The organism is Bacteroides mediterraneensis, from assembly GCF_016900355.1.
Taxonomy (GTDB): Bacteria; Bacteroidota; Bacteroidia; order Bacteroidales; family Bacteroidaceae; genus Phocaeicola.
Map to the genome: position 1 here is coordinate 115,343 of NZ_JACJKA010000002.1, position 115,343 is coordinate 230,685.

The 115,343-nt window shown below is 46.9% G+C and carries 83 protein-coding genes and 1 pseudogene (2 of these 84 running past the window's edge); 47 read left to right on the forward strand and 37 right to left on the reverse strand.

The window, feature by feature from the left end:
- Nucleotides 1-211, forward strand: the 3' portion of a protein-coding gene (uxuA, locus tag H6A28_RS02360; RefSeq protein WP_204474428.1) for a mannonate dehydratase. 968 nt of this gene lie to the left of the window's left edge; 211 of the gene's 1,179 nt are visible here — the last part of the coding sequence; the start codon falls outside the window, past its left edge; its stop codon occupies nucleotides 209-211.
- Between the two features lie 410 nt (nucleotides 212-621).
- Here the strand turns inward: uxuA and H6A28_RS02365 are convergent, their stop codons facing one another.
- The 4 genes from H6A28_RS02365 to H6A28_RS02380 all read right to left on the reverse strand — a co-directional run bounded on the left by H6A28_RS02365 (nucleotide 622) and on the right by H6A28_RS02380 (nucleotide 5,576).
- The gene (locus H6A28_RS02365; RefSeq protein ID WP_204478700.1) at nucleotides 622-3,735 is read right to left on the reverse strand and encodes a glycoside hydrolase family 2 TIM barrel-domain containing protein; all 3,114 of its coding nucleotides are present in this window, start codon (nucleotides 3,733-3,735) and stop codon (nucleotides 622-624) included.
- Nucleotides 3,736-3,763: 28 nt separating this feature from the next.
- Entirely contained in the window at nucleotides 3,764-4,729 is a 966-nt protein-coding gene (locus tag H6A28_RS02370; RefSeq protein WP_204474419.1) for a lytic transglycosylase domain-containing protein, read from the reverse strand.
- A 152-nt stretch (nucleotides 4,730-4,881) separates the two neighbouring features.
- Complete coding sequence (locus H6A28_RS02375; RefSeq protein ID WP_204474417.1) at nucleotides 4,882-5,349, reverse strand: hypothetical protein; 468 nt, start codon at nucleotides 5,347-5,349, stop codon at nucleotides 4,882-4,884.
- Nucleotides 5,346-5,576 (reverse strand): DUF2007-related protein, encoded by a 231-nt coding sequence (locus H6A28_RS02380; protein ID WP_022352806.1) that lies wholly within the window; start codon nucleotides 5,574-5,576, stop codon nucleotides 5,346-5,348. The genes H6A28_RS02375 and H6A28_RS02380 overlap by 4 nt, the downstream gene beginning before the upstream one ends.
- A gap of 197 nt (nucleotides 5,577-5,773) precedes the next feature.
- Here H6A28_RS02380 and H6A28_RS02385 point away from each other — a divergent pair, with 197 nt between their 5' ends.
- Nucleotides 5,774-7,024, forward strand: a complete 1,251-nt coding sequence (locus H6A28_RS02385; RefSeq protein WP_204478701.1) for a glutamate-5-semialdehyde dehydrogenase — start codon at nucleotides 5,774-5,776, stop codon at nucleotides 7,022-7,024.
- A gap of 72 nt (nucleotides 7,025-7,096) precedes the next feature.
- Nucleotides 7,097-8,059 carry an acetylornithine carbamoyltransferase gene (locus H6A28_RS02390; protein WP_204474413.1) on the forward strand — a complete coding sequence of 321 codons (963 nt, stop codon included), beginning with the start codon at nucleotides 7,097-7,099 and terminating at the stop codon, nucleotides 8,057-8,059.
- Nucleotides 8,060-8,155: 96 nt separating this feature from the next.
- On the opposite strand, the gene H6A28_RS02395 is transcribed toward H6A28_RS02390, so the two are convergent.
- The 6 genes from H6A28_RS02395 to H6A28_RS02420 are packed head-to-tail and all read right to left on the reverse strand — an operon-like array spanning nucleotide 8,156 to nucleotide 13,140.
- Complete coding sequence (locus H6A28_RS02395; RefSeq protein WP_204474412.1) at nucleotides 8,156-8,554, reverse strand: rhodanese-like domain-containing protein; 399 nt, start codon at nucleotides 8,552-8,554, stop codon at nucleotides 8,156-8,158.
- A 10-nt stretch (nucleotides 8,555-8,564) separates the two neighbouring features.
- Nucleotides 8,565-9,233 (reverse strand): NigD-like protein, encoded by a 669-nt coding sequence (locus H6A28_RS02400; RefSeq protein ID WP_204474411.1) that lies wholly within the window; start codon nucleotides 9,231-9,233, stop codon nucleotides 8,565-8,567.
- Nucleotides 9,230-10,384 (reverse strand): 1-acyl-sn-glycerol-3-phosphate acyltransferase, encoded by a 1,155-nt coding sequence (locus H6A28_RS02405; protein ID WP_204478702.1) that lies wholly within the window; start codon nucleotides 10,382-10,384, stop codon nucleotides 9,230-9,232. The genes H6A28_RS02400 and H6A28_RS02405 overlap by 4 nt, the downstream gene beginning before the upstream one ends.
- 36 nt (nucleotides 10,385-10,420) lie before the next feature.
- Nucleotides 10,421-11,398 (reverse strand): D-alanine--D-alanine ligase, encoded by a 978-nt coding sequence (locus tag H6A28_RS02410; protein ID WP_204478703.1) that lies wholly within the window; start codon nucleotides 11,396-11,398, stop codon nucleotides 10,421-10,423.
- A complete protein-coding gene (locus tag H6A28_RS02415) occupies nucleotides 11,395-12,471 on the reverse strand; it encodes an RluA family pseudouridine synthase (protein WP_204478704.1) in 1,077 nt (358 codons plus the stop codon). Before H6A28_RS02415 ends, H6A28_RS02410 begins: the two co-directional genes overlap by 4 nt.
- An 18-nt stretch (nucleotides 12,472-12,489) precedes the next feature.
- The gene (locus tag H6A28_RS02420; protein WP_204478705.1) at nucleotides 12,490-13,140 is read right to left on the reverse strand and encodes a PASTA domain-containing protein; all 651 of its coding nucleotides are present in this window, start codon (nucleotides 13,138-13,140) and stop codon (nucleotides 12,490-12,492) included.
- Between the two features lie 405 nt (nucleotides 13,141-13,545).
- On the opposite strand from H6A28_RS02420, the gene H6A28_RS02425 reads away from it, so the two are divergent.
- The 8 genes and pseudogenes from H6A28_RS02425 (at nucleotide 13,546) to H6A28_RS02460 (ending at nucleotide 28,326) form a co-directional block, all read left to right on the forward strand.
- Nucleotides 13,546-14,745, forward strand: a complete 1,200-nt coding sequence (locus H6A28_RS02425) for a THUMP-like domain-containing protein (RefSeq protein ID WP_204478706.1) — start codon at nucleotides 13,546-13,548, stop codon at nucleotides 14,743-14,745.
- Nucleotides 14,746-14,931: 186 nt separating this feature from the next.
- Nucleotides 14,932-15,609 (forward strand): ABC transporter ATP-binding protein, encoded by a 678-nt coding sequence (locus H6A28_RS02430; RefSeq protein ID WP_204478707.1) that lies wholly within the window; start codon nucleotides 14,932-14,934, stop codon nucleotides 15,607-15,609.
- Between the two features lie 12 nt (nucleotides 15,610-15,621).
- On the forward strand, nucleotides 15,622-17,988 hold the full coding sequence (locus H6A28_RS02435) for an ABC transporter permease (protein WP_204478708.1): 2,367 nt from the start codon (nucleotides 15,622-15,624) through the stop codon (nucleotides 17,986-17,988).
- 50 nt (nucleotides 17,989-18,038) lie between these two features.
- The gene (locus tag H6A28_RS02440; RefSeq protein WP_204478709.1) at nucleotides 18,039-18,929 is read left to right on the forward strand and encodes a GIN domain-containing protein; all 891 of its coding nucleotides are present in this window, start codon (nucleotides 18,039-18,041) and stop codon (nucleotides 18,927-18,929) included.
- A 411-nt stretch (nucleotides 18,930-19,340) separates the two neighbouring features.
- The gene (locus tag H6A28_RS02445; RefSeq protein WP_204478710.1) at nucleotides 19,341-21,158 is read left to right on the forward strand and encodes a glycoside hydrolase family 2 protein; all 1,818 of its coding nucleotides are present in this window, start codon (nucleotides 19,341-19,343) and stop codon (nucleotides 21,156-21,158) included.
- A 65-nt stretch (nucleotides 21,159-21,223) separates the two neighbouring features.
- Nucleotides 21,224-25,174: pseudogene (locus tag H6A28_RS02450) on the forward strand (two-component regulator propeller domain-containing protein).
- A gap of 139 nt (nucleotides 25,175-25,313) precedes the next feature.
- Entirely contained in the window at nucleotides 25,314-26,291 is a 978-nt protein-coding gene (locus H6A28_RS02455) for a family 43 glycosylhydrolase (RefSeq protein WP_204474384.1), read from the forward strand.
- 4 nt (nucleotides 26,292-26,295) lie between these two features.
- Complete coding sequence (locus H6A28_RS02460) at nucleotides 26,296-28,326, forward strand: hypothetical protein (RefSeq protein WP_204474383.1); 2,031 nt, start codon at nucleotides 26,296-26,298, stop codon at nucleotides 28,324-28,326.
- Nucleotides 28,327-28,422: 96 nt separating this feature from the next.
- On the opposite strand, the gene H6A28_RS02465 is transcribed toward H6A28_RS02460, so the two are convergent.
- Together H6A28_RS02465 and H6A28_RS02470 are read right to left on the reverse strand one after the other, a co-directional pair.
- Nucleotides 28,423-28,797, reverse strand: coding sequence for a hypothetical protein (locus H6A28_RS02465; protein WP_204474382.1), 375 nt, complete (start codon nucleotides 28,795-28,797; stop codon nucleotides 28,423-28,425).
- 22 nt (nucleotides 28,798-28,819) lie between these two features.
- Entirely contained in the window at nucleotides 28,820-29,779 is a 960-nt protein-coding gene (locus H6A28_RS02470) for a calcium/sodium antiporter (RefSeq protein ID WP_204478751.1), read from the reverse strand.
- Between the two features lie 207 nt (nucleotides 29,780-29,986).
- Between H6A28_RS02470 and H6A28_RS02475 the strand changes: the two genes are divergently transcribed.
- From H6A28_RS02475 to gpmI, 13 genes are all read left to right on the forward strand, one after another.
- The gene (locus H6A28_RS02475) at nucleotides 29,987-31,909 is read left to right on the forward strand and encodes a family 43 glycosylhydrolase (protein ID WP_204478711.1); all 1,923 of its coding nucleotides are present in this window, start codon (nucleotides 29,987-29,989) and stop codon (nucleotides 31,907-31,909) included.
- Between the two features lie 24 nt (nucleotides 31,910-31,933).
- Nucleotides 31,934-34,420, forward strand: a complete 2,487-nt coding sequence (locus H6A28_RS02480) for an alpha-L-arabinofuranosidase C-terminal domain-containing protein (protein ID WP_204478712.1) — start codon at nucleotides 31,934-31,936, stop codon at nucleotides 34,418-34,420.
- Between the two features lie 93 nt (nucleotides 34,421-34,513).
- Nucleotides 34,514-36,874: a beta-galactosidase gene (locus H6A28_RS02485; RefSeq protein WP_204474372.1), complete on the forward strand. Its 2,361-nt coding sequence runs from the start codon at nucleotides 34,514-34,516 to the stop codon at nucleotides 36,872-36,874.
- A 193-nt stretch (nucleotides 36,875-37,067) separates the two neighbouring features.
- Nucleotides 37,068-38,381, forward strand: a complete 1,314-nt coding sequence (locus H6A28_RS02490; RefSeq protein ID WP_204478713.1) for an NAD(P)-dependent oxidoreductase — start codon at nucleotides 37,068-37,070, stop codon at nucleotides 38,379-38,381.
- A gap of 124 nt (nucleotides 38,382-38,505) precedes the next feature.
- Nucleotides 38,506-39,852, forward strand: a complete 1,347-nt coding sequence (gene purB, locus H6A28_RS02495; RefSeq protein WP_204474553.1) for an adenylosuccinate lyase — start codon at nucleotides 38,506-38,508, stop codon at nucleotides 39,850-39,852.
- Nucleotides 39,853-39,918: 66 nt separating this feature from the next.
- Entirely contained in the window at nucleotides 39,919-41,232 is a 1,314-nt protein-coding gene (locus H6A28_RS02500; RefSeq protein WP_204474368.1) for a pseudouridine synthase, read from the forward strand.
- An 83-nt stretch (nucleotides 41,233-41,315) separates the two neighbouring features.
- Nucleotides 41,316-42,719: an asparagine--tRNA ligase gene (gene asnS, locus H6A28_RS02505; RefSeq protein ID WP_204474366.1), complete on the forward strand. Its 1,404-nt coding sequence runs from the start codon at nucleotides 41,316-41,318 to the stop codon at nucleotides 42,717-42,719.
- A 157-nt stretch (nucleotides 42,720-42,876) separates the two neighbouring features.
- Nucleotides 42,877-43,368 carry a DUF4488 domain-containing protein gene (locus H6A28_RS02510; protein ID WP_204474364.1) on the forward strand — a complete coding sequence of 164 codons (492 nt, stop codon included), beginning with the start codon at nucleotides 42,877-42,879 and terminating at the stop codon, nucleotides 43,366-43,368.
- 289 nt (nucleotides 43,369-43,657) lie between these two features.
- Nucleotides 43,658-44,119, forward strand: coding sequence for a 50S ribosomal protein L13 (rplM, locus tag H6A28_RS02515; RefSeq protein ID WP_204474362.1), 462 nt, complete (start codon nucleotides 43,658-43,660; stop codon nucleotides 44,117-44,119).
- Nucleotides 44,120-44,125: 6 nt separating this feature from the next.
- A complete protein-coding gene (rpsI, locus tag H6A28_RS02520) occupies nucleotides 44,126-44,512 on the forward strand; it encodes a 30S ribosomal protein S9 (protein ID WP_177866351.1) in 387 nt (128 codons plus the stop codon).
- A gap of 212 nt (nucleotides 44,513-44,724) precedes the next feature.
- Nucleotides 44,725-45,564: a 30S ribosomal protein S2 gene (gene rpsB, locus H6A28_RS02525; protein ID WP_072541549.1), complete on the forward strand. Its 840-nt coding sequence runs from the start codon at nucleotides 44,725-44,727 to the stop codon at nucleotides 45,562-45,564.
- 119 nt (nucleotides 45,565-45,683) lie between these two features.
- Complete coding sequence (gene tsf, locus H6A28_RS02530) at nucleotides 45,684-46,676, forward strand: translation elongation factor Ts (RefSeq protein WP_204474360.1); 993 nt, start codon at nucleotides 45,684-45,686, stop codon at nucleotides 46,674-46,676.
- A gap of 185 nt (nucleotides 46,677-46,861) precedes the next feature.
- The gene (gene gpmI / locus H6A28_RS02535; protein WP_204478714.1) at nucleotides 46,862-48,376 is read left to right on the forward strand and encodes a 2,3-bisphosphoglycerate-independent phosphoglycerate mutase; all 1,515 of its coding nucleotides are present in this window, start codon (nucleotides 46,862-46,864) and stop codon (nucleotides 48,374-48,376) included.
- Nucleotides 48,377-48,734: 358 nt separating this feature from the next.
- Here gpmI and rpmH read toward each other — a convergent pair whose 3' ends face one another.
- On the reverse strand, nucleotides 48,735-48,896 hold the full coding sequence (rpmH, locus tag H6A28_RS02540; RefSeq protein WP_007564314.1) for a 50S ribosomal protein L34: 162 nt from the start codon (nucleotides 48,894-48,896) through the stop codon (nucleotides 48,735-48,737).
- Nucleotides 48,897-49,085: 189 nt separating this feature from the next.
- Here rpmH and efp point away from each other — a divergent pair, with 189 nt between their 5' ends.
- Nucleotides 49,086-49,652: an elongation factor P gene (gene efp, locus H6A28_RS02545; protein WP_204474356.1), complete on the forward strand. Its 567-nt coding sequence runs from the start codon at nucleotides 49,086-49,088 to the stop codon at nucleotides 49,650-49,652.
- A 93-nt stretch (nucleotides 49,653-49,745) separates the two neighbouring features.
- Here the strand turns inward: efp and H6A28_RS02550 are convergent, their stop codons facing one another.
- Together H6A28_RS02550 and H6A28_RS02555 are read right to left on the reverse strand one after the other, a co-directional pair.
- Nucleotides 49,746-52,175: a glycosyl hydrolase family 95 catalytic domain-containing protein gene (locus H6A28_RS02550; RefSeq protein WP_204478715.1), complete on the reverse strand. Its 2,430-nt coding sequence runs from the start codon at nucleotides 52,173-52,175 to the stop codon at nucleotides 49,746-49,748.
- Nucleotides 52,176-52,490: 315 nt separating this feature from the next.
- Nucleotides 52,491-52,745, reverse strand: a complete 255-nt coding sequence (locus tag H6A28_RS02555) for a type B 50S ribosomal protein L31 (protein WP_007564320.1) — start codon at nucleotides 52,743-52,745, stop codon at nucleotides 52,491-52,493.
- A gap of 342 nt (nucleotides 52,746-53,087) precedes the next feature.
- Between H6A28_RS02555 and H6A28_RS02560 the strand changes: the two genes are divergently transcribed.
- A complete protein-coding gene (locus H6A28_RS02560) occupies nucleotides 53,088-54,095 on the forward strand; it encodes a class II fructose-bisphosphate aldolase (protein WP_204476518.1) in 1,008 nt (335 codons plus the stop codon).
- Between the two features lie 88 nt (nucleotides 54,096-54,183).
- On the opposite strand, the gene H6A28_RS02565 is transcribed toward H6A28_RS02560, so the two are convergent.
- The gene (locus H6A28_RS02565; protein WP_204476520.1) at nucleotides 54,184-54,360 is read right to left on the reverse strand and encodes a DUF4250 domain-containing protein; all 177 of its coding nucleotides are present in this window, start codon (nucleotides 54,358-54,360) and stop codon (nucleotides 54,184-54,186) included.
- 108 nt (nucleotides 54,361-54,468) lie between these two features.
- On the opposite strand from H6A28_RS02565, the gene H6A28_RS02570 reads away from it, so the two are divergent.
- The 3 genes from H6A28_RS02570 to H6A28_RS02580 all read left to right on the forward strand — a co-directional run bounded on the left by H6A28_RS02570 (nucleotide 54,469) and on the right by H6A28_RS02580 (nucleotide 60,618).
- Nucleotides 54,469-55,176 (forward strand): M48 family metallopeptidase, encoded by a 708-nt coding sequence (locus tag H6A28_RS02570; RefSeq protein ID WP_204476522.1) that lies wholly within the window; start codon nucleotides 54,469-54,471, stop codon nucleotides 55,174-55,176.
- A 91-nt stretch (nucleotides 55,177-55,267) separates the two neighbouring features.
- Entirely contained in the window at nucleotides 55,268-56,437 is a 1,170-nt protein-coding gene (gene araJ / locus H6A28_RS02575) for an MFS transporter AraJ (protein ID WP_204478716.1), read from the forward strand.
- A 26-nt stretch (nucleotides 56,438-56,463) separates the two neighbouring features.
- Nucleotides 56,464-60,618 carry a hybrid sensor histidine kinase/response regulator transcription factor gene (locus H6A28_RS02580; protein ID WP_204478717.1) on the forward strand — a complete coding sequence of 1,385 codons (4,155 nt, stop codon included), beginning with the start codon at nucleotides 56,464-56,466 and terminating at the stop codon, nucleotides 60,616-60,618.
- A gap of 101 nt (nucleotides 60,619-60,719) precedes the next feature.
- Here the strand turns inward: H6A28_RS02580 and H6A28_RS02585 are convergent, their stop codons facing one another.
- The 6 genes from H6A28_RS02585 to H6A28_RS02610 all read right to left on the reverse strand — a co-directional run bounded on the left by H6A28_RS02585 (nucleotide 60,720) and on the right by H6A28_RS02610 (nucleotide 72,703).
- Nucleotides 60,720-62,120 (reverse strand): glycoside hydrolase family 28 protein, encoded by a 1,401-nt coding sequence (locus tag H6A28_RS02585; RefSeq protein WP_204478718.1) that lies wholly within the window; start codon nucleotides 62,118-62,120, stop codon nucleotides 60,720-60,722.
- Nucleotides 62,121-62,141: 21 nt separating this feature from the next.
- Nucleotides 62,142-64,424: a GH92 family glycosyl hydrolase gene (locus H6A28_RS02590; protein ID WP_430641263.1), complete on the reverse strand. Its 2,283-nt coding sequence runs from the start codon at nucleotides 64,422-64,424 to the stop codon at nucleotides 62,142-62,144.
- Nucleotides 64,425-64,672: 248 nt separating this feature from the next.
- A complete protein-coding gene (locus H6A28_RS02595) occupies nucleotides 64,673-66,355 on the reverse strand; it encodes a RagB/SusD family nutrient uptake outer membrane protein (RefSeq protein ID WP_204478720.1) in 1,683 nt (560 codons plus the stop codon).
- Nucleotides 66,356-66,380: 25 nt separating this feature from the next.
- A complete protein-coding gene (locus H6A28_RS02600; RefSeq protein WP_204478721.1) occupies nucleotides 66,381-69,401 on the reverse strand; it encodes a SusC/RagA family TonB-linked outer membrane protein in 3,021 nt (1,006 codons plus the stop codon).
- Nucleotides 69,402-69,434: 33 nt separating this feature from the next.
- Nucleotides 69,435-70,502: an acyltransferase family protein gene (locus H6A28_RS02605; protein WP_204476535.1), complete on the reverse strand. Its 1,068-nt coding sequence runs from the start codon at nucleotides 70,500-70,502 to the stop codon at nucleotides 69,435-69,437.
- 35 nt (nucleotides 70,503-70,537) lie between these two features.
- Nucleotides 70,538-72,703, reverse strand: coding sequence for an alpha-N-acetylglucosaminidase (locus H6A28_RS02610; RefSeq protein WP_204478722.1), 2,166 nt, complete (start codon nucleotides 72,701-72,703; stop codon nucleotides 70,538-70,540).
- Nucleotides 72,704-72,879: 176 nt separating this feature from the next.
- Between H6A28_RS02610 and H6A28_RS02615 the strand changes: the two genes are divergently transcribed.
- Entirely contained in the window at nucleotides 72,880-74,229 is a 1,350-nt protein-coding gene (locus tag H6A28_RS02615) for an MATE family efflux transporter (protein ID WP_204478723.1), read from the forward strand.
- Between the two features lie 2 nt (nucleotides 74,230-74,231).
- Here the strand turns inward: H6A28_RS02615 and H6A28_RS02620 are convergent, their stop codons facing one another.
- Both H6A28_RS02620 and proC read right to left on the reverse strand, forming a co-directional pair.
- Complete coding sequence (locus H6A28_RS02620; protein WP_204476540.1) at nucleotides 74,232-74,459, reverse strand: hypothetical protein; 228 nt, start codon at nucleotides 74,457-74,459, stop codon at nucleotides 74,232-74,234.
- A gap of 58 nt (nucleotides 74,460-74,517) precedes the next feature.
- A complete protein-coding gene (gene proC / locus H6A28_RS02625; RefSeq protein WP_204476542.1) occupies nucleotides 74,518-75,291 on the reverse strand; it encodes a pyrroline-5-carboxylate reductase in 774 nt (257 codons plus the stop codon).
- Between the two features lie 418 nt (nucleotides 75,292-75,709).
- Here proC and H6A28_RS02630 point away from each other — a divergent pair, with 418 nt between their 5' ends.
- Nucleotides 75,710-77,140 carry a sialate O-acetylesterase gene (locus tag H6A28_RS02630; RefSeq protein ID WP_239465227.1) on the forward strand — a complete coding sequence of 477 codons (1,431 nt, stop codon included), beginning with the start codon at nucleotides 75,710-75,712 and terminating at the stop codon, nucleotides 77,138-77,140.
- 73 nt (nucleotides 77,141-77,213) lie between these two features.
- On the opposite strand, the gene H6A28_RS02635 is transcribed toward H6A28_RS02630, so the two are convergent.
- The 5 genes from H6A28_RS02635 to argR all read right to left on the reverse strand — a co-directional run bounded on the left by H6A28_RS02635 (nucleotide 77,214) and on the right by argR (nucleotide 81,804).
- Nucleotides 77,214-78,338 carry an aspartate aminotransferase family protein gene (locus tag H6A28_RS02635; protein WP_204476544.1) on the reverse strand — a complete coding sequence of 375 codons (1,125 nt, stop codon included), beginning with the start codon at nucleotides 78,336-78,338 and terminating at the stop codon, nucleotides 77,214-77,216.
- A 144-nt stretch (nucleotides 78,339-78,482) separates the two neighbouring features.
- A complete protein-coding gene (argC, locus tag H6A28_RS02640; protein WP_204478724.1) occupies nucleotides 78,483-79,451 on the reverse strand; it encodes an N-acetyl-gamma-glutamyl-phosphate reductase in 969 nt (322 codons plus the stop codon).
- A complete protein-coding gene (locus H6A28_RS02645) occupies nucleotides 79,448-80,656 on the reverse strand; it encodes an argininosuccinate synthase (RefSeq protein WP_204476548.1) in 1,209 nt (402 codons plus the stop codon). Before H6A28_RS02645 ends, argC begins: the two co-directional genes overlap by 4 nt.
- Nucleotides 80,657-80,735: 79 nt before the next feature.
- On the reverse strand, nucleotides 80,736-81,305 hold the full coding sequence (locus H6A28_RS02650; protein WP_204476550.1) for a GNAT family N-acetyltransferase: 570 nt from the start codon (nucleotides 81,303-81,305) through the stop codon (nucleotides 80,736-80,738).
- A gap of 22 nt (nucleotides 81,306-81,327) precedes the next feature.
- On the reverse strand, nucleotides 81,328-81,804 hold the full coding sequence (gene argR, locus H6A28_RS02655) for an arginine repressor (protein WP_204476552.1): 477 nt from the start codon (nucleotides 81,802-81,804) through the stop codon (nucleotides 81,328-81,330).
- Nucleotides 81,805-81,973: 169 nt separating this feature from the next.
- On the opposite strand from argR, the gene H6A28_RS02660 reads away from it, so the two are divergent.
- Nucleotides 81,974-82,699, forward strand: coding sequence for a class I SAM-dependent methyltransferase (locus H6A28_RS02660; RefSeq protein WP_204477204.1), 726 nt, complete (start codon nucleotides 81,974-81,976; stop codon nucleotides 82,697-82,699).
- Here H6A28_RS02660 and H6A28_RS02665 read toward each other — a convergent pair.
- The 4 genes from H6A28_RS02665 to H6A28_RS02680 all read right to left on the reverse strand — a co-directional run bounded on the left by H6A28_RS02665 (nucleotide 82,689) and on the right by H6A28_RS02680 (nucleotide 88,656).
- Nucleotides 82,689-83,813, reverse strand: a complete 1,125-nt coding sequence (locus H6A28_RS02665) for a PepSY-associated TM helix domain-containing protein (RefSeq protein ID WP_204477200.1) — start codon at nucleotides 83,811-83,813, stop codon at nucleotides 82,689-82,691. The genes H6A28_RS02660 and H6A28_RS02665 overlap by 11 nt on opposite strands.
- A gap of 8 nt (nucleotides 83,814-83,821) precedes the next feature.
- Nucleotides 83,822-85,243, reverse strand: coding sequence for a DUF4374 domain-containing protein (locus H6A28_RS02670; RefSeq protein WP_204478725.1), 1,422 nt, complete (start codon nucleotides 85,241-85,243; stop codon nucleotides 83,822-83,824).
- A gap of 32 nt (nucleotides 85,244-85,275) precedes the next feature.
- Complete coding sequence (locus tag H6A28_RS02675; protein ID WP_204478726.1) at nucleotides 85,276-87,699, reverse strand: TonB-dependent receptor; 2,424 nt, start codon at nucleotides 87,697-87,699, stop codon at nucleotides 85,276-85,278.
- A gap of 174 nt (nucleotides 87,700-87,873) precedes the next feature.
- Complete coding sequence (locus tag H6A28_RS02680; protein WP_204478727.1) at nucleotides 87,874-88,656, reverse strand: Cof-type HAD-IIB family hydrolase; 783 nt, start codon at nucleotides 88,654-88,656, stop codon at nucleotides 87,874-87,876.
- A 407-nt stretch (nucleotides 88,657-89,063) separates the two neighbouring features.
- Here H6A28_RS02680 and proB point away from each other — a divergent pair, with 407 nt between their 5' ends.
- On the forward strand, nucleotides 89,064-90,158 hold the full coding sequence (proB, locus tag H6A28_RS02685; protein WP_204478753.1) for a glutamate 5-kinase: 1,095 nt from the start codon (nucleotides 89,064-89,066) through the stop codon (nucleotides 90,156-90,158).
- 13 nt (nucleotides 90,159-90,171) lie between these two features.
- Here proB and H6A28_RS02690 read toward each other — a convergent pair whose 3' ends face one another.
- On the reverse strand, nucleotides 90,172-91,308 hold the full coding sequence (locus H6A28_RS02690) for a Gfo/Idh/MocA family protein (RefSeq protein WP_204477192.1): 1,137 nt from the start codon (nucleotides 91,306-91,308) through the stop codon (nucleotides 90,172-90,174).
- Between the two features lie 24 nt (nucleotides 91,309-91,332).
- Nucleotides 91,333-91,722 (reverse strand): hypothetical protein, encoded by a 390-nt coding sequence (locus H6A28_RS02695; protein WP_204477191.1) that lies wholly within the window; start codon nucleotides 91,720-91,722, stop codon nucleotides 91,333-91,335.
- Nucleotides 91,723-91,815: 93 nt separating this feature from the next.
- Between H6A28_RS02695 and H6A28_RS02700 the strand changes: the two genes are divergently transcribed.
- Entirely contained in the window at nucleotides 91,816-92,370 is a 555-nt protein-coding gene (locus tag H6A28_RS02700; protein ID WP_204477189.1) for a helix-turn-helix domain-containing protein, read from the forward strand.
- A 20-nt stretch (nucleotides 92,371-92,390) separates the two neighbouring features.
- Complete coding sequence (locus H6A28_RS02705; protein ID WP_204477187.1) at nucleotides 92,391-94,046, forward strand: AMP-binding protein; 1,656 nt, start codon at nucleotides 92,391-92,393, stop codon at nucleotides 94,044-94,046.
- A gap of 62 nt (nucleotides 94,047-94,108) precedes the next feature.
- On the opposite strand, the gene H6A28_RS02710 is transcribed toward H6A28_RS02705, so the two are convergent.
- Nucleotides 94,109-94,996, reverse strand: coding sequence for an NAD kinase (locus H6A28_RS02710; protein WP_177867296.1), 888 nt, complete (start codon nucleotides 94,994-94,996; stop codon nucleotides 94,109-94,111).
- Nucleotides 94,997-95,193: 197 nt separating this feature from the next.
- Here H6A28_RS02710 and H6A28_RS02715 point away from each other — a divergent pair, with 197 nt between their 5' ends.
- From H6A28_RS02715 to recG, 7 genes are read left to right on the forward strand one after another with little or no spacing between them, the layout of a single operon-like run.
- On the forward strand, nucleotides 95,194-95,907 hold the full coding sequence (locus H6A28_RS02715) for a pyridoxine 5'-phosphate synthase (protein ID WP_204477183.1): 714 nt from the start codon (nucleotides 95,194-95,196) through the stop codon (nucleotides 95,905-95,907).
- A gap of 3 nt (nucleotides 95,908-95,910) precedes the next feature.
- Nucleotides 95,911-96,630, forward strand: a complete 720-nt coding sequence (locus tag H6A28_RS02720; RefSeq protein WP_072541575.1) for a MotA/TolQ/ExbB proton channel family protein — start codon at nucleotides 95,911-95,913, stop codon at nucleotides 96,628-96,630.
- Nucleotides 96,631-96,636: 6 nt separating this feature from the next.
- A complete protein-coding gene (locus H6A28_RS02725; RefSeq protein WP_204478728.1) occupies nucleotides 96,637-97,053 on the forward strand; it encodes an ExbD/TolR family protein in 417 nt (138 codons plus the stop codon).
- Between the two features lie 14 nt (nucleotides 97,054-97,067).
- Nucleotides 97,068-97,904, forward strand: coding sequence for a TonB family protein (locus H6A28_RS02730; protein ID WP_204478729.1), 837 nt, complete (start codon nucleotides 97,068-97,070; stop codon nucleotides 97,902-97,904).
- 25 nt (nucleotides 97,905-97,929) lie between these two features.
- Nucleotides 97,930-98,478, forward strand: coding sequence for a DJ-1 family glyoxalase III (locus H6A28_RS02735; protein WP_177867293.1), 549 nt, complete (start codon nucleotides 97,930-97,932; stop codon nucleotides 98,476-98,478).
- Nucleotides 98,478-99,146 (forward strand): 2-C-methyl-D-erythritol 4-phosphate cytidylyltransferase, encoded by a 669-nt coding sequence (locus H6A28_RS02740; RefSeq protein ID WP_204478730.1) that lies wholly within the window; start codon nucleotides 98,478-98,480, stop codon nucleotides 99,144-99,146. Before H6A28_RS02735 ends, H6A28_RS02740 begins: the two co-directional genes overlap by 1 nt.
- Nucleotides 99,146-101,245 (forward strand): ATP-dependent DNA helicase RecG, encoded by a 2,100-nt coding sequence (gene recG, locus H6A28_RS02745; protein WP_204478731.1) that lies wholly within the window; start codon nucleotides 99,146-99,148, stop codon nucleotides 101,243-101,245. The genes H6A28_RS02740 and recG overlap by 1 nt, the downstream gene beginning before the upstream one ends.
- 97 nt (nucleotides 101,246-101,342) lie before the next feature.
- Here recG and H6A28_RS02750 read toward each other — a convergent pair whose 3' ends face one another.
- Nucleotides 101,343-105,299, reverse strand: a complete 3,957-nt coding sequence (locus H6A28_RS02750) for a hybrid sensor histidine kinase/response regulator transcription factor (protein WP_204478732.1) — start codon at nucleotides 105,297-105,299, stop codon at nucleotides 101,343-101,345.
- Between the two features lie 303 nt (nucleotides 105,300-105,602).
- On the opposite strand from H6A28_RS02750, the gene H6A28_RS02755 reads away from it, so the two are divergent.
- From H6A28_RS02755 to H6A28_RS02775, 5 genes are all read left to right on the forward strand, one after another.
- A complete protein-coding gene (locus H6A28_RS02755) occupies nucleotides 105,603-108,818 on the forward strand; it encodes a SusC/RagA family TonB-linked outer membrane protein (protein WP_204478733.1) in 3,216 nt (1,071 codons plus the stop codon).
- 28 nt (nucleotides 108,819-108,846) lie between these two features.
- Complete coding sequence (locus H6A28_RS02760) at nucleotides 108,847-110,709, forward strand: RagB/SusD family nutrient uptake outer membrane protein (RefSeq protein ID WP_204475765.1); 1,863 nt, start codon at nucleotides 108,847-108,849, stop codon at nucleotides 110,707-110,709.
- 309 nt (nucleotides 110,710-111,018) lie between these two features.
- The gene (locus H6A28_RS02765; protein ID WP_204475766.1) at nucleotides 111,019-112,596 is read left to right on the forward strand and encodes a sulfatase family protein; all 1,578 of its coding nucleotides are present in this window, start codon (nucleotides 111,019-111,021) and stop codon (nucleotides 112,594-112,596) included.
- 80 nt (nucleotides 112,597-112,676) lie between these two features.
- Entirely contained in the window at nucleotides 112,677-114,947 is a 2,271-nt protein-coding gene (locus tag H6A28_RS02770) for a glycoside hydrolase family 20 protein (RefSeq protein ID WP_239465234.1), read from the forward strand.
- Nucleotides 114,948-114,972: 25 nt separating this feature from the next.
- On the forward strand, nucleotides 114,973-115,343 hold the 5' portion of the coding sequence (locus tag H6A28_RS02775) for an alpha-L-fucosidase (RefSeq protein WP_204478734.1). The gene runs 2,347 nt beyond the window's last position; the window shows 371 of its 2,718 coding nt (coding positions 1-371); it begins with the start codon at nucleotides 114,973-114,975; its stop codon lies beyond the right edge, outside the window.

Consider the following 115,343-nt stretch of genomic DNA (forward strand, 5'->3'; position numbering starts at 1 on the left):
GGACATGTATCACGTGATGAAGAACTTCCTGCTCATGCAGCAGCGTCGTAAAGTCTCTATCCCGATGCGTCCGGACCACGGCCATCAGATGATTGACGACTTGAAGAAGAAAACCAATCCGGGCTACTCTTGCCTGGGCCGTCTGAGAGGACTGGCCGAACTGAGAGGACTGGAAATGGGTATCGCCAAATCAATGGAAGAACAGAACTGAGCATTCAGCTGATTGCTGATAGGGTATAAATGAAGAAAATGGTTCATGGAGGAGCAATCCTTTGTGGACCATTTTTTTGTGGTAATTGCTCATCGTTTGTCGGGAGATTCCAGAGTAAAATCGGTTATTCTCCTTTTGTTTTTTCGGAAACTAAGGGATATATTTTACGTTTCCCGGCGCAAAAACGTATGTTTCCTTTACGCGAAACGTACGTTTCCGCCATGAGAAACGTACGTTTTTCTTAAGGGATACGTAGAATATAGTGGGAGATTTCAGTGAATTTTCTGAGGCGTTTTCAGATTTGCCTGCCCGTGGGGGGACTTTGTGGAATATGGGCGGGAAGGGATAAAAAGAACGCCCCGACTTGGAGAAGCCGGGGCGTTACAGTCATTTAGTATATGTCTCTCGGATTATTCACAGGGAATGTAATTCTTCACCGGAGTCATGATGAAGGTAAATTCATAGTCTCCGTAAGGAAGCATGTATTTGTCTTGCGGCAGGGCACCCCAGCTGTTGACACATCCTAAGCCCATCTGTGCCTTGTCAATCAACAGGTTGGTCAGGTCGGCTTCTTCTACCTCGAAGGAGTGGCTCTGTTTCTTTTCCGTACCGTCGTCCAGTGAAGCAATGGTGTAGTGGAGGGCAGAAGCGGAGAACGGTGCTTCAGCCACGAACATCAGTCCGTTGCCGGCTACGTTCAGCTGTCTCCACCAGCGGATGTCGGTCTTCGTTCCGGTTTCCTGCGGACGGATGTACGGATAGAACTGGTCGCTTACGTTCTGGTTGTAGATGCCTAAGTCGGTGCAGTGGTTACGGTCTACATAGTTTTCTATCGGGCCGCGGCCGTAGTAGGAAATCTTTTCAAAGGATTTCGGCATCACCATCTGCATACCGAAGCGGAACATCGGCGATACTTTGGCGCTCTTGTCGGCTACCATCTTCTGGGTTACCTTCACAGCGCCCTGGTTGTTGATCTGGTAAGTGAGATACAGTTTGGCAGATACCTCTTTCAGGTCGTAGGTTGAAGTAACGACGGCCTGTCCGTTTTCTACCTTATACTGGAAGTCGGTCAGCTTGATGCCCGGGTTCTTCCATGCGGCATACTTGTTCTGCAGGCCGGCACCGAAGTCGTTGTCGGTCGGGGCACGCCAGAAGTTCGGTGTCAGGGCTTCACCTTCTTTGAGCATGCTTACTCCGTTCACATCGTATCTGTCCAGATAACCGTTGCGCTTGCTGAATTCCATATAGAATCCGTCGCCTTCCACAGCAATGTAATCCGGATAGTTCGGATTGATTTGCGGTTCAACTACCTGCTGATTAGTTTCTGCCACATTCTTCAAATCCATGGCCGGAGCCTTGTACGGATTGAGTACCAACTGGTCTTTGGCTACTACGGAACCTGCCGGGAGCAAACCTTCGCGGTTCTTCTGGATGTATTTCACGTTGAGCAGCCATTCACCGCACTGGCAAGTCTTGCCCAGGTCGAGCTTGAGGGTGGCCGTCTGCTGAGGAGCTACGTTCAAGTTATCTATGCGTCCGCTGCGGATTGCTTTTCCGTCTTTCAGTACTTCCCATTCCAGTGCGTAGGCCGACAGGTCGCGGAAGAAGTTTTCGTTGTACACCTTGATTTCACCTTTGGACAGGTCGCCTGCAGTGGTCCAGATGTTCTGGTAGAAGTACTGTACTTCGTAAGCGTGCGGGTTTGGTTTACGATCGGGGCTGATGAGGCCGTTGTCGCAGAAGTTCTTGTCTTCAGAATCATCCATGCGGTTGAAGTCGCCGGCATAGGCATAAATCATCTTGCCGTTCTTGCCGGTCCAGCGGATAGACTGGTCGACAAAGTCCCAGATGAATCCTCCCTGGAATTTCGGATATTTGCGGACCAGATCCCAGTATTCCTTGAAGCCACCTTCGGAGTTACCCATGGCGTGTGCATATTCACACTGAATCAGCGGTTTCTGGTATTTGTCGTCCTTGCTGTATTCTTCACACCACTTGTAGTCGGCATACATCGGGCAGTAGATATCCGTCTTTCCTTCCAGACGGGCCTGTTCGTATTGTACGGCACGGCTTGGGTCTTCTGCTTTGATCCAGTCGTAAGCAGCTTCGAAGTTCGGCCCATAGCCGGCTTCGTTACCTAGTGACCAGAAGATGATGCTCGGGTGGTTGAATCCACGCTGTACGTTGCGCTGGTTGCGCTCCATGTGGGCTTTCTTGTAAGTCGGCTCTTTTGCCAGTGTCTTGTCCCCGTAGCCCATTCCGTGAGATTCGACGTTGGCTTCGGCTACTACATAGATACCGTATTTGTCGCAGAGGTCGTACCAGAAGTTGTCGTCCGGATAGTGGCAGGTTCTTACAGCATTGATGTTGAGCTGCTTCATGATCTGGATGTCCTGAATCATGCGGGCCCGTGAAACCACGTATCCACCGTCGGGATCCATTTCGTGGCGGTCGGCTCCTTTGAAGAGTACCGGCTGGCCGTTGACCAGAATCTGTGCGTTCTTGAGCTCAATCTTGCGGAAACCGACTTTCACCGGTACCACTTCAGTGGTTTTGCTGCCGTCTTTCAGCGTAGCACGCAGGGTGTACAGGTAAGGAGTTTCTGCACTCCATTTCTGCGGATTGTTCACCTGCATCGTAGTCGATACCTTGCCGGAACCTTTCACTTCAGTAGAGGCCACGGTCTGGTTTTGGGCGTCCAGCAGTTCCAGACTGACATTACCGCTACCTTTCAGGTTCAGAGTGATGGCCAACGAGCCGTTCTTGTATTCGCTGTCCAGGTCGGGAGTGACGCGGATGTCATCGATGCGTTTCTGGTTGCGGGTATAGAGGTAGCAGTCGCGTGCCACACCGGTATAGCGGAAGAAGTCTTGGTCTTCCAGATAAGAACCGTCGCACCAGCGGAACACTTGGAAGGCAATCAGGTTTTTCTGGCCCGGTTTCAGATACGGAGTCAGGTTGAATTCCGCTTCCAGCTTGCTGTCTTCGCTGTAGCCTACGAACTTGCCGTTGACCCACAGGTACATGTTGGAGCTGACAGCCCCGAAGTGGGCGATGATGTCTTTGCCTTTCCAGTCAGCCGGTACCATAATTTCCCGGCGGTAGGAGCCTACATGGTTTTCGGCTGTCGGCACGTAGGGAGGATTGTTCTCAAAACGGCTGCGCCAGGGATAGCCGGTGTTGACATAAATCGGGTCACCGTATCCTTGAAGTTCCCATACGCCCGGTACCTGGAGGTTGTCCCAGCCCTTGTCATTGAAGCCGGTTTTCCAGAAGTCCGTGGGGCGGGCGTCGGCATTTCGTACCCAGAAGAATTTCCAGGTGCCGTTCAGGCTCATAAAGTTTTTGGAGTCTTCCTTGACTGCCTTGGCAGCCATTTCAGCATTTTCATACGCAAAGAAGTTTGCGTGCATGGGTGCCCGGTTGATGGCATTGACCTCCGGGTCCTGCCATTCTTTAAACGTCTGTGCGCTGGCCGAGAGCACACAAGCACCTAAGATTCCTAACACGATTTGTTTTTTCATGGATAATTATATTAGTGATAATGATTGCTTATTCCACCACCCAAGCCGGATTATGCGGAAGGGTGACTCTTGGGTTATAATGCATTTCGGTCTGGTCGGGGATACGGATGAGGTATTCCTTTCCGCTGTGGTTGGGAAGGGAAGTGCCCCGGAGCCAGGGGTTCATACTCTTCAGCAGGCTGAAGTTGATGCCCTGTCCCTTGGCAAAGCGGGCCAGGTCGTCAATGTCTTCGGTTACTTTAATGGTCCGATAAGGAATAGGGGGATACAAGTCGCTTGACCGTAGATAAAAGCCGAACTGTTTCGGGTTAGTCAGCAACATTTTGGCAGCCAGGATGCGGTAGACATAGCGCGAGGTTTCCTCCACCAGGTAAAGGTCGAGGGCATTGTCCACATATTGTCTGTCCTGCTGCTGGCTGATTCTTCCCTGCCCGGCATTGTAGGACGCGGCGACGGTTTCCCAGTTGCCGAACTTGCGGTAAGCCTGTTTCAGGTATTTGCAGGCGGCCACGGTCGATTTTTCCACGTCGTAACGTTCGTCCACATGGTGGTTCACTTCCAGGTCGAAGTCGCGGGCGGTGCCGCTCATGAACTGCCACAGTCCGGCGGCTCCGGCCCCTGAACGGGCCAGCGGATTGACGTTGCTTTCAATGACCATCAGGTATTTGAAATCGTCAGGAACTCCTTGTTCCTTCAGAATGGGTTCAATGATAGGAAAATAGCGGTTGGCTCGCTTGATGATTTGTAGCGAAGTGCTGTGCATGTAAGTGAAGGCCATCAGCTCCCGGTCCATGCGTTCGCGACGGTCGTAGCGCGTCAGGTCGATGTCGATGCCACAGAAGCTGATGCTTTTGGGGACTTCAATGCAACTGTAAGTAGGGGAAGGTTCGGTTTCCGGACCGGCGCAGGAAGCGGAAAATCCGGACAATAATAAACCGGTCAGAGAAAGTGCTGCCGTAAGGGGCAGGATATATACATATTTTGTCAATTTCATATTTAAGGACCTCTTCTAAAATGCTTGTTTTTCTTTGTAATAAAGCTTTGTCAATGTCTTGATGCCTAAAATTTTGCCCTAAAATACGAAATAAACAAAGGTGGTATGTTGTATTTTTAAATTATTTCACAAAATGATGCGGAACGGTTGGTTTAATCGTCCAAATGAAAGCTGTGCAGGATGGTTTCCGGCACTTTGTCGTTGGCCTGTTTAAAGATAATGGAGACGTAGAAGCCACAGCTTCCGTCTTTGGCCAGCAGGTAACAATAGATACATTTATCGTCTTCGCAATTCCCTTTGAGCTGCGCGCCGTAGAACTGTGGCAGCTCAAAAGGTTGCACTTCGCTCTGTGAGGTCACTTCATCGTCTGTGGCGATGGCTTTCAGTTCTTGTCCTAATTCTTCTTTTTTCATGCCTTCTCCCTCCAGCAGCTGGATGGTGAGGTAGTAGGTATCGTTTCCGGCCAAATAGCCTTCGGAAGAATCATCTTCTACGGTCAGGTCGGACGGAGCTTGGAAGGATACTCCATACGAATCCCATCGGGTGGTTTTCAACTGTTGTGCGACTGCCGGAACGGCTACGGTAAAAAATGTAATCAGGATAAAGAATAACTGTTTCATGCTTTTCGTTCTGCTACTACTTTTCGTGCGTAAACTTCTTCTTCCTTATTAACCAAAACGCATACGTGTCCTCCCATGTTGGCATAAGGAGAAGTAACCGCTGACAATGTTTCGTCTTTTAGCATGGCGTCCACGCCGGCTGATCTCAACAAGCCCTTTACCAATTCAGCTTCCCAGAGGTCTCCTCTGAAAACTTCAATCAATGAATCGTAATCTTTCGCTTCCATAGTCTTTTGTTTTAAGGGTTAATAATTAGAAGTTTGTTTCTCTCATATATTCTATGTCAAAGATAACAAACTTTCGGAAATAAACAGGCTTTCGGGCCTATATTTCTTTGGTCGGGCCGATTATTTCTTTCGGAATGTTTTGAATGTCTGCTTGAAGTTGTATTTTTGCGATAAACTGTAATTTGAAAGAGCTAAAAATGAATCTGACTGAAATATTTCAAGCTGTCCGGATTGCATCCCGTAAGTTGGCGATGCTGGATACGGAAAAGGTGAATCATATATTGTGTGCAGTGGCCGACAGGATAGAGACTCACACGGAGCGTCTGCTGGAGGCCAATCAGGAGGACTTGCAACGGATGGAGGTATCCAATCCGAAGTATGACCGTCTGAAACTGACCAGGGAGCGGTTGGACGACATTGTCGACAACATGCGTCAAGTGGCGGCTCTTCCTTCCCCGCTGGGGCGTGTCTTGGAGAGCTATACGGTACCGAGCGGGCTGCGGCTGAAAAAGGTGAGTGTGCCTTTTGGCGTAATCGGAATGATTTATGAAGCCCGTCCGAACGTCAGCTTCGATGTGTTTGCGTTGTGCCTGAAAAGTGGGAATGCGGCTATCCTGAAAGGAGGAAGTGACGCGGATGCTTCCAATCGGGCGATTGTGCAGTTGATTCAGGAGGTGCTGGAGGAGTGCAGGGTCGATCCGCACGTGGTGGAACTGCTTCCTTCGAGCCGGGAGGCGACGGCGGCCCTATTGCATGCCGAAGGATGGGTCGATTTGATCATCCCTCGCGGAAGCAGCAGCCTGATTCGGTATGTGCGTGAGGAGGCTACTGTGCCGGTCATAGAAACGGGAGCGGGAGTCTGTCATACGTATTTTGATTGGGCAGGCGATTTGGTCAAGGGAACGGCTATTGTCCACAATGCCAAGACGCGACGGGTGAGTGTCTGCAATGCCCTCGACTGTCTGCTTATTCACCGGGGGCGTTTGTCTGATTTGCCGGCTTTGTGTGCGCCGTTACAGGAAAGCCGGGTGATATTGTATGCCGACGAAGCGGCTTACGAGGCGCTGACGGGACAGTATCCGGTTGAACTTTTGCGGCCGGCCACTCCTGAAAGTTACGGGACGGAATTCTTGGACTACAAGATGGCCGTCAAGACGGTGGAGAATGTGACAGAAGCTGTATCGCATATTTATACATACGGCTCCGGACACAGCGAATGCATCGTAACGGAAGATGCGGAAGCGGCCAACTTCTTTACAAAGGCAGTGGATGCGGCCTGTGTGTATGTCAATGCACCGACTTCCTTTACCGATGGGGCTCAGTTTGGTTTGGGAGCCGAAATCGGAATCAGTACTCAGAAACTGCATGCCCGTGGTCCGATGGGGTTGCGGGAAATGACCACGTATAAATGGATAGTGGAAGGCGACGGGCAGATTCGAAAAAAATGAATAAAAAAGGAACAGTGTTGTATTTTTATGGTATATTTGCGGAGAAAAATAAATTAATATACAATCTTACGTATGAAAACTTATACCAATGTATTCGATTTGGGCGACTTGAAGACCGCCTTGGCTGAAGCGTTCGAGATAAAAAAGGACCGTTATAAATACGAAGCGTTGGGCAAGCATAAAACTTGTCTGCTGATATTCTTTAATAACAGTTTGCGTACGCGACTGAGCACGCAGAAGGCTGCCCGCAACTTGGGAATGGATGTCATCGTGCTGGATGTGAATCAGGGTGCCTGGAAGCTGGAAACCGAGCGTGGCGTGGTGATGGATGGCGATAAGAGCGAGCATCTGCTGGAGGCTATTCCGGTCATGGCTTCTTATTGTGACATTATCGGCGTACGTTCGTTTGCCCGTTTCGAAAGTCGGGAAGATGACTATACCGAAAAGATTCTGAATCAGTTTATCCAGTATTCCGGCAAGCCGGTATTTTCTATGGAAGCGGCTACGGGACATCCCTTGCAGGCTTTTGCCGATTTGATTACGATTGAAGAATACAAGCGGACCGAACGTCCGAAGGTGGTACTGACGTGGGCACCGCATCCGCGAGCACTTCCGCAGGCTGTACCGAATTCTTTTGCCGACTTTATGAACGAGGCCAATGTGGATTTCGTAATTACACATCCGCATGGGTATGAACTTGATCCGAAGTTTGTGCGCGGCGCGAAGGTGGAATACGACCAGAAGAAAGCGTTTGAGGGAGCCGAGTTCATTTATGCCAAGAACTGGGCTTGTCCGGGAGTAACTTGTCCGGAAGATTATGGAAAGATTCTGAGTAAGGATATGAGCTGGACGGTAGATACGGAACACATGTCGTGGACCAACAACGCGTTCTTTATGCATTGCCTTCCGGTACGCCGTAACATGATTGTGTCGGACGACGTGATTGAAGCTCCGACTTCACTGGTCATTCCGGAAGCAGCCAACCGGGAGATTTCGGCTACGGTCGTATTGAAGCGTATGCTTCAGAGTATGTAATAATCAGCACATCACATAAAATGCCGTGACGGTCAGAGGTGTTTCCTCTTGCGGGTCACGGCATTTTTTATAGGTGTGAGTTGTTTGAGCCTTATATTATTGTTCAATTTCTTTGCCCAGTTCTTTCCAGCCTTCGAAACCTTTGTCGAGATTGTACACCTTGAAACCTTTCTTGACCAATACTTTGGCGGCATTCCGGCTCCGGCGTCCACTCTTGCAGTATACGGCTACCGGCTGTGACGGGTTCAGCAGCTCATCGGCGTTGGCTGAGAATTTCTCATCCAGTACGTTGATATTGATACTGCCTGGGATGTGTCCCTCGCTGTATTCGGCCACGGTCCGTACGTCTACCAGCTGTACCTGGTCATCGTCGATAAGGCGTTCAAATTCGTCGGCCGACAGGTTCTTGAAATCGTCGCCTGATTTTCCTTTGCATGCTACCATGGCGATGGCGAACATGCATATAAAGAACATGAAATAAATTGTCTTGATCATAACTCGTTGTTTAATAAGTAAATTCGTAGTTGACAAACCCTTTCTCATATGTGTGGATACGGAGGATTATCCGGTCGCCCGATGTCAGTCGTCCTTCATAAGCCCATAAGGGAACAGAAAGATAGCTCTTGCGTGTAAATGCCTCATAGTCTCCGTTCTGGTCGTGATAAAGCGTCAGGTGAAGTGTCCGTTTTCCGTCCTCATCGTCAGTGATTCCTTCTTCCATGAAATGGAAGATATGGCTCTTGTCCTTTGCCATGGGTAGCAGAATCAGATTGATGTAGTCTCCCGATTGCCATACACTTTGTATGTTTAGCGGGTCAGTCTTGGCCGTTCCGTTCGGCAACTTGTCAACTGTCACCGGCTTCACGGAGATAATCAGTTGGCAGGAATACAGCAGGGCCGTCGCATTGCCTTGTGTGTCTATCTCCTTGGGTTCATAGATGGATACCGTCCGGTAGATCGAATCGGGTGTTAATCCATCCAGCCCTTCCTGGTTGAGAATCTGCAGTGTCTCCTTTTTGTCGGTAATCAGCTTCTCTACAGTGCCACTGCTGTCTGTACTCACATCGATGAACGTGCTTATCACATTGGGATATACATATTCTTCATCCTTCTTGCAAGATCCTAACAGTAGCAGGCAGGCGAATATACTTAAAAGGATACGGAGCTGTTTCATGCTTCGTGGGCTTTCAGATAGTTGATGGCCGGATTGGCATACATTTGCAGCATACACCGACGGAGGAAAGCTTCATCTTTGTTGGGCAGCTGAATCAGGTCCAGTTTCTTTTGCAGGTAGGCCTCGAAGCGTTGTTTCTCTTCCGGTGTATATTTTCCGGCAAAGGTATCGGTGCCGTTCAGTAAGTCACAGGCCACGTAGTTTCCCGGATACATCCGATAATTGCGATGGATGTGTCGGTCGATTAATGTGGCAAGTTGGTTGAATAGCTCTGTTTTAGGAAGTCCTCGCAGTGTTTTCAATTCCTCGTTGAGGCAAGGGGCTGTCTGGAAATGTACGTGTCCCTTGTAGCCGAAGATACCGGTCTGCATGTTGGTGAGATCGTCAGCCTGACTCTTCTTGAAGTTTTCCGAATCCCGTTTCTGCTGCATCTCCTTCGCTTTCAGAAAGTCACACGGGTCATATTCATACGATAAGGATACCGGTACAAGGTTCAGTTCCTTCAGCCGGTCTACGATATCGCCTTCTCCTCCCATGGCCAGCATTTTCAATACGCTTTCCTGAGTACGGTCGTTGGAGTCTTTGGCTCTTCCTTCACGCTGGGCAATCCACACGTTTTCCTTTTTCTGAGTCACGGCAAAATGAATGTAGCGTGACATGCGGGCCGACGATTCCAGCATCTGCCGCATGCTCAAAGCACGCTGCACGATGAAGGCTTTGTTTACTCGTACCAGCTTCTTGATCCAGGGATAAATCAGCAGATTGTCACCGATGGCGATTTCTACCGTATCGGGGAAACCGTTGTCCAGTAAGCCGACAGACAGAAAGCCCGGGTCAAGAACGATATCCCGATGATTGGAGATAAAGGTATAATTTTTGTCCTTGTCGGGAAGAGAAGAGGTATCCAGGTCAAATCCGTCGCTATGTTGCTGCATGATGTCGTGGAGCAGCTTGTGAAAGAACGTTTTCTGTACGTCCAGGCTGGTCTTGCAGCGACGCAGTTGTGCCGCGATTAGCTCCATAGGGATACCCGGCATGACGGACTGGATGACAGCCTGAAAGTCTTTGTCGTCCAGCAGTTCCTCACAGACTTGTGGAAGTTCTTCGGGGGTGTACGGACGAATATCGTCAAATTCAGCAGGTATGTTCATGATATTGAATGTCTTGTTCTCTCCAAAGATACAAAATTAATTGAAATGGTCCTCAATAATATCGGTCATTACGTCCTTTATATCCAGTCCGGCGGCACGTACCTGTTGCGGGATGAAGCTGGTAGCAGTCATGCCCGGAGTGGTATTGATTTCGAGCATGTTGATTTTGTCGCCTTCCGTGATGATGTAATCCACACGGACGATTCCCTTGCAGCCCAAAATATCATAGATGGCAGAAGTGAGTTGCCGTACGCGATTGGTCAGTTCCGGGCTGAGGCGTGCCGGGGTGATTTCTGTCACTTCTCCTTTGTATTTGGCGTTGTAGTCGAAGAATTCGTTCTTGCTGACCACTTCGGTAATCGGGAATACTACAGAGTTCTTTTTAGTCTTGTAGCATCCGTTGGCCAGTTCGATTCCGTCCATGAAGGCTTCAATCATCACGTCGTCCGATTCCTTGAAGGCTGCTTGCAGGGCCGGTTGAATCTGTTCTTTGGTCTTTACCTTGGTCACACCAAAGCTGGAACCGCTGGCATTCGGCTTGATGAAGCAGGGCAGACCGATTTTGCTGATGACATCCTCGTCGCTGATGCCGTGGCGTTTGTTTACCAACATGGATTCAGCCACCCGTACGCCGAAACCTTTCAGGTACTGATTCAGGGTGAACTTGCTGAAAGTCATGGCCGATACCAGCACGTCGCAAGTAGAGTAAGGGATACCGATCAGTTCGAAATATCCTTGCAGGATACCGTTTTCTCCCGGAGTTCCGTGGATGGTGATATAGGCAAAGTCGGGGATGATTTTCTTTCCGTGGTCAGTGAAACTGAAATCATTCTTATCCACCTTGGCGCGGCTTCCATCGGAAAGGATAGCTTCCCAGTGTGCTTTGGTCAGTTCCACAATATAAAGGGTATATTTTTCCTGGTCGATAAAAGAGTAGATACCCTCTGCACTTTTCATGGAGACTTCGTGTTCGGAAGAGTCTCCTCCTGCTACAATCGCAATTGTACGTTTCATAATTGTTCTCTGTTACTGATATACGTTCTCCATCGTTCCAGCAGACAGGTCATGTCTTCGGGCAGTTCGGAAGTGAAAAACATTTCCTCTCCCGTGCGGGGATGTACAAACCCTAAAGTCTTGGCATGTAATGCCTGACGGGGACAGATTTCGAAACAGTTGTTTACAAATTGTTTGTATTTGCTGAAATGAGTTCCTTTTAAGATTTCATGGCCACCGTAGCGTTCGTCATTGAATAAGGTGTGGCCGATGTATTTCATGTGTACGCGAATCTGGTGAGTACGTCCGGTCTCAAGCACGCATTTTACCAGCGTGACGTATCCCAGTCGTTCCAGTACCTGATAGTGCGTCACGGCATGTTTGCCTTGAGTCGGGTCGGCCATGACGGCCATCTGCATCCGGTCGCGCGGATTGCGTCCGATGTTGCCCACGATGGTGCCTTCATCTTGTTCCACGATGCCCCACACCAAGGCGTTGTATTCTCGCTTGGTGGTTTTGTGGTAGAATTGAAGTCCTAAGTTGGTCTTGGCATCCGGTGTCTTGGCTACGACGAGTAAGCCTGAAGTATCCTTGTCGATGCGGTGTACCAGTCCCACCTGCGGGTCGTTCGGATTATAGGTAGGCACATCGCACAGGTGCCAGGCGATGGCATTCACCAACGTACCATGGTAATTGCCGCAGCCTGGATGCACCACCAGTCCCGCCGGTTTGTTCACTACCATCAGGTCGTCGTCTTCATATACAATGTTCAGGGGAATGTCTTCCGGGATGATGTCGTTCTCGTAGCGTGGACGGTCCATCATCACGGTCAGCACGTCCAGCGGTTTCACCTTGTAGCTACTTTTTACCGGCTTCCCGTTGGCCATGACAAAGCCGTTGTCGGCCGCCATTTGGATACGGTTGCGCGATGCATTGACGATGCGTTCAAATAAATATTTGTCGATGCGGACCGGAGCCTGTCCCTTGTCTACCACCGTACGGAAATGTTCGTACAGTTCCGGTTCTCCCCCTATCGGTTCAATGTCGTCTGGAGTTTCGTTATCCAGTTCGTAATCAATCAAATCTTCTGCCATTTTTTCGATCTGTGGAGATTAGAACCAAGAGTCATCCACTTCAGCTTCGCTGCTGGAAGATGCCCCTTCACTTATCATTACTTGTGTAGAATCCATGGCCAGTGAATCACGGATGGCCGTATTGCCCACGCACAAGGTCAGCATGGCCTCGTGGGGTACCTTGTCTCCGCTCATCAGGCTTCTGCCACGGTATTTGATACCGTAAATCCAGTCTTGTTCGCCCGAAACATATTCCGGTTCCGTCAAACGGAAGCCCATGGCTTTCAGTTTGGCTTCTGCCTGGCGCAAAGAACTGTTGTCAATCAAATCGGGCAGTTTTACCAGAGGTACCTTCGACGTGGTGATGGTCAGATAGATGGTACGTCCTTCTTTTACACGTGCGCCTCCCGCCGGATTCTGATCCAGAATTATTCCGTCGGGGAGTCCCTTCACATAGCTGGAGTCTACCACCAGTCCTTCCAACTTTTGGTTGTGAAGAGCCAGTTGCGCTTCTCCCAAAGTCTTGTTTTTTACGTTGGGCACCACATAGGCTTCTCCGTGGTGTGTATAGTGGTCGAGCCAGAGCAGCGTGCCCCAGCATGCACCGATAACTACGACAATCATGGCTATCAGGTTCAGCCAGAAAAAGCGGTTCTTCTTAAAGGAAAAGAATTCTTTCAGGGTTATCATGTTACGTCAAAGTCTATAATCGGGGCAAAGATATAACATTTTGTTGGAATACGGGGGAGTTAGGGGTGAAACCTATGTCTTTTTAACATGAAAACAAGCACTTGCAGCAGAAAGAGTGCAAGGAAAGGCGATGAAAGATACGGAAAGCAAGTGTGGAGAGAAGCAACCTTTTTCTTAATGCCTTTTAAAGCGTAGGGTAAACTTCTTAATCTATGTTATAAAACATGCGTAAACGCGCACAATACTTGCATAATTCCAGAAAGTCCGTACCTTTGCATCGTGTTTTTCATAGTATTAGATTTAAGGTTAACAAAGGTTGGAGTTCAGCGGAACTCCTTTTTTTATGCCTTTATCTGAACAAAAGGAAAAACGACAGCTTGTACAGACGCTTATAAGAACAGAAGAATGGCTGAACTTTCACCTGAAACGCTCCAGTTTATTCGTGCGCACCGTACAGAGGATGTGCGTACGTTGGCTTTGCAGGCCCGCAAATATCCGCAGGTGGATATGGCGGCGGCTGTGGTGCAGATTGCCGGCTGGCAGATTGCCGAGAAAAAAGTGCCCCTTTGGGCGCAGACCGAAGGCATCCGGTATCCAGCCCACCTGTCCATGGAACAGTGCTCCTCGGAAATCACGGCCCGCTACAAGGCTTCCTGGCTGAAGGGCGATACGATGGCCGATTTGACGGGCGGACTGGGGGTGGATTGCTCTTTCTTGGCTCGAAACTTCCGGAAAGTAGATTATGTGGAGCGGCAGGAAGTGCTCTGTGAATTGGCCCGCCACAATTTTCCGTTGCTCGGCTTGCCGCAGGTCACGGTACATGAGGCGGATGGCGTGGATTATCTGCAGCAGATGGAACCGGTGGACTGCCTGTTCCTGGACCCGGCCCGTCGTGACAGTCAGGGAGGAAAGACCGTGGCCATTGCCGACTGTGAACCGGATGTGCAGAAGCTGGAGCCGTTGTTGGTAGAGAAAGGACGTACGGTGGTGGTGAAACTTTCACCCATGCTCGATATCTTTTCTTCGCTGCGAGAGTTGAAATACATTCGTCAAATTCATGTAGTAGCTGTGAATAACGAGTGCAAAGAGTTGCTCGTAGTGCTCCAAAAATCGGAGAAATCGGCTTCAGGAGCCTCAGAAGAGGTGTGGATAAGTTGTGAACAGGCTGTTAATAACTTTTTGGCGGAACCGTTTGTTTTCACTTATGCACAGGAGAAGGAAGCCCAGTGTCCGCTGGCGGAAGAAGTAGGGAATTACCTTTATGAACCGGGGGCAGCCTTGCTGAAAGCAGGACCTTACCGCCTGTTGGGAGTGCGTTTCGGCCTCCAGAAACTGCATGTGAACAGTCATCTTTATACGTCGGAAGTGTTGGTCGACTTTCCGGGACGCCGTTTCCGGGTGCTGGAAGTGTCGGGTTTCGGGAAGAAGGAACTGAAACAGATGCTGCAAGGAGTGGACAAGGCCAACCTGACGGTACGTAATTTTCCGGCCTCGGTGGCGGAACTCCGGAAAAAATGGAAATTGAAGGAAGGTGGTGATGTGTATCTGTTTGCCACTACCTTGGAAGGCGACCGGCACGTGGTCATCAAATGCGTCAAGGCATAGGCCTCTACTCGAAGATTGTCAAAAAATCATACAGCGGGTGTCTAATTTTTAGACACCCGCTTTTTTTAGGTATTTCATTCTTTGTTGATAATCAGTTGTTTAAAAGATTGGCACGGACTTTGTATAGGATTTAGTGGAAAATAAAACTCCGAAATGAAAGTATGAATCCTATAAAACGATAAAATTATGATTAAGATTGAAAACCTGACAAAAACGTTCCGTACCACGGAAGTAGAGACACTGGCACTGAATAAAGTAAGTTTGGAGGTAAGAGACAAAGAGTTTGTAGCTATCATGGGACCTTCCGGATGCGGAAAGTCTACCTTATTAAATATTATGGGCCTGCTGGACAATCCGACTTCGGGTAGCTATTTCCTCGACGGAAAAGAAGTGGGCAGTCTGAAAGAAAAAGACCGTACCAACGTGCGCAAGGGAAACATCGGTTTTGTGTTCCAGAGCTTCAACCTGATTGACGAGTTGAACGTGTTTGAGAACATCGAACTTCCGCTGACGTACCTGAAGGTGCCTTCTGAAGAACGGAAACGCCGGGTGAATGAAATTATGCAGCGGATGAACATCAGCCACCGTGCAAAGCACTATCCGCAACAGCTGTCCGGTGGTCAGCAACAGCGTGTGGCCATTGCCCGTGCCGTGGTTTCCGAGCCGAAGATTATCCTGGCCGACGAGCCGACCGGTAACCTGGACTCCAAGAACGGACAGGAAGTGATGGAACTGCTGACCGAACTGAATAAGGAAGGAACCACCATTGTGATGGTGACACATAGCCAGCGTGACGCAGGTTTTGCCGGACGTGTCATCAACCTGTTCGATGGCCAGATTGTGGCTTCTATTGCGGAAATGTAAAAATAGTGCTTTATGAAACGTGCATTGAAAGGACTGTTTCGAAAAGGAGAGGCCAATGTGGTCAAGATTGTCTGCCTGAGCGTGGGACTGGCCATCGGCTTGGTCATGCTGGCGGAGGTCATTTTCGAACGGTCGTACGATAACTTCCTGCCGGGGTTGAAAGAAACCTACCGGGTGGAAGAACGCTACAAACAGAAAGGCACCGACTGGAGGGAATATACGCAGACTCCCGGTGCCATCGGACCGGGGTTGCAGCGCTATTGCCCGGCGGTGGAGGTGGCCACCCGTTTTACGGGGATTGGGTCGATGACGCTGACGACGGAAGACCATAAAGAACTGGATGGGCAGGCTTATTTCTGCGACAGTACCTTCTTCCGGGTCTTCCCGCGGAAACTGCTGATGGGCGAGGAGCCTTATACGGGGTTGGAAAAGGCCAACAATGCGTATATCTCTTCCAAACTGCTGGAGGTGGCAGGCGAACAGATTATCGGGAAAACCTTGTCGTGGAAACAATACCCTGAGTTCCATGTGACCGTGGTCGGGGTGTTTGAGGCTTTTCCCGAGAATACCCATCTGCCACAGATGGATGTGCTCATTGCCCTGCCGACCATCGGGCAGGTGTCTTACGATGGAACGAACAACTGGTTGGGAAATGACCGTTACAAGACCTATGTCCGCTTGCGGAAAGGGAGCACTCCGGATGACTTGAAGGAAGGCATGGACCGCATGCTGGAAGCGAATCATGTGACGGAGGCAATGGAGCGTGCGGGAAATGAGTATGATCTTACTCTCCGCCCCGTAGCCGAAATATTCACTTCGTCCGATTACAACCGCATCATGAACATCGTGTTTCTGAGTTTTGCGATTATCATGTTGCTGGTGGCTGTACTGAACTATATCCTGCTGGTGGTTTCGTCCATGGTGAGCCGTGCCAAGGCCATTGCCACTTACCGTTGCTACGGGGCCGGGAGCGGCGACATTTACCGGATGATTCTTTCCGAGTCGTTGCTGCACGGACTGATCAGTCTGGCTCTGGCCGTATTGATTATTTTCGGCTTGCAGGATTTCCTGCAAGAACAGGTCGGACACAGTCTGGAGTCACTTTTCCCCTTGTCTACCGTATGGGTCTGTCTGGCAGTGACGGCCGGAGTGATTCTGCTTTGCGGAGTGATGCCGGGGTATCTTTATACCCGTATACCGGTGACCTACGCTTATCGCCGCTACACGGAAAACAAGCGGAGGTGGAAACTGGGACTGCTGTGCTTGCAGTTCGCGTTGACCACATTCTTTGTCTGCCTGCTGACGGTCATCGGCCTGGAGTATAACACCTTGATGAATTTCAACCCCGGATTTGAATACCGGAACACCTTGTATGCCGACCTGTCGGGCAGCAAGATGGTGGAACGGGAACGCTGTGTGCAGGAACTGAAAAAACTGCCGGAGGTAAAGGCCGTTACCTGGGGCTATCAGCTCCTGTCGGAGCGTTGCAGTGGAAACAATGTGTACAATCCGGAAACAGGAGAAGAATACATGAACATTGCCGACATGTATTCTGTAGGTCCCGATTATCACAAGGCTTTTCAAATTCCGGTCATCGAAGGAAATGTGTTTACCCCTACGCTGACAGATTCCTTGTCGCAGCAGGTGATGGTGAGCCGTCAGTTTGTGGAACGCATGAAAACACTGGCCGGATGGACAGGCTCTCCCATTGGAAAGTCGGTATATATTACCGAACATGGAACGGTGGCCACTATCTGCGGGGTGTACGAAGAAATCCATTTGGGCTCTCAGGTTCTGGAAGAGCATGACGAGCGTCCTACGGTGATGTTCTATCGAAATAGACCTTCGGGTTATTTATATGTAGCGTTGAACCGGATGTCGCCCGAGGGCATGAAGCAAGTGCAGCAGGTGGTCGACCGAACGGTTGCTTCCCAGCAGTTGAAGGTGTACAGCCTGTCGCTGGAGATGGGCAACTTGTACAATGGAGTGTTGCACGTGCGCAACAGTGTACTTTTTGCAGGCTTGTGTATCCTGATCATCGCTTTGACAGGACTGGTGGCCTATGTGCGCGACGAAGTGTCACGCCGTCGGGCGGAAATCGCCATCCGCATCATCCACGGGGCTTCGATGGCCGACGTGCAGAAAATCTTCCTGCTCGATTTGCTGAAGATTGCCCTTCCGGCTGTAGTAATTGGGGCCTTGTGTGCCTGGAAAGTTGGCGAACAGCTTTTGCAACTGTTTGCGGTGAAAATCGACCTCACCTGGTACCTGTTTGCCGGATGTATGCTGATTGTTTGCGTAATTGTTTGGCTGGTGGCCTTCGGACTGGTATGGAAAGCTGCCCGTGCCAATCCCATGGAGAATTTAAGAACAGAATAAAATAAGATGAAGTAAAAAATAATTGGAGGTAAAGACTTATGAAAATTGGAATGAATATACTCACATTGGCATGTGCCATGGCATGTTTCAGCTGTATGGGAACTGCCCATACCGTTCAACCGAGTCAGAACTATCAGACGGAACGTCGTACCATCGGGAATATACAGGAAGTGTCTACGCTCTCTTCCATCGATGTGGTGTATCACCAGACTTCCGGACAGCCGTATGCGGAAATCTATGCATCCGACAATGTGATGCCCTACGTGGTGCTGAAAGAGTCGAAAGGTGCGCTGAGAGTGTATTATCAGGAGGATACCCGCATTCAGGGAGAGAACCGTTGCCGGGTAGATGTATATGCGCCGTCTGTCAGTCGCTTTACGACGATGGCTTCCGGCGACATCGCTATTCCCAAAGGACTGCGTACGGAAGGAGGTATCCGTTTCCAGACGAATGCCAGTGGTGACATTGAATGTCCCACGGTGCAGTGTGGCAGTTTCGAGGCAGAAACCAATGCCAGTGGCGATGTGGAGGTACAGGAAGTCAACTGCCGGAAGTTGCAGACTCGCATCAATGCCAGTGGCGATATGAAAATCAAGAAAGCTGTGTGCCGCGATGCCGCCTTGGCGGTCAATGCGTCCGGTGATTTGATTTTCTCCAGCTTGCAGTGCCAGGAAACCTTGGAAGGTACGGTCAACGGTAGTGGAGACATGTTGGTATCGGGCCATTGCCTGAAGGCCGTGCTTCGGGACAATGCTTCCGGTGATTTGGATGCCGGCAGCCTGAAAGCCGAGGAAGTGGATGCAGCCGTTCATGGTTCCGGCGATTTGTCTTGCCGGGTTTCCAAAAAGCTTACAGCAAAATCCTACGGCAGCGGTAATCTGGTGTATGCCGGTAACCCTTCGCAGGTGACAAAAGAAGGAAAACACATTTATAGCAAATAAACATAGAAAATCTCTTTTAAAGTTAAGTAGGGTGAAAGGTCCGTGAGGTTCTTTCACCTTTTTTTGTGTCCTGACGGTACGCGGATGTGTCGCAAGAAATGGAAGGTCTTTCAGAAAACAAACTGTTTGAATGGGGAAACGCAAGGGAAAAGAGTGGAAAAACTCCTGCTATGTTGTAGGTTTTCTGAGGTGGAAACGTATGTTTCCCATTCGCGAAACGTACGTCTCTCCGTGCGGAAACGTACGTTTTCCACAAGGGAAACGTAAAAAAGACCAAGGTGTATGTGGCATTTTGCGCGTTCGTTTGGTGATTGAAGTGGAATTTGCCTCTTATTTTCTATTTTTTGGTAGAATCGTTTTATCTGAGTGAATAGTTATGTTTTATTTTTGTACATCTTAAAAATAATATCGATGAAAAATGTATGGTTATTGCTCGCCTTTTGGGGAGCTTTTGCAGTGCAACTGCATGCGCAATGGAAAATGGTGGATGGGAAAATCCGTACACAATGGGCAGAACAGGTGACACCCGAAAATGTGTTGCCGGAATATCCGCGTCCGATTATGGAACGGAAAGATTGGAAAAACTTGAATGGATTGTGGGATTACGCCATTGTAGAGAGAGGCAAGCACATGCCTGATGCGTTCGACGGACAAATTTTGGTACCATTTGCCGCAGAGTCTGCTTTGTCGGGAGTTGGCAAGACGGTCGGTGCAGAAAAGGAATTGGTTTACCGTCGTTCGTTCGACATTCCTTCTTCGTGGAAGGGGAAAAAGGTACTTCTGCATTTTGGGGCAGTAGATTGGAAAACGGATGTGTGGGTGAACGGAGTCAAAGTGGGGAGTCACACCGGAGGTTTTACTCCTTTTTCTTTCGACATTACGGAAGCCTTGCAAGGCAGGGAAAACACGCTGATGGTGAAAGTCTGGGATCCGACCGACCAAGGCTATCAGCCACGAGGAAAGCAGGTGTCCCGTCCTGAAGGTATTTGGTATACTCCTGTCACTGGAATCTGGCAGACAGTCTGGTTGGAACCGGTCAGTGAATCTTATATTCAAGACCTGCGAATCACACCGGATATCGACCATTCATTACTCTCCGTACAGGCGGTGGTGAATGAGGCTACGTCAAAAGATTTGGTCGAAGTGAAAGTCTTTGATGGACGGAAACTGGTGGCACAAGGGAAGAGTATCAACGGAGGGTGTGTACAGATTGAAATGCCGGAAGATGTCAAATTATGGTCACCGGACAGTCCTTTCCTTTATACGTTGAAGGTTGCCCTGAAACAAGGTGGAAAAGTGAAAGATGAAGTAGACAGCTATGCCGCTATGCGGAAATATTCTACCCGTCGCGATGCGAACGGAATTGTACGCCTGGAATTGAACAATCAACCGTTGTTCCAGTTTGGTCCGTTGGACCAAGGTTGGTGGCCGGACGGATTGTATACGGCTCCTACCGATGAGGCTTTACGGTACGATATTCAGAAGACAAAGGATTTCGGTTTCAATATGATACGCAAACACATCAAGGTAGAACCTGCCCGCTGGTACACGTATTGCGACCAGATGGGAATTATCGTATGGCAGGACATGCCGAGCGGTGACCGTAACCCTGAATGGCAGAACCGGAAATATTTTGAAGGCACGGAAATGAAGCGGAGTGCTGAGTCGGAAGCTTGCTATCGGAAAGAGTGGAAAGAAATCATGGATGCCTTGTATTCTTATCCGTGTATCGCGACTTGGATTCCTTTCAATGAGGCATGGGGACAGTTCAAGACTCCTGAGATTGTGGAATGGACCAAACAATACGATCCGACCCGTCTGGTTGATCCGGCCAGCGGAGGAAATCACTACACCTGCGGTGATATGCTGGACTTGCACAATTATCCGGCTCCTGAGCTGTACTTGTATGATGCACAGCGGGCTACGGTACTGGGAGAATATGGAGGTATTGGTTGGGTGGTACAGGAACATATCTGGGAACCCGACCGTAACTGGGGATATATCCAGTTTAACTCTTCCAAGGAAGTGACCGATGAATATGTGAAATACGCGGAACAGTTGTACAACCTGATTCCGAGAGGCTTTTCAGCTGCCGTATACACACAGACCACGGATGTGGAAGTGGAGGTGAATGGTCTGATGACCTACGACCGCAAAGTCATCAAGGTCGATGAAAAGCGGATTAAAGCCATCAACCGTAAGTTGTGCGAGTCATTGAGTAAGAAATAAGTGAGGTAAAAAAATATGTGTACCTTTGTACCATGAGGAAGAAGCAATCTGTTTTATATGGCATAATGGTAGTCTTGTGGCTCTTCTGCTTTGCAGGCGGAGAGCTACAGGCTGCCTCTTCCTATTATTTCCGGACATTGGGAATCAATGAAGGTCTTTCGCAGAGTACGGTAAATACCATTCTGCAGGACCAGGAAGGATTTATGTGGCTGGGTACAAAGGATGGGTTGAATTTGTAAGACGGACAAGAGTTCCGGGTTTTTCGGAAAGAGAACTCTTCGTTGGGTAACAATATCATAACGGCCTTGTGCGAGGACCGCGAGGGATATATATGGGTCGGTACCGATGCGGGAGTCTATATTTACCAGCCGGTTCGGGAGAAGTTCTTGCGCTTGGACGAGTTGGCTGAGTCGTTGGATGAAAATATTACGCGTTCGGTGACGTGGATTACGGCCGATTCGCGCGGAAATATCTGGATTTCGGCCGATAATCAGGGATTGTTCTGCTATGAGAGGCAGAAAAGACACCTGAAACGATACATCTCCTGTGGCGAGCCGGGAACTTCGAACGTGACGAGTTTCTGGTTTGATGCCGGGAAATTATGGGTGGGCCGTTACGAGGATAACTTGTATTATTCGGAAGATGGCACTTCTTTTCAAGTCTTTCGGGACGCCGATGGAAAAGAAGCATTCAAGGGGTTGGTCATCAACTTCTGTACGAAGGGATTGCATAATAACCTGTATGTGGGTTCTTCAAAAGGATTGATGGAGATAAACCTGACCACCCGTAAGGTCCGGAAGCTGTTGGATGAATATGTACGCAGCATTTGTTTCTATTCGGATACTGACTTGTGGGTGGGTACCGAACAGGGACTGTATATTTACAATATCGGGACCGGGCAATTTGTGCATCTGACCGTGCCGGAGACAGATGAACGCTATGCGCTTTCCGACAACGCGATTTACAGTGTGTACAAAGACCGTGAAGGAGGAATGTGGGTCGGTTCTTATTTTGGTGGAGTAAATTATTATCCGTATCCGTACACGTATTTTGAAAAATATTATCCGCGGGAAAACCTGCGTTACATGGGGCGGCGCGTCCGTGAATTTTGCGAAGGGAATGATGGCACCCTGTGGATTGGTACAGAAGACAAGGGCTTGTTTCATTTCAATCCGGCCAATGGGGAGATTGTACCTTTTCTTCATGCGGAATTAGGACATAATATACACGGCTTGTGTCTGGACGGGAACAGCTTGTGGGTAGGCACTTTTGCCAACGGGTTAAGCCATATTGATTTGCGCACAAAGGCTTTGACACATTACAGTAAAGGGGAGTCCTCCAATACGCTGAACTCCGATAATGTGTTTTCTATTTGCAAGACAAGTACAGGCGATATCTGGATTGGAACCACTTCGGGCTTGTTGCGTTATAACCGTTCAACAGATGATTTCCAGCGGATGGAAGAACTGGATAACGTGTTTGTGTACGACATCCTGGAAGACAGCCAGGGCAAATTATGGATGGCTACCTACTCTGACGGAGTCTTTTGTTATGATTTGCCCCGCAATCATTGGAAGCAGTACAAGTGGGTGCCGGGCGACCGCACTTCTTTGCCTTACAATAAAGTAATCAGCATTTTTGAGGACAGCCATAAGCAGTTATGGTTCATGACACAGGGAGCCGGTTTTTGCCGTTTCTGCCCGGAGTCGGATAACTTTGTCTGCTATGACATGTCACAAGGTTTCCCCAGCAACATCGTCTATCGGATGGTGGAAGACAAGGACGGAAAACTGTGGCTGACCACGAACAAGGGGTTGGTTTCTTTTCAACCGACTACCGGGGAGAAGCATGTGTATACCACGGCAAACGGATTGCTCAGCAACCAGTTTAATTATCAGTCCGGATTAAGAGCTCAGGATGGGGCTATCTATATGGGAAGTGTAGATGGATTTATCGTTTTCCATCCGTCTGCGTTCGTCGAGAATAAGCAGGTGTCTCCGGTGGTGCTGACCGACTTTTTCTTGTGGAACAAGCGGGCGTTGGTGGGGGAGAAGTCGTCTCCTCTTTCCCAAAGTATCACCTATTCGGACCGAATTGACCTGAATGCCGGACAGAATTCATTTTCCCTGAGGGCATCGGTCTTGAGCTATCAGGCTCCCTCGTCGAATGTGGTGATGTATAAATTGGAAGGTTTTGACAAGGAATGGTACACCTTGGAAGAGGGAAACTCAAAAATAAGTTACTCGAACTTGCCTTATGGCACCTATACCTTGCGGGTGAAAGGTGCCAACAGCGACGGTGTGTGGAATTCGCAAGAACGTATGCTGAAGATACAGGTACATCCTCCTTTTTATTTATCCTGGATGGCTTATGCAGTTTATGGCATATTGTTTGTGGGATTTGTGTTGTGTGGAGTCTATTATATCTACAAACGGAACCATCGCAAGCATTTGCGGGCAATGGAAATCTTGAAGTACGAGAAGGAACGTGAACTGTATGCGGCCAAGATTGACTTTTTTACCAATGTGGCTCATGAGATACGTACTCCGCTTACCTTGATTAAGAGTCCATTGGAGAATGTGTTGTCCTCTTCGCACCTGGATGAAAGTGTGAAAGATGACCTTGAGATTATGGACCTGAATACCAACCGGTTGTTGGATTTGGTCAATCAGTTGCTGGATTTCCGGAAGACAGAGACAAAAGAAGTCAAACTGAATTTCATGGAGTATGATTTGTCGGGCTTGTTGCAGAAAATATATAAACGCTTTACTCCACTGGCGCGCGAAAAGAACTTGAAGTTTACGCTTGATATGCCGGAGGGGCTGCATGCTTCTGTTGATAAGGAAGGATTCACGAAAATTGTCAGCAACTTGTTTACCAATGCCCTCAAATACGGTGCTACTTATATTTTGGTGAAAGTGCAGGTGGAGAAGGAAGAAGGTCTGTGGCAGTTGTCAGTGGAAAATGACGGACCGGTGGTTCCCTTGAATGAACGGGAAGAAATCTTCAAACCGTTTAAACAATATCGCGAAGGTAACGCACAGGTGCAGGGTACGGGAATCGGGCTGGCATTGGCACGTTCTCTGGCCGAACTGCATGGAGGTAAATTGTGGATGGACAAGGATTTGCACTGCAACCGTTTTCTTCTTGAGCTTCCCTTGTGTCATGAGCAGACCTTGACTTTACCTTATACGGAGGAAGAAGAAAAGGTGGCTGTGCCCGTATCGGGAGAGGAAAAGCCGGTTTCACAGCCCGACACTTTCCATTATACCCTGCTGGTGGTGGAAGACCATGCGGAGATGCGCCGGTTCTTGCAGAAGCAGCTTTCGGACACGTATAAAGTGCTGACGGCTGCCAATGGAGTGGAAGCGTTGAAGGTGCTGAAGGAATCTATTGTCAATCTGGTTCTTTCGGATGTGATGATGCCGGAGATGGATGGAATGGAGTTGTGCAACGTCATCAAGTCGGATTTGGACTACAGCCATATCCCGGTGGTGCTGTTGACAGCCAAGACCACTTTGCAATCCAAGATTGAAGGTATGCAGATGGGTGCGGATGCTTACGTGGACAAACCTTTTTCGATGGAATTCCTTCGGGCGTGTATTCTGAACTTGCTGAAGAATCGTGAACAACTGCAGGCTGCTTTCATGCATGCGCCTTTTGTACAGACGAACAGCATGGCCATCACCAAGGCCGACGAGGAGTTTCTGAAAAAAATGAATGAGGTGGTACAAGCCAATATCCAGAACCCTGACTTTAATCTGCTGGACATGGCCGAACAACTGTGTATGAGCCGTTCGAGCCTGAACCGTAAGATAAAGGGAATCTTGAATATTACTCCCAATGATTATATCCGCATTGAACGTTTGAAGAAAGCAGCCCAGCTTTTGAAGGAAGGTGATTGCAAGATTAATGAGGTGTGTTACCGGGTCGGTTTCAATACGCCTTCTTATTTTACCAAATGTTTTCAAAAGCAGTTTGGTATGCTGCCGAAAGAGTTTTTGAATGAAAAATAAGGCCATAGGGGAAGAAATTGGGCATTTTGATTGCATTGTGCTATAATCTGACTGTATTGTTGGGCTTATCTTGAAAGAAGAGGATTACCTTTGTGTGGAATGAAAGAGTACACGTATATACTTTAAATTAAAAATACAAATGAAAATCAAGTGTTTGTTCTGGGGGCTTGTGCTGTCATCCGGTCTGTATGCGGCTGATAAGTACTCCAATCCGGTGATCGACTATAGTTTACCTGATCCTTCGATTATAAAGGGGGATGACGGTTATTTTTATCTGTATGCCACGGAAGATATCCGTAATCTTCCGATTCACCGTTCCAAAGATTTGGTGAACTGGGAGTTTGTAGGGACTGCTTTTACAGATGCTACCCGTCCGAATTTTGAACCGGAAGGAGGAATATGGGCACCCGACATCAATAAGATAGGCAATCAATACGTATTGTATTACTCGATGTCCGTATGGGGAGGAGAGTGGACTTGCGGCATAGGATGTGCGGTGGCCGACCGTCCGGAAGGACCGTTCAAGGACTGCGGCATGATGTTTCGCAGCAAGGGTATCAAGGTACAGAACTGCATCGATCCGTTTTACATAGAAGAAAACGGACAGAAATATTTGTTCTTTGGAAGTTTCAGTGGTATTTATGCGGTAGAACTGCGTGAAGACGGATTGAAGGTAAAGGAAGAGGCAGCTCCGGTGCAGGTGGCAGGGACGGCTTACGAAGGAACTTATATTCACAAACGTGATGGGTATTATTATCTGTTTGCTTCGATTGGAAGTTGCTGTGAAGGCTTGAAGAGTACTTACACTACGGTGGTAGGTCGTTCAAAGCACTTGCTGGGCCCTTATTTGAATAAAAAGGGAGAGCGCATGCTGGATAATCACCATGAAGTGCTTATACATAAGAATAGACATTTTGTGGGAACGGGACACAATTCAGAGATTGTGACCGATGAGGCCGGAAACGACTGGATTTTGTATCATGCGGTCAGTGTGAAGCATCCTGACGGACGTGTCTTGATGCTCGATAAAGTTTCCTGGAAACGCGAATGGCCTGTGGTGGCCAGAAAACGTCCTTCTATTTCTGCTAAGAAACCATTTTTTAAGACTAAAAAATAATGCTATGAATCTAAGACGATTATTATCTGTAGTGGCGTTGGGGATGGGCATACTGAGCGTACAGGCCTTGGAGTATGGCCCCTCGAATGTTTCGGCCTCTATTGCGTTAAAGGTACCGGGTAACATGGCGGTACATTATCCGTTGACATTGAATAAATTATCAGAAAGTAACTTTGACTATCAGTTGGTCAGCAATACCAAACTGCCGTTGCTGATGTATCAGAAGGTGACGGGAGAGGGAGAGACGAAGCAGGTGCAGGTATGGATTGTGGCCTTGGAGGACGTCTATTTTAATTTTGGCGAACAGCTCAAGTCGGATGCACGTCATGACGACTGTCTGTTCTACATGCCGGGTTTCTGGTACCGGCGGAACTTGCGCTCGCCCAAGGAAGCCCCTTCTTTTCATACGTCAGACAGCTGGGTGGTGCGGGAAGACCGTTTGAGTACCCCGATGACGACTATTTTTGATGAGAAAAACAAGAAGTCGATTTCGGTAACCCGCGTGTCCACATTTGGGGAGGAGGCCTTGACGACTCACAAGGAGGGAGAGGTGATTCTTTCAGGTAAAACGTCTCTCGGTTATACGGGATTTGAGAATGTGAATGGTACGGCTACACTCTCGTTTGGTTATCCTTATAAGGAGGCTCCCCAAACTTATATCCGTAAATTGACATTGGCCCCTTCGGTAGAAGCCTATCAGTTTCTCAAGAAAGGAGAGACTTTGACGCTAACTTGGGAACTTCATGAAACAGCCGCTGAAGATTTTTCTGATTGCGTGAAACAGGCTTGGGAATATAGCTATGATTTGTATAAGCCGGCTCCAGTGGAAACGCCTTATGCTGCCGATTTTGTGAAAGAGGTGTTGAGTAATTTCTTTGTGGAAAGTTATGTGGACGATGCGCCCACGAAATATTATTCCGGGGTGGAATTACGGACGGCCACCTGTGATAAACTGGATGTAGCCGAAGTCGGTTTTGTAGGACGTACCTTATTGAATGCATTTAATGCGCTGGAATACGGGGAAGAAAAGCAACGCAAGGATTTGGTGGAGCATGCCAATCAGATTTTTGATTCTTACCTGCAGCATGGCTTTTCAGCAGCCGGCTTTTTCAATGAGGTGGTGCATTTCAAACGTAATTTTGTAGAAAACATTCATAGTATCCGTCGTCAGTCGGAGGGGGTATATGCGGTGTTGTATTACTTGGATTACGAAAAGCGGCAAGGACGGAAACATCCGGAGTGGGAAGGACGTTTGAAAACGATGCTCGATGCCTTCCTGCGTTTGCAGAATGAAGATGGCAGTTTCCCGCGTAAGTTCAAGGATGATTTCTCTCTTGTAGACAAATCGGGAGGAAGTACGCCGTCGGCTACTCTTCCGTTGGTGATGGGATACAAGTATTTTAAAGACAAACGTTATCTGGAAGCCGCAAAGCGTTCGGTCGGTTACTTGGAAAAGGAACTGATTTCAAAGGCAGATTATTTCTCTTCCACGCTGGATGCGAATTGTGAAGATAAAGAGGCATCTTTGTATGCTTCTACGGCCGCTTATTACCTGGCTTTGGTGACCAAAGGAAAGGAACAGGCGCATTATGCAGAATTATCCCGCAAGGCAGCTTATTTCGCTTTGTCGTGGTATTATACGTGGGATGTGCCGTTTGCCCAAGGACAGATGTTGGGCGATTTGGGCTTGAAAACCCGTGGCTGGGGAAACGTGTCAGTGGAAAACAATCACATTGACGTATTCGTTTTCGATTTCGCCGATGTGTTGCATTGGTTGGCGAAGGAATTCAATGAACCTCGTTTCACCGCCTTCTCGAATGTCATCAGTACTTCCATGCGTCAGTTGTTGCCGTACGAAGGACATTTGTGTGGAATCGCCAAGAAGGGATTCTATCCAGAAGTGGTGCAGCATACCAATTGGGACTATGGAAAGAACGGCAAAGGGTATTACAATGATATCTTTGCACCGGGATGGGTAGTGGCTTCTTTGTGGGAGTTGTTGTCTCCGGGGCGTGCAGAACGTTTCTTGGAATAAAAAACGAGAAATCCAGCATATTCGGATTGTAGATTAATGGAACAGGATGGCTTATCTAAGGATTATTTCCTTATAGAGTTAAGCCATCCTGTTCATTTATTTTCCTACACTGAGTATTTCTACCACTTCCATCACGCCGTCGTATTCGGCGGCGAAGCCTTCAGTGGCCGGGCCTTTCAGTCGCACTTTCAACTGGGCCGGTACAGCGGTATAGGGCGAAGCCTCCGGAGAAAGGGCTGCTTTGTACTGTGTTTCCAATTGTCCCGAAGGGTCGGTAATCCAGTAGGCCGTGCTGTCTCCGTCGGCGGTAAAGCTCTGGGTTTCGTGTCCCATGATGAGTTGTCCGTGGAGTATCTGGATGGAGTCGGTTGACACGGTCTGTGTCCCGGAACTGTCGGCAGGCTGTTGTTTGCCTGAGTGGCAGGCGCTCAGCAGGCTGAGGCCGGCAAAGAGAAAAATGATTTTTTTCATGTGTGAAATAGGTTTTTAAGGGTTATTGTTGTGAAATCAGAAATGCGGTGTAAGCTACATAGCATACCACCAACAAGGCTCCTTCTATACGGGTGATGGTCCGTTTCTTGAAGAACCAGCCCACCAGCCAGAACAGGATGGAAGAGCCCACCAGTACGGCCATGTCGATGTTGTTGATGTTGCCCATGGGGAGTGGGGAGAGAGTGGCGCTGCATCCCAGTACGAAGAACACATTGAACAGGTTGCTGCCGATGACATTTCCGATGGCGATGCCCGGGTTCTTTTTCAGGGCTGCTGTAATGGAAGTCGCCAGTTCCGGCAGGGAAGTACCTCCGGCAACCAAGGTCAGGCCGATGATGGAATCGCTGACGCCCAGGGCACGGGCAATGCCGCTGGCACCGTCGACAAACAGCTGGCCCCCGAAAATCAATCCGGCCAGTCCCCCTATAATGTATAAAGTAGATTTCCAGGCGGGCAGTTCCTTGACCTTCTGTTCCTCACTGCCGTCTTCATTTCCGTTGTGGGCAATGGCAAAGGTATAACGCATGAAAATCAGGAAGAATCCCAACAGTACCAGTCCGTCTATCCGGCTGATGATGTTCTGGCTTTCTCCATCCAGCAGGCAGTCGTTGGCAAAGCAAGTCAGTACCAGGGCCGAAAGGATGACCAACGGGATTTCCTTGCTCATGGTGCCTTTCCCTACTTGGATGGGCAGTACCAGTGCCGTACAGCCGATAATCATCAGTACGTTGAAGATATTGCTTCCCACGACGTTTCCGATAGACATTTCTGCACTGCCTTGCAAGGCCGAAAGTACACTGATGACCAGTTCAGGGGCAGAAGTACCGAAGGCTACGATGGTCAATCCGATGACCAGGTCGGAAATATGGAAGCGTTTGGCTACGGAAGCCGCTCCGTCTGTCAGTCCGTTGGCCCCTACCAGAATCAGAGCCAGTCCGACAATCAATAAAAGTAAGTTCATCCACATACTATGTTTCGTTTTTTGTTTTCGTTTGTTGGTTGCAAATATAAACAAGAATGCAGAAACACAGAAATTTGTCGTTTCAATTATAAATTTATGGATTGAGGACAGAAATGCACGATTCTCCTCCTTTTTTGCATGATTAATAGTTGTATGTGATACACTAATTCTCTATCTTTGTGGCAAACGTTAACACATATAAAGTATATGAGAAACAGAATCCTGTCTTTATTATTCTTGCTTCCGTTTATTTCGGAGTCATTGTCTGCCGCATTGGTGGATGAAAAAGATTATGTAGCTTATTTGTTCACTTATTTTACGGGGAACAATATCAGTGAAGAAGCCGTGTGCTATGGAGTAAGTATGGATGGATATACTTACTATGCACTGAATAACAATAAACCGGTGATCGACTCAAAAGTAATCAGTTCTACCGGAGGTGTACGTGACCCTCATATTCTGAGAGGAGAAGACGGTCAGACCTTTTATATGGTGGTTACCGACATGGTTTCCGACAATGGATGGGATTCCAACCGGGCTATGGTGCTGTTGAAATCAACAGATTTGATCAATTGGTCTCATTCGGTAGTGAACATTCAGAAACGTTATCCGGGACAGGAAAAGCTGAAACGGGTATGGGCTCCGCAGACCATTTTTGACAAAGAAGCAGGAAAATACATGATTTATTTCTCCATGCAGTATGCCGGAGGTCCGGATGTGATTTATTATGCATATGCCAACGAAGACTTTACCGACTTGGAGGGAGAACCGAAACCACTTTTCATTCCGAACAACAAGACTTCTTGTATCGATGGAGACATTGTGTATAAAGACGGAGTATATCATCTTTTCTATAAGACTGAAGGAAACGGAAACGGTATCAAGGTCGCTACGACCCGTGCGCTGACTTCCGGAAAGTGGGAAGAACAGCCGGATTACAAGCAACAGACCAAGGAAGCCGTGGAAGGCGCCGGTACGTTCAAGTTGATTGGACAGGACAAATATATTCTGATGTATGATGTATATATGAAAGGTGCCTACCAGTTTACGGAAACAACCGACTTGAAACACTTCAAGGCGATAGACCATGCGGTAAAGATGAATTTCCATCCACGTCACGGTACCATCATCCCGATTACCCGTGCCGAATTGAAACGTATTACGGACCAATGGGGTAAGCCGGCCGAATTGGGCGAACTGCTGGTCAATCCGGTATTGACGGGATTCCATGCAGATCCGGAAGTGCTGTATTCGCATCAGACACAGCGTTATTACATCTATTCTACGACCGACGGACAGCCCGGATGGGGAGGATGGTATTTCACCGTATTCTCTTCTGCCGACCTGAAGGAGTGGAAGTATGAAGGTGTCATGTTGGACTTGCGTTCTCCGCAGGTGCCTTGGGCCAATGGCAATGCGTGGGCGCCGGCCATTGAAGAAAAACTGATTGACGGAAAATATAAATACTTCTTCTATTATAGTGGTAACCCGAACGATGACTCCGGTAAGAAAATCGGAGTGGCCGTAGCCGATTCTCCGGTAGGTCCTTTCAAGGATATGGGTAAACCTATCGTGACAGACTCTCCGGTAGGTTACGGACAGCAGATTGATGTAGATGTATTCACCGATCCGGTGTCTGGCAAGTCTTATCTGTACTGGGGTAACGGCTATATGGCTGGTGCGGAACTGAACGACGACATGGTATCCATCAAGAAAGAAACCTTGAAGGTGATGACCCCGAAGGGCGGCAGCTTGAAAGACTATGCTTACCGTGAAGCGCCTTATGTATTCTATCGTCAGGGTACTTACTACTTCATGTGGTCGGTCGACGATACGGGTTCAGCCAACTATCATGTGGCTTATGGTACGTCGGATTCTCCGCTGGGACCGATTAAGGTGGCGAAAGATCCGGTGGTGCTGATACAGGATCCTTCACAGGAAATTTACGGTACAGCTCATAACTCTGTTGTTCGGAAACCGGGTACAGACGAATGGTATATTGTATACCATCGCATCAATAAAAACTACTTGAACTCGGACAAAGGACCGGGCGTACACCGTGAGGTATGTATCGACCGGATGGAATTCAATGCGGATGGAACCATCCAACGTGTGAAAGTATCCAAATAATCATTTTATTAAATCTTTTTACCTATGAAACACCTGACACATCTGGCAGCTTTATGTGCTTGCCTTACCAGTCTTCCTGTGGCGGCTCACGTGCAGGAAGTAATGAACGAACCGGATTCGGTGTATTTGTTCTCGTATGCTACCGTGAATGACGCGGGACGCAGCGGCCTGAAATTGGCTTGGAGTCCGGATACTGAACGCTGGTTCAGTATTGGAAACGGATATGGCTATGTGAAATGTGATTACGGGGCCTGGGGCGCTGAAAAACGGATGTTCAATCCTCATCTGACACGGGATGAGAAAGGACTGTGGCATTGCGCCTGGCAGTTGAACGAAAACGGAAAGGAGTGGGGACAGGCTACTTCGCCGGACCTGATGAAATGGAATCCGCAGTCGTATTACTTGCAGTCACCGGGAGAAGGAACTGGAATCCAAGGCAGCGAGACCCGCAAGAAAGCCGTTGTGGAAGGTGTGGTAGAACAAGGATATATGCAGAAAGTGGCCTGGGAGGAAGTGGACCGACTGTTGAAGTTTGTTGACTACCGGGCCTACAGAGACCAGTTGCACAATGAACGGACGGAACAGGATGCGCAACGCTTTGCCGGACTGGCTCCGGTCTCCCTGCAATTGACGGTACGTCCGGAAGAAGCTCGTCCTATCAGTGACAAACTGATAGGTATTTTCTTTGAAGACATCAACTACGGAGCCGACGGTGGACTTTATGCCGAACTGGTGCAGAACCGTGACTTTGAATATACACCGAAAGAAGGCTCCGCTCAGGGATGGGATCATGGATATGCCTGGAGTGTCTGGGAAAACGGAAAGTCGTCGGCTATACAGGTCGCCACGGAGCATCCTTTACATGCCAACAATCCGCATTATGTGGTGTGGCAGGCTAAGCCGGGAAGCTCTCTCCGTAATACGGGTTTTGACGGTATTACCTTGAAAAAAGGTGAAAAATATGATTTCTCTCTCTTTGCCTCTATGCCCGAAGGCAGCAAAGGCGGGAAGGTTGTCGTACGCTTGCTGGATGCCCAAGGCAAGGAAGTGGCACAGGCTTCCGTAAAGGTAAAGGCGGGCGACTGGAAGAAGCAGACTGCAGTGCTGACGGCACAGGCAGATGTGGAGGCAGCCGTACTTTCGCTGGAACCGGAACTCACTGGAGAACTGCACTTGGATATGATTTCACTCTTCCCGCAAAAGACCTTCAAAGGACATAAGAACGGGTTGAGAGCTGATTTGGCTCAGACATTGGCCGATTTGCATCCTCGTTTTATGCGTTTCCCGGGCGGTTGCGTGGCTCATGGAAACGGCATTGACAATATTTACCGTTGGAAGAACTCCGTTGGTCCGCTGGAAGCCCGTAAGCCGATGCGGAACCTGTGGGGATACCATCAGACACTGGGACTGGGGTATTTTGAGTATTTCCAGTTCTGTGAAGATATAGGAGCGGAACCCCTGCCGGTATTGGCCGCTGGAGTGCCGTGCCAGAACTCTGCCTGCATCCCGGGCAAACTTTTGAGTGGAGGACAGCAGGGAGGTATTCCCATGGAAGAGATGGATGCCTATGTGCAGGACATTCTGGATTTGATTGAATATGCCAACGGTGACCCGAAGAAGAACAAATGGGCCAAGATGCGGGCGGAAGCCGGTCATCCGAAACCGTTTAATTTGAAATACATCGGTATCGGCAACGAGGATCTGATTACTCCGATTTTTGAGGAACGCTTTGAAATGATTTTCAAGGCCATTAAGGAAAAATATCCGGAAATCACTGTTATCGGTACGGTGGGACCTTTCTATGAAGGTACGGATTATGAGGCTGGATGGAAATTCGCTTCCCGTCTGCAGGTACCGATGGTAGACGAGCATTATTATAACACGCCGGGATGGTTTATTAACAACCAGGACTATTACGACCGGTACGACCGTTCCAAACCGAAAGTGTATTTGGGAGAGTATGCGGCTCATCTGCCCAGTCGTCCGAACAACATCGAAACTGCCTTGGCAGAAGCGTTGTACCTGACTTCGGTAGAGCGGAACGGTGACATCGTATCGATGACTTCGTATGCGCCGTTGCTGGCCAAGGAAGGACATACTCAGTGGAATCCCGACTTGATTTATTTCAACAATAAGGAAGTGAAACCCACTGTGGGCTATTATACCCAACAGCTTTACGGACAGAATTCCGGTGACACGTATCTGCCTGCCGACCGGAAGATTGACAATTCCCGTCAGGATGTACAGCGCAGAATCGGTACGTCGGTGGTGCGTGACAGCAAAACAGGCGATGTGATTGTGAAGCTGGTCAACTTGCTGCCGGTTCCGGTGAAGACCCAGTTGAATGGTTTGACACAGGAAGAAGGACAGGTGACTTTACAAGTACTTTCCGGCACTCCGACCGATCAGCAGGCGCGTCCGGTGAAGAAAGAAATCTCCTTGAAGGACTTGTCACAGTATGAGATGCCTGCTTATTCGTTGAGCGTGATTCGGATTCATTTGCCAAAATAAAGAGACTGATTGATTCTTGTCTCTTTTTTGACAGCTTTCTGAGGTCTGAAAAACGGGGAAAAAACTATTTTTGGCAATATAATTTTAATATGTATGAAATATAAACACGCATTATGGGGCGTAGGCCTTTCTTTATTATTTTCTTTCGGGGCACTCTCTGTTTCTGCAGCTTCATCTGCCGGAGAAGAGGTGAACGTAAAGGAAACATTTGCAGTAGGTAAGGGAACATTTATGTTGAATGGAAAACCCTTTGTGGTGAAGGCGGCAGAGGTACACTATCCGCGTATTCCGGAACCTTACTGGGAACAGCGTATTCTTTCGTGCAAGGCATTGGGCATGAATACCCTTTGCTTGTATGTTTTCTGGAACTTACACGAACAGCAGCCTGGTAAGTTCGATTTCTCCGGCAATAAGGATATAGCCAAGTTCTGCCGGCTGGCACAGAAACACGGAATGTATGTCATTGTACGTCCGGGACCTTACGTTTGCGCGGAATGGGAAATGGGCGGACTGCCTTGGTGGTTGCTCAAGAAAAAAGATGTGCAGCTACGTACACTTGACCCTTATTATATGGAACGGGTCCGCATCTTTATGAACGAGGTAGGTAAACAGTTGGCCGACTTGCAGCTTTCCCGTGGGGGAAACATCATCATGGTGCAGGTGGAAAATGAATATGGTTCATATGGCGTCAACAAGCCTTATGTATCGGCCATTCGCGACATTGTGAAACAGGCGGGTTTTACCGATGTGCCTCTTTTCCAGTGCGACTGGAGTTCCAACTTTACCAACAATGCGCTGGATGATTTGTTGTGGACGGTGAACTTCGGTACGGGTGCCAACATTGACGAACAGTTCAAGAAACTGAAATCGTTGCGTCCGGAAACTCCGATGATGTGTAGCGAGTTCTGGAGCGGTTGGTTCGACCACTGGGGACGGAAGCATGAGACCCGTGATGCGGCTACGATGGTGAGCGGTATCAAAGACATGCTGGACCGGAACATCTCGTTCAGTTTGTATATGACCCACGGAGGTACGACCTTCGGCTGGTGGGGCGGTGCCAACAACCCGGCTTATTCGGCCATGTGTAGTTCTTACGATTATGACGCGCCGATCAGTGAGGCCGGATGGACCACTCCGAAGTATTTCCAGTTGCGCGACCTGTTGAAACAATATCTTCCGGAAGGAGAAACTCTGCCTGAACCTCCGGCAGCTTTCCCGGTGATTTCTGTACCGGCCATTACGGACTGGAAGGTGGCTCCGTTGTTTGAGAATCTGCCAGAACCAAAACAGTCGGAAGATATCCAGCCGATGGAAATGTTCGACCAGGGTTGGGGAACGATTCTGTATCGCACTACCTTGAAAGAGGATGTGAAAGGTACGTTACATATTGACGAAGTCCACGACTGGGCACAGGTGTTTGCCAACGGTAAACTGTTGGGACGTCTGGATCGTCGTCACGGTGAATTTACCTTGCCGTTGAAAGAAACCTTGAAGAAAGGAACTCAGTTGGACATCCTGGTAGAAGCCATGGGGCGTGTGAATTTTGACAAGTCTATCCACGACCGGAAAGGTATCACCCAGAAGGTGGAAGTGGTCAATGGTGACCAGGCACAGGAATTGAAAGGCTGGACGGTATATAACCTGCCTCCGTTCTATGAATTTGTCAGTCAGAAAAACTACCAGGCGGGTAAATCGGTAGACGGCCCGGCCTACTATAAAGCCACCTTCCATTTGGACAAGACAGGTGATACCTTCCTGGATATGGAGACTTGGGGTAAAGGTATGGTCTGGGTAAACGGACATGCCATGGGACGTTTTTGGGAAATCGGTCCGCAGCAGACCTTGTACATGCCGGGATGCTGGCTGAAAGAAGGCGACAATGAAATCATTGTGCTCGATTTGAAGGGTCCGGCCGAAGCCAAAGTGGTCGGTGTGGAAAAACCGATTCTCGACATGTTGCGTGAGAAAGCTCCGGAAACCCATCGCAAAGACGGTCAGAACCTGAACCTGAAAGCCGAGAAACCGGTGATGACAGGTACGTTCAAGGCAGGCAACGGCTGGCAGGAAGTCCGTTTTGAGAAACCGACCACCGGACGTTATTTCTGTTTGGAAGGCGTTTCCAACTACGACGGCACCAATATTGCCGCTGTGGCAGAAATGGATGTGCTGGGTGCAGACGGGAAACCGGTTTCCCGTGAAAGCTGGAAGATTGTCTATGCCGACAGCGAAGAAACCCGCAGCGGTAACCGTACCGCCGACAAGGTATTCGACTTGCAGGAAAGCACCTTCTGGCAGACGGTAGACAATACCGCTTATCCGCATCAGATTGTCATTGATTTAGGAAAAGAATATCAGGTGACAGGTTTCCGTATGTTGCCACGCGCAGAAGCCGGTGCGCCAGGTTTGATAAAGGATTATAAGGTATATGTAAAGAAATCAGATTTTACATATTGATTTTCAGTTTGTATAGAACTTAAGGTAATTCAGGAGAAATATCCCGCGACTATTAAGTCTGCGGGATATTTTTTTGCTTGCTGGAAGAAAAATCCCTTTGTTTCATGTCTTTATGACATTTTTTTACGAACTTTGCCGCCCAATGTGAAATTAGGTATGCAAGGAGAGTTTGCATCGGATAACAGATGAAAGAATGAACGATTCAAAACCGACATTTAAGGAAATAAACGAAAGTTATACATTAAAAGAAGCCATTACGGAAGCCAAGCGTTGCTTGAACTGCAAGCATCCTTCCTGTAAGAAGGGATGCCCGATAGAAAATGACATTCCGGAGTTTATCCATGAATTGTCAAAAGGAAATATGGGGAATGCTATGGCGATTATCAATGAGAAAAGCAATCTGCCAGCCATCTGCGGTAGAGTCTGTCCGCATGAAAAGCAATGTCAGGGGCATTGCGTGCTTTATCCGAAGGGAAAAGGTATTGAAATCGGCAAGCTGGAACGCTTCATCGCCGATTTTGATACGGAGATGAATCTGATTCGCGAAAAGTTGCCGCAGAAAACCCGTGGAAAGGTGGCTGTCATTGGTTCGGGGCCTGCCGGACTGACCGTGGCAGGCGATTTGGCTCGTCAGGGTTTCAATGTGACCATCTTTGAAAGCCAGGCAGAAGCTGGAGGAGTCTTGATGTACGGTATCCCAGAATACCGTCTGCCCAAACAGGTCGTACGCCAGGAAATTCAGAAAATTGAGGCCTTGGGTGTCAACTTTGTGCTGAATTGCGTGGTTGGAAAACAATTGACCATCGACGATCTTTTTACACAGGGATACGATGCCATTTTTATTGGTTCGGGTACGGCGTTGCCGAAATCGCTGGATATTCCGGGGGCTGGACTGCGTGGTGTCATTCAAGCCACGTATCTGTTGCACATGGCCAATATTTACAGCGAAGGTACGGTAGGACGTGATAAAGTGCCGGTGATTGAAGGAGAGCATGTAGCGGTAATGGGTTGTGGTAACGTAGCTATGGATGCGGCTCGTACGGCAGTGCGTATGGGGGCCGCCAGTGTAATGATTGTGTACCGTCGTACGGAAGCCGACATGCCAGCCATTCAGGCAGAGTATCAGGCGGCTGTACAGGAAGGAGTGAAATTCCTGTGGCAGACCTCTACCACGGAATTCTTGGGCGATGCGGAAGGAAAAGTTATCGGTTTACGCGCCAATACTCCGGAGGGTGTCAAGGAATATGCTTTCGACCGTATCTGTCTGGCCATCGGTTCCCGTCCGGCCAGTCGGATTGTATCGACTACGGAAGGTATTGACACCGATGATAATGGCTACGTACTGGTGAAAGAACGTCCGTTTGGCATGACCAGCCGGAAAGGAGTCTTTGCCGGGGGTGACGTGGTGCATCGGCCGCAGACGGTGGTGATGGCCATGAAGGCAGCCAAAAGTGTGGCAGTGGGCATTGCGCAGTATGTAGATGCCATAAAATTATTGAGCGAATAACCTAATTATAAAATAAATACTAAAGTTTAAGCCGTATCTCCTGATAACTCAGGAAAAAACATTAATTTCGCGAATTCAAAGGAAAGTGTAGAATTTAGATACCAAAAATAAATTTACGACAATGATGGAGCTTGATTTACTCACGGCTGTATCGCCGATTGACGGCCGATACAGAAGCAAAGCGGGAGCTTTGGCTGCTTATTTTTCTGAATATGCGCTCATGAAATATCGTGTGCGGGTAGAAATTGAATATTTCATTACATTGTGTGAGTTGCCGTTGCCGCAATTGAGTTCATTCGATGCGGCTCGTTTTGAGTCTCTCCGTGATATTTACCGTAACTTCTCGGAAGCAGATGCCGCACGTATCAAAGAAATTGAAAGCGTGACTAACCACGATGTGAAAGCGGTAGAGTATTTCATCAAGGAGCAGTTTGATAAACTGGGTGGTCTGGAACATTACAAAGAATTTATCCACTTCGGACTGACCTCTCAGGACATCAACAACACTTCAGTTCCCTTGTCTATTAAGGATGCGCTGGAAGAAGTGTATTATCCGCAGATTCAGAAGCTGATTGACCAGCTGACAACCTATGCGGAAGAATGGAAAGATATTCCGATGCTGGCAAAAACACACGGACAGCCGGCTTCTCCGACTCGCCTGGGAAAAGAAATCATGGTGTTTGTGTACCGTTTGAACCGTCAGCTGGCGGTGTTGAAGGCTTGTCCGCTGACTGCAAAGTTTGGAGGCGCTACCGGTAACTACAACGCACATCACGTAGCTTATCCGGATTTTGACTGGAAGGCATTCGGCAACAAGTTCGTATCGGAAAAACTGGGTTTGGAACGGGAAGAATATACCACACAGATTTCCAACTACGACGGACTGGGAGCTATTTTTGATGCCATGAAGCGGATCAATACCATCATGATTGACATGAACCGTGACTTCTGGCAGTACATCTCTATGGAGTACTTCAAGCAGAAAATCAAAGCAGGTGAAGTAGGTTCCAGTGCTATGCCACATAAGGTGAATCCGATTGACTTTGAAAATGCGGAAGGTAACTTAGGAATGGCCAACGCGATTTTTGCCCATCTGTCTGCCAAGTTGCCGATTTCTCGTCTGCAGCGTGACTTGACTGACTCTACGGTATTGCGCAACATCGGCGTGCCGTTCGGACATACCATCATTGCCATCCAGAGTTCCTTGAAGGGTCTTGGCAAATTGTTGCTGAACGAGCATAAGATTTATGAAGACCTGGATAACTGCTGGAGCGTAGTGGCAGAAGCTATTCAGACGATTCTGCGCCGGGAAGCTTATCCGCATCCGTATGAAGCGCTGAAGGCTTTGACGCGTACGAACCAGACTATCACAGAAGCTTCTATCAAGGACTTCATTGAAACACTGAACGTAAGCGAAGACATCAAGAAAGAATTGCGTGCAATTACTCCGCACAACTATACTGGAGTATAATTTAAAACAAATAATATCGCCCGAGAGGGTATCACAGAGTATTAATTAGCATTAAACAAAAAAATTATGGCAGAAAAAGAATTCAGACAGGAAGGCGAAAACAGCCAGTCTGGCCGCGATGGTTACAAGTCTTATAACAAAGAAGGATATAATAAATATGGTAGAGGCGAGAAAAGCAACAGCTATGGTCGCCGTCCGTATAATAACAATAGAGAAGGGGGAGAGGGCTATCGCTCTTCATATAATCCCCGTTTCAATAATAACAACGGGGAGGACCGTCCGCAAAGAGGTGGTTACGGCAATCGTCCGCAGCGTCCTTATGGGAATCGTCCGTATAACAACGAAGGAGGCGAACAGCGTTCTTCTTATAACCCGCGTTTTAATAACAACAACGGCAATCGTCCGCAGCGTCCTTACGGTAATCGTCCGTATAATAATAATGAAGGAGGCGAACAGCGTCCGTATCGTCCGCGCTTCAACAACGGTGGACAGCAGGGTGGCGAACAGCGTTCCTATCGTCCGCGGTTTAATAACAGTGGACAGCAGGGTGGCTATGGTCGTCCGCAAGGAGGATACCGTCCACGTACTGCCGACTACAATCCGAATGCGAAATATAGCATGAAGAAGCAGATTGAATACAAGGAGGTACTGGCCGATCCGGATGAACCGATTCGTTTGAACAAGTTCCTGGCCAATGCCGGTATTTGCTCTCGTCGGGAAGCGGATGAATTTATCACTGCCGGAGTGGTGTCTGTCAACGGAGAAGTGGTGACCGAGTTGGGTACAAAAGTCAAACGTTCGGATGAAGTGAAGTTCCACGACCAGCCGGTGAGCATTGAACGCAAGGTGTATGTGTTGCTCAACAAACCGAAAGATTGCGTAACGACTTCCGACGATCCTCAGGAACGCAAAACGGTGATGGATTTCGTGAAAGGGGCCTGCAAGGAACGTATTTATCCGGTAGGACGTCTGGACCGCAATACCACTGGTGTGCTCCTGCTGACGAACGACGGAGATTTGGCTTCGAAGCTGACACACCCGAAGTTCCTGAAGAAGAAAATTTACCATGTATACTGTGACAAGAACGTGACGAAAGCAGACTTGGATCAGATTGTACAGGGAATTACGCTGGACGACGGTGAAATCCATGCAGATGCTGTCAGCTACGCATCGGATACCGACAAGTCGCAGGTGGGCATTGAAATCCACTCTGGAAAGAACCGTATCGTACGTCGTATCTTCGAGTCGCTGGGCTACCGGGTAGTGAAACTGGACCGTGTGTATTTTGCCGGACTGACCAAGAAGGGACTCCGCCGGGGCGACTGGCGTTACCTGACAGAACAGGAAGTGGCCATGTTGCGTATGGGGTCTTTTGAATAATGAGAAATAAATGGAACACAGGGATAGGCGGATACCAAATATCTCTGTGTTTTTTAGATTAATTGATAAAACAGAGAATCAAAATGGAAACAATTCGTAGAACAAAAATTGTTGACCTGCTGAAGCGTGAAGATTTTGGCGCGATGGTCAATGTGAAAGGTTGGGTGCGTACTCGCCGTGGTAGCAAGCAAGTAAACTTTATTGCATTGAATGATGGTTCTACTATAAATAATGTGCAGATTGTGGTCGACCTGGCTAATTTCGACGAGGAATTGCTGAAAAAGATTACAACCGGTGCTTGTCTGAGCGTGAACGGAGAACTGGTGAAGTCAGTCGGTGCCGGACAGGCTGCAGAAATCCAGGCACGTGAAATCGAAGTGCTGGGTACTTGCGACAATACTTATCCGTTGCAGAAGAAGGGACACTCTATGGAATTCTTGCGTGAAATCGCTCATTTGCGTCCGCGTACGAATACGTTTGGTGCCGTATTCCGTATCCGTCATAATATGGCAATCGCCATTCATAAATTCTTCCATGAAAGAGGTTTCTTCTATTTCCATACACCGTTGATTACCGCATCCGACTGCGAAGGAGCAGGACAGATGTTCCAGGTAACGACCATGAACCTCTATGATTTGAAAAAAGACGAGAAAGGTTCCATCATTTATGACAATGACTTCTTTGGCAAGCAGACTAGTTTGACGGTTTCTGGACAGCTGGAAGGTGAGCTGGCAGCTACAGCCTTGGGAGCTATTTATACTTTCGGTCCAACTTTCCGTGCAGAAAACTCCAATACGCCGCGTCACTTGGCTGAATTCTGGATGATTGAACCGGAAGTGGCTTTCAATGACATCAACGACAATATGGACTTGGCTGAAGAGTTCATCAAATATTGTGTGCAGTGGGCATTGGATAACTGCTACGATGATGTGAAGTTCCTGAACGACATGTTCGATAAGGGCTTGATTGAACGTCTGCAGGGTGTGCTGAAAGAATCTTTCGTGCGTCTGCCTTATACAGAGGGTATCAAGATTCTGGAAGAAGCTGTTGCCAACGGACATAAGTTTGAGTTTCCCGTTTACTGGGGTGTGGATTTGGCTTCAGAGCACGAACGCTTCCTGGTAGAAGACCATTTCAAACGTCCGGTTATCTTGACAGATTACCCGAAAGAAATCAAGGCTTTCTACATGAAGCAGAACGAAGACGGCAAGACCGTACGTGCCATGGATGTCTTGTTCCCGAAGATTGGAGAAATTATCGGTGGTTCAGAACGTGAGGCTGATTACGACAAGCTGCTGACTCGCATTCAGGAATTGCACATCCCGATGAAGGATATGTGGTGGTATCTGGATACCCGTAAGTACGGTTCATGTCCTCATTCAGGCTTCGGACTGGGCTTCGAACGTCTGCTGTTGTTCGTAACCGGTATGTCGAATATCCGCGATGTGATTCCGTTCCCGCGTACTCCGCGTAATGCTGAATTCTAATAGAATACAATATATTTGTAAGAAGAAAAAGCCATTCTGTTTGGAATGGCTTTTTTTTATACTTTTTTTGGTAGAAAAAAGTCGATAAAGCGCGTGATTTTCAAATTATTTTATATTTTTGTAGGTAACCTAACGGGCAATTCTAATACTTTTAGTTATGAAAATACGCAATTTCTTTCTGGTGGCATTTCTAATGCTTTTGACTGTCGGCAGTTCGATGGCCCAGGATGTACAGGAGAAGACTCCAATCACTTTGCATGGGGTTTGGCAGATGTGTTTTTATCGTTCTAATTCTCCGGATATTCCCGGTGAACTCAAAACAAGTAATTCTTTGAAGATTCTTTCTGATGACGGACGTTTCACCAATTTGCTGATGATGCAGACGGGGGCTGTCATTTTGGGATATGGAACTTATGAAATCAATAACGAAGGGCTGTATACAGAATATGTGGAGAAAAACGTACATCTTCCGCAGCTGAATGGAGAAAAAAATGAGATGCATTTTGAGCTGAAGGAGAACGGGACATTGATGTATGTGAAATATTTCCTGAAAAATGATGCCAAGGGAAATGAAATCGATTCGTGGTGTCATGAAATCTGGCAGAAAGTAGAAATGGCGCCGGTTTACCCGGGTGATGAACTGAGATAATCAAAATTATAATTGAAAGATAAAACAAGAAAGGCGGTTCTGGCATGAAGTACGGATACCGCCTTTCTTGTTTCTGGATAGAGAGTCATTGTTAATAATCAATCATTTATCCCGCGAAAAAAAAACTTAAAATCTTTGTTGGTTAAAAGAAAAGCCGTACCTTTGCAAGCCGATTATTATCAACTAGTGATAAATTTTTAATTCTGAGTGCTTTATTCTTCTTTGTCCGGGAAGAGTGGGGCGGGAGGAATTTGTTTTTTAGTAGTTAACATTTAAAAAAGATTTAAGAGTGGATACTTTAAGTTACAAGACCATTTCTGCAAACAAGGAAACAGCAACGAAAGAATGGGTTGTTGTGGATGCTACCGATCAGGTTGTAGGCCGTCTCGGTGCAAAAGTTGCAAAGTTGTTGAGAGGTAAGTACAAACCGAACTTCACCCCTCATGTAGACTGCGGTGATAACGTAATCATCATCAACGCAGACAAAGTGAAATTTACAGGTAAGAAAATGACTGACAAGATTTACCTGAGCTATACAGGTTATCCTGGTGGTCAGCGTGAAATTACTCCGGCTCGTTTGATGGCAAAACCGAACGGTGCTGAAAAACTGATGAAGAGAGTAGTTAAAGGTATGCTTCCTAAGAACCGTCTGGGAGCTAAGTTGCTGGGCAACTTGTATGTTTACGAAGGAAGTGAACACAAACACGAAGCTCAGACTCCGAAAGTAATCGATATTAATACACTTAAATAATAAAGAATGGAAGTAGTAAATGCATTAGGCAGACGTAAAAGCGCAGTTGCTCGCGTTTTCGTAAGCGAAGGTACAGGAAAGATTACTATTAACAAGAGAGACCTTGCACAGTACTTTCCATCAACTATTCTGCAGTATGTAGTTAAACAGCCGTTGAACAAATTGGAAGTGGCTGAAAAATATGATATCAAAGTTAACTTGTGTGGTGGTGGTTTCACTGGCCAGTCTCAGGCTTTGCGTCTGGCTATCGCTCGTGCACTGGTTAAAATCAACCCTGAAGACAAGAAGACTCTTCGTGCAGAAGGCTTCATGACTCGTGATTCTCGTTCTGTTGAACGTAAGAAACCGGGACGTCCGAAAGCACGTCGTAGATTCCAGTTCAGTAAACGTTAACGAGGGGACAAGTTGGATAAGGGACAAGTTGGCAAGGATACTCTCTTATTATGGAATATTTCCTTGTTGCCTCGTCAACTGATACCTCGTCACCTAAAGAAGCGTTTAGTATCTAAACTGCCAGGATTCTTCCTGCAAGCATTTGTCGGAAAGACTACCGGACAGTTGGTTCAATAAACAAAAAAGAAAGTAAACGATTAAAATTAAAGACAATGTCAAGAGTAAATTTTGATACATTATTGGAGGCTGGTTGCCACTTCGGACACCTTAAAAGAAAGTGGAACCCTGCAATGGCTCCTTATATTTTCATGGAACGCAACGGTATTCATATCATCGATTTGAACAAAACTGTTGCTAAAGTTGATGAAGCTGCTGAAGCTTTGAAGCAAATCGCAAAATCAGGAAAGAAAGTCCTGTTCGTTGCTACTAAGAAACAAGCTAAACAGGTAGTAGCTGAGAAAGCTGCTTCTGTAAACATGCCGTACGTAATCGAACGTTGGCCGGGTGGTATGTTGACTAACTTCCCGACAATCCGTAAGGCTGTGAAGAAAATGGCTACTATCGACAAATTGACTAACGATGGTACTTATTCTAACCTGTCAAAGAGAGAAATCCTGCAGATTTCTCGTCAGCGTGCTAAATTGGAAAAGAACCTCGGTTCTATCGCTGATTTGACTCGTCTGCCGTCTGCATTGTTCGTAGTCGACGTAATGAAAGAAAACATCGCAGTTCGCGAAGCTAACCGTCTGGGTATTCCTGTATTCGCTATCGTAGATACAAACTCTGACCCGACAAATGTAGACTTCGTAATTCCGGCAAACGATGACGCTACTAAGTCAGTAGAAGTTATCTTGGATGCTTGTTGCGCTGCTATGGCAGAAGGTCTGGAAGAAAGAAAAGCTGAAAAGGTAGATATGGAAGCTGCTGGTGAAAATGCACCGAAAGCTGCAAAGAAAAAATCTACTAAGGCTCGCATGGACAAGGCTGAAGAAGAAGCCATCAACGCTTCTAAAGCAGCTGCCTTCATGAACAAAGACGAAGAAGAAGCTTAATATAAGGTAAGTTGAGAATTGAAAATTGAAAATTGGGAAGACTGTATTCTCGATTCTCAATTCTCAATTCTCAACTTTGTTTTTATGCATATTATTAACTCAAAATAAAAGATATTATTATGGCTGTAAGTATGGCTGATATCACCAAGCTCCGTAAAATGACAGGAGCTGGTATGATGGACTGTAAAAATGCTTTGACAGAAGCTGAAGGCGATTTCGACAAAGCAGTAGAAATTATCCGTAAAAAAGGACAGGCTGTAGCTGCAAAACGTTCTGACCGTGAAACTTCAGAAGGTTGTGTACTGGCTAAATCAACTGGCGACTATGCAGCAATGATTGCTTTGAAGTGTGAAACTGACTTCGTAGCTAAGAATGCTGATTTCGTAGCGCTGACTCAGGCTATCCTGGATGCGGCTATCGCTAACAAATGCAAGACTTTGGATGAAGTAAAGGCTCTGCCGATGGGTAGCGGTACAATTGCTGACGCAATCGTAGAACGCAGCGGTATCACAGGTGAAAAGACAGAATTGGATGGTTACAACTTCGTTTCTGGCGCTTGCACTGCTGTTTACAACCACATGAACAAGAACCAGCTTTGCACTATCGTAGCTTTCAATAAGGTTTGTGATGAAAAAGTGGCTCACGAAATCTGTATGCAGATTGCAGCTATGAACCCGATTGCTATCGATGAGGCCGGTGTACCTGAAGCTGTAAAAGAAGAAGAAATCAAGGTTGCTGTTGAAAAGACTAAAGCTGAACAGATTCAGAAGGCTGTAGAAGCTGCGTTGAAGAAAGCGGGTATTAACCCGGCTCACGTAGACAGCGAAGAGCACATGGAAAGCAACATGGCTAAGGGCTGGATTTCTGCAGAAGATGTAGCTAAAGCAAAGGAAATCAAAGAAACTGTAGCTGCTGAAAAGGCTGCTCACTTGCCGCAGGCTATGATTGAGAACATTGCCAAAGGTCGTCTGGGCAAATTCTTGAAAGAAGTTTGTCTGTTGAACCAGGAAAGCATCATGGAACCGAAGAAGACTGTAGCTGACGTATTGAAAGAAGCTGATCCTGAATTGGCTATCACAGACTTCAAACGTTTCACTTTGCGCGCTGAATAATCGATATTCAATATTCTTTTTCGGGCATGCGGTTTTGCATGCCCGATTTGTTTTACGGCTGTTTGTTTCAAGCAGCCGTTTTTTATTGATTATTATCAGGAAAAGTAATTCATCAAGCTGGATATTTTGTATTTTTGCTGCCGGAAAACATAGAATGGAATTCTAACTTTTAAACAAAATAGATTATGGCAAAGAAAGCGCTTTTAATGATTTTGGATGGTTGGGGATGTGGCGACCATCAGAAAGATGATGTAATCTTCAATACTCCGACTCCTTACTGGGACAGCCTGCTGGCTACCTATCCTCACTCACAGTTGCAGGCCAGTGGTGAAAATGTAGGTCTTCCCGACGGACAGATGGGTAACTCTGAAGTAGGTCACCTGAACATCGGTGCCGGACGTATCGTATATCAGGACTTGGTAAAGATTAACCGTGCTTGTGCCGACAACAGCATCCTGAAGAACAAAGAAATCGTGTCTGCTTTCTCATACGCAAAAGAGCATGGCAAGAACATGCACTTCATGGGATTGACTTCCAACGGTGGTGTACACTCTTCTTTGGATCACTTGTTCAAATTGTGTGACATCGCAAAGGAATATGGACTGGAAAATACATTCATCCACTGCTTCATGGACGGTCGTGACACTGACCCGAAGAGCGGTAAAGGATTTATCCAACAGCTGACTGACCATTGTGCAAAATCAACTGGTAAGATTGCTTCTATCGTAGGTCGTTTCTACGCTATGGACCGTGACAAACGTTGGGCTCGTATCAAAGAAGCCTACGACTTGCTGGTAAGCGGTATCGGTAAGAAAGCTACTGACATGGTACAGGCTATGCAGGAATCATACGATGAAGGTGTAACCGATGAATTCATCAAACCGATTGTCAATGCAAACTTCGACGGTACCATCAAGGAAGGCGATGTAGTAATCTTCTTCAACTACCGTAACGACCGTGCGAAAGAGTTGACTATCGTGTTGACTCAGCAGGATATGCCGGAAGAAGGCATGAAGACTATCCCGGGATTGCAGTACTACTGCATGACTCCGTACGATGCTTCTTTCAAGGGTGTTCACATCCTATTCGACAAGGAAAACGTACAGAACACACTGGGCGAATACCTGGCCAACAACGGAAAGACTCAGCTGCACATTGCAGAAACAGAAAAATATGCACACGTAACCTTCTTCTTCAACGGTGGACGTGAAACTCCGTATGCCAACGAAGACCGTATTCTGGTTCCATCTCCGAAAGTAGCTACTTACGACCTGAAACCGGAAATGAGTGCTTACGAAGTGAAAGACAAACTGGTAGAAGCTATCGGTACACAGAAATACGATTTCATCGTAGTAAACTATGCCAACGGCGATATGGTAGGTCACACAGGTATCTACGAAGCTATCGAAAAGGCAGTAGTTGCTATCGACAACTGCGTGAAAGATACTGTAGAAGCTGCCAAGGCAAACGGTTATGAAGTGATCATCATTGCCGACCACGGAAATGCTGACCACGCTTTGAATGCCGACGGTACACCGAACACGGCTCACTCTTTGAACCCGGTTCCGTTTGTATACGTCACAGAAAACAAGAATGCCAAGGTAGAAAACGGTGTGTTAGCCGATGTTGCTCCTTCTATCCTGCACATTTTAGGTATGGCTCAGCCGGCAGAAATGACAGGTCATGACCTGATTAAATAAGCTGTCTGAAATCCTCAAGAGAACTATATAAAAAGTCGGGCTTCGCTGCAAAAAGGTAGTGAAGCCCGTTTTTTTATGCTTTGCGGTCAAACGGCATGTCTGATGAAACTTTGCTTTGTGGATGTAGTAGGGGATGGTGGATGACCTGCTGTCTGTGAGGCGATGTGCGGTTCCTGCTTGGTGAGTGTGGGCGATACGTTTTTTTTCGCGGAAACAAGGTAGAAGAGGGAGAAAGTACAAACGCATAGTCTGGAAGATTGTCGGTCGTTCTCCTCCGAAACCTGATAGGAAAGAAAATAAAAAGCCGCAAGGTAAAATGAGATTACTTTGCGGCTTTTCTATCAAACAGAGTGCTTGATTAAGCTTTCACTCCGTTGTATTCGTCAGATACAGTTAATTTCTTGCGGCCTTTAGCGCGACGTGCTGCCAATACTCGGCGACCGTTAGCGGTAGCCATTCTTTCACGGAAACCGTGTTTGTTTCTTCTCTTTCTGTTAGAGGGTTGGAATGTTCTTTTCATTTTCGTATATACTATTTATGTTATTATTCCATGCGTTCGGGCTGCAAAATTAGTGACTTTTTTTTAATAATCAAAGTGCTAAATCATTTTTAGACAAATCTTTTTGTGTTTTTTCGTGATTTAGATTAATTTTGCAACCGTATTCAGAGAATAAATCAACTATAACATAATAATAAAAGGATTTAAGTTATGATTAATGCTCAAGACATTAAAATCGGAACCGCTATCCGTATGGATGGCAAATTGTATTTCTGCATTGACTTCCTGCATGTAAAACCGGGTAAAGGAAACACTTTCATGCGTACGAAACTGAAAGACGTGGTAGACGGATACGTATTGGAACGTCGTTTCAACATCGGTGAGAAACTGGAAGATGTACGTGTAGAACGCCGTCCTTACCAGTATCTGTATAAAGAAGGTGAAGACTATATCTTCATGAACCAGGAAACTTTCGAACAGGTGCCTATCGCTCACGACCTGATTGAAGGTGTAGACTTCCTGAAAGAAGAAATGGTAGTAGATGTAGTTTCTGATGCTTCTACTGAAACTATCCTGTTCGCTGAACTGCCGGTAAAAGTACAGTTGAAAGTGACTTACACTGAACCGGGTCTGAAAGGTGATACAGCTACTAACGCTACTAAACCGGCTACTGTTGAAACAGGTGCTACTGTACGTGTACCGTTGTTCATCAACCAGGACGAAATTATCGAAGTCGATACTCGTGACGGTTCTTACGTAGGTCGTGTAAAAGCTTGATGATATACTGTCAGAGAAATCATTCTCGAAGATAAAAAGAAAGCCGCATTGGAACATTCCAGTGCGGCTTTCTGCTTGTTATATCTTTTGCTCTTACAAGAGCTGGATACCTTTGTTCGCTCTTAGGTTGACGGTTTTGGTCTTGCCGTTGAAGCTGACTTTTGTCTTTCCTCCTTTTCGTGCCTGGATGTACAGGGAAGTCACTTTCCCGTCTTTCCATTCCATGTCGACCACGAAACCTCCACGGGCACAGATGCCTTTCACGCTGCCGTCTTTCCATGCTTCGGGAAGAGCCGGGAGCAGCTGGATGCTGTTTTCGGACGATTGCATCAGCATTTCAATCACGCCGGCACAACCTCCGAAGTTTCCGTCAATCTGGAACGGAGAATGGGCATCGAGCAGGTTCGGATACGTACCTCCTCCGCGACGGGCATCTTTTCCTTTGTAGTTGTCCGGGCTGACATAGTTCAGCAGACGGCGATAGATATGGTAGGCATTCTTGCTGTCTTTCAGGCGGGCATACAAGTTGACACGCCAGCCGGTGCTCCATCCGGTAGTCTTGTCTCCTTTGATTTCCAGCGTACGGGCGCAAGCTTTGGCCAGGTCGGGAGTGCTTTCCACTGACAGGTGACGGCCCGGATACAAACCGAACAAGTGTGACTGGTGACGGTGTTGCGGGTCTTCATCACTCCAGTCGTGGAACCATTCCTGCAGATTACCTTTCTTGCCAATCTGATAAGGTAATATGCGGTCCAGGGTTTTTTCAATCTGTTTCCGGAATTCTTTGTCCGTACCGAGAGCTTCGGCAGCCTTGGATGCATCAATCAGGCATTCGCGGGTCATGGCCAAGTCGGCTGTACAGCCGTAAGAAGTGGCACCTACATACCCGTCGGGTGTCACGAACTTGTTCTCCGGAGAAGTTCCCGGTGAAGTAATCAGTTTGCCGTCCTTTTCAATCAACCAGTTCAGGCAGAATTCGGCAGCCCCTTTCAGTACCGGATAATATTGCTGAAGGAAGGCCTTGTCTTGGGTGAAGGCATAGCGTTCCCAAATATGGGTTGACAGCCAGGCACCTCCCATGGTCCAGCAAGCCCATGAAGGGTCACCCCCGTGCAGACCGACCGGACAGGTCATGGCCCATATATCCGTGTTCTGTCCCAGACACCATCCTTTGTCTACGCCATAATAGGCCTTGGCCGTTTCTTCCCCTGTATGTTGCAGGTTGGCGATGAATTCCATCAGCGGGCGGTGCATCTCACTCAGGTTGGCCGTTTCGGCAGCCCAGTAATTTTCCTCTAAGTTGATGTTGCTGGTATAGTTGCAGCTCCAGGGTGGAAGCAGCTTTTCGTTCCACAGTCCTTGCAGGTTGGCCGGAACCCCCGGGGTACGCGAACTGGAAATGAGCAGGTAGCGGCCGTACTGGAAATACAAGGCTTCCAGTTCCGGGTTCTTCTGGGCTTTGTCGGTATATTGCAGCAACTGTACGTCAGTCGGCAGGCTGGCAATGGCTTTGTCGGTCGTGCCGAGATTCAGTTCTACCCGGTTGAAGAACGACTGGTAGTCGGCCACGTGGGCCTTTTCAAGTGTGTCGAATGATTTCTGTGCGGCCCGGTTCATTCGCTGTGCTACCAGGTTTCGGTAGTCACGGCCTTCTTTCATCGGGTCCTTATCGAAGCCGTTGAAGCTGGTCACGTTGGCCACTAAAATCAGCGCCTCTTTCCCGCCGGCTATCTTCAGTTCACCCGACGGGAAACTCTTCACCTGGCTGTTGGGGGCAATTACCCGGATCAGGGTGCGGAAATGCGTGCCCCGTTCCGGATTGTACAGGTGCTTGTTTTTCATGTCATCGAGATACACCGGATAAGAATGGTAGGCAGCATAGCCTTCCGCAGAGATTTCATTGCCTGTGGCTGTAGTGGCATGAGGCAGAAGTGAGTTGAAGGCAAGTGTAGCTTGAAGTCCCTTTTCACTTTCCGTCTGCAGACGGAGTACGAGGACAGAGTCAGGAGCCGAAGCGAAATAATCGCAGGAGAAAGCCTTTCCGTTCCGCTGGTAGCTGGTCCGGGCGAGTGCCTGCCGGATGTCCAGTGTCCGCTGGTATCCGGTTATCTTTGCAGGGGTGTCCAAGTAGGTGATGGAGAGCTGTCCCAGCGGCTGGTAGTTTTCACTGTAGTGTCCCTGCACCTTTCGTTGGGCGAGGTCTGCGCCTCGGTAGTCTTCCTTGTCAAGCAAGGCCCGGATTTCCGGGATGGCCTTGTAGGCATCGGGCGTCGTGACTTTCCGGTCAGGTTCACCGGTCCATAGTGTCAAGTCGTTCAGGGAGAGGACGTCTTTGTCCGTGCCTCCATAAAGAATGGCTCCCATCGTGCCGTTTCCGATGACCAGAGCCTCTTCGAAATATTCCGCAGGCCGGTCGTAATGCAGCACCAGCTGGTTTTGTGCGGAAAGTGGGAATGTAGGCAATGAAATGGTGCAGGCCATTACCACAATGCCCTTCCATTTACGAATAAAAATACTTTTCATAGTTAGTGTGTGTGTTAAAAAAGAAATCAGTCGCAAGTTATCAAGAAAATTTCGGAAAGGCAAAAAATGGACTTTAAACATGTAAAAAAGTAAGTGTAAAAAAACGTCTTTGCGTTTGAATGGAAACGCAAGTGCATTTGAAGTCAAACGCAAGTACGTTTCATTCAAAACGCAAGGACGTTTTATTTCAAACGCAAAGGCGTTTCAGTCCAAACGCACTTGCGTTTTTTCGGGGGAATCTGAACGGTCACAAAAAAAGCCTTCCCATCGTCACGATGGAAAGGCTTTTCTTTATTTTTCCCGAAAAATAATCAATTATTTTTTCTTGTGGTTTGCATAACGGCTCATGAACTTGTCCACACGTCCTGCTGTATCCACCAGTTTAGACTTACCAGTGTAGAACGGGTGAGATGAGCTAGAGATTTCCAGCTTAACCAACGGATAAGTTTCACCTTCGAATTCAATTGTGTCTTTAGTTGCACAAGTTGAACGAGACAGGAACATGTCACCGTTTGACATGTCTTTAAATACTACCGGACGGTAGTTTTCAGGATGAATGCCTTTTTTCATTTTAGTATATACTTTTTGTTGTTATTATTGACAAAAAAATATGTGGTAACACTGATAAAGTGTGTAATGGTCTATTTCGGGTTGCAAAGATACGCTATTTCTTTGAAACTAAAAAGAAATCACCCAAAAATATTCTATCCGTCAAAGGCTTTTATAAAAAGGTGGCCTGATTTTTGTCATATCTACTTTGCATCCTTGCCGCATGTACAGTAAATATTTCGGTTCGGATTGATTTGCCTCAAGAAAAGAAAGAAAATCTATGAGGTAGTGTGTTGCTAATTCTTTTTATATTGTTACTTTTGCAGGTGGAATTAATTACTAACAACTATAAAACTTACAAAAATGGTTAATTACAAAGATTTAGGTCTGGTAAACACTAGAGATATGTTTGCTAGAGCAATCAAAGGTGGATATGCCATCCCGGCTTTCAACTTCAACAATATGGAACAGTTGCAGGCTATCATCAAGGCTGCTGTAGAAACAAAATCTCCGGTAATTCTCCAGGTTTCTAAAGGTGCTCGTAACTATGCTAACCAGACTTTGCTGCGTTACATGGCAGAAGGTGCTGTAGAATATGCAAAGGAATTGGGTTGCGCACATCCTGAAATCGTGCTTCACCTTGACCACGGAGATTCATTCGAACTCTGCAAGTCTTGCATCGACATGGGATTCTCTTCAGTAATGATCGACGGTTCTCATCTGCCATACGAAGAAAACGTAGCTTTGACTAAGAAAGTAGTTGACTATGCACATCAGTTCGACGTAACAGTTGAAGGTGAGCTGGGTGTATTGGCCGGTGTAGAAGATGAAGTTTGTGCAGAACACCACACTTATACTGACCCTGAAGAAGTAATCGACTTCGCTACTCGTACAGGTTGCGATTCATTGGCTATCTCAATCGGTACTTCTCACGGTGCTTACAAGTTCAAACCGGAACAGTGCCACGTAGATCCGGCTACTGGTCGTCTGGTTCCTCCTCCTTTGGCATTCGACGTATTGGATGCAGTTATGAAAAAATTGCCGGGATTCCCTATCGTTCTTCACGGATCTTCTTCAGTTCCTCAGGAAGAAGTTGATACTATCAACAAATACGGAGGTAAACTGGAAGCTGCTATCGGTATTCCTGAAGATCAGTTGCGTAAGGCTGCTAAATCTGCAGTTTGCAAGATCAACATCGACTCAGACTCTCGTTTGGCTATGACTGCTGCTATCCGTAAAGTATTCGCTGAAAAACCGGCTGAATTCGACCCGCGTAAATACCTGGGCCCGGCTCGTGACAACATGGAAAAACTTTACAAGCACAAAATCATCAACGTATTGGGTTCTGACGGTAAATTGGCTCAGTGCTAATTGCGCTTGATACTTTATCACACCTGATAAAATGAATAAAGGCTGCTTTCCTTTCGGAAGGCAGCCTTTTTATTGTTTGTGCGCTTGATTACCAGAATTTGTTCTGTGAGGGGTTGTATTCGAATCCCACCTCTTTCAGGCGTTTCACAATATCTTCCTTGCTCACGTTCAGGTCGGCACAAAGTGCGTCGAGTGAAGGATAATAGTCTCTCAATTTCATGTTGATGAAGCTGAACAGCATCATCGGGTCTTTAGGCAATTCCATATTATATTGTTTTTTACGAATCTTCTTTTTTCGGGGTGCAAAGTTACGGCTTTTATTGTTTCCTTGTACTTATCCGGTTGATAATTTATTTGTTATCTTTGCAAAGCTATGTCAACCAAACGAGTGATAGAAGATAGAGATTTCCGCCGCATTGTGATTGCCACCCGCCGCGGGGCAAGAAACATCACGATGCGTGTGAAGCCCGACGGCTTGTATCTCACGGTGCCGCCCTACAGCAAGACCGATAAGGTGCTGTCTACGCTGGAACAGTTCCGGGCTGACTTGCTGGAGCGTTTCCGGCGGGTAGCCCAGCAACCCTTGGATTTTAATTTCCGGATAGAGGCCGATTGTTTCCGCCTGTCGTTGGAACCCAGTCAGCTGAAATGTTTTACCGTGCGGTTACGGTCCTCGGGCGAAGTGACCGTGTTTTGTCCGGTTCATACCGATTTCTCGGATGAGGCCGTACAGAAGTTGGTACGGGCAGCCATTGTGCGTGCCATGAAGAAAGTGGCCTCGGAATTTTTACCTCCTTTATTGAAAGTATGGGCCGAGCGTTTTGGCCTGACCTACCGGAAAGTGCGGATTACGGGGGCCCGTTCGCGGTGGGGCAGTTGCACGTCGGCCCGCACCATCAGTCTTTCCTGCTATCTGATGCTGGTACCCTCACACCTGATTGATTATGTCATATTGCACGAGCTGGCTCATACGCGGGAAATGAATCACGGCCCTCGTTTCTGGGAACTGCTGAACGATATGACAGCAGGACAGGCTTTGCGCCTGCGTGCGGAACTCCGTCGGTTTCATCCATCTTTCTGAGACATTTAAAAAGAAGGGATATTGTGTCTTTCATACTCTTTTTTAATGTAACTTTGCGCTGGATTTAGGTTAGGTAAAAAAGATTGTTTGAATGAAAAAGAGTTTGTTGGCGTTGGCTTCCGGTACGTTAGGGCTGGGCATCGCAGAATTTGTCATGATGGGAATTCTTCCTCGAGTGGCGCATGATTTGAATATTAGTATACCAGAGGCCGGACATTGTATTTCGGCCTATGCCATCGGAGTGTGTGTAGGGGCTCCATTGACGGTGCTGATAGCCCGTACGCGCACGTTGAAGCAGATTCTGTTGGGACTGGCAGCCATTTATATTTTCGGCAACCTGTGTGCGGCCCTTTCGCCGAACTACTGGATGCTGTTGTTGATGCGGTTTGTGTCCGGTCTTCCTCATGGAGCCTTCTTCGGAGTGGGTTCTATCGTGGCCGAGAAAGTGGCCGATAAAGGCAAAACTTCACAGGCCGTGGCATTGATGATTGCAGGTATGACCATTGCTAACCTGTTCGGTGTACCTTTCGGCACGTTGCTGAGTACGCTGTTTTCTTGGAGGGTCCCCTTCCTGTTTAATACATGCTGGGGACTACTGGTGTTCTTCTTGGTATGGAAATGGATTCCTTCGCTGCTGGCTTTGCCCGATACAGGATTGAAAGGACAGTTCCGTTTCCTGCGCAACCTGGCTCCGTGGCTCATTATCCTGACCACAATGTTTGGTAACGGCGGAGTGTTCTGCTGGTTCAGTTATGTCACTCCGCAGATGTTGCACGAAGCCGGATTCCAGCCGGAAAGCATGACGTGGATCATGATGCTGGCCGGGCTGGGCATGACGATTGGCAACCTGATTGGCGGGCGTTGCGGCGATTTGTACGGACTGGCACCCGTGGTACGGTTCACGCAAGTGTTTATGATGCTGGCTTTGCTGGGCACTTTCCTGTTTGCCGGGGTACCGTGGTTGTCTGTCTTGTTGATGTTTGTCTGTGCGGCTGCTTTGTTTGCCGTGTCACCTCCCCAGCAGCTGTTGCTGTTGCAGAATTCCAGGGGAAGTGAGATGATGGGAGCTGCCTGCGTGCAGATTGCCTTCAATCTGGGCAATGCCGTAGGAGCCTACGCCGGAGGACTTCCGATTGATGCCGGACTGGGTTACCGTTATCCGGCACTCGTGGGAGTTTTCGTGGTGGCTTTGGGATGGATTTGTGTTTCCTGGTATATCCGAAGGGAGCGTAGGGCTGTCTCCGTGGAATGCAAGAACTGATACGGTTGTATCATAAACAATATACTATGAGATTACTTTTGTTGGCTTTGATAATTTGTTTGGGAGGATATTCTTTCCGTTTGAACGCGAAAGATACATTTTTCTCGAAATATAACTTTTATCACTTGACGGAGGAAACGGGGTTGCTCAACAACTCGGTGACTTCCGTGATAAAAGATTCGTATGGTTACATCTGGATTGCCACTCAGGACGGATTGGCTCGTTACGACGGATATCGTTTCCTGAATTATGGCGTGGAAGAGCCTTTTTACCGCCTGAAAGGGAATTATGTGTATGCCCTGTCTGAAGACCGTCATAAAAGGCTTTGGGTAGGCTCGGATGCCGGTCTGGATTTGATTGACCTGCCGACGGGAAAAGTGCTCTCGTTAGACCGGTTGAATGGGAACAAGTTGCCGGAACTGGCATACTTATCCACTTCGTTTGTACATGCCATCTTACAGGCTTCCGATGGAGATGTTTGGATTGTGACCGACAAACTGTTGTGGTGCCTGGAGTTGGATACTTCCGGAGAGATTGCCGCCTGCTATCGTATGCAGAAAGAGGGGGAAAACGCCCTTACGGCAATTGCGGAACTGAAGGGGGGAGTGTGTGCCAGTATCGGAAATCAGGTATATTGGATGGTAAAAAATAAAGACCATACGATTGGCAAGCGCCTGGTATCAAAATCCATCGTGCCTTTCAGTGCTGACTGGCGTATTTCCTGCTTGTTGGAAGACAAGGGATGTGTATGGATAGGAAGTAACCGCGGACTTTTCCGGTATTATCGGGATACAAGAACCTTAAAACGTTATCGATATTCCTCTCACCGGGAAGGGATGCTCAGCCAGGCGTATATTACAGATATGAAACTGACAGCCGACGGGCATCTGATTGTTTCCACACTCAATGGACTGAATGTGTACAATCCTGATTCCGATTCTTTCTCTTTTATCCGTCGGTTGGAAGCCCCGGAAGAAAGTGGCTTGAACTCCAACACCATTGTATGTCTGTTTACGGATGGGGAGGATATCTGGGCCGGCACGCAGGATGGAGGTGTGAACCTGTTGTACCGTCCGCGTCGGTTGGAAGTATCCCGATTGGGTGATATCCCTTGGCAGCTTGCCGAAGGACGTGCTCCTCAAATCAGTGCAATCACAGAAGATAAGACGGGAAACTTATGGGTAGGTACGATAGAAGGCGGACTCTACCAGATGAATCCGGTCACGGAGGCGGTGCAGCATTATTCGTTTGTGCCGCAAAACCGGTCGTCCATCCTTTCGAACAATGTGAACGGATTGCTGATAGATAGTGACAATCATTTGTGGGCTTACACCTGGGGAGCCGGTATCAGTGAACTGGACTTGAACCGTCCACAGGCTGTGTTCCGGCAACATTCCAATGGAGAGGTGCCGGGGTTGGAAGATGAATTTATCATGAGTGCCGCAGAAGATTCCATTAATCGGGGTATCTGGTTTGGCACTACGCACGGATTGGTGTTTTATGACAAGAAGCAGGATTTGTTTCGGCAGGTCGGATTCGGTTCGGATGTGAATGAGTTCGAATCGGTCGGTTCGTTGTGTGTCGACCGGAAAGGGCGCTTGTGGGTTGGTACTTCTGAAGGATTGTATATTGTCGATTTGTTTTCTTTTGCCCGTTCACGCCGGCATTTTACTTATACCTATCTGCGTTATAAGCTTGATGATACGAGATCTACGCAGGTAGAACGCATCAACGTCGTTTTTCAGGATGCTCGTGGAAATATCTGGCTGGGAGGAAAGGCTACGGGACTTTATCGTTTGCTTTCGGATGAAGGTGGTCGTTTCCTGTTCAAACATTATGGTCCTAAGGAGGGACTTTATGAGAATACGGTCTATGGACTGGCTGAAGACGGAGAGGGGAGTTTATGGCTTGCTACCGAAAATGGATTGTGTCGATTGAAAGTGGAGGAGAATACTTTTATTCCATACGGAAAAATAGATGGTATTCTGGATAAGGAATATAATATGCACACGCTGTATTTTTCATCGCGTTATAATCGGTTGTATTGTGGAAAAAACCATGGGGTGTGTGAAATCTTGTTGAAAAAGATACCTGAATCGGCAGGAGCACGTGGGGTAGTCATTTCGTCTTGTCGGGTGAATGGTGGATTGTGGATGTATGGAAATGGAAAGAATTTGTCCGAGCTGGAAGAAGGTGACAAACTGGAACTGGCTTTGACCACTCATGAATATGGTTATAGCGAGTCTGTCCGTATCCGTTACCGGTTGGTCGGAAATGATGAGGAATGGATAGAGCTTCCATCCGAGAATCCGGTGATTACGTTGTCTTCGCTTCCGTCAAGAAACTGTCGGTTAGAAATACAGACCACCAATCAGGAGGGAGAATGGCAGAAAGAGATGTGGAGGTTAGACTTGAAGGTACGCCCGTATTATTACAAATCCTGGTGGTTCTGGTCATTGATTATTTTGGTGACAGGTTCTCTTTACATCCTTTTTTATCGTTATAAGGTACGTCGGCTGAAACACCGGCAGGCAGTGCTGGAACAGTTGGTAGCCCGGCGGACCCATGAACTGGAAGTGCAGAATCACAGCCTGGAGGTCATGGCGCATCATGTGGAAGAAATGGCCGAAGAAAAGATACGTTTCTTTACGCATATCACTCATGAATTCCGGACGCCTGTCACGCTTATTCACGGACCTATCGAACAGGCTTTGGCACTGACTTCCGATGAAGAAGTAAAAGAACAGCTTCATATTGCCGAACGCAATGTGGAGGATTTGCTGTCTTTGGTAAATGAATTGATGGATTTCCGGAAACTCGATACGGAAAAGGTGAAACTGAATATTCATCCGTTCAATCTGGTGGGCATGATAGAGGATTTGTTGTTGCCGTTCAATTCTTTTGTGAAAGACCGGCATATTACGTTGCAGACATATTATCACCTGCAGGGACTTTCGGTCAGTGCCGACCCTAAATATCTGCATCGGGTGTTGACGAATTTGCTGGCCAATGCCGTGAAATTTACGCCCGACGGAGGAACGATCCGCCTGTATGCGGCCCGGCTGGTAGACGAGGAAGGGCAAGTACAGCTTTATCTGTCTGTATCGGATACGGGATGCGGTATTCCGGAAAACGATTTGCAGCAGATTTTCGACAGTTTCTATCAGTCGCAGAATACCGTGGCTTACCCCGTTTTCGGGCAAAGCGGAACGGGTATTGGCTTAAATGTTTGCAAACGGATCATTGCCTTGCACGGGGGCGTGATTTATGCTCGGAATAATCGGGCCGGAGGGACTTCTTTCCGTATTCAGTTGCCGATGAAAGATTTGCCGGCAGAGGAGGAACTGAGGGTTGTGGAAACGGCCTCTTCGGAAAGTGAGGCTTCAAAGTCGAAGAGTGAACCGGTATCACCGGTCCGGGCTACCATACTGGTGGTGGACGATAACAGTGATATGCGGCGATACATTCATTCGTTGTTGAAGAAAGAATATAAATTATTGGAAGCTGAGAATGGGGTGAAGGCTCTGGAGATACTTAAAAAACATTCTGTCGATTTGATTATCAGCGACCTGTTGATGCCGGAAATGGACGGATTGGAATTGTCGAAACGAGTGAAGGAGAACTTGGAAACCAGTCATATTCCTTTCCTGATTCTGACAGCGGTTCGTTCGGAAGAGAATGAGAAGATTTGTTACTCGGTAGGAGTCGATGAATATCTGTGCAAGCCTTTCGATGCGGAGGTGTTCAAATATCGCATCCGTAACATTTTAACATTGCGTCGTGGTTATCAGGAGAGACTTTCCAAACCGGTTGCACTTGCAGACGTGAGTGAACTGGGATTGGTTGAAGAATCGAGGGACAAAACCTTTATGGATAAAGCCATCGAACTGATGAAGAAGTATTACGCGGATTCTGAATACGGATTGGATGCATTCATTCGGGACATGGGTTACAGTAAGACCTTGGTGAACCAGAAAATGCAGAATCTGGCTGGAATGCCAATCGGGCAATTTATGAAAAATTTCCGTTTGGATATGGGATATCAGCTGTTGGAACAGGGAAAAGGTGAAGCCAATGTATCGGAAGTGGCTTATGCGGTAGGCTTTAATGACCCTAAATACTTTACGAAATGTTTCAAGCAGCGTTTCGGCTGTTTGCCAAGTTCAGTAGGACGTTCCTAAAATAAAAGAAGAAGCCGGAATGCAAGGAACTGCACTCCGGCCAAAAAAAGAAATTTAGAAATGTACCGTTTCACAACGGGTTTATGAGCACTAAGCTATTGTCATTTTTGTATGACTCGAGCTGCATTCTCTAAGTGTACATCTTCTGCCGCATAATCCGGTCGAGTGTCTCCCCAATTGATCATGCAGTCCTTCAGCTCGATGTCTGAAGCTGTGTGGATGAGGAATCCGTAAGTCTTTCCTTTCAGGAATCCTTCTCCGTCACACGGGCGTTTGTCGTAAATACCTCCTTCAAAGGTCGTCCGTTTGTGCAAGTTCACTTCTACCTGATCAAAGTAAATCCTGTTGATTTTGTCGGGGGTATCGCCTCCTACGAAGACTCCGTTTTCACTTGTGCATTTGATGTTATGGAAATAAATGCGACTTACTTCTCCACAAGCACCTTTCACGGCTCCTTTCGGGAAGCGCCAGCCTGCGTCTTTGTGGTTACCTACGGCACGCGGATAAGAAGTGACATAGATTGGTTCGGCTTTGCCCCACCATACATTTGAGAAGAAGCGGCAGTCGACAATCATGTTCGAGAATATCACATTGGTCACCGTACCTTCGTCACGGTTCTGGATACCGATGCCTCGGTTGCTGTCTTTGATGATGCAGTTCGTGAACAATACGTTGTTGATTTTGTCCATGTTCTCCGAGCCGATTTTCACGGCGCAGGAACGGGAGGTCATCGTACAGTTGGTCACTACTACATCCTCGCAACTTCCATATTCCTCAAATTCTCTTCGGTTCTTCAAACAGATGCAGTCATCTCCCGATTCAATGAAACAGTTGGAAATGCGCACATCCTTGGAGTGGTCTACATCGATACCGTCACCGTTCCGGATCTTGAGGTTGTTGAGGATGCTGATACCGTCAATCATGACGTTGCGGCAGCCAATCAGGTGTACTGTCCAGTAGGCACTGTTGCAGATGTTCACATCGCGTATCACCAGCTTTTCGATGTGGGTCAGCGTAAGCACGTGCGGACGCGGGTCAAGGTCGGTTACCGGTTTCAGTTCGTAGGAATCTTCCAGTTCTTTGCCCATGAAAGCCACTCCGTTGCCGTCGATACTTCCGGTACCGGTGATGGAGACGTTTTTCAAGTCTTTTCCGCTGATCCACATCATACCTTCTCCCCGGTTGGCACCAAAGGCACTTTCAGTATAGATACTTTCATCCGGATTGGCCAGCAATCGGGAATTAGGAGCTAATTGTAGTTCTACAAAGGAAGCCAGCTTGAACGGTCCGCAAAGGAAAGTATGTCCGGCGGGGACAAGTACCGTACCTCCTCCTGCTTCGGAGCAGGCATTGATGGCCTTCTGGATGGCAGCTGCATCATCTGTTTTTCCGTCACCTATGGCTCCGTAGTCCATGATGTTGTAAATCCCTGTTTGGGACGAGTGGCATGCTCCGAGAAGGAAGATGCTGAGTAGTGCAAGTAGGATATTTTTTGTTTTCATAATATAATGGACTTTAAGTTTTTATTCAGAAACTTCAACCAAAGAGGGAGGACAATCTTCTGGTGCATTTCCCCATGTTTTATTGGGCGTATTTCCCATAAGAAATACCATTTCGCCTCCTTCCGTAATATCTTTATGTGTAATGTAGTTGCGCGTATAAGGTTTTCCGTTCAAGGTTACTTTCTGTATATAGATGTTTTCCTTGGAAGCATTGTCCGCCTGTAGGGTAAAGGTCTTTCCGTTTTCCAGGTGCAGTGTGGCTTTTGTGAACGATGGACTGGCCAATACATAATAAGGTGAGCCTGGACAAACCGGATAGAATCCCAAGGATGCAAAGATATACCAAGCCGACATCTGTCCGGCATCGTCATTGCCCGACAAACCTCCAGGTGCGTTCAAGTATTCCGTATCCATGATGTGGCGTACAGCCTGCTGTGTTTTCCACGGTTCACCGGCATAGTTGAACATGAAAGCTACCTGATGGCAGGGTTCATTGCCGTGCCAGTATCTTTGTTCGCTGAACATGGAGTCCAGTTTCTCCACATAGTGCTGCCGTCCGCCCATGCATTCCATCAGTCCGTATGGGTCTTGCGGCACATACCAGGTGTAATGGCAGGGTGCCCCTTCGGTGATGAATTTGGTAAACTGGAAGGCATTCGCTTCTTTCAGGAAGGTGCCGTCGGCGTGTCGTCCCTGTGCATATCCTGTAGCGGGGTCGATGACGTTACGATAATTCTGCGCACGAGCTGCCAGCAGTTTGTAGTCGTCAGTCTTTTGGAGTAACTTGGCCACTTGAGAAAGCACGAAGTCATCGTAGGCATATTCCAAGGTACGTGACACCTGCTCTTTGGTGTGGAAAGCATCGGGCACACTGTCCTCCAATGGGATGTAGCCATATTTCAGGTACGACTGTAAGGCCCGGCGTCCCATCCCGTTCCGGTAATCTTCTTCTTTGGCGGGTGATTCGAACGCATTCTGCCGCATGGCCTTGTAGGCTGTTTCGATGTCAAAGTTGCGGATACCTTTCACGTAGGCATCTCCCAATGCGGCAATGCAGTGGTCGCCCACCATAGCCGCTGTATAACTGTTCCAACACGGGAAGATAGGCAGCCAGCCACCCTGCTCATATTTGTGGACGAGCGACTGCATCATGTTTCCTCCCCTTGTAGGGAATAATAAATTGATGAGCGGATGCAGGGCCCGATAGGTATCCCACATGCTGAAGTCATCATAGTAGGTTTCGTTTTGTGCCAGCTGGAGAGTGGAATCTTGCTGTGCAAAAGCCGGATATCTGCCGTCTACGTCATTGAACGTGCGGGGCAGGAAAGAGGCCCGGTAGAAAGCTCCGTAAAATTTCTCTTTGGCTTCCTGATCTGGAGTTTCCACTTCGATGGCAGACAGGTGCTTTTCCCAGATGGCGGTAAGTTCCTTTCGGGTCTGATCGAAGTTCCAATGTGGAATTTCCTGTTGCAGGTTACGTTCGGCTCCTGTTCTATCGGTGAAGGAAGAAGCCGCTTTGACCAATATTTGTTCGTGGCTTTCCACGTGAAAGCCTATATAGATTCCGATGTTTTTTTCATGACCAATTTTTGTCTGTCCAGGGAACAGGCTATCTGCATGGAAAGTCCCGAAGTCACAGGGATCTTTCTGGTAGTCTATGATAAAGTGTCCACTGTATCCGGCTGGTTCTCCCCAGCCCTGATAAATACGGTGTACGGGATTGTAGCCATAGATACGTTTCTGAAGTGTATCAATTTCAATATATCCTTCTCCTTCGTCGCTGTTGGGATTGACGATGAGATAAGCTTTTCCCGCTTTTTCATAGGAAAAACGGAAAATGGCCGACCGTGAACGGCCTGTCATTTCAGCCTGAAGATGTTCATCAGGCAAAGTCACAGAGTAATAAGAAGGGGTAGCAGTTTCCTGCTCATGTGTGAATCGGGTGGCTCTTTTTTCCGGCAAGCATCGTAATGAATCGAAGGAAGCCGTCAGTGTCATGGAGCCATAGTCTTGTGTACATCCTCCCACAATCCAGTGGGAATTGCGGAATCCTTGGAATAAGGAATCACGGTAGTAATAGGGAGCAATACATTTCAGTTCTGTATCCTGAGTTTGTGGAGTCCAGAAGTTCATACCGTTGGGTTCCAATACGGCGGGTAAGGTTTGTCCGTATTCTTCGGTATGCTTGCCAAACATCCCTGCAGTGTGAGTCGTGCTGGCGGCAGTGCCCACTCTTGTGTCAATGTATGATAATAAGTTTTCGTGGGAATGTTCCCCCGTACACGAAATCATTAATGGAACCATTGTTCCATAAATCAGTGATTTGAGTAATGTTGTGAGATGTGTTTTCATAAATCTTAAATCTACGTGATTGCTATGTGTATTTCCCACAAAAATAAGAAACTGTCATTATGATGCTTCGCAGGTTTAAGATTATTCAACTCATAATCTGTAGTTTCTATATTTAGAATTAACCTTTGAAAACTTTAGAAATAAAATGATTTACAAATATCGGTGAGGGAAGTCCCTCACCGATATTTTATAGTAATGAATTAATAACCAGGGTTTTGTTCCCAGTTCGCATTTGCATTCAGCACGTCACGAGCCAGCGGTAACAGACGGTATTGCGGATTGGCCGCATCGGGATTGTAGTCGTATTTGAAGCCCCAGTCACGTTCGAAATCACCGAAACGGATCAGGTCGTTACGACGCCAATGTTCATCCAGGAATTCACGTCCGCGTTCATCTAGAATTTCCTGAAGGCTCGGATCATGATTCAGTTCTGGAGCGTGTACATAGTGACGGATTTGGTTGAACAGACTTTGCGGGGTATCTCCCAGTGTGGCTGCACCGCCACGGACGATGGCTTCACATTTCATCAGTATGATGTCAGCGTAACGGAAGATAGGTACATCGTTGTCCTGGTTACGGCTATATACGTTGTAGTCGTTGATGTCCGGGAAGAACTTGATGGAGCGGTAGCCCTGTGTCCATCCGGTCAAAGTTGCACCACAGTTGAGGTCTGCATCTGGTACGCGTTGGAAAATAACCCCATCTTTTTCATAAGTACCGGTAGCCAAAGATATGGATTTGCTGAAGGTGACCAAGTCTCCTTTATAGGTGTTACGAACATTGGTTGGCATACCTGTAGCATTGTCATATTGGTATACATCGAAAGATGTTTTAGTAATATTTTCTCCTGTACTTCCGGCAATTACACTATTTCGATCATCTCCTTGCAGGCAGAAAAGTTCTACAAATTCCGGGGTCAGGGTCATGTTTCCACCCACGGAGTTGGTCATTTCTATACTATAGAAACCATTGTCATTCTGTCCTCGGCGCCAGGTACGGAAGCGGGCGTAGGTCATACCCTGTGCGGTTACGGCATCATACGGCATGGCATAGATAAAGTCCTTGATCTGCGGACCATTCGTATACATGAACTTTGTCTTATAGTCATCTGTCAGGTCGAAAAGATGTGACTCGATGACACGGTCGCAGGCTGCGATACAGTCTTTCAGCTTGCCATTATTTGCATTGGGATCCCAGCTTGCACTAGTTACATCTTGAGTATATACGTTCCAATTAATATATAACTTGGCAAGTAATGCGTCTACCATCCAGCAGGTCGGTGTTCCGTAGGTTGCTGCGGAAACTTCACTCGGACAATCGTCACGTACGGCCAGCAGTTCTGATTCAATCCACTTAGCTACTTCTGCACGTGGAGAGCGTTCAATGGCTGAATTGTTGTCCAATAACTTGTAGTCAATGATAGGAGTGTCTCCCCAGTTGTCCATCAGCAGGAAAGTATAGAACGCACGCACAGCTCGTAAAGGAGCGGTAGTGCTCACATTCTCCTCATTCTCGCCCAGGTCCATGAGCAGCTGGTTGCAGTTTACGATACCTGCCTGAATGTCGTTGTAGACCGCCAGCTGGCTGTTGCTGGCATCCGCATTAACCATGTGGAGGGAGATGTCGGACATATCGCGTCCGTTCAAGTAGTCGGTATCGAAACTGACTGCTGTATATTCATCCGAGTTGCAGGATACGAGCTCGTCGTAACGACGTCCCAAAGCACCGCGAAAAGCATAATAGGCATTGCTCAGACGTGCGTTTAATGCAATCTCTGATTCAGGATATTCGGTGTACTGTGATTTGATGTCCACATCCAAGTCTGTACAGCCGACTGATGTAAGTGCCAATAAAGCGGCAGAAATAAAATATTTTGTTTTCATATTTGTATGTCTCCTGTTTTTAAGGTTAGAAGTTTACATTTACACCTACCATAAATGTACGTGTACGTGGATATTGAGTTTGACGCCAGTCTACACCCGGAGTTAAACCACCCAGATAGACTTCCGGGTCCAGTCCCTTGTAGCCGGTGATGGTAAATACGTTGTTGCAAGTAGCGTAAATGCGCAGATTGTTCACCCAGTTGCCCAATTTACCAAAGTTGTAGCCTAACGTTAATGTAGCCAGGCGGAGATAAGAGCCGTTTTCCAGATAGCGGTCGGAAGGACGATGTGCGTTGGAATCGACAAATCGCTGTTCAGTGGCTACTTCGCTCAGCACATTTTTTCCAGCAGCAACCAGTCCTACGTTATTGTAATAGTTACGGGTAGCGTTGTAAATCTTGTTTCCGGCTACTCCTTGGAAGAAAGCGGTAAGAGTCCAGTTCTTCCATGTAAAGTCGTTGTTCCATCCGTAAGTCAGTTTCGGCTGTGCGCTGCCTGTCTTGCGGCGGTCTTCATCTGTCGGGGCATCGGTCGTCCCTATCAGGTTTCCATCTGCGTCATAGTCGTTGAATACGGATACTCCATTCTCATTGTATCCTGCCCATTCGTAGGTGTAGAATTGTCCGATGGGTGAACCTTCCATGATGCGTTGTACTTCTTCGCCTGGGAATCCACCTACGTCAGGGTCAGCCATGTTGAAGTATGCAACTGAATAGGATGCGTTAGTCAGTTTGTCTACCATGTTTTTATTATGTGACAGGTTCAATGTCGTGCTCCATGTAAAGTTATGAGTCTGTACTGGTATCGCATTGATAGTTACTTCAATACCCTTGTTGCTAATACTACCTACATTGGCTGTCATGGTACCATAAGGATAACGGTTGGTAGAAACCTGATAATCATAAATCAAATCTTTAGTACGCTTGTCGTAATATTCGATGGTACCGCTTAGACGGTTATGGAGGAAACCGAAATCAATGCCAATGTTAAACATGCTTGTACTTTCCCATTTCAAGTCTGGGTTTGCGTTGCGAAGAGCTCCCAAAGTTCTGTACTTGGAAATACTACCATCTGCATTTACGGAATCAAACCATGTTCCGGTAGCACCATACAGCGGGCGTGAGATGAAAGCATCAAATCCCAGTGAGTTACCACTGACACCGTAACCAACTCTCAATTTCAAGTCGTCAAATACGTGTTGGTTCTTCATGAATTGCTCCTCTGTGATACGCCATGCAGCAGATACAGATGGAAAAGTGGCCCAACGGTTGTTTTCACCGAAAGCGGAAGAACCGTCCCGACGGACAGTAGCTTGCAGCAGGTATCTGCTCTTGTAGCTGTAGTTTACACGTCCGTAGAAGGAAATCATTCGCAAAGTAGAAAGGGTATTGCTGATGATATCGCTGATATCCATGTTGTTGGCAAGACCCATATTATGGTAAGTTAAATCGTCATTATAGAAATTATATGCTCTAAGTCCGAAACCGTCGTTGTTGTCAGCCTGTTCCCAGGAGTAGCCCAACATGATGCCTACCTTATGAGCATCGGCAAAAGTATGGTTCCAGTTCAGATAGGTTTCCATCTGCTTGCGGATGTTTTCCAGCGTGCTGCGGTCTGCCTGACCGTGTTTGGAAACAACGGAGGGCAGCTGGGTTTGTGATGTATTGTAGGTATTATAAATGTACTGCTGGTTCTGGTATGAAAGATTCAGGTTCCAGTCCAAGCCATCAATGATGTGCAGGGTAGCCTGTGCCGTACCTTGCAGTAATTTCTCCTTCGTATCGTAACGGTCCTCGTTGATCATGGACAGCGGGTTGTAGTTCTGGGAGATGTTCAGGTTGCGATACCATGTGCCGTCTGCATTTTTAGTTGGAACCAATGGGTTGTAATAGTACATAGCATCCAGTACGCTACGTCCTTGTATGTCGGTCGGACCAGTAGAGCTGTTGCGTACGCTAGCGTTCAGGCTGAGGGCCAGTTCCAGACGGTTGTTCAGAGCCTTGGTCTGTACGAAGGTACGTGCATTCAGACGGTCCATGCTGGTGCCTCTTACCACACCTTCACGGTCTTGGAAGTTCAATGAAGCACTGTAATTGGTCTTTTCATTGCCGCCGTTGATAGACACGTTATGGTTGTGGCTGAAACCAGTACGCAATACTTCGTCCTGCCAGTTAGTGTTAGCTGGATTGTTTACGTCATAGTAGTCTTTTAGCTGGACAATGTTATTTGCTTCGGCGTAGTCTAAAAGTTCGTCTGCTGTCATCATGTCTAGGGTTTTCAGGGTGCGGTCCCAAGCTACATAGCCGCTATAGCTTACACTGGTACGTCCGTCCTTCTTGCCCTTCTTGGTGGTGATGATAATTACACCGTTGGCGGCTTTAGAACCGTAGATGGCAGTAGCAGAAGCATCACGCAGCACGTCAATGCTTTCGATATCTTCCGGGGCTACCAGAGAAATGCTGACACCCGGCACACCGTCCACTACATAATAGGGTTCCATGGCCTCACCGGTACGCAGTGAAGAAGCACCACGCAAAGAGATGGAAGCCGAACCGTTCGGGTCACTGGTGTTGGCGATAGTCAGACCGGGGACTTTACCCTGCAGCATCTGGGCCGGAGTAGTAACGACACCCACGTTCAGGTCTTCCGCCTTTACCGTAGTGATGGAGCTGGTCACATCCTTACGCTGCATGCTACCATAACCGATAACTACCACTTCATCCAAGGTTTCTGTATCTTCCAGAAGGGTTACGTTTATTCTGGGACCTTTCACTATATTTTCCTGTGTCAGAAAACCAATATAAGAGAATACAAGGGTTTTCCCTTTTGCTACCTGAAGAGAATAATTACCATCCAAATCGGTTACAGTTCCGTTGGTGGTACCTTTTTCCACAACGTTTACACCAATCAGGGGTTCACCTGATTTACTCTGTACACGTCCTGTAACTGTGAGCTGCGCGAATGCCCATGAGACATTCATCAGAAAAAGAGCCATGAATAAAACAAATGGCCTTAGTCTTGCATTTTTCAATTGTACTTTACACATAAATTTAGATTTTTAAAAGGTTAGTTTTCAAAATCATATCTTGATATAGATTTTTTTTCGATGTAGGATATAGCCTGTGATGCACATGAGGGAACAGAAAAGCAACGCATAGATGAGGGAAGCGAAATATGGGTCCGTGAATACGACCAGAATGCCTTCGTAAATTGCTTTTCGAATGCCCCATTGAGAAAAGGCAATGGCTACCACTTCACTGAGTACGTAAAGGAAGAGCGGATTCATGCCGAAAACCAGAAAGAAAGTCCAGCCTTTGTTCACTTCCTTTACGTCGATTACATACATGAGCAAGGCAAGCAGCAAGGAGCCCCATCCACAGGTTACGAAAACAAAGCTTGTAGACCAGATTCGTTTGTTGAGAGGCATCCAGATGGAAAGGATATAACCGACTGCCAGCATCATCGCTGCCACTGTGATGAGTTTGACAACCCGTTGACTTACGGGAATCTTTTCCAATAACAGCTTGCCGCACAAAAAGCCGATGAGGGTGTGGGCTACTGCGGATAAGGTGGCCATCAGTCCTTCCGGATCGATCGGACTCTTTTTATAAAGATGGGCTTCCCCGAAAATGCTTCTGTCGACAACGGCCAAGATGTTGGTGTCGTCGCAGGCATAGCCGTTCCCCACCAGCAGGAGAATGGAATAGACTACCAGCAAACCACCCGCAATCCAAGGAAGGTATTTGTGGCGGATGTAGATGACCATCAGCGACACAATGCCGTAGCACAAACCGATGCGTTGCAGTACACCGGGGATGCGAAGCGTGTCTATCGGGAAAAATTCTCCTTTGCAGGCATAGCCGAACCATTCGATGCCGAGTCCGATGAGAATGATAAGGAAAGTCCGCCGGAAAATCTTTTTGACGACCTCGTGCGAGGACCTGAAGTCGAATTTCCGAAGAGAAATGTAAGTGGAAATACCTACCATGAACAGGAAGAACGGGAAGACCAGGTCACACGGAGTCAGGCCATTCCATACGGAGTGGCGCAACGGGGCATACGAAACGGAGCCTCCGGCATTGTTTACCAGAATCATGCCGCATACCGTAATGCCGCGTAATACATCGAGTGACAAGAGTCGTTTCATGGTGTTTTTCTGTTTTAAGGTTACTTCCCGATTCTTTATTTATCTTTAAATACCTCGTTGAAAACTTCTTTCGCTACACTGATGCAATCACCTTCTCCTTTTGCCGGATACGGGTTGTGAGCCACTGTCCACGGTTCCTCCATGGCATAATAGTCCAGCTCTACCATCGGTTTTCCATCCAATACGTCCTGAAGTGTCTGCCAGTAGGCTGCCCAGCGTTTGTAGTAGAAATCCTTCAGTATCCCGTTCCATTCTTTGTGGGCATAGTCGCGGAGACCTCCGTCGTTGGCACATACACGGTCGCCCCAGGTGGTGATTTGTACGCGGGCGTTCCATTCATACAGGTCTTTTTCGGCAGGAGTAGTTCCCAGACTGCGGGCCTGTTCAATCCAGCGTCCCACACGGAATTCGCTTCTGGTAGCCAGCAGTTGATCTTGAGCCAGCAGGATGTTCAGGAATTCCTGAGAGTGAGCCGCGAAGCTTTTCTTGTCGAAGCTCTTGAAGTCGGCTACTGTCTGGTTGTAGACGATACGTCCTCTGTCTGACAAAGACTGGCGGACGATGTCTATCAGGTCATATTCAAAATTGTTGTTTCCTTTAAACTTGTCGGCTGCTTCCAGCATCAGGCGGGCCGCATCTTCGGTGGTAGTCGGGTCATAATAGTTTTCCATTTTTGACCAGCTGGAAGCTTGGAAGTTGTTCAGGCTCGGACGGCCGCAGAAGATGGATTCGTGAGTACCCTGCTGGTTGTTGCCGAACGGGCAGTTATAGATGCCGTTTGCCAGGATGTCCCATGCTTTGGCCACCGTTTCATCGTACGTGCCGTAGCGGGCCTTGATGTAGCCTTTCAGCCATTCTTCCTTGGTGAATTTCTCCGGGCGCCAGGGAAGTTCGCACATCAGTTCGAACATCACCGGATTGTTTTCACTGCCTTCCATGGTCAGGCCGATACCTTTGAGGTGGGCCGCCAGCGGATTGTTTTTGGTAAGATAGAAATTGTTCAGCAGCTGGTCCATACGTCCGTGCAAGCCTATGTTGCCTCCGAAGTTTTCTAGCATACAGAACAGCCAGTCGTGCTGTTCATAACCTTTTTCACGTTTCCAGATGGAAGGGATACCCCACATCGGGCGGCATTCGCTGAACAAATCCAGAATCAGGATGTCGCCGTTGTTCAGGTTCTTGATCATTTCCGGACGCGGATTTTCTGTCCATCCCTGAATGACCCATGTGGCCTTCGGATTGACTGCCTTCATGGCGTGAAGCACGGCTTTTCCGGCAGCATCGAAATCTACGCTTCCTGCATCTTCAAGTTCATGGAACGGGTCCATGGAGTAGTAGTTGGCTTTGCCGAATAATTTTTCCAGTTCTTTATAATATAAGGAGGCAATTTCATTGAATCGTTCATCTGTAGGAAGCAGGAAGGCCGGACGGGTGAATCCGTTCCATAGTGCCGGTTCCGTGACATTCAATCCCAGTTTTTTATTGGCATCGTGGGGAACCATACCGGAATAGCCCGGGAATACCGGTTCGATACCGTATTCACGCATACGTTTCAGAATCTTTTTCTGCAAGGCTTCTTGCTGTGTGTACCAACTGTCGGGATTGGGACCACCCCATCCTTCCAGGTTATTCATGGCCCACCATGCCAGGAAAGCAGGCCCTGCAATGAATTTATTGATTTCTTCTTTCGTATAGCCTAATTTGGTCAGCATGTTCTTCCATACACACTCTTCACCTACGGCTGCGAGTGGAAGATTGATGCCGTGCAAAGCCATCCAGTCGATTTCCTTTTCCCAACGGCTCCAGTCCCAGAATGCCATCGTATAAGAATAGGTGCAATAGTTGAAATCGTATCTCAGGGAGAGGTTGGTTTCCTTGCGGACCGGAGTGGATACTTTCGGTAGGTTTTCCGGCAACTGGGCGGTCATTCCGTTCCAGGAAAGATGGATGCCTGCGTAGTATTTCAGGTACCAGTTGAGGCCGGTGGCGATGTTTACATAATTATTACCGCGGATGACGACTTTGTTGCCTTTCTGGTCAAGTTCGAAAAAGTCGTTTCCTCCTTTTTGTAATTGTATAATGAACTTGTGGGATGACCCCGGGCAAATTCTTTCCAAAAGTCCGTCGACAGGATTACTCCATAAGCTGAATGGAATGCAAACACATGCTAAAAGGATAAGTAAAAATCGTTTGGATTTCATAATATTCATTTTTAAGTGTTACAAAAATCATACTTTATAAGTAACATAAGGGGGAAAATAGTCAAGAAAAGGGGGAAAATAGTGCATTGTGGGGTTTCTGCCTTGAAATTGACTTATGTCAAGACGCTCTCTGCGGTAAATATTGTAATTTTGCCACGTTTTTAGAGAGTAAACACGTGGAACAGGCTATTCAACAAACAAACATTCGGAAGGGCTTGACGAAGCTCGTGATTCCTATTTTTATAGAGACTTTATTGATCATGATGTTGGGGGCGGTAGACACCATCATGCTGAGCCAGTACTCGGATGAGAGTGTGGCGGCAGTAGGAGTGGTCAACCAGATTGTGATGTTTGCTTTCCTCATCTTCGAGGTGATCAATATCGGTACTTCCGTGCTGTGCTCGCAGTACCTTGGAGCGGGACTGAAGAATAAAATGGTGCAGGTGGTGGGAGTGGCCTTGCTGCTGAATTTGGTGGTAGGTGTACTGGTCAGTGCCATTTTGCATTATGGGGCGGCTACGTTGTTAGGATGGATGGGATTGCGTCCGGAATTGTTGAAGTACGGTATCGGTTACATGGAAATTGTGGGAGCCTTTGCTTTTTTCCAGGCCATCTCGCTGACCATCTCTGCTTCACTTCGTAGTGCGAACAAGGCCATCTATCCCATGCTGGTTACGGTGTTGGTCAATGTGATGAACATCATCGGCAACTATTCCCTGATTTTTGGTAAGTTCGGATTTCCGGCCTTGGGAGCGGAAGGAGCGGCCATTTCCACTTCGGTGGCCCGAGGAGTCAGCATGGTGGTGTTGTTTGTCATTCTTTTCAAGAAACATATTCCTTCTTTCCCGTTGGCTCTTTTCCGGCCTTTCCCTTGGAAAGAACTGAAAAACCTGTTGAAGGTGGGATTGCCTTCCGCCGGAGAGAACATGTCGTACAGCTTCTCGCAGGTGGTGATTACTTATCTGATCAATATTTTGGGAAATGATTCACTGGCTACCCGTACCTATACGGTCAATACCACCATGTTTGTTTACCTGTTTGCCATCGCTATGGCACAAGGTGGAGCCATCAGTATCGGGCATCTGGTGGGGCAGAAGAAGATACGTGCGGCCTATCTGTTGGGAAAATACGTGATGCGTCTGTCTATTCTGGTCTCTCTGATACTCTCATGTATCTGGGCTATTTTCGGGCACACCATCTTCAGTCTGCTGACCAAGAACGAGAATATCATCCGGTTGGGAGTGACCATCCTGATAGTCGATGTGATTGTGGAGATTGGACGTGCCGTGAACATTTATGCCACGAATGCCTTGCGTTCGGCGGGCGATGTGAATTTCCCTTTCTATGTAGGGTTGGTCGTACAGTGGACAGTGTCCGTAGGGTTGAGCTACTTGCTCGGCATCCATTGGGGATGGGGACTGGTGGGTATGTGGTGTGCCTTCCTGCTCGATGAGAACATCCGTGCCTTTATCTTCGTGAAACGCTGGAACAGCCTGAAATGGGCCAAAAAGGGATTTGTGAAGTAAGGCTACATACCCGATTGAATCAGGCAGAAATAGAAAAAGATGATGCAGAGAATGTCGATGGTCAATGCGATGACCGACCAATGCAGGAACTGCTTGTTCCTCTTGACGGCCCCGTAAATAATTCCTAAGATGGCAGAGAGGAGTACTCCTGTGATAATTCCGAAAACACCTTGTATGGCGATGCCCAGCAATACGAGGATGCCCATCGTGATAAGGATATTGTTTTTCATGTCGATTTGATTTTAGGTTAGGAAATAAAAAGGGAGCATGAAGCTCCCTGTATCGTTTTTAGAGGCTGGCCTTAATGGCACGAATGATCGCCGAGGTGAATCCGTCGTGTTCCAGTGAGTTAATGCCTTTGATGGTGATTCCTCCCGGAGTGGTGACCTTTTCAATTTCAGTGGCCGGATGGGCGTGCTCGTTGTTCAGCAACAGTTGGGCAGCTCCTTCCAGGGTCTGTGCCAGCATGGTCTGTGCATCGTGAGGTTTGATGCCAAGTTCTACTCCTGCCTGCATGGCGGCCTGCACGTATTTCAGCACGTAAGCGATGCCGCAGGATGTCAATGAGGTGGCAGCCGCAAATAGTTTCTCGTCAATCAGCATGGAACGTCCCATTTCGTTGAACAGGGAAGTCATGCCTGCCACCTGCTCTTCCGAAGCGTTGCGTGCGGCAATCAGGGTCATGCTGGCGCCTTCTGAGATAGCCGTGTTCGGGATGACGCGGAAAATCGGCATCTCCGGGTCTACGAAATGCGCCAGGTCTTCAATGGTCAGTCCGGCAGCTACGGATACCAAGATTTGCGGATGTCTCAGTCTTAAAGGTTTCAGCACTTCTTCCACTTTCCAAGGCTTTACAGCGATGATGACAATGTCGGCATCTTCGGCCGCTTCCTTGTTGGAGTGTGTCACGTGGATGGCTGGAAATTCCGCTTTCAGCGCATTCAGTTTTCCGGCACTGGGGTTGGATACCGTTATCTGTTGTGCCTGGATATAATGTCCGTTGGCCAGTCCACGGGCAATGGCACCTCCCATGTTTCCGGCTCCGATAATCGCTACTTTCATATTTTTCAGGTTTGAGTTCTATATTCGCAAAGTTATAATTAAAAATGGGAGTTTGACTATATAATGGAATTTATTTTGACCGTTCGGAGGAAGGAACGTAGCCATTTAGTGAAACATACGGGCATTTATACGTTATTTCCTGTTTGTTTTTTATGTCTCCCTTAAGGAAAACGTACGTTTCTCATGGCCGAAACGTATGTTTCTGCACCGGGAAACGTACGTCTCCGCATGGGGAAACGTAGAAAATGCAAGGAGATGTGGGGGAAAATATAGCGTCATTGGAAAGTTTTAGGAAAAACTTGAATAAAAAAGTACCAAGCGAATTCGCAAGAGATGCATTATCTTTGTAAGGCATTCCGCTCCGCGTTTTGTGCGGAAAGGAATGTCTGTGAAGAACGTAAAACCTGAAAGAAATAGCATGAAAACAAAGAAATGGATGGTAAGTGCCTGCCTGCTGCTGATGCAGGTTGGTGCGTGGGGCAAGGTGACGTTGCCCGACATTGTGAGTGACAACATGGTGCTGCAACAACAGACTGAGGCTTGTCTGTGGGGCAAGGCGAAGGCCAATGCCGAAGTGAGCATCCGTCCGTCGTGGAACCAAGAGGTGTATAAGGTGACTGCCGATGCCGAAGGAAAGTGGGTGGCTAAAATCCAGACACCTACGGCCAGTTACCAGACTTATACAATTTCCATTTCCGATGGAGAGGAAGTGAAACTGAACAATGTGCTGGTAGGAGAAGTGTGGTTCTGCTCGGGACAGTCGAACATGGAAATGCCTTTGCGGGGTTTTGAGAATTGTTCGATAGCCGGAGCCAATGAAACCATTGCCACTGCCTCGAAGTGGAAGGGAATCCGGGTAGCCACCGTGGAAAAGAATGGACAGCTGCAGCCTGTTGACGAGTGTAAGGGAAGCTGGAAAGTGAGCAATCCGGAGAATGCACCGGCTTTCAGTGCCACGGCTTTCAATTTTGCCATGATGATGAACCAGGTACTGGATATTCCTGTCGGCATTATCAATTGCAGTTGGGGAGGGTCGACCGTAGAAGGTTGGTTGCCGCGAGAAATTGTGTCTCAGTATCCTGATATCGATTTGCAGAAGGATATCCGTAAGGAAGACGGACATGACTGGTGGCATTACAAGAGTCCGACATTGATGTATAACGGCATGCTGAAACCGTTACAGAATTATACGATTAAAGGTTTCCTGTGGTATCAGGGCGAATCGAATGTCGGAAAACACAAAACTTATGGTGAACGCCTGAAAACAATGGTAGAGCTTTGGCGCAAGGAATGGGGACTGGGCGAATTGCCGTTCTATTATGTGGAGATTGCTCCGTTTAATTCCACAGAGACCACCGGTTGTGCCTATCTGCGTGAGGCACAGTTCAAGGCACAGGCACTCATTCCGAACAGTGGCATGATTTCGACCAACGACTTGGTACAGCCTTATGAAATCAAGAACATACATCCGAAAAACAAGACCGATGTGGGGAAACGCTTGGCTTATATGGCTTTGAGCAGGACGTATCATGTGCCAGGTATTGAGGCATACGGGCCGGTTTATAAGTCAATGGAAGTGAAAGACGGAGCAGTGATTCTCTCGTTCGACCATGCGGAGGAAGGTTTCAACCGCTTGTCGGGGATGGAAGGTTTTGAAGTAGCCGGAAGCGACAAGGTGTTCTATCCGGCAAAAGCAGAAGTTTTCAACAACCGGCAGATAAAAGTGACCTGCGACAAGGTAGCACAGCCCGTAGCCGTGCGTTACTGTTTCCGCGATTTCCAGCCGGGCAATGTGGCCAATTTGCGTGAGTTGCCGTTGTATCCGTTCCGTACGGACGACTGGGAATAAATCGGAGGAACTAAAATAAAAAATCTCCTTATTCGTGCTTTTTCGGCGGAATAAGGAGATTTTTGTGTGTATCTTATTTGATAAGATGTTGCAGACGGGTCAGGAAATCGTCGGCTTCTTGCATGCTCAGGCAAAGCGGGGGAAGCAGACGGATGACGTTCGTGCCGCTGACTCCGGTAAATACCTTCTGTTCGAACAGCAGTTGCTTGCGGAGTTCCTTGATCGGCTCTTCAAATTCCAGTCCAATCATCAGGCCGCGTCCACGTACTTCCTTGATGCCTTTGAAGTGTTTCAGTTCTTCCAGCAGGTGGGCACCGACTTTGGCTGCATTTTCAACTAAGTTTTCTTCCTTCATCACATCAAGAACGGCGATGGCGGCGGCACAAGCCAGATGATTGCCTCCGAAGGTAGTTCCCAACTGACCGTACACCGGGGTGAATTTCGGGCTGATCAGTACGGCTGCCATTGGGAAGCCGTTGCCGATACCTTTGGCTACCGTAATCATGTCCGGACGGACATCGCTGTACTGATGGGCAAAGAATTTACCACTTCGTCCGTAACCTGACTGGATTTCATCCACAATCATCACGGTATTGGTTTCGTCGCAGGCCTGGCGCATGGCTTTCAGAAAATCGGTGTCGGGTACCTGGATACCACCTACACCCTGAATGCCTTCGATAATCACGGCACAGACATCGCCCTTGGCCAGTTCGGCTTTCAGGGCTTCCGTATCGTTCAAAGGAAGGTAAGTGACATGGCCGTTGTCATTGATAGGAGCAATGATTTTGGGGTTGTTAGTCACTTCTACTGCCAGTGAAGTACGTCCGTGGAATGCTTTGGCGAAAGAGACGACGCGGGTACGTCCGTTGTAGAAAGAGGCCAGTTTTAAGGCATTTTCGTTGGCTTCTGCTCCGGAGTTAATCAGGAAAAGCTGGTAATCGTCGTAGCCGCTGATCGCTCCTAAGCGGTCGGCTACTTCCTGCTGCAGTTTGTTGATGACAGAATTGGAATAGAATCCCAATGTAGCTACTTGTTTGCTGATGGCTTCCACGTAGTGGGGATGTGCGTGGCCGATGGAGATTACGGCATGGCCTCCGTAGAGGTCGAGGTATTCCTGGCCTTTGTCGTCCCATACATGACAGCCCTTTCCTTTGACGATGTTGACATCGAAGAGGGGATATACGTCGAATAATTTCATACTTCTGTTAAGATTAAGAATGAAGAATAAGATGAAATCTCTTTCAGAACTTATTCTTCATTAATTTATGTTTTTACAGTCCTGCGGGAAGATACGAGAAAGGCGATAAGCTCTCGTTCTTCCTATGGATAGAGGACTTGTTGGTTAGAATGCGCTTGGTTTCAGTTTCACTCCTACGGTTTCTTCCAGGTTGAACATCAGGTTCATGTTGTGTACTGCCTGACCGCTGGCACCTTTCAGCAAGTTGTCGATGCAGGAAACGATGAGCAGCTTGTCACCGTGCTTCTCCAGGTGAATCAAACATTTGTTGGTGTTGACCACCTGCTTCAGGTCGATGTTCTTGTCCACGACGAAGGTGAAGGAATCTTCTGCATAGTACTCTTCGTACATTTTCACGATTTCTTCCAGTTCCACTTTCGTCTTTACCACGATGGTGGCGAAGATGCCGCGCGGGAAATCACCTCGGTAAGGGATGAAGTCGATTTCAGAATGGAAACTGTTCTGCAACTGCTTCAGTGATTGCTTGATTTCCGGTACGTGCTGGTGGGCAAACGGTTTGTAGATGCTGAGGTTGTTGTTACGCCAGCTGAAGTGGCTGGTAGCTCCCGGTTTGACACCGGCTCCGGTACTTCCTGTAATGGCGTTGACCATGATGTCGTCGTTCAGCATCAGGTGTTTGGCCAACGGCAGCAGTCCGAGCTGGATGCAAGTGGCAAAACATCCCGGGTTGGCCACGTGCTTGCTTTGGCAGATAGTCCGGCGGTTCAGTTCCGGCAGACCGTATACGAAGTCGTGGTCGTCCGATTTGATGCGGTAGTCCATGGAGAGGTCGATGATTTTCAAGTCCTCGGGTACGTTGTGGCTTTCCATGAACTTCTTTGTATCTCCATGGGCCGTGCAGAAGAAAAGCACGTCGATGGTGTCGAGTGGAAGTTCGTCGGTGAATACCAAATCGGTTTCCCCATACAGCCCTTCGTGCACATCGGTAATCTTGTTACCGGCATTGCTGGAACTGTTGATGAATTTTATCTCTACATCCGGGTGGTTGATGAGCAGGCGAATCAGTTCGCCTGCTGTATATCCTGCACCTCCTATAATTCCTACTTTAATCATATATTGGCCTCGTCTTTATGGTTTGCATAATATGCACGAAGCGGAGTAGAAAGCACTTTGATGAAGCCTTTGGCATCTTCAGCTGTCCATCCTTTCTGCATTTCACCATATTCACCGAACTTGTTCTTTACCAAGTCGTCTTTAGAGTCTACGCCTACGGTAGAGAAGCAGTATGGACGAAGTTCCAGAATGGCTGTTCCGTTGACGTTACGCTGAGATTCCTGCAGCATGGCTTCGATGTCACGCATTACCGGTTCCAGGTACTGGCTTTCATGCAGGAACATGCCGTACCAGTTGGCTACCTGGTCTTTCCAGTATTGCTGCCATTTGCTCAGTGTATATTTTTCCAGGAACTTGTGGGCACCGATAATCAGCATCGGAGCGGCTGCTTCGAAACCTACACGTCCCTTGATACCGATGATGGTGTCGCCTACGTGCATGTCACGTCCGATACCGTAAGCTGCACCGATTTCTTCCACTTTCTGGATGGCTTTGATTTTGTCGTCGAAGATGACCCCGTTAACCGCATACAATTCCCCTTTCTTGAATTCCAGTTTCAGCAGTTCGCTGCCTGTCTTGCTGACTTGTTTCAGGTAAGCACTTTCTGGTAGGCCTTGGGTAGAGTCCAGAATTTCACCGCCGCAGATAGAAGTTCCCCAGATACCTACGTTGTAAGAATATTTCAGTTTGGTGAAATCGGCTTCAAATCCGTGTTCTTTCAGGTAGTTGATTTCATATTCACGGCTCAATGCCATATCACGAGTCAGGGTGATGATTTCCACACCCGGAGCCATTACCAGGAAGGTCATATCGAAACGTACCTGGTCGTTTCCAGCACCGGTAGAACCGTGCGCGATGGCGTGTGCACCGATTTCGTTGGCATAGCGGGCAATGGCCAGCGCCTGGAAGATACGTTCAGAGCTTACAGAAATAGGGTAGGTTCCGTTACGGAGCACGTTACCGAATACCATGTATTTCAGACTCTTTTCATAGTATTCCTGAGTTACGTCGATAGTGACATATTTTGTGGCTCCTAATTTGTATGCATTTTCTTCGTTTTTCTTCAACTGTTCGGGACTGAATCCGCCGGTATTGGCACATGCCGCATATACTTCATATCCTTTTTCCTTTGCCAGGTACATCACGGTGAAAGATGTATCCAATCCGCCGCTGAAAGCAACGACAACTTTTTTCTTTTCTTCCATGGTTCTTATCTTTTTAAGGAGAAGTCTTCCTGGGCTGGTTTCAGGAGGGGAAGGCTTCGTCTTCAGTTATTTTTGTATTTTAGAAATTGTTCACTTTGTCATCTGTATGCAGGGCCGGATCGTAAAGCATGGCGGTGCAGATACAGAATTTACGTTTCTTGGCCATCAGGATTTCATGGTTGATGCAACCTTCGCATCCTTTCCAGAATGCTTCATCGTCAGTCAGTTCATTGAAAGTGACAGGTACGTATCCCAGTTCCGTATTCATTTTCATGACGGCAGCTCCAGAAGTCAGACTGAAAATCTTGGCTTTCGGCCATCGCAGGCGAGCCAGGGTGAAAGAAGCGTGTTTGATACGTTTGGCCAGTCCCAGACCTCTGTACTTCGGGTGTACAATCAATCCGGAGGTAGCCACATATTGTTTATTACCCCATGATTCGATGTAAGTAAATCCGGCAAAGTCGTCTCCGCACAAGGCGATGATGGCTTTTCCTTCCTTCATCTTGGTAGCTACATATTCGTGTGTACGTTCGGCAATACCTGTACCGCGGACTTTAGCTGCTTCTCTAATCGTGTCCAATATTGTGTCAACGTAAACCTCGTGTGAGGCGTCGGCTACCATTACATCAATTTGTTTAGTAGGTTCCATTCTTGTTTTTATTCTATTATAATTAGTTTATATTCGGGATGATAGTAGAAAGAGCATGCTTGACTTCCGTACGGGTACAGTTTTCGCGAACCACAAGGATGATGGTGTCGTCGCCGGCAATGGTACCGATAATTTCGTGGAAGTTGTGCATGTCAATGTCGTAAGCCAGGCTGCTGGCATATCCGGGGCGAGTCTTGATTACGGCGATGTTGTTGGAGAACTCAATAGAGATGAAACCATTGTGTCGCAGCATCTCACTGGCCTTCTGCGGCTCGGTCATACGTTTGTACATAGTGTTGTTCGGCAACACGTATACATAGTTCCCATTCATGCTGGCAGCTTTAGCCACTTTCAGTTGTTTTAAGTCGCGCGACAAGGTGGCTTGTGTCAATTGGAATCCTTCTTTCGTCAACTCTTGTAAGAGTTCGTCCTGACTTCCAATCTCCTTGCTGGAGATAATCATTTTAATGGAATCAAGTCTGCTATTCTTGTTCTTCATTGTATAATTATTCTTTTGTGGCTGCAAAAATACAGATATATTTTGAATATCATGCATAAATTCTTATTTTTTTAGGGGGGTTTTCTGAAAAATGCATGAATACAATGAATAAATAACCAAAACGGAATTTGTTTTGTATCTTTGTGCAGTTTTATAGAAAAAGAGAAATATGGAGACTACAATCTTGCAAAAGGAAAAAGACCCGATGGGGGCTGCGATATATGAGTATTTCAAGACGGGGAAAGCCGGCAAACTGAGGGTGTTTTCCTCCCAGTTTGAGGAAGATGAGATTCCGGTGAAGGAATTGTTTCGCACGTATGCGCACATGCCGGTGCTGGAGCAGACTGCTTTGAATCTGGCAAAAGGAAAAATTTTAGATGTCGGTGCAGGTAGCGGATGTCATTCGCTGGCCTTGAAGGAATTGGGAAAGGAATCGTTAGCCATCGATATATCTCCGCTTTCAGTAGAGGTGATGCAGGCCCGTGGGGTGGACGCAAAGTTAGTGAATTTGTTCGATCCCCATTTTGCGGAACGTTTCGATACCATCCTGATGCTGATGAACGGTTCGGGCATTATTGGCCGGGTGGAAAATTTCGGAACTTTCTTCCAGCGGATGAAGCTGTTGTTGAATCCCGGTGGATGTATTCTGATGGATTCCAGCGACTTGCGGTACTTGTTCGAGGAAGAAGACGGCAGCTTTGTGGTCGATTTGGCAGCCGATTATTACGGACAGTTGGATTTCCGAATGCAGTATAAACAAATAAAAGGGGAAGCATTCGACTGGCTGTATGTGGATTTCAATACATTGAGTCTGTATGCTTCCCAATATGGCTTCAAGGCCGAGTTGGTGAAAGAAGGCAGTCATTATGACTACCTGGCCCGACTTACCTTGTAGGTCTTCGTCTTTTTTTCCACCAAAGGTAATATCCGCTGAGTGGAAGTACTCCCCCGATGAAGGCTGCCAGGAAATAGAGGATTTTGGTGTAAATTCCTCCCCAGCTTCCAGTGTGGAAGGCATAAAACCAGCCTTTCAGCTTTTGGGAGCGAGGCGTATCTGCCGAGGTGATGATTCGGGTGAGTGCTCCGTTTTCTGGATTGAACTCTACGGTATCTGTTCGCCGCAGGTTGTGCCCTTGGTTCACCTGTATCTTGTTTTTTTCGATACGGAGGGAGGCATAGCCGGGGTATTGGGTTTGTACCTTTTGGAAGGCTTCATCCCAAACCTTGTAGTCTATGTGGGTCTTGTTTTTTCCTTTCGTATGCGTGCCGTGTGCCTTCTGTGGGGCAGCGTGGGAATGGGAGGATGCGGACGAGGTAATAGTGCCTCCGAAAAGCCCATAGGCAAATGAGCGGTACCACCCGAACGACCAGGTGAGGCCAGTGAGGGCCATAACCAGCAGGAAGAGGGTGGAGTAGAATCCCAACGTCACGTGACTGTCGTACCAGAAACGGCGCCAGCCTTTGGTGCAGGATACCTGCAACCGGTTGTGCAAGGCCTTCCGGGTACGTGGCCACCAGATAATGAGTCCGCTTACCAGAATCACGACCATCAGTAAGGTGGAGATGCCGACGATTACTTTTCCGGTAGAAGAAGCTCCTTTTTGGGAAGGTGGATTTAACAGCCAACGGTGCAGTTTCCGCATGGTCTGGAAGAACGGATAGCTTTTGGTCCATCCGTTCACCTCTCCCGTATAAGGATTCACGCTCAAGTTTTTCTTTCCGGCATTCTGGAAGGTGACCATGACGGGTTCGTCGGCTGCGCCCCCGTATTGGAGGGCACTCAGCCTCAACGAGTCGGCAATCTGTGTCTTCAGGCGAGCTACCAGTTCCGAAGGAGGTAATAGAGTCGCTTCTCCTTCCGGTACTTCCACCTTATATATACGTGGATTCAACCGCTGGGTGATTTCCTTCTCGAAGACCAGCGTGGCACCCGAGAAGCAGATGACCGAAAGAATGATTCCCAACGGGATGGAGATCCATCGATGTATTTTTCCGAATAATTTTCTCATTTTTTAGGTTATTGCGCGGTTAATGCGATTTTACCTACCGTCGTAATTTCGTCGGCTTCCACTTCCAGTCCTTTGACTGCTTCACCTGTTTCTGGATTGATTTTATAAAAAGTGGGAGTGGCCCCTTCTTCGGTGGTCAGTACAGGTAAGTAGAAATATTTGTGTTCCAGATAAGGAGCATTTCCGAAAGAAGAAATCAGGTTCTTGTCGGGTAGTCCCGTGATAGCAATTAGTTTTTGCTCGCTGGCTTTGAAGATAACCAGCTCATTCTTGGGTGCATTGACACCCAGGGTGGTCACTTCCTCTATGCTGCATCCGTAATTGTTGAGCAGGAAATAGTCACCGCCCACATGCCAGCAACGGAACAGCGGGTGTCCGGTAGCACCTTCCATGGTTTCCAGATTGCAGTAATACTCGTCGAAGTGGGTACTTCCGGCCGGAATACGGACCACTCCCGAAGGAAGTTTGCCTTGTACCTTGGCTTTTAAGTTGGCATTGGCTGCCGGTTGGGTGGCCGTACGTCCGTATCCTCCGGAGAAGACATACAAGTTGCCGTCGTCGTCACTCCAGATGGTCTGGTAATATTGAGAGCGCATGCGTCCGCAGGCAAAACCGATTTTATCCGTCTGGGCAATGACAGGGGTTTCGTCGAAACTGCTGCCGCTGTAGATGGCAATGTAGGCGTTGTCCGGGTACTGGGTCGACGGAATTTGTCCGGCGGTGTATTTGCCGCTACCGGTTCCTCCGTCACCGGTAGCCACATAGTCCTGACTCAGTACCTTATCAGGCCAGGTATTTACACCGTAGTGACTCATACCCATCGGGATGATGGACGTGTAAAGTTTTCCGTTGGCTTCTACGAATCCGGCCATGGTCACTTTCTCGCCGTTGCCCAGGTAGTTTTCTGCTAAGATATCTTTCTGGTTGGTGCTGGTGGTTCCGGTTTTGGCGTTCAGATAGTTGAACAGGAAGCCTTGGGCTGCATTGCCTTTGTCGTCGGTTTGTTTGGTGTTGCCGGTCGATACGGTAATTATGTTGTCGCCCCACGTGCCGTAAGTCGTGAAGCGGTTGAAAGTATAGTTGTATTTCTTTTGAGGTACATTGTTTGCATCCAGGTAGTAACAGCCTCCGGTGCCTTGTGAACCGTCGTTGTATTTAATGCCGAAGAAATAATTCTGGTCATAGAAAATCCAGTAAGAAATCTGTTCCTGGAATTCTTTTCCGTTGTTGAGTACCGAAATCTTTCCTTCGTCCAGACTTTCTGCCGTGAGCAGGTAAGAGGTACCTCCGGCAGTGACCGGAATGACATAATTTCCTTTGAAGTTGTTGTGGCTTTGAAAGGTGGGGTCGTTGTCTTCCTTCTGACAACTTGTGAACAGGCTTCCCATGCAGAGTAAGCCCAGTGTGTACATCCAGTTTTTAGTGATCATATACTTGTATTTTTGATTGTGATAAGGGTGAATTAATTTCCAAAATAAACACGGAACTTGCCATAGAAAGCCCGTCCAGCTTTTTGCAGGCTGAAGTTGTCATACAGCTTCTCGTCCGTGAGGTTCCGGCATTCCAGTGAGAGGTTGTAGCGTCCGTTGCGGATGCTGTAGCCCAGCGACAGGTTGTGTGAAAGCTGGGTCGGTACCCGGATTTTCGTAGAAGAGTCGCCGAACTTTTCCCAATACAAGGGGAAATCGTGCTGGTAGAAGCAATCCCATCCTAATGTCAGGGTATTCCCCTTGGCAAACAAGTCGTGCCAGGAGAAGTTGGCATCAATGTTGGCATAGCGGTAGGGCAGGTTCGGGATGCGCTGCCCATAAGTCAGGGCATTCTGTCCGCTGCTGGCTGCCCGCTTCTTTTCCTTGTCGCGGATGTCGAGGTTGTTGAACGTACCTCCCATGTTGAACCAGTTGCTATAGCTGTAACGGAGGGATACGTTGAATCCTTTGGTCTCTACCCGTCCGTGGTTGGTATAGCTACCGTAGCTGGTACCACCTACCGTAGACAGGTCACGTTTGATGTAATCCTGTGTGTTACGGTAAATCAGTCCCCCTTCTGCATACAGACCGTGTTTACCCCACTGCTTGCTGTAGCTGGCATTGAGGTTTACATTGTCACTGCGTTCCGGTTTCAGGTTGGCTTTTCCTGCTTCCAGGTCACCATCACCGAACAATTCCTGGGTGCTGGGCATGCGCAGTGCCTTCTCGTACGAAAGCTTCAGCTGAACATCTTTGTGCAGGAAATACGTGCCGGCTGCTCCATATCCGAAGGAGTTGACGCTTTGTGATACTCGGGTGTCATTCCCTACACTGTTGTCGCTGATTTGTACCGTACCTTCGCTGAATGAGTAGTAATGTTTGCCGAAAACCGACAGGTTCCATTTCTCCGAAGGCATCAGGCGGTAGGAGAGACCGGCAATGTTCTTCCGGTTTTTGGTAGGCTCATCAAAGTCTTCCAGTACCGAGTTCTTTTCGATGAGGCTACGGCCTGTACGGCGGAAGGTGCTGAACACGTTGTTAAACGTAAAGGAATGTATCTTGCCCAGTCGGTACACGGCCGTGAACGTGGCGTTCCAATTGGTGTTAATCTGCTCGCTGAACTGGTGGTTCTGTTCGCCGGCGGTCGAGCGGGGGATGCGGTCGCCCAACCAGTTATATTTGTACATGGCCGTATCCACGTTGGTCGTCAGATTGTGGTTGTAGTTGGCCGTCACTGTCACATCCAGTCCTTTGGTGAAAAGGTTGCTTTTGCGGTACTCCACTGAAGGTACGACCGAGAATCCGTGACGATGTTTCTGTCCGAACACGATTTCCTGGTACACGCCGTTTTGTATCTCTTTGTAGAAATGTGAATAGGCCACGTTGAACATCAATCGGTCGGCCCAGCTCTTGCCTGTCACGCCGATTTTTCCGATGACTGCCTCGTTGTGGAAGGTATCGTTGAAGCGTTTCACATGCTGGATGTGGCTTTCGTCGCTGATGGATGTGTTGTTTTCGTGATTGAATTCCTCCACCCAGTTGTCAATGTAGTAATTGTTGTCCGAGTAATTCTGGTATGCGTTGATTTCATATGTCAGTCCATTCTTGAAACTCTGTCCGAAGTTGGCATACGATTTATGCGTATTGAACGAACCGTAGGAATACGAGGCATCCAGAAACCAGTTCCGTCTCTGTTTGTTGGTCACGATGTTGATGACACCTCCCAAGGCATCGGTCCCGAAACCTACGGGTACCACTCCCTTATACACCTCAATACGTTCGGCAAAGTTTACCGGAATGTTGTTCAGGTCGAATGCGGTTCCGGCTCCTTCCTGGGGTACACCGTCGATAAATACTTTTACGTGCTTGCCGCTGAAGCCGTCGAGCATCAATTGCATGTCCGAGCCTACACCGCCCGATTCGCGCAGCTTCATTCCTGGAAGTTTCTGAAGCGCTTCGCTCAGGTTTTTGGTAGAGTTTTGCAGTTCCTTGGTATCTACAGCCACCGCATTGAAGGCCGACCGTTTGACACGTCCCACTCCGCTGGAAACCACTACCACTTCTTCCAGTTCGGTCACGGAAGGTTTCAGGATGATGTGTTGACGGCTGCGTCCGTCGGCCTGGATTTCTACTTCTTTTTCTGCTGTCTCAAAACCGATGGCCGAAACCACCAGCGTGTATTTTCCGGCAGGCGCTTTCAGGTGGAACAAGCCTTTCTCATTGGTCGTGCAACCGTATTGTGTACCTTTCAGATATACCGTGGCAAAGTCGACGATGCTTTTGTCCGAGGAAAGTACTTTCCCGGATAAAAGAGAACGACCTTGTGCAGCGAGTGAGCATGCACCTACTAACCATAACAAAAAAAGTACTCTCCACTTTATGTTTTTGCTTCCCCACGAAAAAAATAAATTGCTCATTTAATGTAATCCGTATTTGTTGTTTTGCACTAATTTTCTGTGTGCAAAATTAGGCTGCTGGTACGGACAGGTCAATCGCCAAATGTGGGTAATTTAGACAGAGTATAAATACCTAATTGTGGGTATTGCCTGCTTATACTTCCTTCTATCCTACGGATTACGAGCCTACGGAGGTTATAGAATGTGGAAATGCTGCAAGGCTTGCAGGATGCCGTCGTCGTCGACTGAGGTGGTTACGTAATCGGCTACTGCCTGAATGTGAGGAGCCGCATTCCCCATGGCTACACCCAGTCCCACGTGCTTCAGCATCGGGATGTCGTTGCCGCCGTCTCCGAAGGCCATGGTGTCTCGCAGGTCGATGCCGTAGAAAGTCAGTATCTGGTCGATACCGTGGCTTTTGCTGTTGCCTCGGGCAATGATGTCGGCAAAGAGCGGATGCCAGCGCATTGGTTCACAGTGCGTGAGTACGCTACCGAAGATTTCCTCGTCTTTCTCTTCCGGGAAATAACCCATGATTTGCAGGATTTCCTTGTCCCGGGCTGTTTCAATGGGAAGGATTTCCGGAATACCGATGTGAATGAGTTGGGCAATTTCGCGGACGGCCTCGTTTTCGTGGGTCAGGAACCAGGTATTGTCGTGCACAAAGACGAAAGGCATTTCCGGGTGGGTGTGCTGGTAGCGGATGAGGCGTTCGATGTCTTCCTGCGGCACACAGCCTTTGTAGATGTCCTGCCCGTCGGCGGTGAAACAGTAGGCTCCGTTCAGGGTGACGTATCCGTCGAAGTCCAGGTCGCCTACGGCTTCCATCATTAACGATTTGGGGCGTCCGGTGGCAATGAATACCTTGATGCCTTTTTCTCTTAAAAGTTGCAAGGCCTTGCGGGTAGAGGCAGGTACGGTGTGGGTCTGGAAAGAAACCAGTGTGCCGTCGATGTCAAAGAATATCGCTTTTATCATTTGTCTTGTGCATTAAAAGTCCGTGCAAAGATACGGAATAAATGAAAGGGGAGGTACATAAAGCGTTTTATAATCGCAGATGGATGCCTATTTTCTTTTTCCAAATCTCCGGTGGAATAATGCATAAGAGGAGGGGCGTTTTCTACGTTTTCCATGGCGGGACCCTACGTTTCTCACCCGTAAACCGTACGTTTCTGCCTTGGAAAACCTACGTTTCCCGGTGCGGAAACGTAAAGAAATCGGAGAAAGATTGGTATTTACGGGCTTACGTTTCTCTCAATCAGTGGGAGGGCGGGAAACAGTCTTTCATAAGAATATCCTTTTAGGGTGATAAATTGTTTTGTTTATCCAATGTATTTGTTACATTTGTCGTGTAAAACAAATGAAATAATGAGTGTTTGAAAGCAATGGTGGAGAACGGAACTTATCAATATAAACGGATTGCCGTAAAGATAGGCAGTAATGTGCTGACCCGTCGGGACGGTACATTGGATGTGACCCGTATGTCGGCCTTGGTCGACCAGGTGGCGGAGTTGTACAAAGCCGGAGTGGAGGTGGTGCTGGTGTCTTCCGGGGCGGTGGCTTCCGGAAGAAGCGAGCTGAAACCCTTGAAAAAACTGGACAGTGTGGACCAGCGGCAACTCTTTTCTGCCGTGGGACAGGCCAAACTGATTAACCGGTATTACGAACTGTTCCGCGAACACGGCATTACAGTAGGGCAGGTGCTGACTACCAAGGAGAGTTTTTCCACCCGCCGTCACTACCTGAACCAGCGTAACTGTATGCGGGTGATGCTGGAGAACGGAGTGATTCCCATTGTGAACGAGAATGACACGATTTCCGTCACCGAACTGATGTTTACCGATAACGACGAACTTTCGGGCATGATTGCCTCGATGATGGACATGCAGGCACTGATTATTCTCAGTAACATCGACGGTATCTACAACGGCTCTCCTGCGCAGCCGGGTACTTCGGTCATCCGTACCGTGGAGCGGGGAAAAGATCTTTCCGACTACATCCAGACCGAGAAATCTGGTTTTGGTAGAGGAGGCATGCTCACCAAGAGTACCATTGCCCGCAAGGTGGCCGATGAAGGCATTACGGTGATTATAGCTAACGGAAAGAAAGAGAATATCCTGCTCGATTTGTTGTGTCATCCCGATACCACGGTATGTACCCGTTTTCTCCCGGCCTCAGCAGAGGTGTCGAGTGTCAAGAAATGGATTGCCCATAGTGAAGGTTTTGCCAAAGGTGAACTGCATTTGAATCGGCAGGCGGTGGAGGCCGTCAGGGGCAGCAAGGCGACCAGCATCCTTCCGGTAGGGGTGACGCGGGTGGCCGGTGATTTTGAGAAGGACGACATCGTACGTATCATGGACGAACAGGGACAGCAAATCGGGGTAGGACGTGTGTCGGCCGATTCTGCCGAGGCCGTATTGCTGGTCGGCCGTCACGGACAGAAACCGCTGGTGCACTATGACTACCTTTATCTGGAGTGAGGTTAAATCGTCCTCATTCCATGGAAACCGTCCTGTGCTCGGCGATGGACTGGATGGATAACGGAGTAACCGAAGTCCAGAGTGCCAAGTCGCGCAGGTCGGCCGGGTAAGCGAGCTCCTGTTTCAAATCTGCCTCCAATGCTTTGAGCATGATGTAGTCCATGCCCTCGTGGTGGGTATCCAGGCGGAGCGCTTCTTCTCCCCAATGTTTCCAGTAAGTATGTGTATATTGTTGCAAGTAAGGTGCATCCGGTTCCCAAGTTTCGTGGGGGCTTCTTCCTTCGATATAGATACGTTGCAATTCTCCCTGCCAGATTCCTTTCGTGCCTTGTACCTCCAGGTCAAGACTTCGGGGGCGGGGTAAGGTGGTGTCGTGCGTAAGCGATACCAATACGCCGGAAGCCGTTTCCAGCTGTGTTAGGACGATGTCTCCTTGGGTAACAGTCGGCCGTGCATTTCCCCCTAAATCCCGGATGCGCTGATGCAGTCCGGCTGGTTTGGAAGCAAAGGAGGTGAGGCGGACGAAGCGGTCCTTGCGAGGAATGCCGGCAATGAGACAGAGCGGAGCCAGACCGTGGGTAGGGTAGAGGTCCCCGTTTTCTTGCAGGTAAAACTTGCTTCGCCAGATACTCTCCGTCTTTTTCCGGTTGCCCAGGTTTCCTTTGTCGTCCAGCAGCAGGTTGCGCAGGTCATGGCGGTAGCCGCCGCGCAGGTGTACGATTTCTCCCAACACGCCTTCACGGACCAGATTGTACATGGCCAGTACTTCTTGACGGAAAAGAGTATTTTCCAAGGGAAAGACCTCCTTTCCGCAGACATCGGCCTGCTCAATAAGCGGTTGGTATTCGTGTAATGAAAGCCCTCCTTTGATTTCAAGCGCCACATGGCAGCCAGCCTTCAGGCAATACAGGGCATGAGGCACGTGCAGTTGCCAGGGTGAGGCAATGAATACCAGTTGCGGAGCATGCGTGGCAATCATCCGTTGATAGTCGTCACCTCCCCGATTGTAGCAAGGCACGCCATAGTCCTCTTCGTGGGCTTCCGGGTCGGCAATGGCGGTTACCTGGAAGTAAGGAATGTGGCGGGTAAGGGCCAGCAGTTGCTTGCCGCGGTATCCCATGCCGATATAAGCGATTTTGAGTGTTTCCATTGTTTGAAAGGTTAGGTAATGTAATCAGTGTCTGGACTCCAGAAACTGGATCAGCAATTCACGGGGCAGGGAGTAAGTCTTTCCGTGCGCTTGTACGTATTTCAACAAGGCTACTCCTTCCTGTTGCAGTCGGGCTTTGGGGACGATGTCTTTCGTGTCCTCTGCCATTTTCAGCATCATCATGGCCGCCAGTTCTATTTTTTCAATGCCGTCTTGTCCGTCCTGATATTGGTCAAGTAATCGTTCGCAATCCATTTGCGCCAATTGTTCGGGCGTCATTCCTAAAATTTGCCGGGCGGTACTTTCGTATTCTTCCCAGTCTGTTTGACTGATGCGCTTTCGGCGGAGAATCAGATTCGCGATGGCGGCGAATATTTCCTGAATCATGCGTATGAGATAATCTTGTCGAATCATAGTTTTTTGTCTTTCGATTGCAAAGTTCGAAATATTTTTCTTGCTTTTTCATAATCTTTCGTATTTTTGAAGGAAGAACTAAAAAATCGAACTATGGATGAACAGATAAGACAGATAGGAGAACGCATCCGTGGCTTGCGCGATGCCTTGGAACTGAGTATGGAAGAAATGGCCGACCGTTGTGGATTGCGAGTAGAGCAGTACCGTAAGATTGAGTCGGGAGATTTTGACATTTCCGTCAGTACCTTGCAGCAAATTGCACGGAAATTTGACATTCCACTGGACGTGCTGATGTTTGGGGAAGAACCCAAGATGAATTCTTATTTCTTGACTCGCTGGGGAACCGGCATCTCGGTAGAACGTACGAAAGCCTACAAATACCAGGCACTGGCTTCCGGCTTTCGGAACCGCAAGGCCGACCCGTTTTTGGTGACGGTGGAGCCGAAGCCAGAGGATACACCTATTTATTATAATACCCATTACGGTCAGGAGTTCAACATGGTGCTGGAAGGCCGGATGTTGTTAAGCATTAACGGGAGAGACCTGATTTTGGAGCAGGGAGACAGCCTTTATTTTGACTCCTCTCTTCCGCACGGCATGAAGGCCCTCGACGGAAAGGCCGTGAAATTCCTGGCAATTGTAATGTAGAAATTAAGACTGAAAAATATATGTTAGAAAGATTCGTTGAACAGACTCATTTTACCTCGCAAGAGGACTTCATCGCACATTTTAAGGTAAAAGTGCCGGAAAATTTCAATTTCGGTTATGATGTGGTAGATGCTTGGGCGGCAGAACGTCCGGAAAAGAACGCTTTGCTTTGGACCAACGATAAAGGCGAGCACATTCAGTTTACGTATGCAGATTTGAAGAAATATACCGATATGACGGCTTCCTACTTCCAGAGCCTGGGTATCGGGCAGGGCGATAAGGTGATGCTGATTCTGAAACGCCGTTATGAATTCTGGTTCTCCATCATTGCCTTGCACAAGATTGGGGCCATCACCATTCCGGCCACGCATTTGCTGACCAAGAAAGACATTGTGTACCGCTGTCAGGCAGCGGGCATCAAGGTGATTGTGGCCGCCGGCGAGCCGGTTATCACGAAACATATTCTGGATGCCATGCCCGAATCGCCAACGGTGGAACGGCTGGTAAGCGTAGGTCCGGAATATCCGGAAGGCTTTGAAGACTTTCATAAAGGAATGGAGGCAGCCCCTCCTTTCGTACGTCCGGCACATGTGAATACCAACGACGACATTTCTTTGATGTATTTCACCTCGGGTACAACCGGTGAACCGAAGATGGTGGCCCATGATTTCACGTATCCGTTGGGACATATTGCTACGGGATGCTTCTGGCATAACCTCCATGAAGACAGCTTACATTTCACCATTGCCGATACGGGATGGGGGAAGGCCGTATGGGGAAAACTCTACGGGCAGATGATTGCCGGAGCCAATATCTTTGTGTACGACCATGAGAAGTTTACACCGGCTGATATTTTGCAGAAAATCCATGATTATCATATCACTTCGCTTTGTGCGCCTCCTACCATCTACCGCTTCCTGATTCGGGAAGACTTGTCGAAGTACGATTTGTCGTCATTGGAATATTGTACCACGGCAGGCGAAGCCTTGAATTACTCTGTGTATGAAACCTTCAAGCGTATCACGGGCATCCGGTTGATGGAAGGTTTCGGACAGACGGAAACAGCCCTGACACTGGCTACCTTCCCATGGATGGAGCCCAAACCGGGCAGTATGGGCGTGCCTAATCCGCAGTATGACATTGACCTGCTCAAGCCAGACGGCCGCTCGGCAGAAGACGGAGAACAGGGACAGATTGTGGTACGTACCGACAAGGGCAAACCGCTGGGCTTGTTCAAGGAATACTATCGTGACCCGGCCTTGACACACGAAGCTTGGCACGACGGAGTCTATTACACGGGGGATGTGGCCTGGCGTGACGAGGACGGTTACTACTGGTTTGTAGGTCGTGCCGACGATGTCATCAAAAGCTCGGGTTACCGTATCGGCCCGTTCGAAGTAGAAAGTGCCCTGATGACTCATCCGGCGGTGGTGGAATGTGCCATTACGGGTGTGCCCGATGAAATTCGCGGGCAGGTAGTGAAGGCGACCATCGTACTGGCAAAGGATTACAAGCAGAAAGCCGGACCGGAACTGGTGAAGGAACTGCAAGACCATGTGAAACGGGTGACGGCACCTTACAAATATCCGCGTGTCATTGAGTTTGTCGACGAATTGCCGAAGACCATCAGTGGTAAAATCCGCCGAGTGGAAATTCGAGAAAAAGACAATGCCTGAATGAAATGAAACTCAGAAAGCCGGGATGCGGTAAAGCGTTCCGGCTTTTTTGTGTCAGAAAATCAGATGCGTGTATCGGCTCCCCACATCATTTTCTCGCGCAAGGTGTTGAAGAAAGAGTGATGGCAACGTTTCACAATGCGGATGAAATGTTCACCCCGACGGATGGTCAGCCGACTGCCTTCGCGGAAGGTCTCGCTACGACCGTCAATGGCAATCAGGAAATTGTGGCTGCGGCTTTCCACTTCTAAGGTGATTTCCCAGTCATCCCGAATCACGATGGGACGTACGTTGAGGCTGTGCGGGGCTACGGCGGTCAGGCTGATAGTACCGCTTTGGGGAACTAAAATCGGGCCACCTACGCTGAGGGAATAACCCGTGGACCCGGTAGGAGTGGCCACAATCAGTCCGTCGGCTTGGTACACATTCAATAATTCCCCGTTGATGTATGCCCGAATGGAAATCATGGATGAACTGTCGCGCTTCAGGATGGCGATTTCATTCAGTCCGTAGGGATATCCTTTCAGCACCTGTCCGTTGCTGGTCAGTTTCAATACCCTTCGCGGTTCGGCCAAGTACATTCCCTGATGAATCTCTTCAAAAGTTTCCTCCATCTGGTCGGGGGTAATATCGGCCAGGAACCCCAGACGTCCGGTGTTGATACCCAGTATGGGAATTTCCTTGTTACCCACCAGGCTGGCGGTTTTCAGGAAAGTGCCGTCGCCACCGATACTGAGGGCCATATCCGCCGTAAAGTCATCGTGACCGTTGAAAATCTCCAGTCCTGTCAGGTCTGCACTTGTATGCAAGCGCAGGAACTCGTAAAATTCCCGGTGAATACAGATATGGTCTTCCTTGTGCCGGAGAATCTCCAGCAGATGGGTCACGTGGGCTGATTTATGTTCCTGATACGTGTTTCCAAAGAGGGCGAATTTCATCTTTCGCTGCATATAGGGTGTCGTTTTTATCAATCTTTTTAAGAATAAACATGTCAAGTTTTTCGTAAAACCTGCTAACTTTGCACGATGTTGATGCAAAGATAGTGAAAGGCAAGGGCAGAGACAAACGGAAAACAAAGTTTTCAGATTGGACTATGCCGGGCCGCATCCTGTCTTCGCGTGAGCAAAGATAACGAAATTCACGGAATATGACTAAATTAAGTGTAAACATAAATAAGGTGGCTACGCTTCGTAATGCACGTGGCGGAAATAACCCGGATGTAGAGAAAGTGGCCTTGGACTGCGAGCAGTTTGGGGCGGAAGGTATCACGGTTCATCCTCGTCCGGATGAACGGCATATCCGCTATTCGGATGTGTATGCCTTGCGCCCAGTATTGAAAACGGAATTTAATATTGAAGGATATCCCTCAAAGGAGTTTGTCGATCTGGTATTGAAGGTGAAACCTACCCAGGTGACGTTGGTACCGGATGCGCCCGATCAGATTACCTCCAACTGTGGTTGGGATACCAAAACACATCAGGCATTCCTGACGGAACTGATGGACACTTTCGGAGAAGCAGGTATCCGTACGTCTATTTTTGTGGGGACAGACTTGGAACTGATTGAATATGCAGCCAAAACAGGGGCCGACCGGGTGGAACTGTACACCGAACCTTATGCTTCCCTTTATCCCAAAAATCCGGAAGCCGCTGTGGCTCCTTTTGTGGAAGCTGCCGACCGCGTACATAAACTGGGGATGGGACTGAACGCCGGACACGATTTGAGTCTGGTGAACCTGAAGTATTTCCATGAGCATATTCCTTGGCTGGATGAGGTTTCCATCGGCCATGCCTTGATATGCGATGCATTGTATTTAGGATTGAAGAAAACCATTGAAGAATATAAAAATTGCCTTCGTTAAATTATGATGACTTTAACTTTACTGGCTGCCGCTCAGGCTGTAGCCGACACGATGGCCGGAGCAAATCCGGTGCTGACTCCGGTTTCTTCCGGTGAGCCACAGATGAATCTTTGGGACATGGCCTGCAAGGGAGGCTGGATTATGATTGTACTGGCTGTGATGTCGGTAATTGCTTTCTATATTTTCTTTGAACGGGCAGTAGCCATTCGTAAGGCGGGAAAAGATGACCCTTTGTTTATGGACCGTATCCGCGACTATATCAAGTCGGGTGAAATTAAGTCGGCCATTAACTATTGCCGCATTACGAACACTCCTTCGGCTCGCATGATTGAGAAAGGAATCACCCGTATGGGCCGTCCGGTAGCCGACGTGCAGGCTGCCATCGAGAATACCGGAAACATTGAAGTGGCCAAGCTGGAAAACGGCTTGTCTATCATGGCCACCATTTCGAGTGGGGCCCCGATGCTGGGATTCCTCGGTACGGTGACCGGTATGGTGCGTGCCTTCTGGAACATGGCCAACGCGGGCAATAACATCGACATCACTTTGTTGTCGAGCGGTATTTACGAAGCCATGATTACTACGGTAGGTGGATTGGTGGTAGGTATTGCTACAATGTTTGCCTACAATCACTTGGTATACCGTGTAGACAAGGTGGTGAGTCAGATGGAAGCACGCACATTGGCTTTCATGGACTTGTTGAATGAACCGACTGAAAAATAAACGCGTATGGCATTAAAGAGAAGACAGAAAATATCACCCAGCTTCAGCATGTCGTCTATGACCGACCTGATATTTCTGCTGTTGATATTTTTTATGATCACTTCTACCATGGTATCGCCGAATGCCATCAAGGTGCTTCTGCCGCAAGGTTCGGAGCAGACTTCGGCAAAGCCTATGGCACGGGTGATCATTGACAAAGACCTGAATTATTACGGCGCCTTCGGTAACGAGGATGAAATGCCGCTGGCCATTGACGAGGTGCCCGCATTTCTTCAGAAATGTGCCCGGAAAGAACCGGAGATGTATGTGGCCTTGTACGCCGACGAGTCCATTCCGTATCGTGAAATCGTCCGGATATTGAACATTGCAAATGAGAACCATTTCAAAATGGTCTTGGCAACTCGCCGTCCGGATAAAAACTAAAAAGCAGAGTGACGTTGAAAAAAAATAAGGTAATCGGAATTGTATGTACGGTGGTTTTGCACCTGCTGGTGTTGCTGCTGCTGTTTCTTCTGAAGCTGACCGTACCGGCAGAACAGGAGGAAGGCGGTGTGCCCGTGATGCTGGGCAACACGGAACTGGCGGGAGGGGAAGCCGACCCTTATACCTTGACCGAGGTGGATATGATGCCTTCGGAAGCTCCTGCTGCGCAGGAAGCGGCGGAGACACCTGCCGTAGACCAGCCGATGATTACGCAGCAGGATGAACCTTCGTTGCAGGTGAAGAAGGAGACTCCGAAAAAAGAAACGCCCAAGAAGGAGCAGCCGAAGAAAACGCCGGTGAAGACCGAAACGCAGACCGTGAACAAGCCGAAGGAGAAGACTGAGGCGGAGAAACGGGCTGAAGCGGAAAAGGCTGCGGCACAGGCGGCTGCCAACAAGATAGCCGGTGCCTTTGGGAAAGGCTCTCAGATGGGTAGCAAGGGAAATGCTTCCGGTGCCGGTTTGCAGGGAAGTCCTACCGGGAATTCCTCCACTGGAAAGACGAGTGGTGTAGGCGGTTATGGTACCTTCGACCTGAATGGCCGTTCACTGGGCAGCGGAAAACTTCCGGTACCGGTGTACAACGTGCAGGATGAGGGCCGTGTGGTAGTAACCATCGTGGTGAATCCCGCAGGACAGGTCATCAGTACCAGTATCAACAAGCGGACAAACACGGTGAACCCGACGTTGCGGAGAGCAGCGGAAGAGGCGGCCCGGAAAGCCCGCTTCAATGCGGTGGATGGGGTGAACAACCAGAGTGGTACCATCACCTATTATTTTAAATTGAGATAATTTTTAATTCTAAACAGATAGATTTATGAAAGCAGTTTGTATCTTTTTGGCTGAAGGTTTCGAGGAAATGGAAGCCATGTTCCCGTTGGATATCATGCGTAGAGGCGGATTGAATGTAAAAACCGTGTCTGTAACCGGCAATAAGACCGTAACCAGCTCTCATCAGGTACCTATCGTAGCCGATATGTTGTTTGAAGACCTGAAAGAGGACGAAGTGGAAATGATTGTACTTCCCGGAGGACTGCCAGGTGCCACCAACTTGGATGCACATGCCGGACTGGACAAGCTGATCATGAGTTTCGCTGCTGCCGGAAAACCGCTGGCTGCCATTTGTGCCGCTCCGCTGGTATATGGCAAACGTGGTTTGCTGAAAGGCAAGAAAGCAACCTGCTATCCGGGCTTCGACAAGTTCCTGGAAGGAGCAGAATATACAGGCAACATGGTAGAAATTGTTGACAACTTCATCTTGGGTAAAGGTCCGGGTGCTGCGCCTGCCTTTGGCTTTGCTATTCTGGAAAAATATGCCGGTGCAGAAAAGACCCTTGAAGTGAAAAAAGGAATGTTGCTGGCATAATGAAGAAATATGTCATTGTGGTAGCGGGAGGAAAAGGCCTGCGTATGGGGGGAGAGATTCCCAAACAGTTCATACCGGTAAAAGGAAAGCCGGTGTTGATACGTACGCTGGAGGCTTTTCATGCCTGTGACCCGCAGATTGAACTGATTGTGGTGCTTCCGGTGGAACAGCGTTCCTACTGGGAGCACCTTTGTGCTGAATACGGATTTACCTTGCCTCACCGGATTGCGGCGGGGGGAGAGACCCGTTTTCATTCCGTGAAGAACGGACTGGCTCTGGTAGAGGAAGACGGATTTGTCGGAGTGCACGACGGAGTTCGTCCTTTTGTCTCTTCCCAAGTGATTGCGGACTGTTATGCGAAGGCCGACACCCTGCAGGCCGTAGTGCCAGTGACGGATGTGGTGGAAACCGTACGTCATCTGTTGCCCGAAGGAGGCAGTGAGACCGTATCGCGCAATGAATACAAGCTGGTGCAGACACCGCAGGTCTTTACGGTGGAACTGCTGAAACGGGCTTATGCCCAGGAATACAAGCCCTTCTTTACCGACGATGCTTCGGTGGTGGAAGCATTGGATCAGCCGGTACACTTAGTGCCTGGCAATCGGGAAAATATCAAACTCACCACTCCTTTTGACTTGAAAGTAGCAGAATCTCTTATCGACGACTGATGTTTGACTTATCCACACGTGACGTGAAATATTTACCGGGGGTAGGACCGCAGCGGGCGGCTCTGCTGAATAAGGAATTGAACATCTATTCCTTACGCGACCTGTTGTATTATTTCCCCTACAAGTATGTGGACCGAAGTCGTCTGTACTACATCCACGAGATTGACGGCAATATGCCTTATATTCAGTTGCGTGGACGGATTTTGAGTTTTGAAACGTTCGGTGAAGGCCGTCAGCGTCGGCTGGTGGGACATTTTACTGATGGTACGGGGGTGGTGGATCTGGTGTGGTTTCAGGGGTTGAAATACATCACCGGGAAGTACAAGGCTAACGAGGAATACATCGTATTCGGTAAGCCGACAGTGTTCAACGGGCGCATCAACGTGGCGCATCCTGACATCGACCCGGCGCAGGAACTCATTCTTTCCACCATGGGCCTTCAGCCCTACTACAATACCACGGAAAAGATGAAGCGTACCAGCCTGAACTCACATGCGCTGGAAAAGCTGATGAAGAATCTTTTTCAGGTCTTGCAGAAGGAAACCTTTGAAGAGACCTTGAGTCCTTCCTTGATTGCGACCCATCAGCTGATGCCCCTGACGGATGCATTATATAACATTCATTTCCCGCAGAATCCGGAATTGCTCCGCAAAGCCCAGTATCGGCTGAAATTTGAGGAATTGTTCTACGTGCAGCTCAACATTCTCCGTTACACCAAGGAGCGCCGTAACAAGTTCCGCGGACTGGTGTTCGAGCATGTAGGTGAGATTTTCAATACCTTTTATGCCCATCATCTGCCTTTCCAACTGACGGGGGCACAGAAGCGTGTCATCAAGGAAATGCGTCGTGACATGGGGAGCGGTCGGCAGATGAACCGACTGTTGCAAGGTGACGTGGGCAGCGGAAAGACCCTGGTGGCCCTGATGACCATGCTGATAGCCTTGGACAACGGTTTCCAAGCCTGCATGATGGCTCCTACTGAGATTTTGGCTACCCAGCATTATGAAACCATCCGCCACTTTTTGGAAGGGATGCCGGTGCGGGTAGAACTGCTGACCGGCAACGTGAAAGGCAAGCGCCGTGAAACAATCCTCCGGGACTTATTAACAGGGGATGTGCATATCTTGATTGGCACGCATGCCGTGATTGAAGATACCGTCAACTTCTCTTCGTTGGGACTGGTGGTCATTGACGAGCAGCATCGCTTTGGAGTCGCTCAGCGGGCCAAGCTGTGGGGTAAGAATACCTGTCCTCCCCATGTGCTGGTCATGACGGCCACTCCGATTCCTCGTACACTGGCCATGACCTTGTATGGCGACCTCGACGTGTCGGTCATCGACGAGCTGCCTCCCGGCCGAAAACCCATCCAGACCATCCATCAGTTTGACAACCGCCGGAAAAGCATGTACGAGTTTATTCGGAAACAGATTCAGGAAGGGCGTCAAGTGTACATCGTGTATCCGCTGATTCAGGAAAGCGAGAAGATGGACATTAAGAACCTGGAAGAAGGTTATATGCACATCTGTGAGGAGTTTCCTGAATATAAGGTCAGCAAGGTACATGGCAAGATGAAACCGGCAGAGAAAGAAGAAGAGATGCAGCGTTTCCTGGCCAACGAAACCCAGATTATGGTAGCTACTACCGTGATTGAGGTCGGGGTGAATGTGCCTAATGCCTCGGTGATGGTCATTGAAAATGCCGAACGCTTCGGGCTTTCCCAGCTGCACCAGTTGCGCGGACGGGTAGGCCGGGGGGCTGACCAGTCGTATTGCATTCTGGTGACCGGATACAAGCTGTCGGAAGAAACCCGCAAGCGCATCGAAATCATGGTGCAGACCAATGACGGTTTTGAGATTGCCGAAGCCGATTTGAAACTGCGCGGTCCCGGTGATTTGGAAGGTACCCAGCAGAGTGGGGTGGCCTTCGACTTGAAGATTGCCGACATTGCCAAAGACGGTCAGTTGCTGCAATATGTCCGTGGTATTGCCGAACGTCTGTTAGAGGATGATCCCGAAGGGGTGAAACCGGAGAACCGAATTGTCTGGCAGCAGCTGAAAGAACTCCGGAAGAAGAATGTGAACTGGTCGGTAATATCTTGATTGTGACTGTTTGGGGCTATTTGGTTAAATACAAATCCTTTAGAGAAAATGTGATAAGCTTTTATGAGGATGTCTTTGGTACAGAAACGAAATAGTCTTATTTGCCCGACGAACTCTTAAAACTGTCGGGTGACTCTTTATACTTGGTTGGAGTAATGCCTGTATATTTCTTAAAAGTAGTACTGAAATATCGGCTGGTAGAGAAACCGGTACATTCGGCTATTTCAGTGATACTGAGTTCGTTTTTCCGGAGTAATTCCATCGCTTTATCTATCCGTAGTTTATTGACATATTCATTAGCTCCCATATCAGTCAAAGCTTTTAGACGATTGTATAATGATGCTCGACTGATACCTAATTTTTGACTGATAAATTCGATGTTCAGATTTTCGTTTTCCATGTTATCGATGATGACTTTGTTCAACTTAAACAAGAAAGCATCATCGGCTGAGGTCGTCGGTTTGTCTGTTTCAGTAATTATGGAGTTATGGGTATATTTTAACCGGATTTGTTTACGTAAGTAGAGCCGGTTTTGTACACATTCCAGCAAGGAACTGATTTCGAATGGTTTTTCAATGTAGGCGTCTGCTCCGATTTTATATCCGTCCAAATGGCTTTGTTCATCGGTGCGTGCGGTAAGCAGAATTACCTGAATATGGTTGATATTCATGTCCTCCTTGATTTTACGGCATAATTCGTATCCGTTCATTTCAGGCATCATGATATCACTGATGATAATATCAGGTATTTCTTTGAGTGCAATTTGTAAAGCCTGTTTCCCATTTGAAGCCAGGTATAAGTTTTTGAAACTGTCTTTTAGACTTTCTACTACCAATTGACGTATGTTCTCATTATCATCGACAAATAGGCATGAATAATCTTGGGTATTTATAGAATTGACTATTGAAGTAATTGCCTGTTCGTTTTCTGTAGTTGCAGAGGTAATGTCATTCAGATATTCACGAGGTGGACATATTTCGGGCGATTCAGCATGAATGGGGAGTTCGTACCAGAAACATGCTCCTTCTTCAAAATTATTATATGCGCCAATCTGGCCTTTGTGCATTTCTACCAGAATTTTGGCATAGGATAGTCCGATGCCACTTCCCGTCCTTTCGTTCTCACCTTGATAAAAGCGTGTAAAGAGTTTCTTGGTGTTTACTCCTTGTAGACCTTCCCCTTGATCGATGACTGAGATACGTACAGACTGTTTGTCTTTGGTCAGTTCGGTTCTTAGTGTGATGCAACTGTTCTGAGGGCTATGTTTGAATGCATTGACTATCAGGTTTGTAAGGATGATGATATGATGTTCCTGATCGAATTCGACTTCTCCGATTTCGGGAGAAAGGTCATAAATAATAGTGACCTGTTTATCTTCTTCTTCGTATTTGAAATCGGTTGCAATTTCCTTTATCCAATTATTTAGCGGATAGGATTGTATATTTAGTTTAATTTGTTCCATTTCCATTTTTCTCAGGTTCAATACCATGTTCAGCAGTTCTTTCATTCGCTTGGATTGTTTTAAGATACTTCTGAGAGTGGAATATATAGGGCTATCTTGAGGAACTGTTTTTACCAGCTGACTTAATGGGGTATAAATCAGTGTCAAAGGCGTACGTAACTCATGATTGATATTTATTAGAAATCGTACTTTTTCTTCATAAATCTTTTGCTTATGTTCTTGTAAATCGGCTTTCATTCGTTCTTCTTTACGATTTAACAGATAAAGAATGAAGGCGATAAGTAATACTGCAAGAAGCAGTACCAATAAGAGAGTAAACCACCATGTTTGATACCATACGGGTGGAATATGAAACTCGATGACTTGTTTAGGAGGTGTCCATGAACCGTCTTTTGTACTGCAAGATACTGAGATTTGGTAGGTACCTGGAGTCAGTGAACGCAGTGTCAGTTCTGGAAACTTGCTATCTGTGACTGATTTTTCTTTCCCGTTAATATACCATCGATATACTTTTTTCCTGAATATATTACTTTCATAGGCCATTACTTTGATAATAATGGTTTTATTGTCGAAAGATAAGTGTAGTGAGTTTTTTCCTGGCTTAATATCAGAAAGATAACTTTTGTTATTACTGATGATATCTGTTAACTTCAATACAGGAGGGGTGGGGATGGTGATTTTACTTTTGTCCCCGTCGATATATACCATACCGTTGATACCTCCCATATAGATATCACCTTGTGGAGAAGCCCATACGGCTTTTTTCAAGAACTCATTGTCATCGGCACCATCGGATGAGTCTAAAGAGATCAGCTTGTTTTCACCGTCGAGCCATACAAATAATTCTTCATTCGTGCCGATCCATACTCGTTGTTGGTGGTCGCAGATTAGTGCAGTGATATTTTCCAGTTGTGGAGTATTTATTTGAACTTCTGATTGGGTTCGCGGATTGTAACGGAAAATTTTGTCAGGAAATCCAATCCAGAAGATACCGTGTGTGTCTTTGGAAACACATTCAATAGGATATTTTTGAGTAGAAGTATAAATTGTTTCTATTTTATTGTTTTGATGGTTAATGCTGTAGATATGCTTCAAATCGTACAAATATGTTTTTAAACTATCGTATCCAATGGGAATAGTTTGCCCTTCAATGGAAATTTGACTGTCACTTAATTGCTGTATTCTTCCACTTTTCAAGTAATATCTGTGTATTTGGGTCGAAAGTAGTAGAACGGACTCTGTCTCATCTTGGTACAGATTGATTCCTTTCCGGCCATATAAAGCTATTTGGTTAATTACTGCATTTGTTTTATTGAGTGGACGTATTTTACCTGTTTGTTTGTTGAAGAGAAATACACCTTTCGAGAAAAGGGAAATCAATAATTCTTGGTGAGAGTAACGGCATAGTGAAACTACTTTCTCTCCATAGGTTGCGGGATAATGTATGAATTGTTTTGTATGTGGATTGAATCGGTTTACCCCTCCTCCGTCTGTTCCTATCCATATGTCATCTGATTCTGGTTCCTGGAAAAAACTGAGAATTGCCTTTTCGCTCAATCCATTAGTATATCCGAGTGGAACATCAGAATATGAACGCACAATGGCACGACGGATATTGATAAGTCCGCCTTTTACACTTCCTGCCCATGTGTTTTCTTGTCCTTCACGTTGATACAAACTTAATATTGAATTTATCGGTAATGAATATTTATCCCCTGACAGATGCTTTAGAACTGTTACTGATTTTGTGTGAGGATCAATGATGTTGATTCCTCCTCCATCAGTTCCTGCCCATATTTTCCCATTGTGTTCACTTAAGCACAAGACAACATTGTGACTTAATTTTTGGTTTTCTGTATTGTAGCTTGCCAAGAGGTTGCCTTGCCGGTCAAAGCAATTAATACCTTTATTATAGGATGTAACCCATACATAACCTTTATGGTCTATCAAGACATGTGTGATTTCTTGTTCATTGGGTAAAGGAGATCTTTTCTTTTTCCCTGTTGTGATATCAAAAAGAAGAGTGCCTTGCCATTGGGTTGAGCAGAGTAGTGTGTGGTCGTCCCATGGCATTATTTCACGAATAGGGAAAGTGCTTGAATGGAATAAGGTTTTTGCTTGTTTTTTATGATAGTCGTATTGATAAAAAGTATTATGGTCGGCCAATAAAGTTTTTTCTTTTAGTTTACATAGTGCTGTTGCTTTGATGATGTTTCTATTTTCATCTAATACTGGAATGAAACAATCTGTTTCTCGTTGGTAATGTACGGTTCCATTGTCGGTTAGAATCCAAAGAGTGTGTAAACTGTCTTCTTCTATTTGGTATATTTTATCTCCAGGTAAGGAAAAAGGATTCCCTTCTTCATGAAAATAAGTTTTTAGTTCATAACCATTGAATTTTTCCAATCCTTGTTTGCTGCTAATCCATACAAAACCGTTCTCTTCCGCATAGATGTGTTGAATATATGCAGGAAATCCATTCGATATTGATAACTGCTTATATAAAAGTTCATCTGCCTGTATGCTGATTGGTGTTGGCAGAAAGAATAATAGTAAGAAAGGAACGATTCTATTAATGATACGACTCTTCATGGTTATAGCAAAACTTTGAAAGCAAAAATACGAAATTTAGTGGAATTGGATAATCATTTTATGGTTTTCTATGGGTTAAAATGGAATGGTTAATTGTGGTATGTAGTATGATATCCTCCATTTTTAGCTAAGATGAGTCCATTTTTAGCTAATTAGCCATTGGAGCTAATACGGGAAGAGTCTTTTATTGATTTTCAGAGATAAATTATTGATTTTAGTACATTAAAAGAAACTAAATTTCTCACTTTTGTCGTATAAAAAATTAACCGCGGTATTAAAAAACATTATTAACTTTATAGAACTATGGAACAAATACGATTTAAGTTACATTCGGTTTGTATTTTCTTGATGTTCTTGTTGATGCTTCCTTTTGCAGCTGTGGCTCAGGACGGAATGATAACAGGACAAGTCGTTGACGAAAAAGGTGAATGTGTGATTGGAGCTACCGTTCAAGTTAAAGGAACTTCGAATGGTACAATAACTGATTATGATGGAAATTTTTCTTTGAAAGCTAAGATCGGCAATACATTGGTCGTTTCTTTTGTAGGTTATTCAACCCAGGACGTGAAGATTACTAAACAGACAGGTATTCGTGTTGTATTGAAGGAAGATACGGAAGTACTTGATGAAGTGGTAGTAGTAGGTTACGGTACAGCTCGTAAAGGTGATTTAACAGGTGCCTTGACAACGATGAAACCCGATGCTAACGATGCAGCGAAGGCAACTTCACTTGATAATCTTTTGTCAGGTAAGGTTGCTGGATTGGTAGTTAGTTCTACTTCTGCCATGGCAGGTTCTGCTTCTTCTATCACGATTCGTGGTGCCAGCTCTTTGCGTGGTGATAACCAGCCTTTGTATGTGATTGATAATGTACCGCAGGCTTCTGCAGGCGAATTTGCTTCTTCTGGTATCAGTGGTGACTTCCAGATTAACCAAGACCCTTTGGCTTCATTGAATCCTGCAGATATTGAAGATATTACTATCTTGAAGGATGCTTCTTCTACCGCTATTTATGGTTCTCGTGGTGCAAATGGTGTTATCTTGATTACTACCAAGAAAGGTAAACAAGGTAAAGCAAAAGTAAATGTATCTGCTAACTTTACTATTGCAGAACCTTCAAGATTGATGGAGATGACCAATCTTACAGAACATGCTGCTTACATAAACTCACGTATCTCAAATGGTCAATATCCTTTCTATGTGGTAGGTGACGAAGTGAGATATGTATTTAATGATGCTTTGGCTAATTATGATCCTAATAATCCGGATACTTATCATCTGATTAGTTATCGTAACTGGCAGAAGGAAATTTATACATCTGCTTTTTCTCAGAACTACTCTTTGTCAGTGAGTGGCGGTAGCGATAAAACAACTTATTATATTTCTGCGAACTTTAAGGATATTAACGGTACTGTGAAACAGACCGGTTTGAAACAAGGCGACTTGCGTGCCAATATTGGTATGGATTTGTCGAAAACTGTACATTTGAACATGACATTAAGTGGTTCTCTTCGTCAAAACAATATGATGGCCGGTGGTAGTACATTGGGTGGTTCCACAACAGCTATTTCTCGTACAGCTCTTGATTATGCTCCGTTTGAGATGCCGGAAGATGACCCTTCTTTCAACTCAGAAAATAAGACAACTGTATTCAGCTGGTTGAATGACTATGTGGATGTGGCTAATGATAAGACATTCAATGCTTCTATGGATTTGTCATGGAATATAGTAAAAGGTTTACGTTACAATCTGCGTGTAGGTGGTAATCTGAACATGAATGACCGTAAACGTTGGTATGGCTTGCAGTTGTATCAAGGAATGAATAACAATGGTTATCTGGCCCTGACAGACTTAAACAAGAGTAATGTAACTATTGAAAATGTGTTGAACTACAATACAAAATTGGGTTCTATTGTCAATTTGGATGCTACAGTGGGTGTTACTTACGATGATTATAACTTCCTGAGTGAAAATACGAATGGAACTCAATTTACGATGTTTGATTTGAGAGAAAACGGACTTCATATGGCTGGTAATGTACAGCATTTGGCTCCGACTCAGAAGGATTATCAATTGTTATCATATCTGGGACGTCTTAACTTGACTTTCCTCGACAAATATTTGATTGCAGCTTCATTACGTGCCGATGGTTCCAGTAAGTTCGGTAAAGGAAACCGTTGGGGTTATTTCCCTTCAGCTTCTGTAGCATGGCGTATGGAACAGGAAGAATTCTTGAAAGATGTAGATTGGATGAATCAGTTGAAGGTTCGTTTAAGCTATGGTGTAACAGGTAATCAGAGTATTGATCCTTATTCAACGTTTTCAATGTATGGCTCAGATGGTAACTATCATTATGGTAATGGAACGGGTGACCAGGAATCTGTATTGCAGATTACAAACTTGCCGAATGATGGTTTGACTTGGGAAAAGACTTCTTCATGGAATGCAGGTTTCGATTTTGGCTTGTTCCGGTCACGTTTAAGTGGTACATTTGATTTTTATGTAAAGCGTACAAATGATCTGTTGATATCTCGCTCTCTGCCAGGTTCTGCTGGATTTAGTTCTACTTATTATAACCAGGGTTCATTGGATAATAAGGGTATAGAATTTTCTTTGACAGCTCAGATTATTGATACGAAGGATTGGAAATGGAGTCTTACTGGTAATATTGGAAAAAATAAGAGTAAGATTGTAAATCTGGGTTTGCTGCCTTCTGATTTCGGATGTTTAGGTGAACGCGTTGGTTACTATGGCAACTCACTGGGCGACCACTTTGGGGTAGGACATGTATTCTTGCAAGGTGAGGCTCCGGGATTGTTCCTTGGTTATGTAACACAGGGTATCGTACAGCCAGAAGATATCACTGATGAAGGGGTAAAATTTATCAAAGAAGACGGTTCAATAGGTTACTATAAAGATGTAAACGGAAGTACTCCAGTAGCAGGTGATATCAAATTTGTAGATAGAAATGGTGATGGTACTGTAAATACTTCTGACCGAGATATTATCGGTGACCCGAATCCAGGATTTACATATGGTTTCCAGACTTCTTTATCTTGGAAGGGACTGACTTTGAGCGCTGCCTTCAATGGTGTACAAGACCGTGATGTTATCAATGTAAACAACCGTTATATCAATACTCCGGGACAGAAAGCCGGTACGGTATCGAAAAAAGCCTTTGAAGGTATGTGGACTCCTGAAAATCATTCAAACCTGTATCCTTCTTCTAACTTCATTGTTCAGAACATGGTAATGGATCGTTATGTAGAAGATGTCAGCTATTTGAGATGTTCAGATATTACTTTAAATTACACACTCCCTTCAGCATGGATGAAGAAAATCGGTTTCCAGAATACATCTATTTTTGCTTCTGTAAAGAATGCATTCATCATTACGGATTATAGTGGATATGATCCTGAAGTAAACAGCTTTGCTTTCGATGGATTACGTCCGGGTGTAGACATGAGCTCTTATCCTACTCCTCGTCAGTTTGTATTTGGACTGAATGTAACATTCTAATAAATTGGATTTAATAAAGTATTGCGTTATGAAACTATATAAATATTTGATATTATCTATAGTAGCGGCTTCCAGTCTTTCGTCTTGTTTGGATGAAGATCCGCTATATTCACAGAATAATACTGTAGTCTTCTCGTCTGAATCGAGCGCGCAGTTGGCTCTGCTGGGATGCTATTCGTATATGACCTCTACATCAGCTTATGGTCAGCATTTTCAGGAAATCCCTATTAGTGGTGCAGGATTTGCATGGTCACAACGTAGTGGAAATGATGGTATTGTGTCCTTACAGGCATTGTCCAGTGACGGATTGATTTCTACTACATGGAATGGTATGTATAAAGTGGTTTCTGAAACCAACGCCTTTTTGGAAAACCTGGCATCCAGTGGATTGAGTGATGATATTAAGAATCAGTATGGTGGTGAAGCAAAATTTCTCCGTGCATTGGCTTATTATAATCTGGTATCTCTTTGGGGAGACGTACCCTTGAAAACGGTTGCTTCTACTTCAGAAGGTATATCAATGGCTCGTACCCCGAAAGAGGAAGTTTTGAATCAGGTTGTAACAGATTTGAAAGATGCTATGACTATTAGCGAAACGTCTGAGGTTGGACGTATTAATTCTTGGGGAGTAAAGGCATTCTTAGGGAAGGTATATTATAAAATGGCAAAACTGGGTATTGATACGAACAATAATCTGCAGAATGCGAAGGAGATGTTTGATGCTGTTTACAACAGCCATGTATTTGCATTGGAAAAGAACTTTTCTGATTTGTTCGGAGACTGGGTGACTACTTCGAAGGAAGCTATTTTTCAGCTGAATTTCGCTTTGAACTCTCCTTCTTGCTTCAACCGTGCCAGCAACCGTTTCTCACCGACTGGTTCAACACCAGGCGTATGCTGGAGTACATACCGTGCGACAAAAGCTGCTTATGACATGCACCAGGGTACTTATCCAGGCGATCCTCGTATAGCTGCAACATTCTTGACAGTACATAGAGATCGTGGTGGAAACAATAAAGCAGAGCCTAAAGCTCAAGTTGGCGATCAGCCGTCAGCAAACGATTCTGTCTATTATTATCCTTATTTTACATATACTGTCCAGTTAGGTACAAAGACAGTAGATGGTAAAGAAGTAGCTGTGTACGATTCTATTTACAAGAATGGGAAGGCTGTGGCTGCAAAGCAATATGTAGGTAGATTACCTTATGAGAAATTCAGTGATCCGACTAATCCGGACTTGAATTATCTGAACAATCTGAATGAAGCAGACGGAAAAACTCCGCAGGAAAAAGCATATATCAAGGCTTTGAAAGGCATACAGAAAAAATATGCAGAGAGTGGTAATCAGATGGCATGGCCTGCTCATATGAAATTGTACGATCCTAATCAGCAAGGAACTTCTTCTCACAAGAACCTGATGGTATATCGTTATGCAGAAATGTTGCTGCTTATGGCTGATGTGTATAATGAACTGGGTGATACTTCAAAGGCTATTGACTTGGTGGAAGAGGTGCTGAAACGTGCGCGTGAGTCGAAAGGTGGCAATGGTGTTGAACCGAAGGCATGGTCAAAACAGTTGACTAAAGATGAAGTCAGTGAAAAGATTTATTTCGAATTCTTGTTTGAATTAGATGGAGAACCTTCTATGTATGAATTACTTCGTGTCAAAGGTACTGAATACTTGAAGAAAGCTTTGCAATATCATAATAATCATGAGTTTACAAAGGCATCAGATGCATATTATAAGACTTCTGCTCAGAAATGGACAGACCGTCTTTATAATGAGGGTAATTTGACGGATGATTATTTGAAGAAGAATCTATTGTTACCGATTCCTGATACGGAAAGAGATGCAAATCCGGGTATCACGGATAATAACTTTGGTTATTGAAAAGCTTATATAATCAGGGTCTGTTGAAATCTCGCTTGCTTGTTAGTAAAGTTCGTGTAAGAGTTTTCTAAGGCAAGGAAAAATTGGAAAACAGACTTGAAAAGTCCGCATAATTACATCCTTTTATAAAGCTTATTGTAATTATGCGGGCTTGTTTAATAAATTATGCAGAATACCTGCGGCTTTTGCTTGGTACAAATTGGATAATCGGTGAAGGCTGTTTTTCTGTATCATATTGTTTTTATGAATTTTATCATTACGACAGAGGTAGGTTTTGTACTGATATTATTCTGTATAATTAGATGAAATATGAAGAATCTGAATTTAGTTTATTCTTTGGCTGGGTTGAGTGCTTTGGCAACAACCGCTTCTTCTTGCCAGCAGAATAAGTCGGATGTAAAGAAGAGTTACAATATTGTGTATATTATGACGGATGATCATACTGCTCAGATGATGAGTTGCTATGATACTCGGTATATGGAAACGCCTAATCTGGATCGTATTGCTGCTGATGGGGTACGTTTTACGAATAGTTTTGTGGCTAATTCATTGAGTGGCCCAAGTCGTGCTTGCATCATTACGGGCAAACATTCGTGTGGAAATAAGTTTTATGACAATACAACTTGTGTGTTCGATGGTACGCAACAGACTTTTCCTAAGTTGTTGCAGAAGGCAGGATACCAAACAGCTTTAATTGGTAAATGGCATCTGGAGAGTTTGCCTACAGGATTTGATTATTGGGAAATATTGCCGGGGCAAGGAGATTATTATAATCCGGATTTTATTACTCAAAATAATGATACTATCCAAAAGCATGGTTATATCACTAATCTGATAACGGACGATGCGATTGACTGGATGGAAAACAAGCGGGATAAGAATAAGCCTTTCTGTCTGATGATTCATCATAAGGCTATTCATCGTAACTGGATGGCTGATACATGCAACTTGGCATTGTATGAAGATAAAACGTTTCCGTTGCCAGAAACTTTCTTTGATGATTATGAGGGACGGCCGGCTGCTGTGGCACAAGAAATGAGTATCGTGAAAGACATGGATATGATTTACGACCTGAAGATGTTGCGTCCAGATAAAGATTCACGTTTGAAGACGTTGTATGAATCATTCTTGGGACGTATGGATAAAGAGCAGAGAGCTGCGTGGGATAGATTTTACGGCCCTATTATTGAAGATTTCTACAAGAAAAATCCTCAAGGAAAAGAGTTGGCGAACTGGAAGTTTCAGCGTTATATGCGTGATTACATGAAAACGGTGAAATCGTTGGATGATAATGTGGGTCGTGTATTGGATTATCTGAAAGAAAAAGGTTTGTTGGATAATACATTGGTCGTTTATACTTCTGATCAGGGCTTTTATATGGGAGAGCATGGGTGGTTTGATAAGCGTTTCATGTATGAGGAGTCGATGCATACTCCTTTGATTATGCGTTTACCCAAAGGATTTAACCGAAGAGGAGATATTACAGAGTTAGTACAGAATATTGATTATGCTCCTACCTTTTTGGAACTTGCAGGAGTAAAAGTTCCAGAAGATATGCATGGAGTTTCTTTATTGCCTTTGTTGAAAGGAGAACATCCGGCCAACTGGCGTAATGCTTTGTATTATCATTTTTATGAATATCCGGCAGAGCATATGGTAAAACGTCATTATGGAATCCGTACGAAACGTTATAAATTGATTCATTTCTATAATGATATTGACGAATGGGAACTTTATGATTTACAGAAGGATCCTAATGAATTGCATAATTTGTATGGTCAGAGTGATTATGATTCGATTGTGACAGACTTAAAAAGACAATTGTTGGAATTGCAGGAAAAATACAATGATCCTGTACGTTTTTCTCCGAATCGTGATAAAGAATAAAAATTTAGGAAGGTATGGTTAAGATATATTTTCAGTCGAAGAAATGGCTAATGGCTTGTATGGCAGCTCTGGCACTGGGAATGAGTGGATGTCATTCTCCAAAACAACTGGAGGATGTGGTTATTGTTCCTCAACCGTTGTCTGTAGAAAAAGGGAACGGGTCTTTCTCTTTTAGTGGAAAGACTGTCATTGCGGTGGCTGACGATGAGCAACGTATCGTTGCTGAGAATTTTGCTTTGTTGTTTACTAAACCGGCTGGGTTTACTCCTAAAGTGGTGAAGTCTAATGAGGGAGATATCGTTTTCTCCATTGATCGTTCGATGAAAGCAGACGCGTATGAATTGCAGATAACTTCTGATAGAATCAGCATAAAAGCAGCCGATGTGAAAGGATTCTTTTATGCCTTGCAGAGTATCCGTTTGATGCTTCCTCCTACAATAGAAGGTCAGAAGGAGACAACGGATGCATGGAAAGTGCCTGCTGTCGTTGTGAAAGATGAGCCTCGTTTTGATTATCGGGGATTTATGTTGGATGTATCGCGTTATTTTTTGCCGAAGGAAGATGTGATGCGGATGATTGACTGCATTTCTATGTTGAAAATAAACCGTTTGCACTTGCATCTTACAGATGATAACGGATGGCGTTTGGAAATAAAAAAATATCCTCGTCTAACGGAAGTGGGAGCATGGAGGGTCGATCGTCAGAACCTGCCTTTCCCTGATAGAAGAAATCCCAAAAAAGGAGAGCCGGCTACGGTTGGGGGATTTTATACGCAAGAGGATATGAAAGAAATTATCCGATATGCAGCGGAACGCCAGGTGGAAATCATCCCAGAAATAGATATTCCAGCTCATTCGAATGCAGCTTTGGCCTCTTATCCAGAGTATGCATGTCCGGTAGTGAAAGATTTTATTGGAGTTTTACCAGGTTTGGGAGGAAAAAATGCCGAGATAATTTTTTGCGCTGGGAATGATAAAACTTTTACTTTCTTGCAGGATGTCCTTGATGAGGTCATGGCATTATTTCCATCGCGTTATATTAATTTGGGAGGAGACGAGGCCACTAAGACAAATTGGAAGAAGTGTCCTTTGTGTCAAGCCCGTATTCAAAAGGAACATTTGCTCGATGAAGAAGCTTTACAGGGATATTTTATGTCGCGTATAGGAGATTATGTCCGTAGTAAAGGCAAGCAAGTCATGGGATGGGATGAGCTGACGAATAGTAAGCTGCCTGAGGAATCCATTGTTTTAGGTTGGCAAGGATATGGGAAAGCCGCATTGAAAGCGGCTGAACAGGGACACCGGTTTATAATGGCACCTGCTCGTGTTGCTTATCTGATTCGATATCAGGGGCCACAGTGGTTTGAGCCCGTCACTTATTTTGGTAATAATATAATGAAAGATTTGTTTAATTATGAACCTGTTCAGAGTGATTGGAAACCAGAATATGAGTCGTTGTTGATGGGCGTCCAGGCTTGTATGTGGACTGAGTTCTGTAATGTTCCTGAGGACGTATTTTATATGACTTTTCCAAGGTTGGCTGCTTTGGCTGAAATTGCATGGGTTCCAAAGGGAAAGAGAGATTGGAATGAGTTCTTAAAAGGGGTGGATAATTTCAATAAACACCTGGAACAAAGGGGCATCATTTATGCGCGTTCTATGTATAATATTCAGCATAAGGTCACACCGGAGGAATCGGGAAAATTGATGATAAAACTGGAATGTGAACGTCCTGATATGGAAATACACTATACATTGGACGGTACTGAACCAATGGAAACTTCTGCTTTATACGATTCTGCTTTTGTGGTTGACAAGAATGTGGAAGTAAAAGCGGCCACTTTTGCCGAAGGTAAGCAGATGGGAAAGACGCTTATATTGCCTATTCATTGGAATATGGCTACCGCTAAGCCTTTGGTGGGGGCCCAAAAGGGAATGGATATATTAGTTAACGGTTTACGGGGTAGTTTGAAGCAAACTGATTTCGAATGGTATACAGGAGAACTTTCGCAGCCTATTTCTTTTGTGGTAGATTTGTTGAAGCCGGAAAAAATGAAACATTTTGCGGTAGGTTGTATTACGAACTATGGTATGGCTGTGCATAAACCCCGAATGATGAAAGTGGAAGTTTCGGATGATAATAAAACATTCACAGAAGTCGGACGTTTAACCTTTACGGATAATGAAATTTTTAAAGAAGGAAATTTTATTGAGGATTTATCGATTGAGCATGTAGGCATCACCGGACGTTATGTGAGATTTACGTTGGAGACTCCCGGAAATTGTCCTGATGACCATGTTCGTCCTGGACAAGCGTCTAAAGTTTATATTGATGAAGTGATAATTGAATGATATTCTGATAAAATAAATAAACTGTATGAACAAGATAAATCAGTTTCTGATAGCGTGTGCATGGCTTGTCCTCCCTCTTGGAGGACAGGCTCAGCAAAACGATTCCTATTTTGTGAAGCATTTGAAGTTTTCTGGAAATGAAAGTTTGGAACAAAAAGCTTCGATGGCAGCCCGTCTGGTCCCGTCTCCACAGCAGTTGGCTTGGCAACAGATGGAACTGACAGCCTTTTTACATTTTGGAATCAATACATTCACAGGCCGGGAATGGGGGGATGGAACAGAAGATCCTTCTTTATTTAATCCGACGGAATTGGATGCTGATCAATGGGTGCGTACGTTGAAGGAGTGTGGCTTTAAAATGGTGTTGCTTACTGCCAAGCATCATGATGGCTTCTG

Excerpts from the sequence above, each read along its gene's own strand:
- H6A28_RS02365 (WP_204478700.1), bottom strand. The coding sequence starts at position 3,735 with ATGAAAAAACAAATCGTGTTAGGAATCTTAGGTGCTTGTGTGCTCTCG.
- H6A28_RS02370 (WP_204474419.1), bottom strand. The coding sequence starts at position 4,729 with ATGAAATTGACAAAATATGTATATATCCTGCCCCTTACGGCAGCACTT.
- H6A28_RS02375 (WP_204474417.1), bottom strand. The coding sequence starts at position 5,349 with ATGAAACAGTTATTCTTTATCCTGATTACATTTTTTACCGTAGCCGTT.
- H6A28_RS02380 (WP_022352806.1), bottom strand. The coding sequence starts at position 5,576 with ATGGAAGCGAAAGATTACGATTCATTGATTGAAGTTTTCAGAGGAGAC.
- H6A28_RS02385 (WP_204478701.1), top strand. The coding sequence starts at position 5,774 with ATGAATCTGACTGAAATATTTCAAGCTGTCCGGATTGCATCCCGTAAG.
- H6A28_RS02390 (WP_204474413.1), top strand. The coding sequence starts at position 7,097 with ATGAAAACTTATACCAATGTATTCGATTTGGGCGACTTGAAGACCGCC.
- H6A28_RS02395 (WP_204474412.1), bottom strand. The coding sequence starts at position 8,554 with ATGATCAAGACAATTTATTTCATGTTCTTTATATGCATGTTCGCCATC.
- H6A28_RS02400 (WP_204474411.1), bottom strand. The coding sequence starts at position 9,233 with ATGAAACAGCTCCGTATCCTTTTAAGTATATTCGCCTGCCTGCTACTG.
- H6A28_RS02405 (WP_204478702.1), bottom strand. The coding sequence starts at position 10,384 with ATGAACATACCTGCTGAATTTGACGATATTCGTCCGTACACCCCCGAA.
- H6A28_RS02410 (WP_204478703.1), bottom strand. The coding sequence starts at position 11,398 with ATGAAACGTACAATTGCGATTGTAGCAGGAGGAGACTCTTCCGAACAC.
- H6A28_RS02415 (WP_204478704.1), bottom strand. The coding sequence starts at position 12,471 with ATGGCAGAAGATTTGATTGATTACGAACTGGATAACGAAACTCCAGAC.
- H6A28_RS02420 (WP_204478705.1), bottom strand. The coding sequence starts at position 13,140 with ATGATAACCCTGAAAGAATTCTTTTCCTTTAAGAAGAACCGCTTTTTC.
- H6A28_RS02425 (WP_204478706.1), top strand. The coding sequence starts at position 13,546 with ATGGCTGAACTTTCACCTGAAACGCTCCAGTTTATTCGTGCGCACCGT.
- H6A28_RS02430 (WP_204478707.1), top strand. The coding sequence starts at position 14,932 with ATGATTAAGATTGAAAACCTGACAAAAACGTTCCGTACCACGGAAGTA.
- H6A28_RS02435 (WP_204478708.1), top strand. The coding sequence starts at position 15,622 with ATGAAACGTGCATTGAAAGGACTGTTTCGAAAAGGAGAGGCCAATGTG.
- H6A28_RS02440 (WP_204478709.1), top strand. The coding sequence starts at position 18,039 with ATGAATATACTCACATTGGCATGTGCCATGGCATGTTTCAGCTGTATG.
- H6A28_RS02445 (WP_204478710.1), top strand. The coding sequence starts at position 19,341 with ATGAAAAATGTATGGTTATTGCTCGCCTTTTGGGGAGCTTTTGCAGTG.
- H6A28_RS02455 (WP_204474384.1), top strand. The coding sequence starts at position 25,314 with ATGAAAATCAAGTGTTTGTTCTGGGGGCTTGTGCTGTCATCCGGTCTG.
- H6A28_RS02460 (WP_204474383.1), top strand. The coding sequence starts at position 26,296 with ATGAATCTAAGACGATTATTATCTGTAGTGGCGTTGGGGATGGGCATA.
- H6A28_RS02465 (WP_204474382.1), bottom strand. The coding sequence starts at position 28,797 with ATGAAAAAAATCATTTTTCTCTTTGCCGGCCTCAGCCTGCTGAGCGCC.
- H6A28_RS02470 (WP_204478751.1), bottom strand. The coding sequence starts at position 29,779 with ATGAACTTACTTTTATTGATTGTCGGACTGGCTCTGATTCTGGTAGGG.
- H6A28_RS02475 (WP_204478711.1), top strand. The coding sequence starts at position 29,987 with ATGAGAAACAGAATCCTGTCTTTATTATTCTTGCTTCCGTTTATTTCG.
- H6A28_RS02480 (WP_204478712.1), top strand. The coding sequence starts at position 31,934 with ATGAAACACCTGACACATCTGGCAGCTTTATGTGCTTGCCTTACCAGT.
- H6A28_RS02485 (WP_204474372.1), top strand. The coding sequence starts at position 34,514 with ATGAAATATAAACACGCATTATGGGGCGTAGGCCTTTCTTTATTATTT.
- H6A28_RS02490 (WP_204478713.1), top strand. The coding sequence starts at position 37,068 with ATGAACGATTCAAAACCGACATTTAAGGAAATAAACGAAAGTTATACA.
- purB (WP_204474553.1), top strand. The coding sequence starts at position 38,506 with ATGGAGCTTGATTTACTCACGGCTGTATCGCCGATTGACGGCCGATAC.
- H6A28_RS02500 (WP_204474368.1), top strand. The coding sequence starts at position 39,919 with ATGGCAGAAAAAGAATTCAGACAGGAAGGCGAAAACAGCCAGTCTGGC.
- asnS (WP_204474366.1), top strand. The coding sequence starts at position 41,316 with ATGGAAACAATTCGTAGAACAAAAATTGTTGACCTGCTGAAGCGTGAA.
- H6A28_RS02510 (WP_204474364.1), top strand. The coding sequence starts at position 42,877 with ATGAAAATACGCAATTTCTTTCTGGTGGCATTTCTAATGCTTTTGACT.
- rpsI (WP_177866351.1), top strand. The coding sequence starts at position 44,126 with ATGGAAGTAGTAAATGCATTAGGCAGACGTAAAAGCGCAGTTGCTCGC.
- rpsB (WP_072541549.1), top strand. The coding sequence starts at position 44,725 with ATGTCAAGAGTAAATTTTGATACATTATTGGAGGCTGGTTGCCACTTC.
- tsf (WP_204474360.1), top strand. The coding sequence starts at position 45,684 with ATGGCTGTAAGTATGGCTGATATCACCAAGCTCCGTAAAATGACAGGA.
- gpmI (WP_204478714.1), top strand. The coding sequence starts at position 46,862 with ATGGCAAAGAAAGCGCTTTTAATGATTTTGGATGGTTGGGGATGTGGC.
- rpmH (WP_007564314.1), bottom strand. The coding sequence starts at position 48,896 with ATGAAAAGAACATTCCAACCCTCTAACAGAAAGAGAAGAAACAAACAC.
- efp (WP_204474356.1), top strand. The coding sequence starts at position 49,086 with ATGATTAATGCTCAAGACATTAAAATCGGAACCGCTATCCGTATGGAT.
- H6A28_RS02550 (WP_204478715.1), bottom strand. The coding sequence starts at position 52,175 with ATGAAAAGTATTTTTATTCGTAAATGGAAGGGCATTGTGGTAATGGCC.
- H6A28_RS02555 (WP_007564320.1), bottom strand. The coding sequence starts at position 52,745 with ATGAAAAAAGGCATTCATCCTGAAAACTACCGTCCGGTAGTATTTAAA.
- H6A28_RS02560 (WP_204476518.1), top strand. The coding sequence starts at position 53,088 with ATGGTTAATTACAAAGATTTAGGTCTGGTAAACACTAGAGATATGTTT.
- H6A28_RS02565 (WP_204476520.1), bottom strand. The coding sequence starts at position 54,360 with ATGGAATTGCCTAAAGACCCGATGATGCTGTTCAGCTTCATCAACATG.
- H6A28_RS02570 (WP_204476522.1), top strand. The coding sequence starts at position 54,469 with ATGTCAACCAAACGAGTGATAGAAGATAGAGATTTCCGCCGCATTGTG.
- araJ (WP_204478716.1), top strand. The coding sequence starts at position 55,268 with ATGAAAAAGAGTTTGTTGGCGTTGGCTTCCGGTACGTTAGGGCTGGGC.
- H6A28_RS02580 (WP_204478717.1), top strand. The coding sequence starts at position 56,464 with ATGAGATTACTTTTGTTGGCTTTGATAATTTGTTTGGGAGGATATTCT.
- H6A28_RS02585 (WP_204478718.1), bottom strand. The coding sequence starts at position 62,120 with ATGAAAACAAAAAATATCCTACTTGCACTACTCAGCATCTTCCTTCTC.
- H6A28_RS02590 (WP_430641263.1), bottom strand. The coding sequence starts at position 64,424 with ATGGTTCCATTAATGATTTCGTGTACGGGGGAACATTCCCACGAAAAC.
- H6A28_RS02595 (WP_204478720.1), bottom strand. The coding sequence starts at position 66,355 with ATGAAAACAAAATATTTTATTTCTGCCGCTTTATTGGCACTTACATCA.
- H6A28_RS02600 (WP_204478721.1), bottom strand. The coding sequence starts at position 69,401 with ATGTGTAAAGTACAATTGAAAAATGCAAGACTAAGGCCATTTGTTTTA.
- H6A28_RS02605 (WP_204476535.1), bottom strand. The coding sequence starts at position 70,502 with ATGAAACGACTCTTGTCACTCGATGTATTACGCGGCATTACGGTATGC.
- H6A28_RS02610 (WP_204478722.1), bottom strand. The coding sequence starts at position 72,703 with ATGAAATCCAAACGATTTTTACTTATCCTTTTAGCATGTGTTTGCATT.
- H6A28_RS02620 (WP_204476540.1), bottom strand. The coding sequence starts at position 74,459 with ATGAAAAACAATATCCTTATCACGATGGGCATCCTCGTATTGCTGGGC.
- proC (WP_204476542.1), bottom strand. The coding sequence starts at position 75,291 with ATGAAAGTAGCGATTATCGGAGCCGGAAACATGGGAGGTGCCATTGCC.
- H6A28_RS02630 (WP_239465227.1), top strand. The coding sequence starts at position 75,710 with ATGAAAACAAAGAAATGGATGGTAAGTGCCTGCCTGCTGCTGATGCAG.
- H6A28_RS02635 (WP_204476544.1), bottom strand. The coding sequence starts at position 78,338 with ATGAAATTATTCGACGTATATCCCCTCTTCGATGTCAACATCGTCAAA.
- argC (WP_204478724.1), bottom strand. The coding sequence starts at position 79,451 with ATGATTAAAGTAGGAATTATAGGAGGTGCAGGATATACAGCAGGCGAA.
- H6A28_RS02645 (WP_204476548.1), bottom strand. The coding sequence starts at position 80,656 with ATGGAAGAAAAGAAAAAAGTTGTCGTTGCTTTCAGCGGCGGATTGGAT.
- H6A28_RS02650 (WP_204476550.1), bottom strand. The coding sequence starts at position 81,305 with ATGGAACCTACTAAACAAATTGATGTAATGGTAGCCGACGCCTCACAC.
- argR (WP_204476552.1), bottom strand. The coding sequence starts at position 81,804 with ATGAAGAACAAGAATAGCAGACTTGATTCCATTAAAATGATTATCTCC.
- H6A28_RS02660 (WP_204477204.1), top strand. The coding sequence starts at position 81,974 with ATGGAGACTACAATCTTGCAAAAGGAAAAAGACCCGATGGGGGCTGCG.
- H6A28_RS02665 (WP_204477200.1), bottom strand. The coding sequence starts at position 83,813 with ATGAGAAAATTATTCGGAAAAATACATCGATGGATCTCCATCCCGTTG.
- H6A28_RS02670 (WP_204478725.1), bottom strand. The coding sequence starts at position 85,243 with ATGATCACTAAAAACTGGATGTACACACTGGGCTTACTCTGCATGGGA.
- H6A28_RS02675 (WP_204478726.1), bottom strand. The coding sequence starts at position 87,699 with ATGAGCAATTTATTTTTTTCGTGGGGAAGCAAAAACATAAAGTGGAGA.
- H6A28_RS02680 (WP_204478727.1), bottom strand. The coding sequence starts at position 88,656 with ATGATAAAAGCGATATTCTTTGACATCGACGGCACACTGGTTTCTTTC.
- proB (WP_204478753.1), top strand. The coding sequence starts at position 89,064 with ATGGTGGAGAACGGAACTTATCAATATAAACGGATTGCCGTAAAGATA.
- H6A28_RS02690 (WP_204477192.1), bottom strand. The coding sequence starts at position 91,308 with ATGGAAACACTCAAAATCGCTTATATCGGCATGGGATACCGCGGCAAG.
- H6A28_RS02695 (WP_204477191.1), bottom strand. The coding sequence starts at position 91,722 with ATGATTCGACAAGATTATCTCATACGCATGATTCAGGAAATATTCGCC.
- H6A28_RS02700 (WP_204477189.1), top strand. The coding sequence starts at position 91,816 with ATGGATGAACAGATAAGACAGATAGGAGAACGCATCCGTGGCTTGCGC.
- H6A28_RS02705 (WP_204477187.1), top strand. The coding sequence starts at position 92,391 with ATGTTAGAAAGATTCGTTGAACAGACTCATTTTACCTCGCAAGAGGAC.
- H6A28_RS02710 (WP_177867296.1), bottom strand. The coding sequence starts at position 94,996 with ATGCAGCGAAAGATGAAATTCGCCCTCTTTGGAAACACGTATCAGGAA.
- H6A28_RS02715 (WP_204477183.1), top strand. The coding sequence starts at position 95,194 with ATGACTAAATTAAGTGTAAACATAAATAAGGTGGCTACGCTTCGTAAT.
- H6A28_RS02720 (WP_072541575.1), top strand. The coding sequence starts at position 95,911 with ATGATGACTTTAACTTTACTGGCTGCCGCTCAGGCTGTAGCCGACACG.
- H6A28_RS02725 (WP_204478728.1), top strand. The coding sequence starts at position 96,637 with ATGGCATTAAAGAGAAGACAGAAAATATCACCCAGCTTCAGCATGTCG.
- H6A28_RS02735 (WP_177867293.1), top strand. The coding sequence starts at position 97,930 with ATGAAAGCAGTTTGTATCTTTTTGGCTGAAGGTTTCGAGGAAATGGAA.
- H6A28_RS02740 (WP_204478730.1), top strand. The coding sequence starts at position 98,478 with ATGAAGAAATATGTCATTGTGGTAGCGGGAGGAAAAGGCCTGCGTATG.
- recG (WP_204478731.1), top strand. The coding sequence starts at position 99,146 with ATGTTTGACTTATCCACACGTGACGTGAAATATTTACCGGGGGTAGGA.
- H6A28_RS02750 (WP_204478732.1), bottom strand. The coding sequence starts at position 105,299 with ATGAAGAGTCGTATCATTAATAGAATCGTTCCTTTCTTACTATTATTC.
- H6A28_RS02755 (WP_204478733.1), top strand. The coding sequence starts at position 105,603 with ATGGAACAAATACGATTTAAGTTACATTCGGTTTGTATTTTCTTGATG.
- H6A28_RS02760 (WP_204475765.1), top strand. The coding sequence starts at position 108,847 with ATGAAACTATATAAATATTTGATATTATCTATAGTAGCGGCTTCCAGT.
- H6A28_RS02765 (WP_204475766.1), top strand. The coding sequence starts at position 111,019 with ATGAAGAATCTGAATTTAGTTTATTCTTTGGCTGGGTTGAGTGCTTTG.
- H6A28_RS02770 (WP_239465234.1), top strand. The coding sequence starts at position 112,677 with ATGAGTGGATGTCATTCTCCAAAACAACTGGAGGATGTGGTTATTGTT.